The sequence below is a fragment of the Streptomyces rhizoryzae genome (genome assembly GCF_023155275.1).
In the GTDB taxonomy this organism is placed as follows: domain Bacteria; phylum Actinomycetota; class Actinomycetes; order Streptomycetales; family Streptomycetaceae; genus Streptomyces; species Streptomyces rhizoryzae.
Genome location: NZ_JALMUV010000038.1, coordinates 1 through 86007 on the forward strand (window position 1 = coordinate 1; position 86007 = coordinate 86007).

The 86007-nt window shown below is 72.6% G+C and carries 80 protein-coding genes, 1 tRNA gene and 5 pseudogenes; 50 read left to right on the forward strand and 36 right to left on the reverse strand.

Annotated elements, in window-relative coordinates:
* Positions 1 to 241: 241 nt before the first annotated feature.
* A pseudogene (locus tag MUU72_RS25785) lies at positions 242 to 780 on the reverse strand (SDR family NAD(P)-dependent oxidoreductase).
* 596 nt (positions 781 to 1376) lie between these two features.
* Here MUU72_RS25785 and MUU72_RS25795 point away from each other — a divergent pair.
* The 4 genes from MUU72_RS25795 (at position 1377) to MUU72_RS25810 (ending at position 4729) form a co-directional block, all read left to right on the forward strand.
* Complete coding sequence (locus MUU72_RS25795) at positions 1377 to 2003, forward strand: LysR family transcriptional regulator (protein ID WP_248015792.1); 627 nt, start codon at positions 1377 to 1379, stop codon at positions 2001 to 2003.
* 878 nt (positions 2004 to 2881) lie between these two features.
* Positions 2882 to 3373 (forward strand): winged helix-turn-helix transcriptional regulator, encoded by a 492-nt coding sequence (locus tag MUU72_RS25800; RefSeq protein WP_248015793.1) that lies wholly within the window; start codon positions 2882 to 2884, stop codon positions 3371 to 3373.
* A 70-nt stretch (positions 3374 to 3443) separates the two neighbouring features.
* Complete coding sequence (locus MUU72_RS25805) at positions 3444 to 4298, forward strand: alpha/beta fold hydrolase (RefSeq protein WP_248015794.1); 855 nt, start codon at positions 3444 to 3446, stop codon at positions 4296 to 4298.
* A 38-nt stretch (positions 4299 to 4336) separates the two neighbouring features.
* Positions 4337 to 4729: a nuclear transport factor 2 family protein gene (locus MUU72_RS25810; RefSeq protein ID WP_248015795.1), complete on the forward strand. Its 393-nt coding sequence runs from the start codon at positions 4337 to 4339 to the stop codon at positions 4727 to 4729.
* 206 nt (positions 4730 to 4935) lie between these two features.
* On the opposite strand, the gene MUU72_RS25815 is transcribed toward MUU72_RS25810, so the two are convergent.
* Together MUU72_RS25815 and MUU72_RS25820 are read right to left on the reverse strand one after the other, a co-directional pair.
* A complete protein-coding gene (locus MUU72_RS25815; RefSeq protein ID WP_248015796.1) occupies positions 4936 to 5559 on the reverse strand; it encodes a peptidase inhibitor family I36 protein in 624 nt (207 codons plus the stop codon).
* A 33-nt stretch (positions 5560 to 5592) separates the two neighbouring features.
* Positions 5593 to 8661: a BTAD domain-containing putative transcriptional regulator gene (locus tag MUU72_RS25820; RefSeq protein ID WP_248015797.1), complete on the reverse strand. Its 3069-nt coding sequence runs from the start codon at positions 8659 to 8661 to the stop codon at positions 5593 to 5595.
* Positions 8662 to 9168: 507 nt separating this feature from the next.
* On the opposite strand from MUU72_RS25820, the gene MUU72_RS25825 reads away from it, so the two are divergent.
* Complete coding sequence (locus MUU72_RS25825) at positions 9169 to 10137, forward strand: phosphotransferase family protein (protein WP_248015798.1); 969 nt, start codon at positions 9169 to 9171, stop codon at positions 10135 to 10137.
* Positions 10138 to 10751: 614 nt separating this feature from the next.
* Here MUU72_RS25825 and MUU72_RS25830 read toward each other — a convergent pair.
* Together MUU72_RS25830 and MUU72_RS25835 are read right to left on the reverse strand one after the other, a co-directional pair.
* Positions 10752 to 11408 carry a response regulator transcription factor gene (locus MUU72_RS25830; protein WP_248015799.1) on the reverse strand — a complete coding sequence of 219 codons (657 nt, stop codon included), beginning with the start codon at positions 11406 to 11408 and terminating at the stop codon, positions 10752 to 10754.
* Positions 11405 to 12589 (reverse strand): sensor histidine kinase, encoded by a 1185-nt coding sequence (locus tag MUU72_RS25835; RefSeq protein ID WP_248015800.1) that lies wholly within the window; start codon positions 12587 to 12589, stop codon positions 11405 to 11407. The genes MUU72_RS25830 and MUU72_RS25835 overlap by 4 nt, the downstream gene beginning before the upstream one ends.
* Before the next feature lie 134 nt (positions 12590 to 12723).
* On the opposite strand from MUU72_RS25835, the gene MUU72_RS25840 reads away from it, so the two are divergent.
* On the forward strand, positions 12724 to 13644 hold the full coding sequence (locus MUU72_RS25840; protein ID WP_248015801.1) for an ATP-binding cassette domain-containing protein: 921 nt from the start codon (positions 12724 to 12726) through the stop codon (positions 13642 to 13644).
* Positions 13641 to 14501 (forward strand): ABC-2 transporter permease, encoded by an 861-nt coding sequence (locus MUU72_RS25845; protein WP_248015802.1) that lies wholly within the window; start codon positions 13641 to 13643, stop codon positions 14499 to 14501. The genes MUU72_RS25840 and MUU72_RS25845 overlap by 4 nt, the downstream gene beginning before the upstream one ends.
* Positions 14502 to 14915: 414 nt before the next feature.
* On the opposite strand, the gene MUU72_RS25850 is transcribed toward MUU72_RS25845, so the two are convergent.
* Complete coding sequence (locus MUU72_RS25850; RefSeq protein ID WP_248015803.1) at positions 14916 to 15338, reverse strand: hypothetical protein; 423 nt, start codon at positions 15336 to 15338, stop codon at positions 14916 to 14918.
* Positions 15339 to 16197: 859 nt separating this feature from the next.
* On the opposite strand from MUU72_RS25850, the gene MUU72_RS25855 reads away from it, so the two are divergent.
* From MUU72_RS25855 to MUU72_RS25900, 10 genes are read left to right on the forward strand one after another with little or no spacing between them, the layout of a single operon-like run.
* On the forward strand, positions 16198 to 17106 hold the full coding sequence (locus tag MUU72_RS25855; protein WP_248015804.1) for a diiron oxygenase: 909 nt from the start codon (positions 16198 to 16200) through the stop codon (positions 17104 to 17106).
* Positions 17107 to 17127: 21 nt separating this feature from the next.
* Positions 17128 to 17991 carry a class-II aminoacyl-tRNA synthetase family protein gene (locus MUU72_RS25860; protein WP_248015805.1) on the forward strand — a complete coding sequence of 288 codons (864 nt, stop codon included), beginning with the start codon at positions 17128 to 17130 and terminating at the stop codon, positions 17989 to 17991.
* Entirely contained in the window at positions 17981 to 18223 is a 243-nt protein-coding gene (locus tag MUU72_RS25865; protein ID WP_248015806.1) for an acyl carrier protein, read from the forward strand. Before MUU72_RS25860 ends, MUU72_RS25865 begins: the two co-directional genes overlap by 11 nt.
* Positions 18220 to 18867: a maleylpyruvate isomerase family mycothiol-dependent enzyme gene (locus MUU72_RS25870; RefSeq protein WP_248015807.1), complete on the forward strand. Its 648-nt coding sequence runs from the start codon at positions 18220 to 18222 to the stop codon at positions 18865 to 18867. Before MUU72_RS25865 ends, MUU72_RS25870 begins: the two co-directional genes overlap by 4 nt.
* Positions 18868 to 18903: 36 nt before the next feature.
* Positions 18904 to 19323, forward strand: a complete 420-nt coding sequence (locus tag MUU72_RS25875) for a MaoC/PaaZ C-terminal domain-containing protein (RefSeq protein ID WP_248015808.1) — start codon at positions 18904 to 18906, stop codon at positions 19321 to 19323.
* A 42-nt stretch (positions 19324 to 19365) separates the two neighbouring features.
* The gene (locus MUU72_RS25880) at positions 19366 to 20223 is read left to right on the forward strand and encodes a class I SAM-dependent methyltransferase (RefSeq protein ID WP_248015809.1); all 858 of its coding nucleotides are present in this window, start codon (positions 19366 to 19368) and stop codon (positions 20221 to 20223) included.
* Positions 20220 to 20987, forward strand: coding sequence for a PIG-L deacetylase family protein (locus MUU72_RS25885; protein ID WP_248015810.1), 768 nt, complete (start codon positions 20220 to 20222; stop codon positions 20985 to 20987). Before MUU72_RS25880 ends, MUU72_RS25885 begins: the two co-directional genes overlap by 4 nt.
* A 10-nt stretch (positions 20988 to 20997) precedes the next feature.
* Complete coding sequence (locus tag MUU72_RS25890; protein WP_248015811.1) at positions 20998 to 21948, forward strand: EamA family transporter; 951 nt, start codon at positions 20998 to 21000, stop codon at positions 21946 to 21948.
* A gap of 3 nt (positions 21949 to 21951) precedes the next feature.
* On the forward strand, positions 21952 to 22395 hold the full coding sequence (locus MUU72_RS25895) for a PPC domain-containing DNA-binding protein (RefSeq protein WP_248015812.1): 444 nt from the start codon (positions 21952 to 21954) through the stop codon (positions 22393 to 22395).
* Positions 22396 to 22404: 9 nt separating this feature from the next.
* Positions 22405 to 23898, forward strand: coding sequence for an FAD/NAD(P)-binding protein (locus tag MUU72_RS25900; RefSeq protein WP_248015813.1), 1494 nt, complete (start codon positions 22405 to 22407; stop codon positions 23896 to 23898).
* Positions 23899 to 23970: 72 nt separating this feature from the next.
* On the opposite strand, the gene MUU72_RS25905 is transcribed toward MUU72_RS25900, so the two are convergent.
* From MUU72_RS25905 to MUU72_RS25920, 4 genes are all read right to left on the reverse strand, one after another.
* Entirely contained in the window at positions 23971 to 24762 is a 792-nt protein-coding gene (locus tag MUU72_RS25905) for a phytanoyl-CoA dioxygenase family protein (protein WP_248015814.1), read from the reverse strand.
* A 170-nt stretch (positions 24763 to 24932) separates the two neighbouring features.
* Positions 24933 to 27242, reverse strand: coding sequence for a bifunctional serine/threonine protein kinase/MFS transporter (locus MUU72_RS35690; protein WP_248015815.1), 2310 nt, complete (start codon positions 27240 to 27242; stop codon positions 24933 to 24935).
* Positions 27243 to 27547: 305 nt separating this feature from the next.
* A tRNA-Met gene (locus MUU72_RS25915) sits at positions 27548 to 27621 on the reverse strand.
* Positions 27622 to 27724: 103 nt separating this feature from the next.
* Complete coding sequence (locus tag MUU72_RS25920) at positions 27725 to 28681, reverse strand: LysR family transcriptional regulator (RefSeq protein ID WP_248015816.1); 957 nt, start codon at positions 28679 to 28681, stop codon at positions 27725 to 27727.
* Positions 28682 to 28776: 95 nt separating this feature from the next.
* Between MUU72_RS25920 and MUU72_RS25925 the strand changes: the two genes are divergently transcribed.
* A complete protein-coding gene (locus tag MUU72_RS25925) occupies positions 28777 to 29871 on the forward strand; it encodes a YeiH family protein (RefSeq protein WP_248015817.1) in 1095 nt (364 codons plus the stop codon).
* A gap of 38 nt (positions 29872 to 29909) precedes the next feature.
* Here MUU72_RS25925 and MUU72_RS25930 read toward each other — a convergent pair whose 3' ends face one another.
* The 3 genes from MUU72_RS25930 to MUU72_RS25940 form a co-directional block, all read right to left on the reverse strand.
* The gene (locus tag MUU72_RS25930) at positions 29910 to 30425 is read right to left on the reverse strand and encodes a 2,4'-dihydroxyacetophenone dioxygenase family protein (protein ID WP_248015818.1); all 516 of its coding nucleotides are present in this window, start codon (positions 30423 to 30425) and stop codon (positions 29910 to 29912) included.
* A 156-nt stretch (positions 30426 to 30581) separates the two neighbouring features.
* Complete coding sequence (locus MUU72_RS25935; RefSeq protein WP_248015819.1) at positions 30582 to 31199, reverse strand: LysE family translocator; 618 nt, start codon at positions 31197 to 31199, stop codon at positions 30582 to 30584.
* A gap of 212 nt (positions 31200 to 31411) precedes the next feature.
* Positions 31412 to 32521, reverse strand: coding sequence for a diaminopropionate ammonia-lyase (locus tag MUU72_RS25940; protein ID WP_248015820.1), 1110 nt, complete (start codon positions 32519 to 32521; stop codon positions 31412 to 31414).
* A 151-nt stretch (positions 32522 to 32672) separates the two neighbouring features.
* On the opposite strand from MUU72_RS25940, the gene MUU72_RS25945 reads away from it, so the two are divergent.
* A complete protein-coding gene (locus MUU72_RS25945; protein ID WP_248015821.1) occupies positions 32673 to 33593 on the forward strand; it encodes a LysR family transcriptional regulator in 921 nt (306 codons plus the stop codon).
* A 206-nt stretch (positions 33594 to 33799) separates the two neighbouring features.
* Here the strand turns inward: MUU72_RS25945 and MUU72_RS25950 are convergent, their stop codons facing one another.
* Entirely contained in the window at positions 33800 to 34693 is an 894-nt protein-coding gene (locus MUU72_RS25950) for an NADP-dependent oxidoreductase (protein WP_248015822.1), read from the reverse strand.
* Between the two features lie 70 nt (positions 34694 to 34763).
* On the opposite strand from MUU72_RS25950, the gene MUU72_RS25955 reads away from it, so the two are divergent.
* Positions 34764 to 35378: a TetR/AcrR family transcriptional regulator gene (locus MUU72_RS25955; RefSeq protein WP_248015823.1), complete on the forward strand. Its 615-nt coding sequence runs from the start codon at positions 34764 to 34766 to the stop codon at positions 35376 to 35378.
* A gap of 71 nt (positions 35379 to 35449) precedes the next feature.
* On the opposite strand, the gene MUU72_RS25960 is transcribed toward MUU72_RS25955, so the two are convergent.
* Positions 35450 to 35938, reverse strand: coding sequence for a MarR family winged helix-turn-helix transcriptional regulator (locus MUU72_RS25960; RefSeq protein ID WP_248015824.1), 489 nt, complete (start codon positions 35936 to 35938; stop codon positions 35450 to 35452).
* A 257-nt stretch (positions 35939 to 36195) separates the two neighbouring features.
* On the opposite strand from MUU72_RS25960, the gene MUU72_RS25965 reads away from it, so the two are divergent.
* Positions 36196 to 37362: a cytochrome P450 family protein gene (locus MUU72_RS25965; RefSeq protein WP_248015825.1), complete on the forward strand. Its 1167-nt coding sequence runs from the start codon at positions 36196 to 36198 to the stop codon at positions 37360 to 37362.
* Between the two features lie 102 nt (positions 37363 to 37464).
* Here MUU72_RS25965 and MUU72_RS25970 read toward each other — a convergent pair whose 3' ends face one another.
* From MUU72_RS25970 to MUU72_RS25985, 4 genes are all read right to left on the reverse strand, one after another.
* On the reverse strand, positions 37465 to 38052 hold the full coding sequence (locus MUU72_RS25970; RefSeq protein WP_248015826.1) for a transcriptional regulator: 588 nt from the start codon (positions 38050 to 38052) through the stop codon (positions 37465 to 37467).
* Complete coding sequence (locus MUU72_RS25975) at positions 38052 to 39752, reverse strand: helix-turn-helix domain-containing protein (RefSeq protein ID WP_248015827.1); 1701 nt, start codon at positions 39750 to 39752, stop codon at positions 38052 to 38054. The genes MUU72_RS25970 and MUU72_RS25975 overlap by 1 nt, the downstream gene beginning before the upstream one ends.
* Positions 39753 to 40006: 254 nt before the next feature.
* A complete protein-coding gene (locus MUU72_RS25980) occupies positions 40007 to 40816 on the reverse strand; it encodes an SDR family NAD(P)-dependent oxidoreductase (RefSeq protein WP_248015828.1) in 810 nt (269 codons plus the stop codon).
* 25 nt (positions 40817 to 40841) lie between these two features.
* Positions 40842 to 41447, reverse strand: coding sequence for a flavodoxin family protein (locus tag MUU72_RS25985; RefSeq protein WP_248015829.1), 606 nt, complete (start codon positions 41445 to 41447; stop codon positions 40842 to 40844).
* A gap of 614 nt (positions 41448 to 42061) precedes the next feature.
* On the opposite strand from MUU72_RS25985, the gene MUU72_RS25990 reads away from it, so the two are divergent.
* The 3 genes from MUU72_RS25990 (at position 42062) to MUU72_RS26000 (ending at position 44305) form a co-directional block, all read left to right on the forward strand.
* A complete protein-coding gene (locus MUU72_RS25990) occupies positions 42062 to 42679 on the forward strand; it encodes a DUF6230 family protein (protein ID WP_248015830.1) in 618 nt (205 codons plus the stop codon).
* A 1-nt stretch (position 42680) separates the two neighbouring features.
* The gene (locus MUU72_RS25995) at positions 42681 to 43199 is read left to right on the forward strand and encodes a DUF6114 domain-containing protein (protein WP_248015831.1); all 519 of its coding nucleotides are present in this window, start codon (positions 42681 to 42683) and stop codon (positions 43197 to 43199) included.
* 428 nt (positions 43200 to 43627) lie between these two features.
* Positions 43628 to 44305, forward strand: coding sequence for a hypothetical protein (locus MUU72_RS26000; RefSeq protein ID WP_248015832.1), 678 nt, complete (start codon positions 43628 to 43630; stop codon positions 44303 to 44305).
* A gap of 333 nt (positions 44306 to 44638) precedes the next feature.
* On the opposite strand, the gene MUU72_RS26005 is transcribed toward MUU72_RS26000, so the two are convergent.
* The 5 genes and pseudogenes from MUU72_RS26005 to bla form a co-directional block, all read right to left on the reverse strand.
* Positions 44639 to 45121, reverse strand: a complete 483-nt coding sequence (locus tag MUU72_RS26005) for a GNAT family N-acetyltransferase (RefSeq protein WP_248015833.1) — start codon at positions 45119 to 45121, stop codon at positions 44639 to 44641.
* 36 nt (positions 45122 to 45157) lie between these two features.
* Positions 45158 to 46019 (reverse strand): annotated as a pseudogene (locus tag MUU72_RS36025) (IS630 family transposase).
* Between the two features lie 66 nt (positions 46020 to 46085).
* A complete protein-coding gene (locus MUU72_RS26020) occupies positions 46086 to 46610 on the reverse strand; it encodes a GNAT family N-acetyltransferase (protein ID WP_248015835.1) in 525 nt (174 codons plus the stop codon).
* A 333-nt stretch (positions 46611 to 46943) separates the two neighbouring features.
* Positions 46944 to 47126 (reverse strand): annotated as a pseudogene (locus MUU72_RS36060) (serine hydrolase); the annotation flags it as partial.
* Positions 47127 to 47588: 462 nt separating this feature from the next.
* Positions 47589 to 48491 (reverse strand): class A beta-lactamase, encoded by a 903-nt coding sequence (gene bla, locus MUU72_RS26030; protein ID WP_372503262.1) that lies wholly within the window; start codon positions 48489 to 48491, stop codon positions 47589 to 47591.
* A 167-nt stretch (positions 48492 to 48658) separates the two neighbouring features.
* On the opposite strand from bla, the gene MUU72_RS26035 reads away from it, so the two are divergent.
* The 4 genes from MUU72_RS26035 (at position 48659) to MUU72_RS26050 (ending at position 52498) form a co-directional block, all read left to right on the forward strand.
* A complete protein-coding gene (locus MUU72_RS26035) occupies positions 48659 to 49669 on the forward strand; it encodes a LysR family transcriptional regulator (RefSeq protein WP_248015837.1) in 1011 nt (336 codons plus the stop codon).
* Entirely contained in the window at positions 49666 to 50601 is a 936-nt protein-coding gene (locus MUU72_RS26040; protein WP_248015838.1) for a serine hydrolase, read from the forward strand. The genes MUU72_RS26035 and MUU72_RS26040 overlap by 4 nt, the downstream gene beginning before the upstream one ends.
* 234 nt (positions 50602 to 50835) lie before the next feature.
* The gene (locus MUU72_RS26045) at positions 50836 to 51177 is read left to right on the forward strand and encodes a DUF6479 family protein (RefSeq protein ID WP_248015839.1); all 342 of its coding nucleotides are present in this window, start codon (positions 50836 to 50838) and stop codon (positions 51175 to 51177) included.
* A gap of 337 nt (positions 51178 to 51514) precedes the next feature.
* Positions 51515 to 52498, forward strand: coding sequence for an alpha/beta fold hydrolase (locus MUU72_RS26050; RefSeq protein WP_248015840.1), 984 nt, complete (start codon positions 51515 to 51517; stop codon positions 52496 to 52498).
* Between the two features lie 92 nt (positions 52499 to 52590).
* On the opposite strand, the gene MUU72_RS26055 is transcribed toward MUU72_RS26050, so the two are convergent.
* From MUU72_RS26055 to MUU72_RS26070, 4 genes and pseudogenes are all read right to left on the reverse strand, one after another.
* Positions 52591 to 52986, reverse strand: coding sequence for a GNAT family N-acetyltransferase (locus tag MUU72_RS26055; RefSeq protein ID WP_248015841.1), 396 nt, complete (start codon positions 52984 to 52986; stop codon positions 52591 to 52593).
* Positions 52987 to 53110: 124 nt separating this feature from the next.
* A pseudogene (locus MUU72_RS26060) lies at positions 53111 to 53299 on the reverse strand (carboxylesterase family protein); the annotation flags it as partial.
* A gap of 109 nt (positions 53300 to 53408) precedes the next feature.
* Complete coding sequence (locus MUU72_RS26065) at positions 53409 to 54074, reverse strand: maleylpyruvate isomerase N-terminal domain-containing protein (protein WP_248015842.1); 666 nt, start codon at positions 54072 to 54074, stop codon at positions 53409 to 53411.
* Positions 54075 to 54358: 284 nt separating this feature from the next.
* Positions 54359 to 55177 (reverse strand): SDR family NAD(P)-dependent oxidoreductase, encoded by an 819-nt coding sequence (locus MUU72_RS26070; protein ID WP_248015843.1) that lies wholly within the window; start codon positions 55175 to 55177, stop codon positions 54359 to 54361.
* A gap of 528 nt (positions 55178 to 55705) precedes the next feature.
* Between MUU72_RS26070 and MUU72_RS26075 the strand changes: the two genes are divergently transcribed.
* Positions 55706 to 56884, forward strand: a complete 1179-nt coding sequence (locus MUU72_RS26075; protein WP_248015844.1) for an FAD-dependent oxidoreductase — start codon at positions 55706 to 55708, stop codon at positions 56882 to 56884.
* A gap of 227 nt (positions 56885 to 57111) precedes the next feature.
* Complete coding sequence (locus MUU72_RS26080; protein ID WP_248015869.1) at positions 57112 to 57945, forward strand: oxidoreductase; 834 nt, start codon at positions 57112 to 57114, stop codon at positions 57943 to 57945.
* Positions 57946 to 58151: 206 nt separating this feature from the next.
* Here the strand turns inward: MUU72_RS26080 and MUU72_RS26085 are convergent, their stop codons facing one another.
* Positions 58152 to 58907, reverse strand: a complete 756-nt coding sequence (locus MUU72_RS26085) for a class I SAM-dependent methyltransferase (RefSeq protein WP_248015845.1) — start codon at positions 58905 to 58907, stop codon at positions 58152 to 58154.
* Between the two features lie 316 nt (positions 58908 to 59223).
* Entirely contained in the window at positions 59224 to 60153 is a 930-nt protein-coding gene (locus MUU72_RS26090) for a LysR family transcriptional regulator (RefSeq protein ID WP_248015846.1), read from the reverse strand.
* 201 nt (positions 60154 to 60354) lie between these two features.
* Here MUU72_RS26090 and MUU72_RS26095 point away from each other — a divergent pair, with 201 nt between their 5' ends.
* The gene (locus tag MUU72_RS26095; RefSeq protein ID WP_248015870.1) at positions 60355 to 60765 is read left to right on the forward strand and encodes a VOC family protein; all 411 of its coding nucleotides are present in this window, start codon (positions 60355 to 60357) and stop codon (positions 60763 to 60765) included.
* 56 nt (positions 60766 to 60821) lie between these two features.
* On the opposite strand, the gene MUU72_RS26100 is transcribed toward MUU72_RS26095, so the two are convergent.
* The gene (locus MUU72_RS26100) at positions 60822 to 61400 is read right to left on the reverse strand and encodes a DoxX family protein (protein WP_282504643.1); all 579 of its coding nucleotides are present in this window, start codon (positions 61398 to 61400) and stop codon (positions 60822 to 60824) included.
* Positions 61401 to 61608: 208 nt separating this feature from the next.
* Entirely contained in the window at positions 61609 to 62331 is a 723-nt protein-coding gene (locus tag MUU72_RS26105) for a helix-turn-helix transcriptional regulator (protein WP_372503260.1), read from the reverse strand.
* A gap of 163 nt (positions 62332 to 62494) precedes the next feature.
* Between MUU72_RS26105 and MUU72_RS26110 the strand changes: the two are divergent.
* The 9 genes and pseudogenes from MUU72_RS26110 to MUU72_RS26150 form a co-directional block, all read left to right on the forward strand.
* A pseudogene (locus MUU72_RS26110) lies at positions 62495 to 62674 on the forward strand (DUF2231 domain-containing protein); the annotation flags it as partial.
* Complete coding sequence (locus MUU72_RS26115) at positions 62671 to 62805, forward strand: hypothetical protein (protein WP_372503261.1); 135 nt, start codon at positions 62671 to 62673, stop codon at positions 62803 to 62805. The pseudogene MUU72_RS26110 and the gene MUU72_RS26115, both read left to right, overlap by 4 nt.
* Positions 62806 to 62869: 64 nt before the next feature.
* On the forward strand, positions 62870 to 63226 hold the full coding sequence (locus MUU72_RS26120) for an ArsC/Spx/MgsR family protein (RefSeq protein ID WP_248015848.1): 357 nt from the start codon (positions 62870 to 62872) through the stop codon (positions 63224 to 63226).
* 403 nt (positions 63227 to 63629) lie between these two features.
* The gene (locus tag MUU72_RS26125; protein WP_248015849.1) at positions 63630 to 65003 is read left to right on the forward strand and encodes an AMP-binding protein; all 1374 of its coding nucleotides are present in this window, start codon (positions 63630 to 63632) and stop codon (positions 65001 to 65003) included.
* A 128-nt stretch (positions 65004 to 65131) separates the two neighbouring features.
* The gene (locus MUU72_RS26130; RefSeq protein WP_248015850.1) at positions 65132 to 65746 is read left to right on the forward strand and encodes a hypothetical protein; all 615 of its coding nucleotides are present in this window, start codon (positions 65132 to 65134) and stop codon (positions 65744 to 65746) included.
* 59 nt (positions 65747 to 65805) lie between these two features.
* Positions 65806 to 66498, forward strand: coding sequence for a DUF6333 family protein (locus tag MUU72_RS26135; RefSeq protein WP_248015851.1), 693 nt, complete (start codon positions 65806 to 65808; stop codon positions 66496 to 66498).
* An 85-nt stretch (positions 66499 to 66583) separates the two neighbouring features.
* Positions 66584 to 67354 (forward strand): maleylpyruvate isomerase N-terminal domain-containing protein, encoded by a 771-nt coding sequence (locus MUU72_RS26140; protein ID WP_248015852.1) that lies wholly within the window; start codon positions 66584 to 66586, stop codon positions 67352 to 67354.
* Between the two features lie 232 nt (positions 67355 to 67586).
* Positions 67587 to 69221: an ABC-F family ATP-binding cassette domain-containing protein gene (locus MUU72_RS26145; protein WP_248015853.1), complete on the forward strand. Its 1635-nt coding sequence runs from the start codon at positions 67587 to 67589 to the stop codon at positions 69219 to 69221.
* Positions 69222 to 69375: 154 nt separating this feature from the next.
* Positions 69376 to 69810: a DUF3224 domain-containing protein gene (locus MUU72_RS26150; RefSeq protein ID WP_248015854.1), complete on the forward strand. Its 435-nt coding sequence runs from the start codon at positions 69376 to 69378 to the stop codon at positions 69808 to 69810.
* Positions 69811 to 69843: 33 nt separating this feature from the next.
* Here the strand turns inward: MUU72_RS26150 and MUU72_RS26155 are convergent, their stop codons facing one another.
* Positions 69844 to 70167, reverse strand: a complete 324-nt coding sequence (locus MUU72_RS26155; RefSeq protein WP_248015855.1) for an ArsR/SmtB family transcription factor — start codon at positions 70165 to 70167, stop codon at positions 69844 to 69846.
* A 146-nt stretch (positions 70168 to 70313) separates the two neighbouring features.
* Between MUU72_RS26155 and MUU72_RS26160 the strand changes: the two genes are divergently transcribed.
* Entirely contained in the window at positions 70314 to 70637 is a 324-nt protein-coding gene (locus MUU72_RS26160) for a putative quinol monooxygenase (RefSeq protein WP_248015856.1), read from the forward strand.
* A gap of 42 nt (positions 70638 to 70679) precedes the next feature.
* On the opposite strand, the gene MUU72_RS26165 is transcribed toward MUU72_RS26160, so the two are convergent.
* Positions 70680 to 71324 carry a dihydrofolate reductase family protein gene (locus MUU72_RS26165; protein WP_248015857.1) on the reverse strand — a complete coding sequence of 215 codons (645 nt, stop codon included), beginning with the start codon at positions 71322 to 71324 and terminating at the stop codon, positions 70680 to 70682.
* A gap of 68 nt (positions 71325 to 71392) precedes the next feature.
* On the opposite strand from MUU72_RS26165, the gene MUU72_RS26170 reads away from it, so the two are divergent.
* The 8 genes from MUU72_RS26170 to MUU72_RS26205 all read left to right on the forward strand — a co-directional run bounded on the left by MUU72_RS26170 (position 71393) and on the right by MUU72_RS26205 (position 83246).
* Positions 71393 to 71920, forward strand: a complete 528-nt coding sequence (locus MUU72_RS26170; RefSeq protein ID WP_248015858.1) for a winged helix-turn-helix transcriptional regulator — start codon at positions 71393 to 71395, stop codon at positions 71918 to 71920.
* 313 nt (positions 71921 to 72233) lie between these two features.
* Entirely contained in the window at positions 72234 to 74387 is a 2154-nt protein-coding gene (helR, locus tag MUU72_RS26175; RefSeq protein WP_248015859.1) for an RNA polymerase recycling motor ATPase HelR, read from the forward strand.
* A gap of 127 nt (positions 74388 to 74514) precedes the next feature.
* Positions 74515 to 75951, forward strand: a complete 1437-nt coding sequence (gene rox, locus MUU72_RS26180) for a rifampin monooxygenase (RefSeq protein WP_248015873.1) — start codon at positions 74515 to 74517, stop codon at positions 75949 to 75951.
* A gap of 208 nt (positions 75952 to 76159) precedes the next feature.
* Entirely contained in the window at positions 76160 to 76990 is an 831-nt protein-coding gene (locus tag MUU72_RS26185) for a protein kinase family protein (RefSeq protein WP_248015860.1), read from the forward strand.
* A gap of 3 nt (positions 76991 to 76993) precedes the next feature.
* Positions 76994 to 79177, forward strand: a complete 2184-nt coding sequence (locus MUU72_RS26190) for a serine/threonine-protein kinase (RefSeq protein WP_248015861.1) — start codon at positions 76994 to 76996, stop codon at positions 79175 to 79177.
* A 69-nt stretch (positions 79178 to 79246) separates the two neighbouring features.
* Positions 79247 to 81337 carry a serine/threonine-protein kinase gene (locus MUU72_RS26195; protein ID WP_248015862.1) on the forward strand — a complete coding sequence of 697 codons (2091 nt, stop codon included), beginning with the start codon at positions 79247 to 79249 and terminating at the stop codon, positions 81335 to 81337.
* Positions 81338 to 81641: 304 nt separating this feature from the next.
* Positions 81642 to 81845: a hypothetical protein gene (locus MUU72_RS26200; RefSeq protein WP_248015863.1), complete on the forward strand. Its 204-nt coding sequence runs from the start codon at positions 81642 to 81644 to the stop codon at positions 81843 to 81845.
* A gap of 216 nt (positions 81846 to 82061) precedes the next feature.
* Positions 82062 to 83246, forward strand: coding sequence for a winged helix DNA-binding domain-containing protein (locus tag MUU72_RS26205; protein WP_248015864.1), 1185 nt, complete (start codon positions 82062 to 82064; stop codon positions 83244 to 83246).
* Positions 83247 to 83443: 197 nt separating this feature from the next.
* On the opposite strand, the gene MUU72_RS26210 is transcribed toward MUU72_RS26205, so the two are convergent.
* The gene (locus tag MUU72_RS26210; RefSeq protein ID WP_248015865.1) at positions 83444 to 84160 is read right to left on the reverse strand and encodes a hypothetical protein; all 717 of its coding nucleotides are present in this window, start codon (positions 84158 to 84160) and stop codon (positions 83444 to 83446) included.
* Positions 84161 to 84332: 172 nt separating this feature from the next.
* The gene (locus MUU72_RS26215; RefSeq protein WP_248015866.1) at positions 84333 to 85058 is read right to left on the reverse strand and encodes a TSUP family transporter; all 726 of its coding nucleotides are present in this window, start codon (positions 85056 to 85058) and stop codon (positions 84333 to 84335) included.
* Between the two features lie 67 nt (positions 85059 to 85125).
* On the opposite strand from MUU72_RS26215, the gene MUU72_RS26220 reads away from it, so the two are divergent.
* Positions 85126 to 85956, forward strand: a complete 831-nt coding sequence (locus tag MUU72_RS26220; protein WP_248015867.1) for a methyltransferase domain-containing protein — start codon at positions 85126 to 85128, stop codon at positions 85954 to 85956.
* Positions 85957 to 86007: the final 51 nt, after the last annotated feature.

The following is an 86007-nucleotide window of genomic DNA, read 5'->3' on the forward strand; positions in this document are numbered from 1 at the left end:
CACAGCTCGTCCGGCACCAACCGCTTCACCAGATCCGTCATGCACGGCTCAACGAACGATCACGCCATCAGAAACGACGTCTTAATGAGGCGTATGAGCCCGAACTCGGTCCGATCCCAGGACGAGGTTGAGGCGGTGGGCGAGGGACGGTGGGCAGGGCGCCTGGGCGGCACGGCGTGCCCGGCGGCGATGGTCCGCTGCGTGCCCGGCCCTCCTCCCACCGCCGTTGCTGTCGTTGCGGTCAGGTGCGGCGTTTGCCGTCGACCGGCAGCGTGGTACCGGTGATGTAGGAGGACTCCTGTGAGCACAGCCAGATGGCGGCATCGGCGATCTCGTCCGGAGTGGCAAGACGACCGAGCGGAGTCAGTGCTTCGTGCTGGGCGATCATGGCCGTGCCCTGGCGATCTGGTGCAGTGTCGCGGTGTGGGTCATGCCGGGGGCGAGAGCGTTGACGCGGATACCGTCACCGGCGTGGTCGAGGGCGGCGGCCTTCGTCAGCCCGACAATGCCGTGTTTGCCGGCCACGTACCCGGGAGACAGCGGGATGGCATGCAGGCCGCCGCCGGAAGCGATGTTGGTGATCGCCCCGCCGCCTGCCCGACGCAGCTCGGGATCTCGTGCCCGAGGCAGAAGAACGTCCCGGTCAGGTTCACCTGGAGGGCGCGCTCCCATGCCTGGGCTGTTCATCTCGGTCAGCTTTCGGCCGCTGGAGGGAACCCCGGCGTTGTTGATCGCCGCGTCCAGCCGTCCCCACGCCGTGACGGTCCTGCGGACCGCCACGTGGACGGCGTTCTCGTCAGCGATGCCGGTCGGGACGGCAAGCGCCCTGCCGCCGTGATGCCCTCGGCCGTCTCGTGTGCCGCGGCCCGGTGCAGGTCGAGGACCGCCACCGCCGCGCCCGGCGGGCCAAACCGGCGGCAATGGCGCGCCCGATCCCGCTGCCGGGCCCGGTGACCAGAGCGACCTTGCCGGTGAAGCCGCTCATACCAGCGCCCGGTGGTTGGCCCACGCCGCCTGTACGGGTAGCGCCTACGCCAGGTGTCAAACACCTGGTCGACCTCCGGTGAGGCAAACAGCGCCCCCAGAGCTTCCAGGTCCGCGACGCCGACTTGGATGACAGCGGACGCGACGAACGCCGCAATCCGCTCCTCACCAGGGACGCAGATATGACGCTGCGCAGCGAACGTCACAAGCATCCCGGTGCCCTTCATTACCCTCTCGACATCAGCGAAGTACTGATCCAGGTCAGCGTCGGGATCGGTCCGGTGAACTGAACGAACAAGGTGTGATGGATCATGCCTCAATCCGACCACCACATCACCGATTGCGTCCAAGACCCATCCCACCCCCTTCGATAACCTGAGAGAATAGATCTGTTGGAGATCAGGGAACTGCGGTACTTCGTCGCCGTCGCCGAAGAACGACACTTCGGTCGCGCTACCGCAAGACCGGCCATCGCACAGCCCGCGCTGTCGAAAACCATCCAGCGCATCGAGTCACGGCTGCGGGTACGGCTACTGGACCGCACCAGCCGCAGCGTCGCCTCGACGCACGCCGGAGCCGCGTTGCTGGAACACCGCCGACATGCACTGAACGACATAACGCTCGCCGTACAGCACGCACAACGCGCCGCCGACGACGCACCCCTGAGACTGGTGACCAAACCCGGAAAGAGATGCAAACCTGCTCCCGGGAATCCTCGCCACCTACACCCGGCACCCCCAGGCCCGGCCGGTCGACATCCTCTTCAGCGGCACCGCCGACCGCACCGACCACCTGCACAACGGACACACCAACGCAGCCCTGCCCTACATCCCCTTCAACAACCTCACCGGACTCACCGCCCAAACCCTCCACGACAAGGACCGCGTCGCCGCCCCCCGGAAAACCATCGACTCGCCACACACGACACCCTCTGCCTCAACGACCTCAAAGGCGAGACCTCCCCCGATGACCAGGCATTCCCAGCAACGGAGACGCCCCCAAACCGCTCATGCCGCTGATGCCGCTGCACTCAGCGCATCGGTCAAATCGGCCGCATGATCGCCGTCACCACCACCGCCACATCACCACACCACCACCGCCAGACGGCGGGCCACGACCGGATTCGGTCGGTAAGCCCGGCCGCGAGCAGGCCTGCCCGCCGCCAGGCGCGACCGGACCACACAAGTGACAGGCCCCGGCTGCAACCAGGACAGAGCCGCGCGGCAGCACAGCGGCAGAGCAGGCCCCGCGCAGATCCCCGCAGCAGCTCGGGCGGACGCCAACAGCCCCCAGTCAGCCGAACACCTGCTGTCGGCAACAGCCGAACCTGGAATCGGCTACAGGCCACCCAGCGGGCGCAGGCACCCCCAGCCTTCCTGCAACCCGGCAGCCGGTCGTCGCTGCCCGCCACCCGAGCTGGTCGAAGCCGCGTGCATCGCGACGCCGCATCCACGGCGAGCCGCTGCTGAGGTGTTGCCGAGTTGGGCCGGGCGATCTTTTCGCCCATTGCCGCTGCGCGTGCGGCTGGTTGACGGGTTTTTTCACCTGATGGCGGCGGCTTCGAGGTAACCCCGGTGCCGACCGCCATCGGGTCAGTGCTGCCGTTCGGGGTGGTCCTGTTGCGGGTTTGGCTCGCCAGGGATGCGCCGACTGCGGGGTGGCCCGCTACCAGGGCGGCCGACGGTGACGGCGGCGATGATAGCCAATCTCCGTGCGGTGCGGCATCAGTTCGCCTCCGCATCCGCGGTGCGGGGCCCGCCCCGTCGGCGGGCTGCCGGCGCTGCGTACGCCACAGCGACCGCACTACAGCCGCCATCAGGCGAGCATCGCCGAGCCCAGGAAGAGCACACCCATAGCATGTCACTACTAGTTTTGGATTCATACTGGAGGAGTCCCTGTGGCGAACACACCTCGACCGGCCGTCTTCCAACACGGGCAGGCGTTCCTGGCGGCGGTCTCGGAGCGTTGGAACTACCAGATCCTGCGCGAGGTCTTCTTCGGCGTGCACCGGTTCGGCGAACTCAAGCGCGGACTGGGCATCTCGGCGACGATGCTCACCGCGCGCCTGAACCACCTCACCGAACTGGGCCTGCTGGAGAAGCACGCGTACCGGGAGGACAAGCCCTGGTACGAGTACCGACTGACCGAGGGCGCACGGGAGTTGGTCGTGCCGGCCATCGTTGCGGTCACCCGGTGGGCGGAGAGCCTCGCCGACGGCGAGGCGGTGCCCGCGCGGCCCTTGCTGCACACCTCCTGCGGAAACGAGACGGAGCCCTATCTCGCCTGCAGTCACTGCCACCGCCCCATCGAAGCAGCCGATTTGCAGCCACTCCCGGCGAGGACGGGAGTCGGCGAAGAGCAGCCGGTTCAGGAAGCCGAACCCAAGTAGTCTACATTTGCTACTAGTCGTAGTACGCTACCGGTGACGGATCCATTCGAACCTCGGGTGAGGAATGACCATGTCACCAACGGACTGGCTCAACGACGTCACCGAGAAGCTGATACCGACATCCCTCGGCCTGTTGAACGTGCGCCTGGGCGGTCGAACCGACCGCCCAGCCATGGTCTTCTGGCCGAGCCTGATGATGGACGGCACCATGTGGCGCTACCAATACGAGCACTTCGCCCCCACCCACCGCGTGGTGCTCATCGACAGCCCCGGACACGGCACATCCGACGCGTTACGCCGGATCATCGACCTCAAGGAGTGCGCCGACGCCTTGGTCGAAGTCCTGGACGCGCTCGACATCGACACGTGCGTGCTGGTGGGCAACAGTTGGGGCGGCATGCTGGCCGGAGTGTTCCCGGCATACCACCCCGAGCGCACCACCGCCGCCATCGGAATCAACTGCACCGCCTCGCTGCCCACCACGTTCGAAAGCATCTGGGCGACCGGGCTGGCCACCTACCTCGCGCTGCACGCACGCATGCCGCAACTGGCCGCCAAAGCCGCACGCTCGGCGTTCACCGGACCGACCGCCGAGGCCGAGAACCCCGAGTTCCTCACCTACCTCGACGTCGTACTGGACAACGATCCAAAATCCGTGGCGTGGGCACTTCGCAGCATCCTCATCGGCCGCAGGGACGAACACCGGCTGCTGGCGACCATCCCCGGTGACATCCCGGTCCTGATCGTCGCCGGCGAGGAAGACAGCCAGTTCCCCGTGCACGCAGTGCGCAAGATGGCCGACGCCATCAAAGGCAGCACCTTCCACGTGCTGCTGCACACCGGCCACCTGGCCGCCCGGGAAAACCCCCACGAGGTCAACGCCGCCATCGACACCTTCCTCACGGCCCACTCCCCCACCGGCTGACCTGACGACGACGCCAGAGGACCAGAGGAGGAAGAACAATGACGCAGCGCGCCACTCCCACGCCTGCCCCCACGTGGGTCAGGCAACTCATGCAGGAGATCGACACCCTCGACTTCGGCGAGGGCTTCGCCCGGACCACCGACGACACCGAAATGTTCTTCGGCACCGCGCACGTGACAGGCACCGAGGCCATCAAAGCGTTCTTCATCGCCATCGATGAGCCGCTGCACATCGAGCACACCATCCTGGAATGCTGGGACACCCCCGACGGCACCCTCTTCCTGCGCGGCGAAGCCACCATGGCCAAAAAAACCGACCCGGACACCACCGTCCAGGCTCCCTTCATGCACCTGTACCGCCTGGATGACAACGAAAAGATCCACACCATCCACATCACCGCAGGCCCACTCCAGACCGACACCATCATGTGACACACGCAGACGATCGAGCCGGCAGCCCATCCCCACCACCCCGCACACGACACACCGACCCGGCCCGCCGAGGCGGCCAGGTTGGCGCTCTGGGTGGGCGCGCGGATCTGTGGTTCGGCCCGGGCCGGGGGACGCATGGTCGCCTGCCTTGCCAAGGGCGAAGGGCCCGGCCCGGGCGTGGTGGGAGCGGCTTCATGAGCCGGGGGTCAGCAGGGCTTGACGTACCAGACGGGGCCCCAGTTGCCCGTCGGGTCGTAGGAGCTGGCGGGCGGGGTCTGGTAGACGAAGTTGTAGGTCTTGCCGTACATGCGGGCCACGGTGCCGGGTGTCTGATTGTTCCACCAGGAGCCCCCGCTGTTCCAGCCCCGGGGGATCTCCGCGTAGACGTTGCACTTCCCCTTCTGCCAGATGTCGCCGGTGTAGTGCGCGCCCTTCCAGCCGCAGAAGTTCTTGTACGCGCAGTCGCTCGCGTCCGCCGGCAGCACTGTGCCCGACGGAGTGCGGACGGCGGACTTGGCAGCACTCTTCTTCGTGGCGCCCAGGTCGCGTGCGTAGGTCTCGCCGGGTACGGCGACGGTGATCTGGCCGTCCGGGATGAGGATCCGGTTGGCGGAGACCTGCTTGCCGCCGTACTGCGCCAGGTAGCGATCGACCCGGTGCTGGAGTTGGGCGGCTTGGGAGGCGGTCAGGCCCGCACGCCGGATCTGGGAGGCGAAGGGGGTGGGGTTCTCGGTGGTCGTCGCCTGGGCCGGGGCGGCGGTGCTTGCCAGGCCGAGCAGGGTGACGGCGGTTGCCAGGGCCCCGGCCCTGGCGGCGGTGGTCAGTCGCATGGATGGTCTTCCTTCCTGGTGGTCGAGGTGCCGTCATCCTGGCTGCCCGGTCTTGGGGGAACCTTGTGCGTTTCTGGAATCCGCTGACCGGAGCCGTTCGCGCACCTCCTTCACCTCCGGGTGGTCCAGCTCCTCCAGGATCGCCAGGGCCTGGCCGTACGCCGTCCGCGCCGCGGGCAGATCGCCGGTGGCGTGGTGGATGTCCCCGAGCCCGGCCAGCGACGCGGCGCTGTGGTAGCGGTCTCCCGGCATCCGGAAGAGGCGCAGCGCCTGGTCGTAGCAGGCGATCGCATCCTGGTACCGGCCAAGGCCGCGGTGGGCGTAGGCGAGGCTGTCCCAGCTGTGTGCCTGGCCGGTGGTGTTGCCGACCTGCTCGAACAGGCGCAGGGCGCGGCCGCAGGCGGAGAGTGCCTGGCGGTGCCGGCCCAGCAGGGCCTGATACCAGCCGATCGCGTTGAGCGCGCTGGCCTGGCCGGGGAGGAATCCGGCCCGCGTGTAGCAGTGCAGGGTGCGGACTGCGTGGTGGCGGGCGTCGGCGGGCCGGTTCTGCTGCTGGGCGAGCCAGGCCAGGGTGCGGTGGGTGTGGGCCTGGCCGCGCAGGTCGCCGAGGTCGGTGTAGGCGGTGAGGGCGGCGGCGAGGTGGGTGTGGGCTTCGGCGTGCTGCCCGGTCCAGGCGCAGGCCAGGCCGAGGCCGTGTGCGGCGTGGGCCTGGCCGGTGGCGTCGCCGGTACGGGTCGCGGCAGCCAGGGCGGTGCGCTGTACCCTCGCCCACTGCGTCCAGGCACCCGTGCGCTGGAGGTGAGGGGCGAGGGCCCAGGCGAGCCGCCAGGTGTGTCCGGCCGGGCCGCCGCGATCGGCGTCGTCCACGGCCGCGACCAGGACGGCCTGTTCGGCGAGGAGCCAGGTTTGGGCCTGTTCGGGGCCGGTGAACTCGCACGGACCGGCGCCGCGGGCGGGGGCGTCCACGGGGACGGGGTCGCGGTGCTCGTCCAGCAGGCGGTCGGCGGTCAGCGCCGAGTGGAGGTAGTGGTCGAACAGACGGCGCCGGGCCGCGCGGCGGTCCGGTTCCGGTTCGTCGGCGGCCAGCCGGCCGGTGGCGTAGGCGCGGACCAGGTCGTGCATCTGGTAGCGGCCTGCCGGGCGGCGCTGCACCAGGTGCGCGTCGACGAGTTCGGCCAGCAGCTTGCAGAGGTGGTCGGGGGGCAACCCGGCCGAGGCGGTGGCGGCCGCCGCGGTGGTGTCCGGGCCCGGGTGCTCGGCCAGCAGCCGGAAGAGCCGGGCGGCGGCGGGCGACAGCGCGCGGTAGGACCAGGAGAACACCGAGGCCAGGTCGGTGTCCCGGCCGTCGCCCGTGGACAGCGCGGCCAGCCGGTGCCGCGTGTCGCGCAGCTCCGCCACCAGCGTGCTCAGCGGAAGATCAGGGCTGGTGGTGGCGCGGGCGGCGACGATGCCGAGGGCGAGCGGCAGGCGGCCGCAGTGCTCGACCAGTTCGGCGAGGGCCTCCGGTTCGGCACGGGCGCGGTCCGGGCCGAGGCGGCCGGTCAGCAACTCCCCGGCCGCTTGCGTGCTGAGGACGTCCAGGGCGAGAGGCCGCGCCTCGTGGTGGACGGCGAGGCCGGTGAGGTGCCGGCGGCTGGTGACCAGCACCAGGCAGTGCGCGCTGCCCGGGAGCAGGGGGCGCACCTGGTCGGTGTCGTAGGCGTTGTCCAGGACCAGGAGCAGGCGCCTGCCGTCGACGAGAGTGCGGAACCGGGCGGAGCGGGCCGTGGGGTCTGTCGGAATGGTGCCTGGGCGGGTGCCGAGGGCTTCCAGGAAGCGGTGGGTGGCCTCGGCGGGCGGCAGCGGGGCGCCGGGGGAGAAACCGCGCAGGTCGATGTAGAGCTGGCCGTCGGGGAAGTGGTGCTTGGCCCGGTGGGACCAGTGGAGGGCGAGGGTGGTCTTGCCGACACCGGCCGGGCCGCTGAGGGTGACGAGCGGGGTGGAGCCGGGCGCTCGGGCGGCGGCGAGCCGGCCGTCCAGGAAGGCGAGTTCGGCGGCGCGGCCGGTCAGGTGGGGGGTGGTCGGCGGGAGTTGGTGCGGGATTCGGTGCGGTGGATGGTGGGGTGAGGTGTCGTCCGTCCCGGGGCGGGGGGCGTTCCGGGATGAGGGGGGCGTGGGGCGTGAGGGGGGTGTGGTGCTGTCCGGGATTGTGTGGGGGTTGCGGCTGCCCGCGGTGGTGGAGGGGCTGCTGCTGTCTGCGGCCGCGTGGGACTTGCTGCTGATCGCGGTCACGTGGGGGCTGCTGTTGTCCACGGTGGTGGGTGCGCTCTTGCCGGTTGGTCTGCCTCGGTCCGCCGTTGTGCGTGCGGTGTTGACGGTCGCGGCGGCCGGGGCGGATGCCAGCAGTCGCTGGTGCAGGCTGTGCAGGTGTTCGCCGGGGGCAATGCCCAGTTCCTTGGCCAGGGCGCGGTGAATGCGGCGGTACTGGGCCAGCGCCTCGGCGGGGCGGCCGCAGCGGTGGAGGGCGAGCATCAGCTGGGCAGCGAGGCGTTCGTTCAGCGGGTGTTCCTCGACCCGGGCGGTCAATTCGGTTGCCAAGGCGGTGTGCCGGCCGCAGCGCAGGGCGCGGTCGTTGCGGTCCAGCTCGGCCGCCAGGCGCTCTTGGCGCAAGGCATCGCGCAGCTGCTGGAACCACAGGCCGTCCACGCTGCCGAACGGCTCACCGTGCCACAGGCCCAGGGCCTGTTCGTACCGGCTCATGGCCTGCTCGTCGTCGGTGACGGCCCGGGCGCGCGCCAGCAGCCCGCGGAAGTGGTGGAGGTCGATCGTCTCGCGCCGGGTGTGGAGCAGGTAGCCGTCGCTTCGCCGCTCGATCTCTGTCCCCGGCACGTGGGTCAGTGCACGGCGGAGCCGGGAGAGGTAGCTGTAGAGGGCGTCGCGGACGCGTTGGGGCGGGCGGTCGGCCCAGACACGATCGATCAGCCGGTCCACGGACACGGGTCGTCCGACATCGACCAGCAGGACGGCCAGGACGCAGCGCTGCCGCAGATGGCCCACGTCGACCGCCCGGCCCTCCGTCAGCACCTCGATGCCGCCCAGCAATCGGAAACGGACCGACACCATGTTTCCCCCTTTTTTGTGGTCAGCACGACCTCAGCACCCCTACGGCATGGACGGCAACGGGCCCGGGCGGGCATGACCGGAAAGGAACCGGCCGAAGTGACTGCGGGACAGCTGCGGAGTGACTGCGCCGCGGCCACCGAGGTGTGCCCAGCAGGTGCTCGGCAGCACGCTCGATCCGTTCAACCGTCAGCGATCGCGGGAACCGATCACGCGCTACGACCACCGAGTCGATCAGCGCATGGCCGGCGAACGCAGCTTGCGCCTCACCTCTGTTGATCGACGGTCGGCGGCCGGGACCATGGGCACGCGACGCAATAGGATGCGGGAGCGGATACCGCCGGGCTCTGCGACAGCTCATGCCGACTGCACGGGCGAAAACGGCTGCCGGATATCGACGGTCCCGAACGTTGCCGGGCACGCGCCTGTCCCCTTGATCAACAGTGAGGCGTTCCGGGTCCTCGTCAGGGACCGGTGGCGCCCGTACCGCCGTCCGGATGATGAGGTGACATGGTGACTGACCACGACGCAGCGGCGATTGTCCGGCCGTTGACCCTGGCGTGGGTGAGCCGACACCTGGAGGTCGGCGAACGGATCGTCGGGGGTGAGGCGCTGCACGGCGGCATCACGGCCGAAGTGCGGAGGCTGACCCTCAGCACACGGGACGGAGGCACCCGTGACCTGGTGTTGCGGAGTTTCGTCGATCCGTTCTCCGTGGAGCGCGCCGAGGACTGGCTGAACAGGGAGGCCGGCGCGCTGGCCCTGCTCAGGGGGACCGGCGTGCCGGCTCCTGGACTGGTCGCGGTGGATCCGACCGCCGCACAGTGCGAATATCCCTCGCTGCTCATGACACATCTGCCCGGCCGGACAGTCCTCGACGACGAGGGACTGCACCTGCGTGTTCCTCTGCTGGCACGGCAGCTCGTGGCGATCCACGCGGTGCGTCCCACCGTGCGGCCCCGGACGTTCGAGACGTTGACGACCGCCGATACGGTGGTGGTTCCGAACGGCGCCAACGCGGCGGTATGGGCCGCGGCGATCCGTATGATCCGCCAGTCTCCGCCGCCCTATGAAGGGCGCTTCCTGCACCGCGACTTCCAACCCGGCAACGTGCTGTTCGCTGTGCCGTCCCCGCACCGGGCAGAGGTCCGGATCACCGGGGTCGTGGACTGGGCAGCGGCCTCCTGGGGTCCGACGGACCTCGATGTGGCGCACTGCTCGACCATCCTCGCCCTGCTGCACGGCCCGGCATGGGGGCTGCGGTTCGCCGAGGCGTACGAGGAAGCCGGCGGGGTGCTGGCCGCCACCGCGAGCGAACGGCTGTACTGGCAGGTGCGGGACGGGCTGGCATGCTCAGAAGAAGTGCAGGTGATCGCCCAGTCGTGGCAGGCGACGGGGAGGGCAGAGCTGACAACGCAAGCCGTGGAGAAGCGACTGGACGCCTATGTCACCGCCCTGATGGACACCCCGCCGGGCTGAACAAAGCCGTCCCAGCTGCTCCGGCTCAGGCACCGCGGCATCGGAGGCAGTGGTGTCGGTGAGTACCCGAACGCCGTACCACTCGCGCACCGGCATGCCGAGCTCGGTGAGCACAGCCGTCAAGTCGTCCAGGCGGTCGGCGCGGGCCCTGACGCCGATGCGGTTGAGATAGCCAGTCCCCTCGAAAGCCTCCTCCACGCCGTCCCCGTCGCCGCGGAGACCCGGCCGCATGGCCAAGGCGTCGCCGTTGCGCACCAGGAGCGACACCACCCCGGTGGGGGCGGTCACCTGGGCGCTGCGAACCCGGTGCCCACGTCGCCCCTCTCCGCACACCCGACAGACCACCCAGGAGCCTACGTCAACGTGGTCTCCCCTCGAAGTGCCACACGGAAAAGGGGCGTTGACACGTCACCGGGCTCGGCCACTGAGCAGGTGCCTGCCCCGCCCGGTGCACGGTCTGCCCCGCCCCGGCGGTGCGGGGACCCGGACTCGGGCCTGCCGAGGGAGCCCGGGCCCCCACTGCGCAGGCTGCGGCGCCGTGGGGAACACCTTCTCTCGGCGTCACCGCGTCCGACAGGTGGCGCGTCACGGCGGCCGAGGAGCTTGGTGTGCGTTCACCGGGATGGGGTTACCAGGCCGAACTCGTAGGCGGTGATGACGAGTTGGATGCGGTCGCGGGCTTCGAGTTTGGTGAGGAGGCGGGCTATGTGGGCCTTTGCGGTGGCCACGCTGATGTGGAGGCGGGTGGCGATCTCGCTGTTGGACATGCCGCGGCCGACGAGGGTCAGGACCTCGCGTTCCCGCTCGGTGATGTTTCCGACCGGCCGCGGGCGGGGTGCGGGTTCGGGGCGGGCGGCGAACTCTGCGATCAGGCGGCGCGTGACGCTCGGTGCGATCAGGGCGTCTCCGGCGGCGACCACGCGGATCGCCGTGAGGATGTCGTCCAGCGCCATGTCCTTGACGAGGAATCCGCTCGCCCCGGCGCGGAGCGCGCCGTAGATGTAGTCGTCGTCATCGAAGGTGGTGAGGATGAGGACGCGGGTGGCACCGGTGGACGCGGTGATCAGTCCGGTGGCCTCGATGCCGTCCATGTCCGGCATGCGGATGTCCATCACGGCCACGTCGGGCTCGGTGTCGCGGACGAGTTGGACCGCTTCGGCGCCGGTTCCGGCCTCTCCCACGACGTCGATGTCGGGGGCGTCTGCCATCAGGACGCGCAGGCCGTTGCGGACCAGCGGCTGGTCGTCGGCGAGCACGACGCGCACCGTCATGACCGGTGTACTCCTTCGGGGAGGGGGAGCCGGGCCGTCACGCGGAAGCCGCCTTCGGGCCGGGGGCCGGCGGTGAATTGGCCGCGGAGCAGGGTGACGCGTTCGCGCATGCCGGTGAGGCCGTATCCGGTGCCGGGGGTGCGGCCGCCGCGGTCGCCGCGGCCGTCGTCGGTGACCTCGATGGTCAGTTCGCCGCCCTGGCAGCCGAGGGTGACGCGGCAGTCGGGGGTGTCCGCGTGGCGTACGACGTTGGTGAGGGATTCCTGGACGATGCGGAAGGCGGCCAGGTCGATGTCGGGGGGCAGGGGCCGTCGTTCTCCGCGCCATTGCACGTGGACGTCGACGCCCGCGTTTCCGGTGGCGGCGGCAAGCCGGTCGAGGTCGGCCAGTCCCGGGGCCGGTTCGCGCGGTGCGGCCGGTGCGGTGCGGCCCGGTTCGGTGTGGCGCAGGGCGCCCAGGGTGCGCCGGAGTCCGGCGAGGGTTTCCCGACTGGTGTCCTCGATGGTGGCCAGCGCGTTGCGGGCCTGGTCGGGCTGGGTGTCGATGACCCGGCGGCCCACGCCTGCCTGGATGGCGATGACGCCGATGCTGTGGGCGATCATGTCGTGCAGCTCGCGGGCGATGCGGAGCCGTTCGGCGGCGACTGCCTGGGCGGCGGTCTGCGAGCGGAGGGCCGCGGCGTGCTCGCGGCGTTCGCGCACCGAGTGGCCGGTCAGCCAGGCGGCGGTGAGGGCGAGGACGAGGGTCACGGTCGTGCGGGTGAAGCCGTCCGGTCCGGTGCCCAGGCGTGCGGTGACGGCGAGCTGTGTGGCGAGTGTCAGGGCGGCGGCGGTGACTGCGGTGCGGCGGGTCCGGGTGGCCACGAGGTAGGCGGTGGCGAGATCGTGCGCCAGGACCAGCAGGTACACGACTTGCGGGAAGGGGCTCGTGGTTGCGGTCGCGTAGGTGCCGAGGAGTATCAGTGCCAGGGCCGGCAGGGGGTGGCGGCGCAGCAATGCCAGGGGCAGGACCGTGACCGCGGCCGCCGAGACGAGGGGCAGGCCGGGAGAGTCGAAAGGGGTGCCGCGGGTGGTGAGGAACAGGGCGAAGGGGTAGGCGAGGGCCCCGCACCAGGCCAGGGCCGCCCGCGCGGCCGGCCGCGGGTGCCAGGGCAGCGCAGGACGCGGCGGCGTGGCGGACATGAGGTGATCGTAATCCTCTGACCAGGGGCGGAACAGTGGTCCGTGGGCGTACGCCCACGGGCTACCCGGCCGTTTTGCGGGTGTGGCCCGCGGGCCGATGCGGTGCGGATGCTCTTCCCGGCACCGTTGGCCGGGTGATCGAAGTCAATGAACTGACCAAGCGGTACGGCAAGACCACTGCTGTCAACGGTCTGTCCTTCATCGTGCGGCCCGGACACGTCACCGGGTTCCTGGGTCCCAACGGGGCCGGCAAGAGCACGACGCTGCGGATGCTGCTGGGGCTGACCGAACCGACCAGTGGCACCGCCACCATCGGCGGTCGCCCGTTCCGGGACCATCCGCGCGGCCTGCGCCAGGCCGGTGCGCTGCTCGACGCCCATGACGTCCATGGCGGTCGCAGCGCGGCGGCCTACCTGTCCGCCCTGGCCCGCGGCAACGGCATCGGGCGGCGGCGGGTGACGGAGGTCCTTGAGGAGGTGGGGTTGGCCGCGGCGGCCCGGCGCCGGATCGGCGGGTTCTCCCTGGGCATGAAGCAGCGGCTCGGCATCGCCGCGGCGCTGCTCGGTGATCCGCCGGTGCTGCTGTTCGACGAGCCGGTCAACGGCCTGGACCCGGAGGGCGTGCGGTGGGCGCGCGGGCTGTTCCGGCGGCTGGCGGCCGAGGGGCGCACCGTGTTCGTCTCCAGCCATCTGATGAGCGAGATGCAGAACACCGCCGAGCACCTGATCGTGGTCGGCCGCGGCGAGCTGATCGCCGACGAGAGCGTGACGGAGTTCGCGGCGCGCGGCACCCGCCGGAGCGTGGCCGTGCGGACGCCCGGCGCCCTCGCGCTGGCAGCTGTGCTGGAAGCCGAGGGGGCGCGGGTGGAGCGGGACGGCGCACGTGCGGAGGAGGTGCTCACCGTGTCCGGCCTGAGCGCGGCCCGTATCGGAGAGCTGGCCTTCCAGCACCGCATCGTGCTCCACGAACTGGCCGGTCGTACCTCCTCGTTGGAGGAGGCGTTCATGGAACTGACCGCCGACAGCGTCGAGTACCGCGCAGGAGGATCCCGATGACCTCAACCACCGGGCAGCCCGCGGCCGCCTCCGCCGCCGTACGCGCCGCCGAGCCCCGCTCCCGTTTCCGGGACCTGCTCGCCGCGGAGTGGATCAAGCTGTGGTCGTTGCGCTCCTCCTCCTGGGCATTCGCGGCCGGCGCGCTGGTCATCCTCGCGATCAACCTCAGCGCGGCCGTCGCGGACTACAACAACTGGCCGACCTACAGCCAAGGGATCCGGGCCCTGTTCGTGCCGATCTGGGCCATGCGGGACGCCTTCACCACGGGCGCCGGCATGGTTCTGATACTGGCCACCGGCAGCATCGGCGCCCTGACGGTCGTCGGCGAATACAGCACCGGACAGATCCGCACGACGTTCGCGGCCGTCCCCGCCCGCCGCTCGGTCGTGGCGGCCAAGATGTCGGTCGTGACGGCAGTCATGCTGGTCTACGGCGCGGTCGTCGCGGGCGTTTCCTTCGGCCTGACCCAGGCCGTCCTGTCCGGCCGGGACATCGGCCTCTCCCCCGGCTACCCCGGTGCGCTCCGCGCCGTCGCGGCGTCCGCGCTGCTCGCTCCGGTGTGCGCGCTCATCGGCATGGGACTCGGCGCCGTCATCCGGCACACCGCGACCACGATCGTGGCCTTCACCGGCGTTCTGCTGCTGCTGCCGTTCCTGCTCAGCGACCGGCACCGCTGGTCGTCCGCCGTCCTTCACGCCCTGCCGCGCAGTGCCTGGGAACGCCTGGTGCAGATGGGCGATCCCTTCGCTTCGTCCCCCTGTCCGGCGACCGTCAGCGGCTCGTGGATCGTCTACGCGGCCTGGCCGCTCGCCGCGGCAGTCGTCGCTGTGGTCGCCGTCCGCCGGCGCGACCTGTGAGTGGCACGGCTCCGGGGGGTTGGTTGCCGGCGTTGCCGGCCTGGCCCGGTAGCGGTGGGGAGCGGCGGCGCCCGGGGCACGCCGGTGCCTGGGGCCGCCGGTGCCTGGGGCCGCCGGTGCCTGGGGCACGCGGTGCCTGGCTCACGCCGGCGACCGGGGCCGGCTCGGGGCCGTATGGCGTCCGACGACCGTCCGCGGGCGCGGGAACCGCACCGAGGGCCTTCCACCCCGCACCGCGTGCGCGGCTGCGACAGGGCGTTTGCCCGGCCGTGCGACGGCCGGGCGGCAGTCCGGCGGGGCCGCACGGCCAGCCGGAAGAGGGTGAGGTTCGCCGGAGGGACCGTCCCCGGTCTCTCCGGCGAACCGCGCGGCCGTGGACCGTGGTGGTGCACCGTCCACGGCCGCGCTGCTGACTCAGCGGACGTGCACCGTCGCCACGTCAGAGGCGTGCAGGCGCACCGGGTGCTGGTCGTGCGCACTGGTCAGGCCGTAGAGCACGGCGCGGAACTGCAGGTCGCCGCGGCGCGCGGCCGTGCCCTGGGCGGTGACCCGCACCTCCCCCTTGCCCACGGCGCTACAGGTTTCCTGGTGCCACCCCTCGCCGAAGCCGTTCTCCTCCACACACAGCTGGTGCAGGAAGCCGGCGCTGTCGTCGCCACCGTGCGCGGTGACCGCGATGGTCTTGCCGACCTGCGCCGTGGGCGGCGCCGTGATGTCGACGGTGCCCTTGGCGAACGCCGGTCCGGCGGCCAGCGTCACTGCGGCCAGGCCCAGTGCACCGACCACGGCCAACCGGCCCCCGCGCGTCGTCATCCCGGTCTTCTTCGTCCTGGTCATGGACTTCCCCTCCTGTGGGTCTCACCGAGACCCATCCGTTCGCGGAAGCGCCCGGTGCGCTTCGCTGATCAACCAGACGGACCGTCCGACCGGCTCGTTGCGCCGCACCTCCACCCGTTACAAATCCACGACAATTCGTCGCCCGTGCCTGGATACGGCAGCGGTCGGCACCCCAGCCTCTCGGGCCGGCCAGGCACCCCGCCGGCCCGCACGAGCCGAGCGGACGGCGGTCGGGGCGAAGCGGCACCGCCGCGGACCGGGCGGCCAGGCAGGGGACGAGGCACCCCCAGCCCCCACCCAACGGAAAGGTATTCCCGGATTGCGGAATTGACTCTGGACATCGCCCTCTCCGTCGGCGACAGTGAGGAAAGGTCTTTCGGGAATGGGGAACTACCCAAGGACGGGAACGTGCCAAAGTGGGGCGGCGGCGATGCGTCCCTGACGAGGAGTCGGGGGCCGGCGCTATCGGCGCATCCCCTATGACCTCGGGTTCGAGGTACTTCGGGGGCGGCTGAAAAACGTCCAGCGGGGGCAAACTCACGTTTGAGGGCACCTTGATCACTTAATCTGGCTGCAATATTGCTGCAACAAACGGAGAATGAGCTGCTCAGGCCCCTGCCGGGGACGGCGCGTGAGGAAATTGGAGAAGTGAATTCCGCTTAGTGGCGGGCGGATCGACGCTGGCCAGTGGCTGTGGCGATCGCCTAGCATCTCAATGTCCGCCGCCCGGCCAGTAACCACGCCGGGATAAGTGGATTCGTAACTTCATACAGCGGGCGCTGTTTCTCGGACTTCCCGGCGACAAGTAACGCCCACCCCCCACTCATTCACCTCCAGTCATTCCCCGACAGGGAGAAGCATGTCCACAGCAGCCACAAAGGCGTCGCACGTCCCTGAGCAGTCGGCCCGATTCGCCGAGATCCTCAAGCGGCTCGTCGACAAATCGGTGGACGGTTACTACAACCCGTACCGCGAGTTCGACTGGCCTGATGCGCTCCCCGAGCAGATGCCGTGGATGAGCGAGGACCTGATGTCGACCTACGGCACCCAGGTCGCGGAGGAGTTGACGATCGAGGAGTCGCAGCGGCTGTCGCGCTGGGAGAGCATCAACTTCTACAGCCTCAACGTCGAGGGAATCCGCGAGCTGCTGATCGAGGTCATCAAACGCATCCACACGGCGGGCTTTGAACTGCCCTCGGACTTCTTCCACCACTTCATCGGCGAAGAGAACGAGCACATGTGGTTCTTCGCCGAGTTCTGCCTGCGGTACGGCAACAAGATCTACTCCGGGCCGAAACTCCACTCCATTCCGCATGACAACGCCCAGGTGGAGAACTTCCTGGTGTTCTCCAGGATCCTGCTGTTCGAGGAGATAGTCGACTTCTACAACATGCGGATGGCCGCCGACGACTCCCTGCACGAGACCATCCGCAAGGTCAACCGGGTGCACCACGAGGACGAGTCCCGGCACATCGCGTTCGGCCGCGAACTGGTCTCGATGCTCTACGCGGAGCTGGCGCGGACCATGACCGACCAGCAGCGCCAGGAGATCGAGCAGTACCTGAAGCGGTACATCGTCTTCAGCCTCCGCTCCTTCTACAACCCGCAGGTCTACCGGGACGCCCGGATCGACAAGCCGCTGGAGTTCCGCGAGCGGCTGGTCTCCGACCCGGCCCGCCGCGACCTGGAGCGCAAGGTGGTGCGCAAGCCGATGTCCTTCATGGTCAAGTCGGGGATCTTCGCCGACGACGTGCTGCCGGCCATCTGAACCGGGCGAAGGAGGACCTGAATGGAAACGAACGGTCTCGCCTACCTGCGTCCCGGTGAAGCCCGGCTCCTGCGGCACCTGGACGACATGTTCGAGCGGTGGGGCACCGAGGACGGCGCCGCCCCGGTCATCGGGGCACCGCTGCTGCCGGTCGCCAAGCTGGCGAAGCTCGACTACTACCAGAACTTCCCGCACCAGGCACTGGTGGTCAACGCGCTGGACCTGGAGCGCCGCCCGCAGGGCCAGGACGCCTCCGTCATCGAGGCGTTCCCTCCGGAGCAGTTGCAGAGCGCGGAGATCGCCCTGCCCTCGGCCACCTGCTACGCGGTCTACCTGGGGCTGGAGGGCACCAGCATCCCCGGGAACACCCTGATGACCCTGGTCGGCCGGTGCTTCCGCCGGGAGGAGCGGTACTCCGGGCTGCGCAGGCTGCTCGGCTTCCACATGCGGGAGATCGTGGCGCTGGGCGAGCAGGAGTTCGTCGAGGACCACATCGACCGCTTCTCCTCGCGCATCCTGCGGTTCGCCGAGGCGCTGGACCTGCCGTTGCGCAAGGAGGCGGCGACCGACCCGTTCTTCGACGGCGAGGGCCCGCGCGCGCTGTTGCAGCGCATCGCGCCGGTCAAGTTCGAGTTCCTGGCCGGGGAACTGGCCATCGCGTCGGTGAACAAGCACCGCAACTTCTTCGGCGAGCGCTGCGCCATCCAACTGGCCGACAGCGGGCGGCCGGTGTTCACCAGCTGCGTCGCGTTCGGCCTGGAGCGGTGGCTCGCCGTGCTGCACGACCGCTACGGCGACTGGGAAGCGGCCGACGAGGCCGTCACGAAGGCAGACCAGGCACTGGCATCAGCCGCACACACCGAAGGGACTTCCCGTGCACTCTGAACGCGATCAGCTCAAGCAGTGGATCCTGGCCCGCCACCCGGAGACGCCCGACATAGACCCGGATCTCGACATCCTGGAGAACCGGCTCATCGACTCCCTGGCCTTCGTCGAGTTCATGCTGCTGGTCTCCCGGCTCAGCGGCGAGGAGATCGACATGGAGACCCTGGACATCGACGACTTCCGCACCCTGCGGCGGATCGAGGAGCGGTACTTCCGGGCAGGCGTGGCGTGACCGCTCCGGCCGTGGAGACCGGTCCCGAGCGGTTGCTGCGGGCCGAGCGCGAGACCCTGCTGCCCGCGCTGCGCGATCTGCCGCCGGAGATGGCCGGGCGGCGCACCGTGTGCCCGGCGTGGACGGTGCGCGACGTGGTGGCGCACTGCGCGGCGGCGCTGGTGGGACTGACCGCCGGCGCGGCGTACCGGGCGAGCCACGATCAGAACCAGCGGGACGTCGAGGAGCGCCGGGACTGGCCGTTCGCCGACGTGCTGGACGAGTTCGAGCGCGGTCTGACGGTGGCCGGCCCCGCGATCCGCGCGGCCGGCGGCACCAAGGACCTGGCGGCGCTGGGGACGTGGATCCACGGCGGCGACGTCCGGGAGGCGCTGGGGATGTCCGACGCGTACCACAGCGCGGGGACGGCGGAGGCGCTGGCGGCGCTCGCCGGATGCGCCCGGGTGACCGCCGCCCCGCAGGTGCACGTCACGCTCGACGACCGGGAACTGGTCCTCGGCTCACCGGTCGAGGGCCGGGACCCGGCGCGGCTCCGCACCGATGTCCCCACCCTCTTCCGGCTCTACACCGGGCGGCCGGCCGCCCCGGAACGGTACCGGCTGGTCGGGGCACGGCCGGAGGAACTCATCAGCGCGGAATGGTAGGTCGGTTCAGCAATGCTCTACCTAGAAGATTTCCCCGTGGGGGCCGTGTTCGAGCTGGGCAAGGTCGAGGTCACCGAGGAGGAGATCCTCCGCTTCGGCCGCGCCTACGACCCGCAGGTCTTCCACACCGATCCGGAGCAGGCCCGGGACTCCGCCTTCGGCGGCCTGGTGGCCAGCGGCTGGCTGACGGCCTCGCTGTTCATGCGGCGGTACGTCGAGGAGATCCTGAACCGGTCCGCCGGGGAGGGCTCCCCCGGGGTGGACGAGGTGCGGTTCCACCATCCGGTGCGGCCCGGGGACGTACTACAGGCGCGGCTGACGGTGCTGGGGGTCGGCCCGGTGCTCGGCCGTCGCGGTTCCGGCATCGTCCGTCCCCGGTGCGAACTGCTCGATCCGCAGGGCTCCGCGGTCTTCAGCATGGTCCTGCACAGCATCTTCCGGCGCCGGGATGCCTGAGCGCGCCCCGGCACAACCTCGACAGACAGGGAGCAGTGACGCATGGAATCGGTGAAGCAGGTCATGGAGCCCGTGTCCAAGACCGCGCAGTGGACCGCCGCGGCGCGCGCGCTGGAGTCCGAACGGCCGGACCGCATCTTCCACGACCCCTACGCGCGCCTGGTCGCCGGTGAGACCGGCTTCGCGCTGCTGGAACGCTATGCCGGTTCCGCCGTCGTCCCGTTCGTGCTGGTGCGCAGCCGGTACATGGACGACGCCATCCTCCGCACCGTCCGGGAGCGCGGGATCCGCCAGGTGGTGCTGGTGGCCGCCGGGATGGACATGCGGGCCGTCCGGCTCACCTGGCCCGAGGGGGTCACGCTCTACGAACTGGACCGGCCGGCGCTGCTGGAGACCAAGGCGGCGCTGCTGGCCGAGAACCCGCCGCAGCGTGCGGAGGGAGCCGTCAGCCGGTGCCAGGCGGTACCGGTCGACCTGGCCGCCGCCTGGCAGGACGACCTGCGCGCGGCCGGCTTCGACGCCGGGCAGCCGACCCTGTGGGTGGCCGAGGGGCTGTTCTTCTTCCTGCCCGAGGACGTGGTGCGCGGCCTGCTGGGGTCGCTGCGCGAGCTGTCCGCGCCGGGGTCCGTGCTGATCGGCGACATGACCAGCCAGGCCACCCTCAAGAACCCGCTCGCCAAGGGCTTCATGCGGGTCCTGATGGAGGACGGCAACCCGTGGCTGTTCGGCACCGACGCGCCGGAGGAGTTCCTGGACTCGTGCGGCTGGGCGACCGAGGAACTGCTCCAGCCCGGTGAGGAGGGCGCCGCCTTCGACCGCTGGCCGTTCCCGGTGCCGCCGCGTTCGGTGCCCAACGTCCCGCGGTCCTTCCTGTTCACCGCCGGGGTGAAGCCCGCGTGACGTACGCCGGACCCGCGCAGTCCCCGTTCGGCCCGGTGGAGCGGGTGCTCGCGATCGCGGCGCACCCGGACGACACCGACTTCAAGGCGGGCGGCACCGTCGCGCAGTGGACCGCGGCGGGCACCGAGGTGACCTACCTGGTGCTCACCGACGGCGCGGCCGGGGGCGAGGACCCGGCCGTGCCGCGCGCCGCGTTGGCCGGCGTCCGGGAGGCGGAGCAGCGGGCCGCCGCCGACGCCCTGGGGGTCAAGGAGGTCGTCTTCCTCGGCCTGCCCGACGGGGAGTTGACGGTCGACCTGGCGCTGCGGCGGGAGATCACCCGGGTGGTCCGGCGGGTCCGCCCGCAGCGGGCGCTGATCCAGAGCCCGGAGCTCAACTGGGACTTCCTGCCGGACATCCATCCCGACCACCGCGCCGCGGGAGAGGCCGCGCTGGCGGCGCTCTACCCGGACGCCCGCAACCCGCGCGCCTATCCGGAGCTGCTGTCCGAGGGGCTGCGGCCGTGCGTCGTCCCGGAGATCTGGGTGATGACCTCGCCGCGCCCCGACACCTGGGTCGACGTCACCGACGTGTTCGACCGCAAGCTGGCCGCACTGCGTGCCCACACGTCGCAGACCGCGCACCGTGCGAACCTGGCGGATGACATACGTTCCCGGTTGCGCGGGCAGGCCGCGGCGGGCGGTCTGCCGGAGGGCAGGCTGGCCGAGGCGTTCCAGGTGATACGTACCGAACAGGCTGCCCCGCCTGCTGACAGCACCCGTTGAGGAGGGCTCCTTGCCGATTTCGAAACTTCTGGGCGGCATCCTGGTGATGGTGATCTGGGGGGTCAATTTCGCCATCATCGATATCGGACTGCGGTCCTTCGACCCCTATCTGCTGGCCTCCCTGCGGTTCCTGCTGGCGGCCGTGCCCGCGGTGTTCTTCTTCAAGCGCCCGCAGGTCCCGTGGCGTTACATCGCGTTATACGGGGTCTTCTTCGGCATCGGGCAGTTCGGGCTGCTCTTCGCCGGTATGCACTTCGGCTTCTCCGCCGGGCTCGCCTCGGTGGTGATGCAGCTCCAGGCGTTCTGGACGATCGGTCTGGCGGCGGCGATGCTGCGCGAGCGGGTCGTTCCGCGGCAGCTGACCGGCGTGGTGGTGGCGGCCATCGGCATCGCGTTGATCATCGGGATCACCGACGGGTCGGTCACCGCCGTCGGCGCGGTGCTGGTGATCGGCGCGTCGCTGTCGTGGGCGATGGCCAACATCGTCATCAAGAAGGCGCACCCGAGCGACGCGCTGGCCTTCACGGTGTGGGCGAGCCTGATCCCGCCGATCCCGATGTTCCTGCTGTCGCTGGGCGTCAACGGCTGGGGGTCGATCACCCACTCCTTCGACCACATGGGCTGGGCGGGCATCGGGTCGCTGGCCTACATGGTGTACCCGACGATCCTCTTCGGCTTCACCCTGTGGGGTCATCTGCTGCGCAACTACAAGACCTCCCACGTGGCCCCGTTGTCGCTGCTGGTGCCGGTCTTCGGGATGGCCTCCTCGATACTGATCCTCGGCGAGCCGCTGGGCACGCTGAAGGCCACGGCCATCGTGCTGGTCATCCTGGGACTGGTCATCAACCAGTTCGACCTGGTCGGCCGGTTGAAGGCACGGTGGCGGGCCGCGCCGGCCGCGCCCGCGGAAGGCGAAGTCATCGGCGGCGACCCGGCCGCCAGCACCACGAGAGCGAGTTGACCCATGCGCAGCCGTTTGCTGACCGACGACGCACCCCGGATGTTCGCCGTCGTCTTCGACCAGGACGAGGACGTGCTCACCGTGCTGGAGGAGTTCGCCACCGCCCACTCGGTGGCCGGAGCGTCGTTCACCGGGATCGGCGCCTTCCGGAACGCCGCGCTCTCGCTCTTCGATCCGGAGAGCCGGACGCACGTCCCGATCCCGGTCACCGAGCACACCGAGGTGCTCAGCCTGTCCGGCAACATCGCGCTCAAGGACGGGCGGCCCTCCGTCCACATGCACGCGGTGCTGGGCCGCCGGGACGGCTCGACCGTCGGCGGCCACGTGCAGCGCGCCACGGTGCGGCCGACGCTGGAGGTCGTGGTCACCGAGTTCCCGAACCCGTTGACCAGGCGCCTGGACGAGGCGCGCGGACTGCCCGTCATCGACCTGGACGCGGACCGCTAGACCATGGGGGTGGGGGAGGCATACGCGATGCGGTTGGCGGTGATCGGTGGTGGAGCGGCGGCGGTCAGCCTGCTGGACAGCGCGCTGCGCCGGTTCGAGGGCGAGGAGCGGCGCTGCGACATCACCGTGTACGAGGGCTCGGCCAACTTGGCCACCGGCCGCGCCTACCGCCCGGACCTGGACTGCGCCCTGGTCAACCGGGAGGCCGGCTACATGTCGGTCCGGAGCGCGGACCGGGGCCACTTCCTGCGGTGGCTGCACCGCGCACCGCGGTACCGGGACACCTCGTACGCCTCGCTGCCGGTGGATTCCTACGTACCGCGCAGGGTCTACGGCGAGTACCTGACGGCCCATCTGGAGTCCTGCCGCGCCGAGGCCGAGCGGCGCGGCTGGACGGTGCGGGTCGTTCCGGAGTTCGCCGTCGAGGCGAAGGCGACCGCCGGGGACGTGATGGTCCGCAGCGCCCGCGGCGTCGGCCACTTCGACCGCGTGGTGCTGTGCCTGGGGACGGGCGCGCCCGCCGACCCCTACCGGCTGGCCGGCGCCCCCGGCTTCCATCCGGACCCCTATCCGTTGCGCGCGGTCCTGCCCGAGATAGCCGCCGACGCGCATGTCCTGGTGCTGGGCAGCGGCCTGTCCGGGGTGGACGTCGCCCTCGGACTGCTGCGTTCCGGACACCGCGGCCCGATCACCATGACCTCCCGGCACGGCCTGCTGCCAGGCGTACGCGCCACGCAACCCCCGTACTCCTTACGGCACTTGACTCCGGAGGCGGTGCGGCAGCGGGTGGCCCGCGACGGTGCGCTGCGGGCGCGGGACACCTGGCGGCTGCTGCGCGCCGAGCTGACGGCGGCCGGTGTGGACCTCCGCGCGCTCGCCGCGGACCGGCCCGCTGCGGAGCGGCTGCGGGAGGACCTCTCCCGGCTTGGCGGCAATGCCTGCCAGGCGGCAGTGTCGGCGATGATGCACCAGGTGCGGGAACCCGTCTGGTGCGCCATGTCGGACACCGACCGGCGGCTCTTCCTCAGCCGCTTCCACGCGTTCAGCAAACCGCTCTACAACCCGATGCCGCCGCCCACCGCCCGGACGCTGCTGGACGCCATGGACAGCGGCCAGCTGGCGGTGCGGTCCCGGACGACCTCCGTCACCGCCCGCGCGGGCGGCGGCTTCACCCTGGAGGACGGCGGCGGTCGGCTGACCAGGGTGGACACGGTGGTCGACGCCACCCGCTCCGGGCTGGCCGGCACCGGCAGCCGGGCGGAGCCCTTCATCGACTCCCTCACCGGTTCCGGTCTGGCCGTGCGCAATCCGGTCGGCGGCGTACGCATCGACGTCACCAGCAACGCCCTGCGTGCCGCCGCGCCCGAGGAGGACCCGCGTTTCTTCGCGCTGGGCGACATAGCCTCCGGCGACCTCTTCTACGCCGGCAGCATGTACATGCTCAACACCCGTGCCGAGGTCATCACCCACACCCTCGCCCGTGCTGCGCACGCCGGGGGGTGAGGGAGGGGCGCCCGCCGCGCCCCCGGCCGCGGAGCGGGCGCAGTGACCTCTCACGGTGACGGTTGCGCCTGCTCAGCGCAGGCCGGTGGCCGGGGTGTCGTGTCCCAGGCCCTGCCGGATCGCGATCTCCACGGGTGAGTACGCGCCGTCGGCCCGCTCCAGTTCGTACGGGGCGGCCGGCATCAGCGGCGGCTGGGCCATGAAGCGCGGTCGTGCCCCGTGGTGCGGTTGTGCCGCGTGCACCAGGAACGGGTGGCACAGGAAGACGTCGCCCGGGGACCCGGTGGCGAGGGCGAGCGGCCGATGGGCGGAGGCCGCCACCAGCTCCGGAGCGAGGGCCAGCCCGCTCGCCCCGTCCTCCCCGTACTTCTCCAGCACCTTCGGGACGTCGAGGTGTGAGCCGACCCGGATCCGGGTGGGGGCGTCCTCCGCACCGACCTCGCTGAAGAGGAAGAGCATCAGCAGCGCCCGGCCCCGGGAGCGGAGATTGGTGAAGTACCAGTCCTCCCCCTCCGGCAGATAGCTCCCTTCGATGTGCCAGCCCGCGTCGTCCGGCTCCTCCTCGTGCGGGAAGCGCAGCGGGAAGGTGCCCAGTGAGTAGCGCGGTTCCCAGCGTCCCGCGCCGACGAGCAGGTCGTACGCGCGGTGCAGGGCCGGGGAGTTGGGGGCGGCGGCGAACGGTCCCTGCGCCATGCCGGCCACCCAGTGCACGGGCTGTGTCCAGGTCGCCGGCTCGTCCGGGTCGCAGCCCGTCTCCCGCCACAGCAGCCGCGCGCAGTCCGCGGCCACCCGCGGTGCGACAGCGCCCTCCACCTTCACGAAGCCGTCGCGGAGGAAGCGGGATACCAAGGTCGTGTCATCCATGCCCCCATCGTGTGGCACCACCGGCTCCGGTCACCCGACATTGTCTGCACCGCCTTTGTCGGGTGCCCGGCGGGTCCCTTCGCTCCCGTTCCGGGCCGGCGGCGTCGGTGGCGGGAGCACTCCTCCGTGCCCGCCTGCCCGCGTGCCCGCTGCCGTTCCGTGGCCCGGCCTCAGGGAGCGGAGAGCGCGTGGGTCGTCACCGTCCGGCCGGCGATCAGGCTTGCCAGGAGCAGGCAGAGGACCGCCCACCACGGAGGGCCGTTGAGGGTGTCGTACACCGCCGTGCCGAGCCCTTGCCCCAGGAGCTGCGATGCGATGAGGGCGCCCGACGCCGCGCCGGAGTGCTGCGGTGCGACGGCGGCGGACGCGGTGGCGAAGAGCGGCGTGAAGAGCAGGCCCATGCCCAGGCCCGCGAGGATGGTGCCGGGCAGCAGGATCCCGTACGTGCCCCCGACCGCGATGGCGACGATGCTCAGGGCCAGCCCGAGGGGGGTGACCAGCAGGCCCGCCACCAGGAGCCGGCGGGGCGGCACGGCACGCCGCAACAGGCGGGGGCAGATCTGGCCGGCACCGATGGCGATCGCGGCGACCATGGGGAGCATCTGGAGAGCCGCCTGTCCTGGGGAGTGGCGGAAGCCGTGACCCGCCAGGCGGACCAGGGGCGGTATCAGGCACAGGATGCCGACGCCGGCCAGACCCATGGTCAGGAAGCCGCCCAGGCGGCTGCGGTCCTTCAGGACGTACGACGCGAGGAGTGGGCTCGACGTTGTGCCCTGCCACAGCAGAAAGGTCAGGAGCAGGACGAGGCCCCCGCAGAGCGAGGCGATCACCTGGGGGTTCTCCCAGCCGGCCGACGGGGCCCGGGTGAGTCCGTAGGAGAGGGCGGCGAACCCGAGGGAGCTGAGCAGGACACCGGGCAGGTCGAAGCGGACACCGGTGCGGTCCGGGCGGTCGTGCGGCAGGAGGCGGACGCTGGCCAGGGCGATCAGGGCGAGGACCGTGCCGATGCCCAGGGCCGGGCCCGGAGCCAGGAACCCTGCCGTGAGCTGCCCGAGCAGCGGACCACCGGCGCTGACGGCCGCGTAGCTCCCGAACGCCCTGATCCGTTCCTTCGGTTCCGTGAAGACCGTGGTCACCAGGGCCAGCGCCGCCGCCGTCACCAAGCCGCCGAAGCCGCCCTGTAGGACGCGCACCAGGATCAGCAGCGGCACGGAGAAGGCGCCGGCCACGCCGCCGAGCAGACCGGACGCCGCGAACCCCGCCAGGCCGATGGCCAGCGTCCGTCTGCGCCCCGCGAGGTCCGCGAGATGACCGCCGGACAACAGCAGGGCACCGAAGGCGACCGTGAAGGCATAGATCGCCGGGTTCCGGCCGTCGGAACCGGACCGGCTTCCGAGCGTCGCTCCGAGCAGCACCGTCAGCTGCGCCAGTGCTATCACGGCCAGCCTCCGCCGGCGGCGGGGCGAGGGGGCGGGGGCCTGGGCCGCGGCCGGGACCGTCGGGGTGTAGGCGGGTGGGGCGGAGGGCGCCGCCGGGGCGGTCTGCGTCACGGGCGGGGCGGCGGGCGCTTCGGCCCGCGCCACGGGCACGTAGTCCAGCAACTGCCCGGCGTGGCGCCCCAGTTGGGCCAGCACCTCGCCGGGCAGCCATACGCCGCCGTCGTCCCCGCCGGTGCGGGCGGAGATCTCCGCCGGGGTGGGCCGCCGGGCCGGATCCTTGGCCAGGCAGGCGCGTACGAGCCCGAGGAGAGGCTCCGGCACGCCGGTCAGGTCGGGTTCGTCCTCGGCGATCCGGAAGAGGTGGGCGTTGAGGCCGGTGTCGGTGGCCCCGAACAGGAGGCGTCCGGTGGCGGCATACACCAGGACGGCGCCGAGGCAGAAGACGTCGCTGGCGGGGGTGAGTTCCAGGCCCCGGACCTGCTCGGGGGACATGAAACCGGGCGAGCCGATCAGCATGCCGGTGCGGGTGTGCAGGCTGTCGCCGGTCAGGCTGTCCATCGCGCGGGCGATGCCGAAGTCGATGACCCGCGGCCCGTCCACCGTCACCAGGACGTTGGACGGCTTGAGGTCGCGGTGGATCAGGCCCGCCTCGTGCACGGCCCGCAGCGCGAGGGCCAGGCGGTTGGCGAGGACGCGGACCGAGTGCTCGGGCAGTGGGCCGAAGTCCTCGGCGACGACTGCCGCCAGGTCCGGTCCGGGCACGTACTGGGTGGCGACCCAAGGCACCGCGGCCTCGGTGTCGGCGTCGAGGACGTCCGCCGTCCAGGTCCCGCCCACGCGCCGGGCCGCCGCCACCTCGCGGGCGAAGCGCCTGCGGAACTCCGCCTGTGCGGCGTACTCGGCCTGGACCACTTTGACCGCGACCGTGCGGCCGACCTCGGAGCGGCCGAGGTAGACCAGGCCCATGCCGCCGGCGCCCAGGCGGGCGATGAGGCGGTAGGGGCCTATGCGCGTGGGGTCTTCGGCGGTGAGCTGGTCCACGCCGGAAATCTAGCCGAGGCCGTCGGCGCTGGTGGGGGAAACGGCAGAGATCGCCGATGCGGTACGGCCGGCCACGTGGCGGGAGCGGCACAGTCCGGCGCCGTCATCGAGGAGGAGTGTCGTCGAGGGGGAGCGCAGCGCCACCGCTTCCGTCCCCGTCCCCCACCGGCCGAGCGCGGCCGCACCGCCGTCCGGGGCGGCGAAGCCGCCCGACGCCGCCCGCCTTCCGGCAGGCGCTGCCGGGGCCCGCTGCACTCCGAACAGCGGTGAGGGCCCGGTGGATTCACCGGGCCCTCACCTGTGAGTAGCGGGGACAGGATTTGAACCTGCGACCTCTGGGTTATGAGCCCAGCGAGCTACCGAGCTGCTCCACCCCGCGTCGACACGGTGAACTCTACGGCACCGGGGCGGAACAAGCGAATCGCTGCCGGCGCCACGGATCGTGCGGACCCGCGACCCGCACGCCCGCCGGCAGGGATCCGCTACCCCGCTCCCTCCCGCCGAGCCACCGTCACCAGTTCGGCCGCCGGCCCCACCAGGCGCCGCCCCGTCGGCCAGACCGCGCGCAGATCGCGTGTGAGGTCGACGCCCGCCACCTCGACACCGGTCAGCCGCCCCTCGGCGATGTCCCCGCGCACGGCCAGTTCGCTCAGGACGGACGGCCCGGTGCCGGCGATCACCGCACCGCGCACGGCGGCCGTCGAACCCAGTTCGACCAGGGGCCGGACCCGTTCGCAGCCGGCCAGGTACAAGGCGCGGTCCAGGGTCTGCCGCGTACCGGAACCGCTCTCCCGCAGCACCAGTGGCGTACGGGACAGCTCCCGCGCGGACAGCGGCTCGCGGCGCCGCGCCCACGGATGACCGGGGTCGACCACGACGACGAGCCGGTCCTCGGCCACCTGGCGCGTCGCCATCACGCGCGAGAGGCGCGGCCCTTCGATGAACCCGATGTCGGCCTCGCCCGATTCGACCAGTTCGGGGACGTGCTCGCTGTTGGTCACCTGCAACCCGATGTAGAGATCCGGCCGGCGCCCGCGCAGCTCGCTGATCCAGGCCGGCAGCAGGTACTCCGCGATGGTCAGGCTCGCCGCGACCCGGAGTTCGGCCTCCCGCCGGTCGCGCAGTTTGCCGGCGCCGACCAGCAAGTCGTCCAGTTCGTCCAGAACGCGTCGGGCGTGCCCCGTGACGACCTGCCCGGCCAGCGTCAGCCGGGAACCGCGTCGGGTCCGGTCGACCAGCACCAGTCCCAGCCCGCGTTCCAGCGTCGACAGCCGGCGGCTGGCCGAGGGTTGGGAGATCCGCAGCCGCTCGGCGGCACGGCCCAGACTCCCCAGATCGGCCACGAGGACGAGCAGGCGCAACGACTCCAGGTCAGGCGTGCGCAGGGGCAGGGGCAGGGCGAGGGACTGGGGGACGGCTTGCCGGGGTGCGTCGGTCACAGCGTGAGCGTATGAGACAGTCATACGCCTGCGCTATGAGCTCCTGCTCGTTCAGGGGCTACAGGGCGGGCGCGGGGCCGCCCAGAGTGGTGATCATGAAGAACGCCGGACTCCCGCGGTCAACGACCGACCGACCGCCCCGCCCTGCCGCTCCCCCGAAGCCCCGCGCCGCGCTCGCCGCCCGCCTGCCCGGGCTTGCCCTCGCCGTCGCGGTGGCCCTCGTCGCGACCCTGCTGGGCCGGCTGGTCCCCGTCGTCGGCGGGCCGGTCAGCGGCATCGTGCTCGGGGTGCTGGTGGCGGTCCTGGTACGGCCCGGCGACCGGATGCGGCCCGGCATCTCCTTCGCCGGGCGCGGAGTGCTCCAGGCCGCGGTGGTGGTCCTGGGCGCCCAACTGTCGCTGGGGCAGGTGCTGCGGGTCGGTGTCGGTTCGCTGCCGGTGATGCTCGTCACGCTCGCGGTGTGCCTGGCGGCGGCCTACGGTCTCGGGCGCCGTCTGGGGGTGGTCCGCGACTTGCGCACCCTGATCGGGGTGGGCACCGGTATCTGCGGGGCCTCCGCGATCGCCGCGGTCACGCCGGTCATCGGCGCGGCCGAGGCGGAGGTGGCCTACGCCGTCTCCACCATCTTCGTCTTCAACATCGCCGCGGTGCTGACCTTCCCGGCCCTCGGCCATCTGCTGGGCCTGAGCCAGCACGCCTTCGGCCTGTTCGCCGGCACCGCGGTCAACGACATGTCGTCGGTCGTCGCGGCAGCCACCACCTACGGCGGCCCGGCGGCCGACTACGCGGTGGTGGTCAAGCTCGCCCGAACGCTGCTGATCATCCCCATCTGCCTGGGCCTGGCTGCCCTCGCCCGCCGCCGGGCCCGGCGCGCTGACGCCGGCCCGGCAGGTGCGGAACGGGGGCTTCCCGGCCCGGTGCGCGTCGGTCGGCTGGTGCCGTGGTTCCTCGCCGGCTTCCTCGTCCTGGCGGCCGCGAACACCGCGGGTCTCATCCCCTCCGCCGCCCACGGCCCGCTCAGCACGCTCGCGGTCTTCCTGATCACCGTGGCCCTGTCCGCGATCGGCCTGTCCACCCAGCCCGCCACACTGCGGCAAGCCGGCTCCGCGCCCCTGCTGCTCGGGGGCTGCCTGTGGCTGGTGGTGACCGCCACCAGCTTGGCCGTCCAGTTCCTGGCCGGGCACCTGTAGACCACGGGTGGCGAACCGGCGGACGGCACCGACCGTGTTCAGAGGTAGCGGGCCCGGTTGATCGGGATGTCCTGCTCCTGGCAACCTCGCTCGTAGTGGTCGATGAGCCGGAAGACGTCGACCACCGCGGTCACCCTGCTCTGTGCGTCGAGGAACTCCACCGGCCCGTTGAGCCAGAACACGGTCTTCATGCCCTCGTCGGAGTACAGGGTGTGGGTGCGGCCGGGGCTTTCCCGGATGAAGTCGCCTGGGCGGCCGACCCAGTCGTACTCCCGATAGCGCCAGCTGCCCTCCAGCACATAGCCCGACACCGGGCCGCGGTGCCGGTGTCGGCCCAGCGATCCGCCGGATTGCACCCACAGGACGTTCGCGGCGGAGTTGCTGCGGATGTCGAACGTCAGATGCTTGATCATCACCTGCGGGGCGAACGGAAGCCATGGTGAGGCCGCGTCAGCGATATGCCCTTCGGGCAGCGCGTACCGGTCCCGACGCCGGTCGATCCTCGCTTCGGTCGCGGCCAGGTCGTCCGCGCCCGGGGTCGAGTCCACGCTCATGTCCGGTGTCCCTCCTGCTGGTGCTGGGGCTGTTGCTGCTCCGGCCTGTTGCCGCTGGGGCCCGTCGGTGCCGGGGCGGGCGCGCACCCGGACCATGTTCGGCGCCTGCGGTCCGGCGCGACAGGGGCTTCCCGGACGATTGGTCACCGACACCCCTCAGCCGGCCGCGCTCGCCACCGCGAGGCCGAAGCCGATCAGCACCACGCCCGTGGTCCGCCCGAGCGCGCGGCGGGTTCGCGGCCTTTCGAGGACGCCGCGGGCCTTGGACAGCAGGAACACGTAGCTGCCGAGCCAGGCAAAGGTGAGGGCGGTGTGGAGGAGGATCAAGGAGGCCATCGCCCGGCCGGGCGCCAGCCCCGGCGGAGCCAGCATGGGGAGCAGGCCCGTGTAGAAGACGGCGATCTTCGGGTTGAGGAGGTTGCTGACCAGACCCGTCCGCCACGGGCTCCCCGCGGCGGGGCCGGTTGGTGCCGGGACGGCGGGGGCGGCGCGGCGGTGGTGCCACAGTGCCTGCGCGCCGAGGAACACCAGGTAGCCGGCGCCGAGGAACCTGACGGTCAGGTAGGCCGCGGGCCAGGCGGCGAGCATGGCCGTCAGGCCCGCGACGGTCAGCGCGCCCCAGAGCAGCAGCCCCGTCGCGATCCCGCCCACGGTGCGCAGCGCGTCCCGGGGGCCGGCCACGAGCGCCCGCCGGGTCACCACTGCCATGTCCGGGCCGGGCACGATGGTCAGCAGCGCAAGGACACCGGTCGCGGCCAGGAAGTGGGTCAGCACGCCGACGGCCCCCTTCCGATCGCGTGGTTCAGGCCGGTCGGGGGTGGGGTCATGGAAAGTCGGTGGTTCAACGAACGGTCCTCGGTGGGGCGGTGGCACGGCGACGCAGCGCGTGAGGGGTGGTCGGGCACGGGGGCGGAAGGGGGCTCAGTGCGGGAGCGATCGGTCACGGAGCAGGAGAAGTTCTCCGTCACGAGTGGCCGAGTGGCCGGTCAGGGACTGGGATTGGCGGCGGTGCCCTCCGTGCTCAGGAGGACGACCACCGAGGACGGTCCGAGGCCCAGTGTCGTGCGGCGTTCCCCGGCGCCCGGTGCGGTGAGTACCGCCCGCAGTCCGGCGAGCGCCGCCGCTCCGCAGGGGCCCGAGGAGACACCGGCTGCGGCGAGGTCCGCGGCGGCGCGGGCGCTGTCGGCGTCCGCGATGGCGACGGCGGCGTCGAGTCCGGCGCGCAGGGCGGGCCAGGCGATGCTGGACGGAGTGCCGCAGTTCATTCCGGCCATGGCGGTGGTGCCCGTCGCCACGGTGACGGGTTCGCCGAGGATGAGGCTGTGCAGGACGCAGGCCGCGGCCTCCGGCTCCACGGCCAGCAGCGCCGGGGCGCGTCCGGCGGGCCGGCTGCGGTAGTGGGTGACCACCGCCTGGGCCAACGACCCCACCCCGACCGGCATGGCGACGAGGTCGGGACCCTCGGCGGCCCCCACGGCCGCCAACTGCTCGTCGATCTCCGCGCAGAGGGTGGAGTACCCCTCCACGATCCACCCCGGCACCCGCTCGTAACCTGCCCACGCGACGTCCTGGACCAGGACCGCGTCCGGGCGGGCGGCCGCCTCGGCCGCCCGGCGCACCGCCTCGTCGTAGGAGCCCGGGACCTCGGTGACCCTGGCCTGTTCGGCGGCGATGGCCGCCACGGCCTGGGGATGCACGCCCTGGGCGACGAAGATGTGGGCGCGCTGCCCGAGGCGCCGTGCCGTGCGGGCGACCGCGCGGCCGTGGTTGCCGTCGGTGGCGGTGACCAGGGTGAGCGGGCCGGGATCCGCGCCGTTCGCGGCCCGCTCGGCGAGGAGGCGGTGGACCGCCCAGGACGCGCCCAGCGCCTTGAACGCGGGCAGCCCCAGGCGGCACGACTCGTCCTTGACGAAGACCCGCCCGACCCCCAACTGCGAGGCCAGCGAGGGAAGTCCGGTCAGCGGCGTGGGCGCGTAGTCGGGCAGCGAGGCATGGAACGCGCGCGCCGCGGGGGGCGCGGGCTCACACCGCCAGGCCCGGGCACCGGGGCGCACGTACCACGGCAGCCTGCGGGAGGAGGAAAGCTCGTCGGACATACGTCCAGCCTCCGACGGGACCCGGTCTTCGGTCCAGCGAATGTTTCCGACCTATACTCGTCGGAGAAACCGATGGTTTGGCGGGGACCGGTGAGGCGGGGAAACCGATGAGGCAGTCGGCGATCCCGGAGGGCGAGGAGCGCGGGCTGCCATGTTCGATCTGCACCGTCTGCGCCTGCTCCGCGAACTCAAACACCGCGGCACCCTCGCGGCCGTCGCCGCCGCCCTCTCCTACGCCCCCTCCTCCGTTTCCCAGCAGCTCTCCCAGTTGGAAGCCGAGGTGGGCGTCCCGCTGCTGGAGCCGGTCGGGCGGCGGGTGCGGCTGACCGAGCAGGCCGAGATCCTCGTCAGCCACACCGAAGCGGTCCTCGAACGCCTGGAGCGTGCGGAGGCGGACATCGCAGCCTCCCTTACCGACCTGACCGGCACGCTGCGCATCGCCTCGTTCCAGACAGCCGCCCTGGCCCTCGTCCCGACCGCGCTCGGCCTGCTGCGCGACCGGCATCCGCACCTGCGCGTCCACGTCACGCACCGGGAACCGGAATTGGCGCTGCTCGCCCTCCAGGCCCGCGACTTCGACCTGGTGCTCGCGGAGGAGTACCCCGGCAACCCCAATCCGCGGCCCGCCGAACTCGAACAGGAAGACCTGCTCGACGACCCCCTGCACCTCGCCCTGCCGGCGTCGGCCGGCACCTCGGACGCGGACGGGCCGACCGCGGCGCTGCGTTCCCTGGCGGACCATGCCTGGGTGATGGAGCCCGAGGGCACGGCCGCGCGCCACTGGGCCATGACCCTGTGCCGCAACGCCGGTTTCGAACCCGACGTGCGGTTCGAGAGCACCGACGTCCTGCTGCACCAGCGCCTCGTCGAGCAGGACCACGCCGCGGCCTTCCTCCCCGACCTCGTCTGGAGCGGACACCCGCCGACCGTCACGCTGCGGCAACTGCCCCGCGGCCGGCGCACGCGCCGCATCTTCACCGTCGTTCGCCAAGGCCGCAGCCGGCACCCCGCCGTGCTCGCCTGCCGCACCGCCCTCCGCCAGGCAGCCACCGGCCGCGCCGACCCCGCATAGCCGAACGCCGTCCGGCGACCGGGGTCCGGCAAGACAGGGTGGGCGAGGCGCAGGAAGCGGGCCGCTCCGGGCGCGGGGGGGAGAACAGCGGGGCGGCCTCCTGGTGCGGGCACGGGCCGACTGGCCGGCAGTCAGCCAGCCAGTCAGCGCGCCCCGAATCGCCAGGAATTCCGCTCGCCGGCCGCGCGACCGGCGCAGGAATCGGCTCAGACGATCAGGACCCGGCGTCCGCGGGTGTGGCCTGCCTGGCTGTCGGCGTGCGCCGCCGCGGCCTCGGCGAGCGGGTACGACTTCTCGATCGGGATGTGGAGCTTCCCCAGCGAGAGGAGGCGGACGGCCTCGGCGAGCGCATCCGGGACGCTGCCGGCCACGCCGGAGTACCGGGCACCGAGTCGCGGCGCGCCGAGATCGGCGATGGAGACCACCTTCCGCGGGTCGCCGGTCAGCTCGATCAGTTCGCGGATGACGCCTGAGCCGGCCAGATCCAGCGCCGCGTCGACACGGCCGAGCTGCCGCACCCGTTCGACCCAGCCCTCGCCGTACGTCGTGGCGACGGCGCCCAGGCTCCGCAGATAGTCCTGGTTCGCGGCCCCGGCCGTGCCGATCACCCTGATGCCGCGGTCGCGGGCGATCTGTAGCACCGCCGATCCCACTCCCCCGGACGCGCCGCTGACCAGCAGCGTTTCCCCGGACCGCACGCCGGCCTCGCGGATGATGCGCAGCGCGGTCTCCACCACGGAGGGATACCCGGCCGCCTCCGCGAACGTCAGCCCCGCGGGCATCCGGGCCCAGGCCGACAACACGGCGAACTCGGCGTAGGTACTCGACCCTTCACCGAACACGGGGTCCCCGATCTCGACCCCTTCGACGCCCTCGCCGACCTCGTCCACCACCCCGGCGGCGTCCTGCCCGACTCCGGCGGGCAACTCGATCGGATGGGCTGTCAGTTTCTGGCCTTCACGGATCCGCCAGTCGACGGGGTTCACGCCCGCCGCTCGCACGGCGATGCGTATCCGGCCGGGGCCCGCGTGGGGCTCCTCGGCGTCGGTGAGGTGCAGGACGTCGGGGCCGCCGAACTCGGCGAAGCTCACTCTCTTCATGCCGCCGACCATAGCACTAACGGTTAGGGTTTAAAAACCGTTTCGGTATTGCACCTGATAGTGTTCGACCATGACCGTTCCGCCCGGACGCCGCGAGCGCAAGAAGGCCGCGACCCGCCAGAAGATCGCCGACACCGCCCTGCGGCTCTTCCTGGAACGCGGCTATGACGCGGTGGGCATCCGGGACGTCGCCGCGGAGGCCGACGTGGCCGTGACCACGGTCTTCTCCCACTTCGCCTCGAAAGAGGCGCTGGTCTTCGAGCAGGACCAGGACTTCGAACAACGCCTGACGCGGGCGGTCACCGACCGGGCACCGCAGGAGCCGCTCGTCCCCGCCCTGCGCCGCGAGATCCTCGCGCTGGTGCGACACTGCACGGCGGACAGCGCCGCCCCGATCTGGCACATGATCGACGCCTCACCCGCCCTGCGGGAGTACGAGGAGTCGATGCGGCTGCGCCACGCGGAGTCGCTGGCGGCGGCCATCGTCGCCGAGCCCGAGCTGTCCCGGAGTCCAACGGCCTGCCGCACGCTGGCGAGGTTCGCCGTCGACGCCTACTCACTGGCCCGCGACGCGGCCGACCCGGAAGCCGCCGTGGACGAGATCTTCCACATGATCGAGGCGGCCTGGGCCGCCACCTCCCCCGCCCCGAACCACCCGAACTCCCCGGGCCCGTCCGGCTCGTAGGGGGAACTCACCCCGCCCGGCGGCCGACAGCCGTCGCCGGCGTTCCGGTCATCGGGGCGGCGTACGGCCCGTCAGGCGTCCCCGTCCTGGTGGGCCGGCTCAGCCTCCATGGTGGAGCGCAGTTGGGTCAGGACGGTCTCCAGTTGCCGGAGCAGCTCGGCCGGGTACTGGGCCAAGACGGCGTCCTGGCGCGCGTTCACGGGACCGAAGAACGCGTCGGCGCGTTCCTTGGCCTGGGAGGTGCTGCGCAGGGTGACGATCCGCCGGTCGGTGTGTTCGCGGGTGCGGATGACGTACCCGGCGCGTTCGAGGCGGTTGAGCAGTGCGGTCATCGCCCCCGAGGAGAGCGGGATGCGGCTGCTGAGCAGGGCCGGCGACAGGGGGGCGCCCTTGGCTTCGGCCGAGGCGATCTCCAGCAGTGCGAACGCGTCGGTGGAGTGCACGCCGATCCGAGCGGCGAAGCGTCGGCCCAGTTCGGTGAAGCTCGCACCGTAAGCCCTGAGGGCTTCCGCCAACTGCTCGCGCTGCGCCGCGACCCCACCGGGCACCGACTCGTCCACCGGACCCCTCCCTCTCCCCTGCCGCCGGTTCGCTCCGCCGGCGCGACGCGTTGACAACCCCTCACCGAACAGCATAGCTTCCTCGCGAAGTAACTTCATGGTGAAGTGATTTTGCGGTGAAGTTAGTTGAAGGTGACGTCAGGTGGGCGGGGGGTGCGCCGGGTGCGGCACGGACCGGATCGCCCTCGCTCGCCCCGTGTCGCCCCGCGCTCCCCCTTCCCTGCCTTCTCCCCTCCCCCTGCTCATGGAGACCCAGGATGTTGAACGCGCCGTACCTCAAGGGCATCGACCCGTTCGCCGCCACCGTCCGCCGCCTCGGCGAACCGGACCCCGTTCACGCCGCCCTGCGCGCCGCCGGCCCCCTCGTCCAAGTGGACGCGCCGGCCGGTGGACGGGCATGGATCGTGACCGACCACGCCCTGGCACGTGAGGTGCTCCTCGACGCCCGGATCCGGAAGGATCCCGCGTTCGCACCTCCCGGCTGGGATCGCCACACCGCCGGACTGGAGCAGACCGCCGCCGAGCAGCCGTCCCTCACCACCCTCGACGGCCCCGCACACGCCGCACTGCGGCGCGCCCACGCTCCGCTCCTCAACGCCCAGCGGATCCGTGCGCAGTCCGGCCGGGTGCACGCCATCGCCCGGACGTTACTGACCGAGCTGGCCGCCGACCGCGCGGAGGTCGATCTCATGGCCGACTTCACCACGCGCTATCCGCTCACCGTCCTGTTCGACCTGCTGGGTATCCCGCTCGCGCATGTCGACCGAGCCGCCGACGCCTGTAGGCAGATGCTCAGCAACGAACCCGGCGCCCAGGGCAGCGCGATCTCCGCGCTTGCCGAAGTCGCCGCCTTCGGGCTCGGCGACGACAGCAAGGGGCTCGCCGCCGAGCTGCGTGACCGTATGCCCGCTCACACCGCTCAGGAGGAGCTGCGGTACCACCTGTTCGCGTTGATCTTCGCCGGGCAGCTCACCACCGACGCCGCCCTCGGCACCCTGATGGCGCACGCTCTCGCGGACCACCGGCACCTACCCGCGGCCGACGAAGGGACTATCGACGCACTGGTCCGTGCGACGCTCCGGCAGCACCCGCCCGCTCCGTTCACCCTCTGGCGGTTCACCACCACCGAGTTCGAACTCGCCGGCACGCGGCTTCCCGCCCGCGCGCCCGTACTCATCGACATCCAAGGCATCAACACCGACCCCGCCCGCTCCCCCGGGCCGGACCTGGCGTTCGGCGCCGGCCCGCACGTCTGCGTCGGCGCCCATCTCGCACTCCTCGAACTCCGCGCGGCGGCCACGGTGTTGCGGACCGACTTCCCCCGAGCCCGCCTCGCCATGCCCTTCGCCAGGCTCCGGCAGGCCACCATCGGCGGCCTCCAGGGAAGCCGACTGACGGCTCTCCCCGTCGCCCTGCACGGCTGACCGCACGGTGCCGCGCGCCCGGCCACGACGCCAGTGCCGGCGGCCCGTCACCTGGCACTGGCGCACCACCCCGTGGCCGGCCCTCAACCCGGCCGTTGCGGGTCAGGCGGCCCAGCCGACGGAGGAGACGAAGGTGTAGGCGTCCCAGTCGGTGCCGAGGCCGCCTTGGATGATCTCGTCCCAGATCGCTTCGAGTTCGCGGGCGTCGTGGGAGAGCCAGGCATCGACGGCGCGGTCCCAGACCAGGCCGCGGACATTGAGGGAGCGCATCTCCACGTCGCGGCGGTGGCGGGTGGCGACCTGGGACTGGTCGGCGGGGTCGATCTCGATGCGGGTGCCGCGGCCGTGGTTGGTCAGACGGCGTTTGAGGTCGGTGACGACGTTGCGGCGCCGCAGGTCCCAGTACGCGGCGTCCAGGCGGGTCAGGTTGGCTCTGCTGGGACTGCGCTCCTCGGCGAGCCAGGCGATCAGGGTGCGGGGGCGGACGTGGATGCCGGCGCGGTCCATGGCTTCGTAGCCGGCGTCGGAGGCGGTGAGGTAGCGCAGGCGGGCGGCCAGACCCCGTTCGGTGGTCACCGGTGATTCGATGCCGGTGACCATCTTGTCCACCCCTTCGGCCAGGACGACCCAGCCGGGCAGGGCGCGGGCACCGTAGTGGCCGATGCGGCGCCAGCGGGAATCCTGCGCCATCAGCCCGTCACCTTGCCGACGGTGTACTCACCCGATGCCTTGGCGGTGTCGCTGTACTTGATCTTCATCTGGGCCAGGCCGCGGCCTTCGGGGAAGACCCGGCGCCAGTCGCCACTCACGTGGAGTTCGTCGGTGCCCATCATGGCGATGACCTCCAGGCCGGCCTGGTGGGCCTTGTATGCCTTGCCCCAGAGGTTGGCGTATGCCTGGCTGTGGATGATGTGCATCCAGTCCGGCCGCTGGATCTCGCGGTTGTGGACCGACTCCCCCATCGTGGAGATGAACTTCGAGTACATCGCCTTGACGTACCCCTCGGTGAGGGAGTCGTCCTGGGCCAGGGCGGTCTCGCGGGCGGCGGCCAGGACCTTGCGCAGGGCGTCGAGGAAGTTCTCCGTCGCGCCGGAGGTCCAGGATTCGTGGACGGTGGGCGGGTCGGTCAGGCCGTACTTGGGGCCGGACAGGCGCAGCAGGAGGCGCAAGGTGGCATCCGTGATCCACAGGGCGCCGGGCTCTTCGCGGTCGCCGAGGGGGTCGGGCAGGTGCGGGTGGGTCCAGGGGGCGGGAGTGATGAGGTGGACGCCGGAGCGCTTGGGGTCCACGCCGTCGCTGCCGCTGTGGTGCTCCAGTTTGCCGATCGGCAGCCAGCACTTCAGCGCGGAGAGGTAGGCGGCGTTGGCATCCAGGGCGGTGACGCGGATGTCGCCGGGGGCTTTGAGGGAGTAGTGGGGGTGGTGGAAGTTGGGGCGGGCCTCCCAGATCTGGTCCGGCTCCCGCTTCGAGGGCTTGTGCAGGATGTCCGGCAAGGACGGATAGGCGGTGTACTGATAGCGAGCCGTCGCCCGGGTCTCCTCGAACAACCGCATCACATCCGGGATCGCCCGCTTGACCAACGCCTGGAGAGCCGCGTCCGCGTCACCCTCGGCACGCTGCAACTCCTCGTGCACGGCCCGGGCGATCAGGTCGCCGGTCTCGGACTGGGCGCGGGCGGCCGACTGCGCCCGCCGCTGCGGACGGGACGGAAGCGGAGCGGGCGTCGGGGACGCGGAGGGGGCCTGCGCCTGCCTCTCTCCCGAGGGCGGGGCCGGGGACGGGGACGGCGGCCGGGTGGGGGCCGGGACCACCGGGGCCGGCGCGGGGGCGTTCGCAGGGGTGGTTGCGGGCGTGGTGGCGTGCTGCGGTGCGGCGGCGGCCAGCGGTGCGGCCGTCCCGGGCCGGCACATGGCGCCGGCGTGCAGGGGCCGGCCATCGGTGGACCGGAACGGCGTGACGACCCCGCAGCGGACGCACGGGCCGGGCTCGCCCTGGGCAGCCAGGCCATCGGAACGCCATGCGGTCTGAGCGGTGAAGTCCCACGAGGCCGCTGTCGGGACGGAAGACGCCGCTGCCGAGGCGGAAGGTGACCGGCCGCCGGGCTGGGGCTCCCGGGGAAGCGACGCCGCTTCTTCCGGGGCGGGGTGGATCTGCGCGAGTCCTTCCAGCAGCCGCAGGTACTTCACGCGGCCGGGCCGCTGCGGATCCGTCACCCCCGACTCCCAGTTGGCGATCGTCTGCCGGCCCACGCCCACCGCGGCCGCCACCTGGGCACGCGAAAGACCGGCCGCCTCCCGCAGACGCAGACGCTCGGCGGGATCCGGCATCCGCGCCGCGAGGCGGGCCTCTTCCAGCAGAGCCTCGACACTGTCCAGCTGGTCACCACTCATGCAGCAACCCTACACAAGACTAGGCATGCCAAAGCAGCATATTGGGCAGCTCTTGGGCGCTCGTCGGCGGGCGCCCGGTCGCCCCGGTCCGCGGCCGACCACCCCGGGGCGCTCTGACAGGCAGTGCCGGAAGAGCTCTTGGAGGGCGGCTACGGCGGACCGGCCGGCTGCCCTCACCTGACCAGGACCCCGGCTGGCGGCGTCGGTCCTTCGGGACTTCCCGGCAACGGCAGCGGGCCACGGCCGGTTGGCGCTCAGTCGGTGGGGTCGACCTCCGTTGACCGGGGTTCGGCCATCTTCCGGTGTGCCTGGGCCTTGGTCCTGTCCGGCAGGACCTTGCCGGCCAGTTCCTGGGCTTTGGTCTTGGCGGAGCCGGCGACGATCTTGCGCTTGCCGGCGAGAAGCGCGTCGAGTCCTTGTCCGGCGACCTGGGCGGGGTCGTCCTTGTCCTGTTGGCCGATGGGGGTGTCGTCCATGTCGGCGCGGTGGAAGAAGTCGGTCTCGGTGGGGCCCGGCATGAGGGAGGTCAGAGTGACGTTTGTGTCCTTGAGCTCGTTCTGGAGTGCCTGGACGAACGACTGGAGGAACGACTTGGACGCGTTGTAGACGGCCTGGAACGAGCCGGGCATGGTGGAGGCGATGGAGGAGGTGACCAGGACGCGGCCCTCGTTGCGGGCGGCCATGTCGCGTACGACGCGTTTGGCCAGGTGCACGGTCGACCTGACGTTGAGGTCGATGACCTCCAGTTCGTCCGCCAGGTCGGTGTCGACGAACGCGCCGCCGCGGCCCACCCCGGCGTTCAGCACCGCGATGTCCAGCGGCCGCCCGAGGGCCCGGACGGCCGCGACGAGGTGTTCGGTCTGGTCGTAGTCGCGCAGGTCTGCCCGGATGACGTCCACCTGCGCGCCGGCGGTTCGGATCTGCTGGGCGGCTTGGTGGAGGCGGGCCTCGTCCTCGGCGTTGATGACCAGGTCGTAGCCCCGCTCGGCCAGTTGCCTGGCCAGTTCGAGGCCGATGCCGCTGGAAGCGCCGGTGACGAGGGCGAGGGGCTTGGTGCCGCTCATGCGCGGTTCCCTTTCGTGTCGGGAGTCAGGAGGGCGGGGCCGGCAGGGGGTTGTCCATCAGGGCGCGGGCGACGTGGACGAGGTTGGCGGCCATGGCGCGGCCGGTCGAGGCCGACCAGTCATGGCCCCGGTCGTCGTCGAGGTAGTCGGGGCCGGGCCCGGGACCGAGGTGCCAGTACGTCCATGCCTGGCCGGGGATGGTGAAGCCGATGTCGCCGAGCGCACCACTGATCTCGCTGATGACGTGGTGGGCGCCGTCCTCGTTGCCGGTGACGACCACGCCGGCCACGCGGTTGTAGGCGACGGGGCGCTGCTGGTCGTCGGTCTCGCTGAGCATGGCGTCCATCCGCTCCAGCACGCGCTGCGCGACCGACGAGGGGCGACCCAGCCAGGTCGGTGAGGCGATCACCAGGATCTGGGCGGACAACAGCTTTTCGTGGACCCGGGGCCAGTCGTCGCCGTCGCCCATATCGGTCCGGACCCCGGGCTTGAGGTTCAGGTCGACCGCCCGTACGACGTCCACCGCCACGCCGTGGCCTTCCAGTGCCGTGACGACCGTGCCGGCCAGCGCCTCGGTGTTCGACGGCTGCGGCGAGGGCTTGAGAGTGCAGTTGATCACCAGAGCGCGCATGGCATTCACTCTTCCCGCGGTCTCGGACCGGTCGGGCGGGGCGCGTGACGATTCACTCGGGCGCACCAACCGGTCGCATCGACCCCCCGCATCGACCCGCGTATCTGGCATCGACCCGCCGCATCGACCCCGCCAGATCTGGCATCGACCCGCCGCATCAAACGATCGCGTCGCCGGGGGGCGGTGATGGGGTGCGCGCGGTGGGATCGATCGGCGTCGGGGGCGGGGCCGTCGCGTCGGCGCGGTGGTTCCCTTCGCGCCACCCTCGTGCGCACAGTCGGCCGAAAACCATCGCGCGCGTGTCCTTGTCAGCGGAAAGCGCCGGAATTACATTCAACTCGCCGGTAACACCCGTGGTAACACCGGCAGTTGAGCACAAACGGCCGCGGCGCCACCGGCGCCGTGGGCCCGCACCCCGCCGCGTACGACGCACCTCACGCTCCGCCGACGCGCCCGGCGGCCCGCCGCCGCGTCACCCGCACCGCCGCACGGCCCGGCCCTGCCCCGGACACCGCGCCGTGCACCCCGCACGCGGCGACCGCTCCACCCCCACCCGTGCAACAGCGCGACCACCAGACTCTTGCACCACCGGACTCTTGCAAAGGGGACCCGTCGTGAAGGACGCACACGGCAGACATGTCACGGGACGGATCAGCTGGCGGAGGTTCGCCGTGCTCGCCGTCCCGGCCGTCGCCGGCACCGCAGCTCTGGGCATCGCCCTGGCCAACGGGGCGCTCGCGGCCTCGTTCGCGGTCTCCGGACAGCAGTTCAAGGTGTCCGCGGACAGCCTCACAGGGGACGGCTTCGCCCAGTACGGCAGCGTGGACGCCAACGCCAGGGGCGATCTGCTGCCGGTCGCCGTCACCGCGATCAAGTCCGCCGAACTGCACCGCCTGTGCCAGTCAGTCGTGACCCACCTGCCGGTTCTCGGTGACATCTCCCTCAAACTGACCGCTGGCAACGGCGACCCGGTCAAGGCCACCAACCTCTTCGTCGACGCCACCCAGCTCGCCGGCAACGCCTCGTTCCACCACATCGAGATCGGCCGGGACGCCTCAACGCTCACCAAGGGGCCGGACGACGCGCAGGGCCTACAGGACCTCTTCGCGCAGCAGGCCGACGACGTCTCCATCACCCAGCTGCGGCAGACCGCCTGGGCCACCAACGCCGGCACGTTCCGGCTCACCGGCCTGAGCATGAAGGTGTCCAAGGGCTCGAAGGAATGCTTCTGACATGGGCGCCGCCCGAGCCCGGGACCGCTGGCGGCGCTGGCGCCGGGGGCGTCCCTTCTGGGGCGGGCTGGCGGCGGTGCTGGCCGGGGCGGAGATCTGCGCCCTGCCCCTGGCACCGCTGAAAATCATGCTCCAGCAGGGCATCGCCGGGATCCCCTCGGTGCTGATGGGACTGGTGATGGTGCTGATGGGCCTGTCGGCGTGGTTCGCCCCGCACTACCGGGGCCTGGCCGGCATCCTCACCGTTATGGGTGCCATGGCCGCCCTGGTGATGTCCAACCTCGGCGGCTTCCTGATCGGAACGGTCCTCGGCATCCTCGGCGGGGCTCTGATCTTCGCCTGGCAGCCGGTGGAGGCCGGGGGGCCGGGTGAGCGTGCGGCCAGCGCCTCGGACGGGGCCAGCGCCTCGGACGGGGCCGGCGCACCGGACGGGGCCGGGAGTTCTGGTGGGGGCGATGCGGCGGTCGGGGGTGGCTCGACCGGCGACGTGGACGCGTCGGGGGCGGCCGTGAACGCGTAGTGCAGAGGGATCGGCGACGTTCCGGGCGAGCGTCCGCTGCCGGGCGACTTCTCGACCTCTCGACTACTCGGCCTCCCGCCCTTGCCCCATCGCGACTTCTCGGCTTCCCGACTTCTCGACTTCTCGACTGTTCGCCTCTTCGCCTCTTCGCCTCTTCGCCTCTCGTCAGGTTCCGGGACATGCCGGGGGCGTCATGTGGACGTCGGCGTCCCACACGCAGGCGAGTCCTGCACGGCATACGCGCGCCCCTACCTCCGCGGTACCGACCCTCTCCCCCACGCGCACCCATACGCATGCGGTCACCGGCTCCCGGCCGAGGGTGCGCCATCGCGCGTGCCCAAACCGCCACCGCCCAGCCGCCAACGCCCACCGCACTCCCCCTCATCCGGCCCGGCTCCCCGGGCGCACACCGCACGAAGGAGACAGTGATGACACAGCCCCTCCCCCGCACCGTGCTCACCGCGTCGGCCGGTATCGCGGCGGCCCTCGGACTCACCCTGGCCGTGACCGGCCCGGCGACCGCCCACGCCGCCGGCGGCCCGCGGACCGCCGCGGCCTCCACCACGGTGACGCCCGCCGGGCACGCGTTCAACGCAACGCTCACCGGCACCGCGACGTTCTCCGCCGGGTCGGTGACGGTGACCTGTTCCGTCTCCAGCTCCAGTGGCACGGTCCCGGCCGCGCCCGGCAACAGCAACGCCTCCGGGCCGGTGAGCAGCGCCATCTCGGCGCCCACGTACAGCTCCTGCACCACGAGCATGCCGGGTGTCAGCGCCACCGTCACCACGACCGGCGACTGGTCCGTCTCCATGCAGAACGGCGCACCGGTCACGGCCGCGCTGACCATGCCCACGACCGGTTTCGTCCTGAAGACCAGCGGCCTGGCCAGCTGCACGGTCACGGCCGCGCCGACGTCGGCGGCGACCGTCAGCGGCACGTGGACCAACGGTGCGCCGTCCAGCCTGAAGTTCACCGATGCCGCGGTGCCGGTGAAGGTGGTGGGCGGGTTCGGCTGCCCGACGACCGCGACCAGCTCGAAGTTCAACGCCACCTACAAGGTCACTGACACCAGCGCCCCGGGCTCCCAGATCACCGTCACCGGCTGACCCGGCGCACCATCCGGCCACGCACCGGCCCGGCCCGGCGTTGCCGCCGGCGGCACCCAGCCACCGGCGGCACCCCGTCGCGCACACAGGCGCCGAACAGCAGGAATGAGGTCCTGCGGGGGGCGGGGGCCGTGTGGCTACTGAACTTGATCGGGTGATGTCGGCCCTGTTCGTCTGACGGTGGTCGGGGCTTGGCGCGGGCAGGGCCAAGCAGTGGGTGCTGCTCAAGGGCTTGTTAGGCCGCTAGAAGCTCGCGTTGTCCCATGAGAAACCCTTCAGGCACCTTCCTTGCGTGGGAAGGAAGGCGCCTGAAGGGTGCTTGAAGTTCGTAACTCAGAACTGCCGATACATGAGATGCAGGCCGACGGCTCCGAGTTTCGGATGCATAAAGGCGCCGGGAACGGTTCCGAGAACATGGAACTCAAGGCGCTTGTAGAGTTCGACGGCGACGTGATTCGACTCGACCACGGCGTTGAACTGCATCCCTGCGTAGCCGCGTTCCTTTGCCCAGTTCACCGCGAATCGGCACAGGGCCGTGCCCACGCCCCTTCCTCGGGCGTCAGCGGCCACCATGAAGCTCGCGGTGGACACGTGAGAGCCAGGGCCGGGACGGTTCGTCCCCATCTTGGCCGTGCCCAGGACGCGTTCACCGTCGACCGCGACAGCGGTCAGTCCGGGCGGCTTCTCGATCCACATGCGGGCTTCTTCTTCGGTCATATCGGGGTCGTAGGGAAACGTCTCCTGCTCCCGTACGACGTCCCTGATGATTCCCCACACTTGGGGCCAGTCGGACTCCTGGAATTCGCGGATCTGCATGGTGATGAGGCTACTGACTTTGAGTTCGTGATGCCGTCAGGTGTCCATAAGCAGGCCAGTGTTGGCAAGACAGCCGTCGACCACGTCCGGCCGGTACTGAATCTGCTTGAGTCTGCGCTTGACGGCCCGGGTGATGTCGCCCAGGTCGGCGGCTGCGAGGTTGCCGATGTCGCGTTTGACCAGCGACCAGATGCCCTCCTGCGGGTTGAGATCCGGTGAGTATGAGGGATCAGCCGGGGCCGCTGGCCGGACTTGTGGCAGGTCATCCCGGCCATCGAGACTCTGCCGGAGCCACGTCCTCGGACCCGCACCACTGGGGTGCGGCCGATGCGGCCCCAACTCCTGGCGCGCGGCGACGTCATCGACTGCCCTGCCTCGTCCTCAAAGACGATCCAGCCGTTGCACGCCGCCGCGGTGCTTTTACCCGCGGCCACACCTTCTTCTTCCACCGTTCGACCGCTTCCTCGTCGCGCTCGATCGCCCGCCGCACGGGCTGCTGCCACGACCAGCCGTTGCGCTTCAGCAGCCCCCACGTGCCCTCCACCGTGTAGGAGATGTGGAATAGCCGGCCGATCAGCGTCTTCACTCGCGCCAGCGTCCACCGCTGATCCGCCCAGCCATGGACGGGTGGGCCGCGTTGCAACTCCTGATCCAGCCGAGCGAACTGGCTATCGCTAAGCTTCGACCGCCCGGGCGAGCCTTTGGACAGGACCCCTGCCTCGCCCTGCTCGCGCCAGGCTCGGCGCCACCGTTCCACCGACCCCTCGCTCACGCGTAGCGTGACTGCGATCACCCGGTTCTTCTCCCCGTGCTCGAAGCGTTCCACAGCTTGCAGCCGGATTCGCTCCCGCACGGCCCTCCCGGCGTCGGTCAGCCCGCCGCCCTGCGCGTATCTCACGCCCCGCAGCTACCGGAGGCAACCGGCAGCGGTCAGACGAACAGCCCCGACATCACCCAATCAAGTTCAGTAGTGTCTGAGGTTCCGGCGCCAGCGGATCTCGCCGTCGTGCCGTTCCTCGGTGGGGGTGAGTCCGGCGGCGTTGGCGACGGCGGCGGATGCCTGGTGTTCGGGGTGGATGTGGGCGATGACGGTCTGTACCGGCTGCCGGCTCAGCCAGTCGACCAGGCCGCGGGCCGCTTCGCTCGCGATGCCCTGCCGCTGCCACGGAGTTCCCACCACCCAGGCGATCTCGGCAACGGTGCCGTGGCCGGTCGTCGTCGCGATCGTGGCCTGGACCGTACCCGCCAGGCAGGACTCCGCGCGGAAGCGGATCACCCAGTTCAGCCAGGAGACGGCTGGATCGGGTGAACCGGCGGCCAGGCGCCGGTAGCGCGAGCGCAGGGATTGCGGGGTGTCCGGGGCGCCGCCGATGAAGGTGTGCAGCGCCGGATCGGAGAGCACCACGGCCATCTCTTCGGCGTGCCGGATCTCCAGCGGAAGCAGCTCCAGCCGCTCGGTGCTGAGGGGCTCGGCCACGAAGGTGCTCATACCGCCACCGCCGAGCGCGGCCGGGCGGGGTGGGCTGGTGCCGACGGGGCGCCGGCGTGGGCGAGGCGGTGGCGTTGGTTCGCGGTCCGCCGCCCTTGCCGGGTGGAACGCACCGGGCGTCGGCCGGACACGGGGTCAAGGCTCTGCATGGGCCGATCGTCGCACGGGTCCGTCGGCGGCAAGTCCGCAGGGCGAGGCTGCCGTCCGCCCCGATTGCCGTTCCGCAGAGTCTTCTTGAGCCGGTCGGCGCGCAGGCCGAGGGTGGTGTTCACCCGTGATCGGTGGCGGGTGAGCGCCTGTTGACGGCCAGGGCCGGTCGGCGGCTGCTGCGCGTCAGGAGGTGAGGGCGGCGACGAGGTGGGTCGTGGCCTCGGCGAGCAGGTGGTCTTGCGGTGGCGTGGTGTAGCCGGGGCGGTCGGACATCAGGGCGATCACGAGCGGGGCGGTGTGCGGCGGCCAGACGAGGGCGACGTCGTTGGCGCGGCCGTAGTCGCCGGTTCCGGTTTTGTCGGCCACGTAGGTGAGGTGCCGGTCGAGGTGGCTGAGGGGGTGGCGGTGCAGCACCGCCGCGGCGGCCAGCGCCTTGAAGGGGGAGCAGAAGGCGAAGCGTTCGTCCGCGCGGTACGAGACGCCGGTGCCGGTCGCCACGGCGTGGACGCCGAGCCGGGCGCCGTAGGTGCGTTCCCGTGCGGCGAACGGGGCGACGGACCGTGCGGCGCCCGGGGATCGGCCGGGGGCGGTGGCGCGGCGGCTCGGCTCCGGGGTGGGTGGGGCGGAAGGCCGTCGGCCCTGGGCGCAGCCGGTCAGGGGGAGGAGGGCGGCGACGGTCAGGAGCGCGCGGCGGGACGGCCGGACCGCCCAGCCGGCATACGGGTCACCTGCTTTCGTCGGGGAGAAGGCGGTGGGGGCGGCGGGCGTGAGAGGTGCGGTGAGAGGGCGGGCAGGCGGCCGGGCGAAGAGGAAGAGGGGAAAGGAGCGTCACTCGCCCGGGGCGATGCGTTGGGCGATGATGCGGGCGGCCTCCCTGATCAGCGCGTTCTCCACCGGGGCGTCCTTGGTGGCCTTGGACGACAGCACGGCGAGCGCGATCGGGGTGTTCCTGGTGGTCCAGGCGACGCCGACGTCGTTGGCGGAGGCGTAGTCCCCGGTGCCTGTCTTGTCGCCGACGGTCCAGTTCTGCGGCAGGCCGGCACGGAAGCGCTGGTCGCTGGTGGTGTTGCCCTTGAGCCAGGTGACGAGCTGTGCGCGATCGGCACTGGACAGGGCCCGGCCCAGGGCGAGCTGCTCGTAGGTGGCGCCGATCGCCTCGGGGGTGGTGGTGTCGCGCAGGTCGCCGGGGAGGGCGGTGTTGAGGTCGGGTTCCCAGCGGTCGAGTCGGGTGACCCGGTCACCGAGCGACCGGAAGAACGCCGTGAGTCCGCCCGGGCCGCCGATCTGCCGGAGCAGCAGGTTGCCCGCCGCGTTGTCGCTGTACTGGATGGCCGCGGCGCACAGGTCGTGCACGGTCATACCGGTGTCGACGTGCTCCTCGGTCCTGGGCGAGTTCGGCATGATGTCGGTGGACGGGTAGTGGATCACCTTGTCCAGCGGTGCGCAGTGTGCCTGGTCGCGCAGGACCGCGGCGGCCGCGACCGTCTTGAACGTGGAACACAGCGCGAAGCGTTCCTGCGCACGGTGGGCGATGACCTGACCGGTGCGGACGTTGCGGGCGTAGACGCCCAGCCGAGCGTCGTACCGGCGCTCCAGGTCGCTCAACTCTGCTGCGGCGCCGCGGAGTTGGCGGGACGTGCCGCGCGCCCAGGCGGTCGTGGCCGTCCCCGTGGTGGCGAGGACGGCGGTGGAGGCGGCGAGGCCGGCCTTGAGCAGGCCGCGGCGGGGCAGAGAGGTGGCACGGGTCATGTGCGGAGGTCTCCCGGTTCGTTCGTGCGCCGTTGGGGTCTCGATGCCCGCCCACGCGTGGCATCGACGGGTACAGCGAAGCAGCCGTACTCCATCCATGTCCAAGAGTGAACATTGAAGGTGCCATAACTTCTTGATATGACTCCAGGATGGACCTGCTCGCGCACCTCGATGCCTACGTCGCCGCCGTCGACGAGGCGAGCTTCTCGCGCGCGGCCGAGCGGCTCGGGATCGCCCAGCCGCTGCTGAGCCGCCGCATCAAGACGTTGGAAGCGCACTTCGAGGGCCAGTTGTTCGACCGTTCGCGGCGCCAGGTGGCGGCCACCGAGCTGGGCCTTCTGCTGCTGCCGTACGCCCGGGAGGTGCTGGACCGGGCCCAGCGGCTGCGCCATGTCGCCCGGTCGGCCAGGCAGTCGGCGGTGCGCGCGGTCGGCGTGCCGGCGGACTGCGGGCCGGCCGCACTGGCCCGGATCATCCGCGCGGGCGCCGACCACGGCACCACGTTCGCCGTACGGGAGCTGCCCCCGGAAGAGCGTCTGGCGGGCCTGGCCGACGCGTCGCTGGCGTACGCGCTGGTGCGGGTTCCGCCGGAGAACGCCGTGCTGCGCGTGCCGCTGGGACTGGCGTCCGCCTCCGCGGACGGGCCGGGCGCTGCGCGCCCCGCGGCGTCCGGGGAGCGGCCGCGGACGCGTCGGCGCACGGTCCACCTGGAGGATCTGCGGCCGCGGCGCGGGAGTGGGGGGCGGTCCGGGCGGTCGGCCGCGGTGCCGGTTCTGACGGTGGCGGAAGAGCACGTTCCGTACGCGCGGGACCGGTTGGGCCGGGCCGTGGCGCGGGCCGGGCTGCCGGAGTCCGCGGTGCGCGCAGCCGGTCCCACGGCGGCCGCGTTGGCCGAGACGCTCGCCGGGCAGGCGATGCTGCTGTGCGCGGAGCCGTTCGCCCGGCGGCACGGGGCGCGGTGGGCGCCGCTGGCCGATATCTCCCTGCACCGGGGGTACGACGTGCGGGCGGCGCACCGCGACCGGGGGCCGGTGCAGGTGCCGCCCTGGCTGGTCGCGTTGCTGGCCGCGGCGGTCGGTGCCGCAGCCGCCGGGACGGCCACGGCGGCAGCCGCGACCGCGGGCGAGGACGTGCCGTCCAGGCTGGCGGCGCGCGGATGACCGCCCGGCAGGCACCCGGTCCGGTCTGCGTCGCGGACGACGCGGAACTCTTCGAGGTCGCCGAGACCATCGCCGCGGAGTGGGCGGCCGTCGGGATCCGCGGCGCGTTCCTCGCCAGGCATCTCGACACCGGCGAGCAACTCGGCTTCGGCATCGATGAGTTGGTGCCACTCGCCTCGGTGGCCAAGGTCCCGCTCGCGCTCGTCGTCCTGGAACGGATCGCGACCGGCGCCCTCGACGCGGCGCGTCCCGTCGTCATCAACCCCAACGCCAGCAGCGTCGGGCCCACCGGACTGGCAGCTTTCCGGTATCCGGCCACCGTGGCCGTCGGGGACCTGCTCCACATGATGCTGTCGGTCAGCGACAACGCCGCCGCCGACGCACTGTTCGACCTCGTGCCGCCCCGGGAGGTGGACGCGCAGCTGCGGGCGTGGGGCTGCGCCGGTATCCGCCTGCGCCACCGGATGAACCGCATGTACGAGTGCGCCGCCGGCGCGGCCGGCAACGACTTCTCGCTCGCCCTGGAACTGGCCGTGCGCGACGACCACGCCGGGCGCCACCCCATCGAGACGCTGGATCCGGACCACGCCAACGCCGGTACCGCCCGCGGCCTGGTCGACCTGCTGGCGCGGGTCTGGCGGGACGAGCTCGGCCATCCCGACGCCCGTGCGGAACTCCGCCGCCTGATGGGACGGCAGGTCTTCACCCAGCGCCTGGCCGGTGAACTGCGTGCGGACACGCTCCGGGTGAGCGGCAAGACCGGCACGTTCCTGCATCTGCGGCACGAGATCGGGGTGGTGGAGTCCGAGGCCGGTGACCGGGTCGCGATGGCCGCCCTCACCCGCTCCGACCGCCGCGCCAACCTCGCACCCGATATCGACCTGGCCATCGGCACCAGCGCCCGGCTGGCCTTCGAGGCGTTGCGGGGGTGAGGGGAGGGGGTGCGCGGCGGGGCACCACACCGGGGCACGGGGAGAGCTTGCGGAGGGCTCATGCCGGTCAGGTTTCCGGTGGGGGCGCCCTCGCGGGCGGGTGACCGCGACCGAGGGTGCGACTGCCGCCGGTGACGGCGGGGCCGGCGCGATCCGGCGCGATCCGGCCCGGTCCGGGGCCGTCCGGCGTCCTTACCGGTGCTTGTGCGCTCGGGTACCGGGTATCCGGCCGGAATGGACCCTCTTACTACCGAAACGACGTATCTGTCCACGCAGCTCGCGGCGCCGAACGGGACGAGCGGCGCCCTGCTGACACTCGTCGGTGTCCTCGTCGTCGCGCTGCTGATCGCGGCGTTCGTCTGGGGCCGGTACCTCAGGAAGCGCGAGCCGGGACCGCCGCACCCCGAGTCCCATCCGCGGCTGCCGCACGGCGAGCCGGTGGGCGACGTCATGGAGCGCCGCGAGCCCGATGAGCTGCCCCGGTCGGAGCACCGGCGCACCCCGCACGAGCTCAAGGGCAACGGCATCGAGTCGCGGCCCCGCCGGGAGTCCGGGCCGGATGATCGTGCCACGTGACCGGCGCGGCGCGGCGAGCCCGGCCCGGAGCACGAGCGGGCGGCCCCGGCACGGGGCCGGGGCCCGCCCCGCGCGGCTGCCCGTACCGAGGATCCGCACCGCCGGCGGGATCAGGCGGGAGCGGTAGCGCACGCGCCGCCCCCGCTTTGCCGGCGCCGGCCCCCTTGTCGAAGCGCCGGCCCGCCCCTCCCCTCCTCCCTGTTGCCGAAACAGCAACAAGCCTGGCTCTGCCGTACCGTTCGCCCCATGATCGGCTCTGCCTCGGCGGGGCGGCGGCCCGGATCGGCACCGCTCCCCGGGCGCACGGCCCAGCAACGCTTCCGAAGGATTGATGTTGATGTCGCATCTGGTGACGCCCCCCACCCATCGGCTGGTCCCCTCTCCCGCCGGCCGGATCCACCTGGTGGAGCAGGGCACCGGGCCGCTCGTCCTGCTCGTGCACGGGTTCCCGGAGTCCTGGTACTCGTGGCGCCACCAACTCCCGGTGCTGGCCGCGGCCGGTTACCGGGCGGTCGCGATCGATGTCCGTGGCTACGGGCGCTCCTCCCGACCCGCGGACCCGGCGGCGTACCGGATGCTCCGCCTGGTGGAGGACAGCGTCGCGGTGGTCCAGGCCCTGGGCGAGCGGTCCGCGGTGATCGTCGGCCATGACTGGGGCTCGGCCATCGCGGCCAACTCGGCCTTGCTCAGGCCCGATGTCTTCCAGGCGGTAGGACTGCTCAGCGTCCCCTACACTCCGCCTGGCGGCCCGCGCCCCAGCGACGTCTTCACCCGGATGGGCGGCGACGAGGAGCTCTACGTCTCCTACTTCCAGGAGCCGGGCCGCGCCGAGGCCGAGATCGAACCCGACGTACGCGGCTGGCTCGCGGGCTTCTACGCTGCCGTGTCCGGCGAGACCATGCCGCCGCCCGGCGCGCCCGACCCGCACTTCGTCGCCGAGGGCAAGACCCTCCGCGACCGCTTCCCCGTCGGCCGTCTGCCCTCGTGGCTGGGCGAGGACGACCTCGATTTCTACGCCGGAGAGTTCGAACGGACCGGTATGAGCGGGGCCCTGGCGCGCTACCGCTGCATGGACCGGGACTGGGAAGACCTCGCCCACCTCAACGGCGCCCCGATCCGCCAGCCTTCCCTGTTCATCGGCGGCGGCCTGGACGCCTCCACCACCTGGCTCGCCGACGCCATCGCGGCCTACCCCACCACCCTGCCCGGCCTGCGCTCGTCCACCGTCCTCGACGGCGCGGGCCACTGGATCCAGCAGGAACGCCCCACCGAGACCAACCAGCTCCTGGTCGACTGGCTGGGTTCCCTCTCCTTCTCCTGAGCCCGTCCTCGGCCGAGCCGGGAACCCCGGAAGAGTGGAGGCGGGAGCGGTCCCGCAAGCCGGCTCGGCGCGGCGGAGACCGGTCCGCTGCGTCAGAGCGCGATCAGTCCCGCCGCGGTGTCCCCGAAGCCACAGGCATCGACGTAGAACGCGCGCAGGCGCTCCTCGAAGTCCACGTGGAGCCACTCGCAGTGCGCGGCGCGGGCCCCTTCGACCGCGGTCGCCACGAGCGCGGTCCCGACCCCGCCCGCCCGGTACGGCCTGGCGACCACCGTGTCCAGGAGAAAGGCATGCACCCCACCGTCCCAGGCCACGTTGACGAACCCGATCAGGGAATCGCCCGCCCGGGCACAGACCCACCCCAGGCTGTGCCGCTCAAGCCGTGCCCGCCAGTCGGTCTGCGGGACCGGATGGCCGAATCCTTCGGCATGCAGCGCGTTGAGGGAAGCGTTGTCGACGTGGCCTCGCCATGCGTACGTGATCCTCACCCGCCGATCGTACAGACAGGGCGGCGGGGGCGGTTCGCGTGCGGTCGGCGTCACGTGCCCGCCGGGAGGGCCCGGTCGGCAGGGTGGTCAGGAAGGGAGGGACGCGGCGGAGGACGGGCCGCCGGGGTTGGGGCGCGGACGGGCCGGGCGCGAACGCGTCGCGTACGCCCTCCCACGGTTGCGGTGGCTCGGGCGGCCGCAGACGTCGCGGGCCGAACGGCGGTGCGGCGTAGGGGATGCCCAGGAACGCCGGCACCTCGCCTTCGCGGCGTCCGCGGACTCGGCCGGCCGTGGTGAGGACTGTGACGTGCAGGGGGGCGCCTCGTGATGTTGTTGATCTTCCTCTCTCTCACCTTCATCGCTCCGGAAAGGCGGGGCAATTCCTTTCCGGCGGTGTGCGCGGCAGGCGGGGGCGGTCGCAGTCACGCCTGCCTGCGCGGCGCGCCGTACCAGCGCCAGTCCCTGCGACGCGGGCGGTCGGGCATGTCGATGCGTCCGGTGGCCCACAGCAGGGTGGACGCGGCGCTGCCGGAACGGGATACGTCCGGGAAGAGCCTGGTCAGGGCCAGGTCGCTCAAGTCCTCCGGCGGGTTCCCGGCGCGCCGCAGTCCCTGGGCGATGTCGTAGGTGTGGACGAGGGTTTCGACGACTCCCATGGCCGCGAAGCCTTCCGGGTCGGAGGCACCGAACACGTGCGGGGCCAGCGCCGTGGGCGGGGCGCTGTCCACGACGGCCGCGAGCAAGCCACCGCATGCCTGGACGACCGTCAGCAGGCCCTCGGGTCCCGCCGCTGCGTCGCCGAAGATGACGTTGGCCGGTCCACCGGGGCGCTCGGTGGTGATACGCAGGGGCACCCGCGGGACGTCCATCGGCTGCGCGAGCCCGAAGCGCAGGGCGTAGGTGAGCAGGTCGTCCGCGAGGTGCTCCAGCGTCTCCCAGCACGTCCACTCCAGTTCGCCGGCCGGGGCGTGCCATGGGGCGGACGCTGCACCGGCGAGGGTGGCGGCGCAGTGCGCGACTGCCTGGCGTACGTGGGCCCCGCCGACCGGCGGTGCGGTTGCGGTTGCGGTTGGGACGGAATGGCTCATCCGGGAAGGCTACTGGGGAGCGCTGCGCCGCGGGGAACGGGTCAGGAGTCCCGGCCGCTCACCAGGAGCAGCAGGCCGAGGACGACCAGCAGCACGAGCACCACGAGGGTGACCACCGCGCCGGTACAGATCGCGGCCATCGCGGCCCACCCGAAACGTGCCACTCGCCGCGATCGCCGCAGCTCGGCCTCGTGGGCAGTGTCAGACCACCATTCAGGATCAGTCACTCCCACCCCGCCGGCTCGTCGCCAAGGCAGCATGCCTGCGGCCGCCCCGTCTTCGCGCTACTGCCCCGGTGCCCGAGGCTCCAGCTGGAAGTCGAACGCCGCGACGCCGGGGTCCAGTGCGGTCACTCCCCCGTCCACGGTCAGCACCGCGCCGTTGACGTAGGAGGCGGCGGGTGAGAGCAGCCAGCTGATCGCCTCGGCGACCTCTTCGGGGTCGCCCGGGCGGCCGGCGGGGGTCAGCCGCGTCGCTTCGGCGTACGCGCCATCGATGCCGCCAGGCAGTGCGGCCTCCTCCGCGAACCGGGCCATCCGCCGGTCGGCCATCTCCGTACGCACCCAGCTCGGGCAGACGGTGTTGGCCCGCAGGCCCTGGCCGCCGTAGTCGACGGCGAGGGAGCGGCAGAGTTGGAGCAGCGCGGCCTTGGACGTCGCGTAGGCCGCGTTGCCCTTGCCGTTGCGGAGTGCCGAGACCGAGGCGACCGCGACGACCGCGCCACGGGTCGCCAGCAGATGCGGCAGCGCGGCCCGCAGGAGGAGGAAGGGGCCGGTGAGGTTGGTCCGCATCAGGGCTTCCCAGTCCTCGACGGCCATGTCGCCGACCGCGCCGCCGCGTCCGACACCGGCGTTGAGCACCACGCCGTCCAGCCGGCCGTAGGCGCGCACCGCCGTCTCGACGAGTTCCCGGACGGCCGCGGGGTCGGCCGTGTCGGAGGGATGGGCCAGGGCGCCCGTCTCCTCGGCGATGCGGTGCAGCGGCTCGGGGCGCCGCCCGGAGACCACCACTTGGTGCCCGCCGGTCCGCAGCAGCCGTGCGGTGGCGGCGCCGATACCCGTGCCACCACCCGTGACGATGACGACGCGTTGCGCTTCCGTCATGCTGACGCCTCTCTCGGATCTCGGAGCTGTGCACCGGGGAGCAAGTACCAGCCTAGGGCGGGGCGTTGGCCGGGACACGGCCGGGGTCGGCGCCGCGCCCCGAGGCTCTGCGGCGCCCCGCCCCGTCTCCTTGCTCAGCCGGCCCCTGCCCAGTTGGTGCCGCCGGCCTTGCGGTTGCGGCGTACGGCGACCACCGCGCCCGTTCCGAGCAGTACGGCGGCGCCGCCTTACGAGGGCGAGTTGCGGCAGGGCGGACGGCGTTCCGGTCGTGGCGAGGCTGCCCTTGCCGCGTCGGCGGCGGCCGACCGGGGCGAGGCCCCGCCCTGCGCCGACGGGTGCGACGTGGCGGCACTGCCGGTGGCGGTCCGGGCCCGGCGCAGGACGGCTGTCCGGACGGAAATGGTGCCGCGGTGCGCCGGCGGCCAGGGGTCTTGGCGACCGGGTGGAATACGCTCTGAGCGACCGGCCGGCCGGGGCCCCTCATGGAGCGGACGCCTGAGGCGACGCGCGCGGAGAGCGGAGTGGTACGTGACACGCATACTGGTGATCGGTGGCGGGATCGCAGGCACGGCGACCGCGATGGCCCTGCACAAGGCGGGGTTCGATGTCACCGCCTACGAGGCGCATCCCGACACCGCCGAGGACATCGGGGCGTTTCTGACCCTGGCGAGCAACGGTATGCGTGCCCTGGCGCAGCTCGGCGCCTCGGACGCGGTCACCTCGATCGGCTTCCCGCTGCCCTCGATGCGCGTACTCGACGGCCAGGGCACCGAGGTGGCCCGCGTACCGCTGGGCGAGGCCGGCAACGCACAGCTGCGGTACCGGTGCCTGCGCCGAGGGGAGTTGAACGCCGCCTTGCAGGGCGAGGCGGTCCGCCGGGGCATCCGGGTCGCGCACGGCGCGCGCCTGGTGTCCGTCGAGGCCGGTCCGGACCAGGTGACCGCGCGTTTCGCCGACGGCAGGGTCGCGACCGGTGATCTGCTCATCGGCGCGGACGGGCTGCATTCGACCGTCCGGCGCGCGTTCGCTCCCGACACTGTGCCTGTCTACGCAGGTCAGAGCGTGTTCTACGGCTACACGCGCACCGCGGCGGTGACCGCGGACACCGGCCACCTCACCATGGTGCGGGGCAGCACAGGCACCTTCGGCTACGCGGTCTCGCCGGCCGGCGAAACGTACTGGTTCGCCCGGGTCTCCGGTCCGGCCCTGCCCGCCGGCCAACTCGCCCACCCCACGCCCCACCACTGGCGCGAGCACCTGGTGGAGTTGCTGCGCCAGGACGCCACTCCCGCTGCGGACATCGTCGCGTCCTCCAGCGACGGCATCATGGCCACCAACGCCACCGAGATCCCGCCAGGCACCCCCTGGCGTTCCGGCCGCACGCTGATCATCGGTGACGCCGCACACGCGGCCTCGCCCGCCACGGGCCAAGGCGCCTCGATGGCGTTGGAGGACGCCGTCATCCTCGCCAAGGCGCTGCGGGACGCACCCGACCCGGAGAACGCGTTCTCCCTCTACGAGACGTGCCGCCGCCCGCGCGTGGAGCACAACACCACCGTCAGCGGACAGATCTCGCGCGGCACCCGCACCCCGCCCCGCGACGCCGGCCGGACGCCGCCGCCCCAGCGCCCGGGGGACGACACTCTGGCCGCCCAACTGGACTGGCACGACGTTCTGCGCCCTGCTGTCGCGGGTGACGGGGCCTGACGGCGTCGCCCCCGCTGAGGCCAAGGCTCCGTCCTCCATGCCTGGCGTGCATGTCTGGCGTGCATGTCTGGCGTGAGCGGGCACGCTGGGCCGTATCCGCGGTCGGTCCGGCGCCGCGTTGGCGTGTCTCCATAACCGTCGGCTATCACGGTTGTTCTTGGACGGAGGGCGAGGTTCCCCGGCAGGCTTGGGGCCAACACCGCACAGCGAACGAGGGGTTGGCGATGATGAGCAGGGTATGGCTGGTGACCGGGGCGAGCAGCGGGTTCGGCCGGGCGATCGTTGCGGCGGCGGTCGCGGCCGGTGACACCGTGGTGGCGGCGGCCCGCCGTACCGCCGCGTTGGACGACCTCGTGGCGGCGCACCCCGGGCAGGTGGAGGCGTATCCGCTGGACGTGACCGATACCGCCGCGATCGATACCGCGGTGCGGGACATCGTCGAGCGCCACGGCCGGATCGACGTGCTGGTCAACAACGCCGGCCGGGGGCAGGTCGGTGCGGTCGAGGAGACCACCGACGAGGAGTTGCGCGCGCTGATGGATCTGCACCTGTTCGGCCCGGCCGCGCTGACGCGGGCCGTCCTCCCGCACATGCGCCGGCAGCGCTCCGGGGCCGTCGTGCAGATGACGAGCATGGGCGGGCGGTTCGCGTTCGCCGGCGTATCGGCGTACTGCGCGACGAAGTTCGCCCTGGAGGGCCTGTCCGAGGCGCTCGCGGCGGAGGTGGCGCCGCTGGGGATCAAGGTGATGATTGTCGAGCCGGGCGCGTTCCGCACCGGGTTCGCCGGTGCGGGTGCGCTCCGGATGTCCGCGGCGCTCCCGGCGTACGAGGAGACGGTCGGCCCGGTGCGGGAGTCGCTGTCGGCCGGTGACGGCAAGCAGCCTGGCGATCCGGCGAAGGCTGCCGCTGCCGTCCTCACCGCCCTCGATGCCGAGGACACCCCGCTGCGGCTGCCGCTGGGCAGTGACGCCGCCGATGCGATCGCGGCCCATCTGGACCAGTCCCGCGCGGAGTTCACTGCCTGGGAGAAGCTCAGCCGCTCCACGGATTTCGACGCGTAGCCGTTCCTCTCCACCCCGGCGCACAGCGCCGCGCGGGGGCACTCACCGGTTCGGCCGTGAGTGCCCCCGGTGCCTGGCCGGCCCCGGGCGCGGCCGCCCGGCCCACGACGCCCGGGCATCCCTGACGCGTAATCAGCATCCGCTGCCCGTCGGCAGGTTGCTCGCTGACGTAGCCGCGGTCACGGGCGAGGAGCCGGGCTGACGGGTCAGCCTCCGGCCACCAGCGCGTCCACCAGGTAGGTCTCCTCGATCCGCTCTTCGGGAAACTCGTCGCGCAGGCGTCGTCGCTCGTCCGCCAGGAAGGCGCGGTTGCGGGCCTGGTCCAGGACGAGGAACGCGGAACGGGTGCTGATGTTGTCGAGGTGGGCGTCGAGGCCGATCACGCGGCTCCATCGGATCTGACGGCGCACCACCCGCAGTCCGGTCAGACCGGCCAGGCGGATGGCGGTGTCGTCGTCGGGGCGGGTCGCGGACCGCGGCTCCGTACCGCAGTGGTGGGCGATGCGTGCGTGCTGGGCGCGGATCCACGGCACGTCGAAGGCCGTGGTGTTCCACCAGATCGCCAGCGCGCCGTCCGGCCGCAGCACGCGGAGTGCTTCCGGTACGGAGCGGGTGGGGTCGGTCCACTGCCAGGACTGCGCGTAGGTGAGGAGGTCGTGGGAAGCGGTTGCCAGCGGGAGGGCGTTGCCGTCGCCCCGTAGGACCGGTACGTCCGGCAGTGACCGGCGGAATTCGGCGGCCATGGCACCGCCTGGTTCGACCGCGATCACCTCGGCACCGCGTTCGCGCAGCAGCGCGGTGCCGATCCCGGTGCCGGCACCGACGTCGGCGACCCGGGCACCGGCCAGGCGGCGGCCCAGGTGCTCTTCGATGAAGTCGAGCAGGGCGGGCGGGTAGGACGGCCGGCTGGCCGCGTACCGGGCGGCAGCCGCGTTGAATGACTGGGCGCGTGAGCTGGGCATTTTCCTCTCCCCCGGTCGGAGCGAACGGGTCCATCAGATCACGTCGGGGGCTTGCTGGGCGGCCGTTTCGCGACCTGCCAGTGGCCGTCCCCGGTGGGGCCCGCAGTACGGCGCCTGCGCCCGCGCCGGCCCCCACCTCCCCCGAGGGAGCCGGACACCGCCCCGGGTGGGCGGGCGGCCGATTGCCTTGACGGCGGCGGACCACCACACAGCCGTGCGCCGGCCCCGCCCGCCAGGCACCTCGCGCGCCACCAGGCCGGGCAGCGGCCCTCGGTTGACGCCCCGGGCGGCCGCCACCGAGTCCCAGGCGGCTTCCTCACGAAGTGCCGTGCCCGGAAGGCCGGAGCCCGGCAGTCGCCGGCAGTGGTTCGACGGCGTCGCTCGCGGCCCTGACGAAGGCGCGGACCCGCTCCGTGGTGTTCCCCGCCGACCAGATCAGTCCCCGTTCGATCGGCGGGGCGTCGTGGAGGGGCACGTAGGCGAGGTCGGGGCGGGGGTAGTACTGGCGGGCGTGCTCGCCGACGGGGAGGACGCCTCTGCCCATGGCGACCAGGGTGAGCAGCTCGGAGAACGAGCCGCCGACGGGCCCCTTGGGGACGGGCCGGCCCGAGGGGGTGTGGTCCGGGGTGCGGTCCCGCTTGAAGCCGACGGAGGTGACGTCCGGGTACTGCACCACGGGGTGGTCGGCGAGGACTTCGAGCGATACCGAGCGCGCCCCGGCCAGCGGGTGGCCGGCCGCCACCGCGAGCACCCTGTTCTCCCTCAGGAGCACCGGCCCGCGGGCCATACCGTCGAAGGGGAAGGAGGCCAGCAGGATGTCGATCGAGCCGTCCCGCAGGCTCGCCCGGGAGTTGGCCAACTGCACCTCCCGCACCTCGACGCGGCAGTCGGGGTGGCGTTCGGTGAACAGGCCGACCGCTCTGAGCAGTACGGGTGCCGTCCACTCCCCGAGGAAGGCCACCCGCAGCTCTCCCGTGACGCCGCGGTGGGCGTCGGCCGCCCTGCGCAGCGCCTCGTCCATCGCGGCGGCCAGCGGCGCCAGGTCCTCCGCCAGCTGCCGTCCGACCTCGGTGAGCCGGACCGTACGGCTGGTGCGCTCGAACAGCGCCCCGCCGACCCGGCGCTCCACCTTCTTGATCAGCTGGCTGACCCGCCCGGTGGTGATCCCCAACCGCTCGGCGGTCCGGCCGAAGTGCAGTTCGGCGGCGAGGGTCAGGAACGTCTCGGTCTCCAACCGCTCCAGCATGCCGGCCCTGCCCCACTCCCTCAGCGTTGAATGTGACTCAACGATCGTATCGCGAAGGTGTCTTGATGGCGCCCGCCCGGTGGCCGAGGCTGGGAGGTGTCGCAGTCGGCGCCGGGCCCTCCGAACGGGGCGAGGCCCGGCTCCGCCGCACCACACCTACCGGCCCGCCCTCACCCTCGCTCTGGAGAAGAAGTGACCACTGTGCGCGTCAAGGCATTCGACCACCTGGTTCTCAACGTCGCGGACGTGGAACGGTCGCTGGAGTTCTACACCGGGCTGCTCGGCCTGGAGCCGGTACGCGTCACCGAGTGGCGGGCCGGCGAGGTCCCGTTCCCGTCGGTGCGGGTCACGCCGGAGACCATCATCGACCTGTTCAGCCGGCCCCGCAGCGAATCCAACGTCGATCACATATGCCTCACCGTGGAACCGCTGGACTGGGACGAGGTCATCCGGTCGGGAGTGTTCGCCGTCCTGGAGGGCCCGGTGCAGCGCTTCGGCGCCCGGGGCACCGCCACGTCGGTGTACGTCCAGGACCCGGACGGCAACACGGTGGAACTGCGGTGGTACCCGGAGGACGCGCACACCGGTCCGGGCGCCGACCCGGCCGAGTGAACCAGCCGGGCCCGGACCCCGGCGTCCCGCCCCCGAAAGGGCGGGTGCCGCCCCGGTCACAGGCTCAACGCGATCGCCGCGGTCACCCCGCCCAAACCGGCGGCGAAGGCAGCTCCGGGCCAGCCGCCCGTGCGCCAGGGGAAGAACCGGTCCAGGGACAGCCGGCCGGGGCCGATGGCGGCGACGGCCAGGGCGACGACGGCGATGCAGACGCTGTACTCCACACCGCCTTCGGTGTCCCACAGGCCGTGCGCCGCGGTGACGGTCACCATGGCGTTGATCATGACACCGATGAGGGCGGCGGCCGCGAGCGGTGTGAGGAGGCCGAGGGCCAGGCCCAGGCCGCCGAGGAGTTCGGAGAGGCCGCCGATCAGGGCGAAGAGTTTGCCCGGATGGTAGCCGAGGGCGGTGAAGCCCTTCGCGGTCTGGGTCAGGCCCCTGCCACCGAGGATCCCGAAGAGTTTCTGGGAGCCGTGCCCGGCCATCAGCAGCCCGAAGGTCAGCCGGATCAGCAACAGGCCCCAGTCGGAGGCGGACGAGGTTGCCGTGGTGGTGGGGCCCCGGGTCGTCGCGGGTGCCCTCGCCGAGGGGGGTGCGGTATGTGCCAAGGGGTGGGTGAGGCGTCTGGTGACCATGGGAGTGCTCCGGTCGTACCCGCCGGACCGGCCCACGGTCGTCGCCCGTCCGCTTCGGCGCCGCGGCACTGGTCGGGTCCTGCTGGCCGTACTCAGTGGGAGCGCCGGGTGGCGTCGGTGACGTCCGCGGTCGGCAGCTCGGCGTTGTCGCTGTGGGGGTTGCGGGGGACGTAGTGGACGTGGTGGACGGGGTGGAGAGGGCCGCGCCTCACTGCGCGGGTGGGCCCAGCTGCACGCAGCATTCCCCGGGGCGCGGCGCCAGGACGGCCTCCACGCCGCTGACCTCCAGGCCGTCGAGGTAGCCGGCGAGGAAGGCGTGATTCATGCCGCAGACCAGCTCGGGAGCCTTGGCGGCCAGGGGGTGGAACGGGCAGTTGCGCAGCCGGAGTCGGGTGGGGGTTTCGCGGACCGGCTCGAAGCCGTGCTGGTCGAGCATCCGCTCGCAGACGCTCAGTCCGCGTTCGGCGCCGAGCCGGCCGGGGCGGGTCTGCTCCCGTTCCCGCTCGCCCAGTTCGCGGCCGCGCCGGCCGGCGGTGCGCACGGCGGCGTGGGCCGCGGATTCGCCGTCGTCCTCGGTCAGGACGGCTTCCAGCAGGAGGTCGGCCAGGAGCTCGTGGCGGCGGTCGGGGATGCTGACGTGGATGTGGCTGTCGGTGGTTTCGTAGACCTTGGGCTGACGGCCGACCTTGCGGATCCCGCCGGGTGGTTCGTACCGGGAGCGCAGCAGGCCGGCGTCCACCAGCTTGTCGAGGTGGAAGGCGGCGAGCTTGCGCGAGATGCCCACGCTGGCGGCGGCCTCGTCCCGGGTCACGGGGCGACCCTGCCGCCGGATGAACGCGAACATCCGCCGCCGGGAGTCCTCCCCGAGGACACTGACGGACTCGATCGCCGCGTCGCCCGCGGGAGGCTGCGGCGTGGCGTCAGAGGTCACCTCTCCACGATAACGCGTACGCCGTTGGGTGCAAGGGGCGAATGCTCCATGCCTGTCCGGCCGCGAGCTGGATGCCTTGACGCCCTTCTCGAATAAGGCCAAGATTTTTTGGTGAAAACCGAGGAGTTTCGACGTCGCCTCGTAGCTCGTCCGGGACCGGGATTTCCTGGTCCGCGGGGCGAGGTGGCTGATCGCGCTCGGGGTGGTCGGCGCGCCGGCCGCGGCCCTGGTCGGCTTCCTGGACCTCTTCGCCATCCCGCCGGGCCCCCGGGCGTTCCGCACCGCGCTCGTCCACAGGGCGCTGAACGCACTGGTGACCGGCGCGTACGCGGGCGAAGCATGACCCTGCGCGGCGTCCAGGCCACCGGTTCCGGCGCGCTCACCTCCACGCTGCTGGGTACGCTGCGCAACGACGCCCGCTCCCGCGGCGCATTCCCGGCCCTGGCCGGCCTCGCCCGATATCACCCTGCCTGACAGCCACCCCGACAGCCACCCGCGAGGCGCCGCCTCGCCCGGACGGAACGAAAGACACCGCCCCATGGAAATCTGGATCAACCCCGCCTGCTCCAAGTGCCAGTCCGCCCTCTCGCTCCTGGACGCCGAACAGGCCGCGTACACGGTGCGGTACTACCTGGAGGAGCCGCCGACCGTGGACGAACTGGACGCCGTCCTGCGGCGCCTGGCCCTGGAGCCGTGGGACATCACCCGCCTCGGCGAGCCGGCCGCCGGCGAACTGGGCCTGGCGGAGTGGCCCCGCGAGGCCGCCGCCCGCACCCGCTGGCTGGAAGCGCTCGCCGCCCACCCCGCCCTGATCCAGCGCCCGATCATCACCGCGGACGACGGGACGGCCGTGGTGGGCCGGTCGCCGGAGGCGGTGCGGTCGATCCTCCCGTAGCGTCCCGCGCGGGCCGTTACGCGCCCTCCTCCTGCGCTGAGCACCACCACCGGGGCCCGGCGCCGGGCCCCGGTGGCACCGCAGGCGCCCCACGGCTCGGTCCGCCGGGCCCCGGACGAGCCGGGCGAGCGCGCCCGCATCCCTCCCCGCCCAGCCGTTTCCCCTGGTCAGCGACGCCCCTTGGACTTTCTGCCGAGGGAGTGGGGGGTCCCTGGTCGGGACAGCGCATTGCGCGCCAGGGGGTGCGGACGGTTTGGATGACCCAGGCCGGGACGGCGGATCGCTCCCCGGCGTCGAGAAGGGGGACCTGCCGACAGCGCCGCCGTTCCCCGCCCTTCGCGACCCGGCACGATCCGCACGGCTTCCGGTTCGGACACTGGTACGCGAGGAAGCGAAGGACACCATGCTCGACGGCTGCACGCCCTGGCCCGAGGAGTTCGCCCACCGGTACGGGGCGGCCGGGCACTGGCGCGGCAACACGCTGGACAACCTGCTGCGCGGCTGGGCCGTGGAGTACGGGCCGCGGACCGCGCTCGTCCACGGCGGCACCCGCCTCACCTACGCGAACCTCAACCGGCGCGTGGAGCGCATGGCCGCCGGGTTCCGGCTGCGTGGCCTCCGGCCCGGGCAGCGGGTCGTCGTCCAGCTGCCGCCGGTCCCCGAGTTCGTCATCACCGTGTTCGCGCTGATGCGCGTCGGCGCGTTCCCCGTGGTGTGCCCGGTCTCGTACCGCGCGCCCGAGATGTCCCACCTGGTACGGATCACCGAGGCTACCGGCTACGCCGGCCCCTCGACGTACGAGGGCTTCGACCACACCGCGATGGCCGCGCACCTCGCGACCCAAGGGCCTTTCCTGCGACGGGTGTTCACCTTCGAGCCGCCGGGCACCTCGTCCCCGTTCGGCGGCATGAGCACCGACCCGTCCGGCTGCCACTACTTCCCGCTGGGGTCGATCGACGCCCCGCCCGGGCCGGCGGTGGCGCAGCGCGCCGACCAGGTGGCGTTCTTCCTGACCGCCGATGCCCCTGCCGGGGCGCCCCTCCTCGTTCCGCGCACCCACAACGACTACGCCTACCAGACACGCGCCGCCGCCGACCTGGTGTCGCTCACCCGGGACGACGTGTATCTGGCCCTGCCGCCCGCCGACTCCCCCGTCGCCCTCGGCTGCCCGGGCATCGTCGGCACCCTCTCCGTCGGCGGCACCGTCGTCCTGGCCGACACTCCGGACCCCGCCGACTGGCTCCCGCTGATCGCACGCGAGCGGGTCACCCTCACCACGCTGCCCCCCGCCGCCGCCGAACGCGTCCTTGACGAACTGCCCATCGGGCAGCTCGACTTGAGCAGCCTGCGCCTGGTGCAGATTGACGGCGCCCCCTTGCCCCGGGCCCTCGCCGAACGGCTGGGCCCCGCGCTGGGCTGCCGCCTGCAACGGGTCCTCTGCCTGGCGGAGGGGCTGGTCGCACTCACTCGGCCCGCCGGTCCGGACGAGACCGCGCTCGGCACGCAGGGCCGCCCGCTCTCGCCGGACGACGAGATCCGCATCGTCGACGCCGACGGCAAGGACGTGCCCGGCGGGGAGCCCGGCGAACTCCTCGCCCGCGGCCCGTCCACCCCGCGCGGCTACTACCGCGCCCCCGAGCACAACGTCCGCGCCTTCACCCCCGACGGCTACCTCCGCACCGGCCACCTCGCGCGGCGCACGCCGAACGGCGACCTGGCGCTGACCGGCCGCCTGCCGGACGCCCGGCGCCGCACCGACCGCCAAGAGCCGGCCTGACCTGGGGCGTCAGGGCCCGCTCCGCCACACGGCGGAGCCGGGCGCCCAGGGGATCAGCCGTGCGGACGACCCGCATCCAGGGCCGCCGGCCGACGGCATCCGGTGGGCGGGCCGACAGTATCGGGAGGGTGACCAGCAACCAGTCGAAGCACACCGGCACCGCCCACCGCGCACCCACCCCACCGCCGCCGCGGTGGGCCGTGCGGGCCGCCCACCTCATCCCGCTCACGGTCCTGCCCTCCGGGCTGTGGCGCCTGGCCCTGGCCTGCGGCTACCCGGGCGGCTACACCCGGCAGGGTTTCGACCAACTGCACGTGCACGGGCGGGGGTTGGTGTACGTGGTCGCGCTCAGCGTGCTCAGCGAGGGGCTCGCCCTGCTCGCGCTGGGGCTGGTACGCCCGTGGGGCGAGGTGCCGCCGCGCTGGGTCCCGTTCATGGGCGGCCGGCCCCTTCGGCCGCGAGCGGTGGTGGGCACGGCCGCTGCCGGCGCCGTCCTCCTCACGCTCTTCTGGGCCCCACTCCTGTGGTGGTGGGCCATTCCGCACCCGGACATGACCCCGGCCGGCCGGACCGTGGTCGGCTTCCTGTACCTGCCCCTCGTCGCCTGGGGCCCCCTGCTCGCCGCGGTCACCGCCTCCTACCACCGCCGCCACCGCCGCACCCCCGCGCCCGCCGGCAGTGCTTCTGCCTCAACACCCCTGCCTGTAGCATCACTTGACGCCCACCACCCCAGCCGCCCCTGACCGCGCCCTGCCCCGGGCTCGCGCCATGCCTTCCCCCTCCTACGGCCCGGACCCGGCGCGTGACGTCGCCTGCCGGGGGTGCCGTCACCCGGATCACGCGCATCCACCCGCCCGTCCCGGCACGTTACGCCCGCCGCGCCCTCGCCCGCGTCCCGGACCATGACCCCGTTCGTGCCCGGCAGGTCGTGCACGGGCTGAGCACCGTTGCCGGGGTGGCGGAGGAGTGCGCTCCGCTGCGCCGCCGGGACGTCGGCGGCCCGCGGAGGACGGGAGACCTGGACTGTGTGACCGTTGGCTGCTGGGGGTCCGTGGTGCAGATCACCGACCCCGCGTTCGGTGAGGACGGCGTCACGACCCGGAACATGGACGGCGCGTTCGAGGCGCAGGTCGAGAGCCATCCCGAGGCCCGCGTCATCGGTGTCTGCGAGATGGATTTCTCCCTGAGCTACCTGAAGTACCTGGTCCGCGTCCCCGGCGTTGCGCCGGTCCGGGCGGAAGGCTGGGACGACATCGACCTCGCCGGTGACCCCGTGCGGACCCTCCGCGCCCTCGGGATCACCCCCGGCGCGCCCGGCACCGCGGAGGTCTCGCCGGACGACCTCGAACACGTCGTGCGGAGCGACTACTTGGACGTCCTCAGCTGCGGCCTCCACCACACCTACGCCGACGAGCGCCTGACCGTCTCGGTGTTCAAGGTCGCCCGCCCCGACCACGTCCGGGATGCCCTGGAAGCGGTCTGGTGCCGGGACTGACCGGCCCACCGCGCGCCCGGTCCGGCGTTCCGCCAGACAGGTAGTTCCGTGTTTTCGGTCCCGGGTGCCTGGATATCCGCCCTACATGATCGGCGCCCGAGTCCGTGACACCCTCCCCGAGCTGGAAGCCTTCGCCCATGCCGTACAGACCCGCCGGCCCGGCGACGGCACCTGGTGCGAGGCGTGGACCGTCCGCGACATCCTGATCCACCAGACCGGCAACGCCGAGGAGCTGGCCCGGGTGCTCCGGGCGCAGCTGGCGGGCGAGCCGGTCGAGACCCGCGGTTTCGACCGCGAGGCGCCGTTCCGGGCGCTGTCCGACGCCGACCTGTGGGCGGCGTTCCTGGCCCGCTGCGCACAGCTCGCCGAGGTCACCGCGGCGGCCGAGCAGGACCTGCCGCCGGACACCGGCGTGCGGTGGACCGGGCGCCATGTCACGCCGGCCTTCTTCGCGGAGCACATGCGCGAGGAGCTGATCCTGCACCGTTGGGACGTGACCGGGGACGACCGCACGTCCGGGCAGGCCCTGGTCGAACCGTGGATGACGGAGCACAGTGTGGTCTCCGTCGGCCGCCCGTTGCTGGCCCGGGGTTCGGCGGGGTTGGCGCTCGGCCCGGACGGGCGGGTCGAAGGCCGCCTGCGCACCCCGGGCACCGAGGACGTCGTGGTCACGGCGGACGCGCACGGCACCGCCGTCGCGTTCGCCGCCCCCGAGGGCCCGGCCACCGTCGAGAGCGACGCGGACGTGCGGGTGCTGCTGCTCTGGGGGCGCCGCCCGGCCGACCCCGGGCGCTGGCACAGCGACGCGGGTCCGGAAGTCCTGCGCGCGCTGCGCACCCTGCTGAGCGGCTACTGAGCCCTCCGCACACCTGATCGGCTGCTACGCTGGAGCGGACGTTACCCCTTCGTTGAGGAGCCCAGACATGGTGGTGGACGACGACATCTCCGGGTGATACCCGGACCCGACAGGCCACCGGCCGGTGCCCAGGAGCGCCGCCGTGCGTGGCCTCGCTGTCGTTGTCTTCTCCCCCCTTGTCTGCCGGGGCAGAGGTGTCTCTTCCCTGCCCCCTCTCCCGCGAGGTCTCTTCATGTCCGACGCTGCCATCGTCTGCTCGAACCTCTCCTTCGCCTGGGCCGACGGCACCCCCGTCTTCCAGGACCTGTCCTTCACCGTCGGCGCCGGCCGCACGGGTCTCGTCGCGCCCAACGGCTCCGGCAAGAGCACCCTGCTGAAGCTGATCGCCGGCGAACTGCGGCCCGGTGGCGGCTCGGTCTCCGCGGCCGGCACCCTCGGCTACCTCCCGCAGAGCCTGCCCCTGACCGGCGATCTCACCGTGGCCGAGGTGCTGGGCGTCGCCGCCGTCATCCGCGCCCTGGACGCCGTCGAGAAGGGCGATGTGAGCGAGGAGCACTTCACCACCATCGGCGACGACTGGGACATCGAGGACCGCACCCGTGCCCAACTCGACCGCCTGGGCCTGGCCGACGTCACCCTGGACCGGAGCCTGGGCACCCTCAGCGGGGGCCAGGTCATCACCCTCGGCCTCGCCGCGCAGCTGCTCAAGCGGCCCGATGTGCTGCTGCTCGACGAGCCCACCAACAACCTCGACCTGGACGCCAGGCACACGCTCTACGCGGCGCTGGAGGACTTCGGCGGTTGCCTGCTCCTGGTCAGCCACGACCGCGCGCTGCTCGACCGGATGGAGCGGATCGCCGAACTCGAACGGGGTGAACTGCGCTTCCACGGCGGCAACTTCACCGCGTACGAGGAGGCGGTGCGGGCCGAGCAGGAGGCCGCCGAGAAGAACGTCCGCAACGCGGAGCAGCAGCTGAAGCGCGAGAAGCGGGAGATGCAGCAGGCCCGCGAGCGCGCCGAGCGGCGCGCGAGCAACGCCGCCCGCAACCTCAAGAACGCCGGGCTGCCCCGGATCGTCGCCGGCAACCTGAAGCGGAGCGCGCAGGAGTCCGCGGGGCGGGCGGGCCAGACGCACGCCGGCCGGGTCGGCGAGGCCAAGGCGCGGCTGGACGAGGCCGGGCGGTCGTTGCGCGACGAGCAGCGCCTCACGCTGGACCTGCCGGACACCCAGGTGCCGGCCGGGCGCAACCTCGTCCTCGGCGAGGGTCTGCGGGTCCGGCTCGGCGACCGGGACGTGTTCCCCGGCCAGGGCATCGACCTGACCGTCCGGGGCCCGGAGCGCATCGCGCTGACCGGCCCCAACGGTGGTGGGAAGAGCACCCTGCTGCGGCTGCTCAACGGCGATCTGACCCCGGAGAGCGGCACGATCAGGCGGGCCGACGGGCGCATCGCCTACCTGTCGCAGCGGCTGGACCTGCTGGATCCGGACCGTACGGTGGCCGAGAACTTCGCGGCGTACGCCCCGGAGCGGCCGGAGGCCGAGCGGATGAACGTGCTCGCCCGCTTCCTCTTCCGCGGGGCCCGCGCCCACCTGCCGGTGCGGGCGCTCTCCGGGGGTGAGCGGCTGCGCGCCACGCTGGCCTGCGTGCTGTGTGCGGAGCCGGCGCCGCACCTGCTGCTGCTCGACGAGCCGACGAACAACCTCGACCTGGTCAGCGCGGCCCAGTTGGAGGGTGCCCTCAACTCGTACCAGGGCGCGTTCGTGGTGGTCAGCCACGACGAGCGGTTCCTGCGCGAGATCGGGGTGGGCCGGTGGCTGCGGCTGGCCGGCGGGGAGCTGAAGGAGACGGGCGGCCCGGAGGCGTGAGCTGACCAACTGGCTTGCCGCCAGGCTTCCTTGGTGACCGGGCCCGGCTCTCGCGCGGGAGTCGGGCCCGGGGCCCGTCCGGGGCGCCCGCGCACTCGGGGCGGGGCGGGCGGTACGCAGCGCCGTTGTCAGTGGTGCGGCCTACGATCCGGGCATGAGAGCTACAGGGACGTTCCACGTTGCCGACTTCACTCCGGCGCCGGTGCCGGCCCCGGCAGTCGAGACCGCACTGCCCGTCGGCGTCGCCACGATGCGGAAGCAGTACGAGGGTGAGATCACCGGGCACTCGGCCACCTTGTTCACGGCCGCGTTCGATCAGCCCAGCGGGACGGGCACCTATGTCGCCATGGAGTCGTTCGAGGGCGCACTCCACGGGCGCTCGGGGGCCTTCAACTTCGCGCACTCGGCGACGACCACGGGGGCGGACCGGCGGGACGCGTTCTTCGTGATCGTCCCGGCCAGCGGCACGGGCGCGCTGGCCGGGATATCCGGGACCGGCGGCATCGCCGTCGACGCGGACGGCACGCACCGGATCTGGTTCGCGTACGAACTCCCCGAGCACGACGGGCCGTTGGCGGCGGAAGGGTAGCCGGAGCGACCGGTGAGGGTGCCCGGCGCGCGGTCACGCGTCCTGGGCGCCCTCGGCGGCAAGGAGTGCCAGCAGGCCGGGGAAGCGCCGCTCGATGTCCTCCCGCCGGAGGGTGGCCATGCGGCTGTTCCCCCGGTCCACCTGGCGGATCAGCCCGGCCTCGCGCAGCGTGCGGAAGTGGTGGGTGACGGTCGCCTTGCTCACCGGCAGCGCGAAGGAGCTACAGGTACGCGCCGCGCCGTGCGGCCCGGTCGCCAGTTCGCGGACGACGCGCCGCCGCAGCGGGTCGGCAAGCGCGGACAGCACCGCGCCGAGTTCCATCTCGGCCACGTCGGGGTGCCCCTCGTCATCGGGCATCTCGGCCACCTCCCAGCCATGCAGGTACGGCTTGCATCGTACCTTGCGGGGCGCTAGCGTCTCGCAAGGTACGAAAATGATCGTACCTAGGCGCGTCGCCACGCGGTGCGGCGTGCCCGTGTGGACCCTGCGGATGGGAGACCCCCGTGCACCAGCCCTTCACCCTCGTCGGTACCGCCCGGCCCAAGCCCGAGCGGGCGGAGGAGCTGCGGCAGCTCCTGCTGTCGTTCGTCGAGCCGACCCGGCAGGAACCGGGCTGCCTGGAGTACCACTTCCACGAGGACCGGGACGCCCCGGGCGTCTTCGTCTTCTACGAGGCGTGGCGGAGCGAGCAGGACCTCGACGCCCACCTCGCCCTCCCCCACCTCCGGGACTTCTGGGAGCGGCGCATGGACTACCTGGAGCAGGACCTGGAGATCCGGTATCTCACGATGCACAGTCCGTACCGGGAGCGGAGCGGCCGGGCATGAGGCGCTGCGGTGCCTGGCCGGCCTGCCAGGCACCGCAGCCGGTCATCGCCTCCAGAAGAAGTGGTGGGTGACTCCGCCGGAGCTCGGCACCTTCTCCAGGTGGAAGCGGTCGAGCAGTTCCTCGGGGCTTTCCCACAGCCGTTCGCCCCGGCCGAGGTCGACCGGCGCGACGGCGATGTGCATCGTGTCGACCAGGTCGGCTTCGAGGAACTCGCGGACCGTGGCGACGCCGCCGCCGAGCCGCACGTCCCGGCCGCCGGCGGCCTCCTTGGCGCGGGCCAGCGCCTCGGCCGGTGGCGCGTCGAGGAAGTGGAAGGTGGTGTCCCCCAGGGTGAAGGAGGGGCGCTCGTGGTGGGTGAGCACGAAGACCGGCGTGTGGAACGGCGGGTTGTCCCCCCACCATCCCTTCCAGTCGTGGTTCTCCCACGGGCCGCGCTGCGGGCCGAACTTGTTGCGGCCCATGATCTCGGCACCCATGCCGCGGGCGTGGTCGCGGGTCAGGTAGTCGTCCAGGCCGCGCGTACCGCCCGGGTCGGTGCGGTTCACCCAGCTGGCGGTGGCACCCGCCCAGGAGAACAGGGCGGCGGGGTCCGCGTGGCCGAAGGGCCGTTCCAGGCTCTGCCCCTCACCGGAGCCGAACCCGTCCCGCGACACGTTGAAGCACTGCACCCTCAACAGCTGTGACATGCACCCTCCTCGGGAGCCGACCGGCCACTTCTGATTGCAAGTAACAACCGGTGGTACCTTACTGCCTCATGGACGCTCCGCGAGCAGAACGGACCGATCTCCTGCCCGTGCCGGACGGGAAGTCGGGCTGCCCGATCAACCTGACCGTCGAGTTGCTGGGCGACCGGTGGAGTCTGGTCGTGCTGCGGGACGTGATGTTCGGCGACCACCGGCACTTCCGCGAACTGCTCACCCACTCGCTCGAAGGCATCGCGTCGAACATCCTCGCCGCCCGCCTGGCCAAGCTCGTGGACGCCGGCCTGCTCACCCGGCACGACGACCCCAGCCACCGGCAGAAGATCGAGTACCGGCTCACCGAGGCGGCGATCCAACTCGTGCCGGTCCTCGTGCAGTTGGGCACCTGGGGAGCCCGCTGGCTGCCGACCTCGCCGGAGCTGGCGATCCGCGCCCAGCTCCTCGGCCAGGGCGGCCCGGAGATGGCCGAACGATTCATGGACGAACTCCGCGCCATGCACCTGGCGGGCCGTCCGGCCCGCCCCGACGGCGTCCTCGCCGAACTCACCCGGGCCTACCAGCGCGCCGCCGGGATCGCCTGAGACCCAGGGGGCGGGGGCTGTCCTCCCGCCGGTCCGCCCGGCGGCCCCGGCGCAGGAGGCACCAGGGCCGACAAGGCCAGGAAGGGCAAGAAGAGGCGCCCGGAGCGGGGCAAGAAAAAGGGCAAGGGAGCCATGCTCTCCTTGCCATGTTCAAGATATAGCGCACTGGGGGGCTTGCGGCAAGGCCCCCGTGGTGCCGCACAATCGCCGACCGTAGCCAGGAAGTGCCTGGCGCGATCCGTCCCGTCACCCGGTCTCGAACCCCAGGACACCCTTGCCGCGCGCGGGCCGCCGGCGGCCCTCATCGGAGCTGATGTACGTGAACCCCCTGACCACCCATGCCTTCGACCTCCCCGGCCACCTCTCCCCCAAGGCCGACCCGGACCTGATCGCCGGTGACGAGCAGCACTTCGCGGCCCTCGCGGACTGCCTGGAGCAGACCATCGCCGAGGTGTCCGACCGCCTGGACGAGGTGCGCAGGTCACCCGGCGGTCTGGGCCGCCAGGCGATGGACCGGGACGCGGAGGTCCACCGACTGACCGCCCGCCTGCGCGCCCTGCGCCGGTTCGGCCTGGACCTGTGCCTGGGGCGCATGGTCGGCGCCGACGACCCGGAGCCGGTGTACGTCGGGCGCCTCGGCCTGACCGACAGCGCGGGGCGCCGGCTGCTGATCGACTGGCGCTCCCCCGCGGCGGAGCCGTTCTTCGGCGCCACCCACGCCAACCCGATGGGCCTGGTCAGCCGCCGCCGGTACCGCTGGACCGGCGGCCGGATCAGCGACTACTGGGACGAGGTGTTCACCGCGGACGGGTTCGCCGGGCATGCCGCGCTGGACGACCAGTCGGCCTTCATCGCCAGCCTGGGCAGCAGCCGGTCGCCGCGGATGCGGGACGTCCTCGGCACCCTCCAGGCCGACCAGGACGCCATCATCCGGGCGGGGTCGCGCGGCGCGCTCGTCGTCGACGGCGGCCCGGGTACCGGCAAGACCGTCGTCGCCCTGCACCGGTCCGCTTACCTGCTCCACTCCGACCCCCGCTTCGGCAACCGCCGCGGCGGCGTGCTCTTCGTCGGCCCGCACCAGCCCTACCTGTCCTACGTCGTCGACGTCCTGCCCAGCCTGGGCGAGGAGGGCGTGCAGACCTGCACGCTGCGGGACCTCGTCGCGGAGGGGGCCGGGGCGGCGCCGGAGACCGACCCGGAGGTGGCCCGCCTGAAGTCGTCCGCGGCGATGGTGCACGCCATCGAGGCGGCCGTCCGGTTCTACGAGGAGCCGCCCGCCGAGGGGATGACGGTCACCACCGACTGGGCCGACCTCTGGCTCGGCGCCGATGACTGGGCCGAGGCGTTCGACGCACCGGAACCAGGCACTCCGCACAATGAGGCGCGGGAGCAGATCTGGGCGGAACTGGTCACGATCCTGCTGGACAAGCTCGACGGCGAGGTCTCGCCCGACGTGTTCGGCAGGGCACTGCGGCAGGACGAGGAGCTGGTCACCACGCTCAACCGGGCCTGGCCGATGCTGGACGCGGCCGACCTCGTCGGCGACCTGTGGACCGTCCCCGCGTACCTGCGGCTGTGTGCTCCCTGGCTCGGCCCGGAGGAGGTCCGCGCGCTCCGGCGCGCGGACGCCCAGGCATGGACGGTCGCCGACCTGCCGCTGCTGGACGCGGCACGGCAGCGGCTCGGCGACCCGGAGACGGCCCGGCGGAACCGCCGCCACCGGGCGGCCGTCGCCGCCGAACGCGCGCGGATGGCCGACGTCATCGACCACATCGTCGCGGCCGACGCGGACGGTGAGGGCGCGGTCACGATGCTGCGCGGCCAGGACCTCCAGGAGCGGCTGATCGACGAGACGGCGCTGCCCGGCACCGAGCCGGACCGGCTCGCCGGACCGTTCGCGCACATCGTGGTGGACGAGGCGCAGGAGCTGACCGACGCGGAGTGGCAGATGCTGCTGCTGCGCTGCCCGTCCCGGAGCTTCACCATCGTCGGGGACCGCGCCCAGGCCAGGCACGGCTTCACGGAGTCGTGGCGGGAGCGCCTGGAGCGGGTCGGCCTGGGCCGGATCGAGGTGGCCGCCCTGAGCATCAACTACCGCACGCCGGAAGAGGTGATGGCGGAGGCGGAGCCGGTCATCCGCGCGGCGCTCCCCGACGCCAACGTGCCGGTCTCCATCCGCCGCAGCGGCCTCCCCGTCCGGCGCGGAACCGTGGCCGAGCGCGACGCGATCCTGGACGAGTGGCTGGCCGGGCACGCCGACGGCATCGCCTGCGTGATCGGCGATCCCGCGTTCCGGGAGACCTCCCGCGTCCGGTGCCTGTCCCCCGCCCTGTCGAAGGGCCTGGAATTCGACCTGGTCGTCCTCGTCGACCCGGACGCCTTCGGTGACGGCATCGAAGGGGCGGTCGACCGCTATGTCGCGATGACCCGCGCGACGCAGCAGCTCGTCCTCCTCACGAGCGCCTGACGCCGGCGCGCGCGGTACGGCGGTGCGCCTCCGCCTTCCCCCTCCCCCCTTCTCCCCTTCTCTTCACCCCTCTCCTGGAACGGACTTGGTGATGACTGACATGACTGACGTGGTTGACGTGGCTGACGTGATTGACGTGATCGTGGTCGGCGGCGGGCCGACCGGTTTGATGCTGGCCTGCGAGCTGCGGCTGCACGAGGTGCGGGTGGTCGTGCTGGAGAGGCTGGCCGCACCGACCGAGCAGTCGCGCGGCCAGGGGCTGCACGCCCGCAGCGTCGAGCTGATGGACCAGCGCGGGCTGCTCGACCGGTTCCTCGCGGTCAGCGAGAAGTACCGGGTCGGCGGCCTCTTCGGGGGCATCATGAAGCCGTGGCCGGACGGGTTGGACACCGCCCACCCGTTCGGCGTGGCCGCCCCGCAGCCGCTCACCGAGCGGCTGCTCAACGAGCGAGCCCTCGAACTCGGTACCGACATCCGGCGCGGCTGCGAGGTGGCCGGGGTGAGCCAGGACGAGGACGGGGTGACCGTCGAGCTGACGGACGGATCGCGGCTGCGGGCGCGCTACCTCGTCGGCTGCGACGGCGGCCGCAGCACGGTGCGCAGGCAGCTGGGGGTCGGTTTCCCCGGCGAACCCGCGCAGGTCGAGACGCTGCTGGGCGACATGGCGGCGACCGAGGACCCGGCGACGATCGCCGCCGTCGTCGAGGAGGTCCGCAAGACGCAGCTCCGGTTCGGCGCCATGCCGCTCGGCGAGGGGAGGTACCGCCTCGTCGTCCCCGCCGACGGCGTGGCCGAGGACCGCGCGACAGCGCCGACCCTCGACGAGTTCCGGCAGCAGCTACGGGCCGTCGCGGGCACCGACTTCGGGGTGCACGCGCCGCGCTGGCTGTCCCGGTTCGGGGACGCCACCCGGCAGGCCGAGCGGTATCGCGTCGGCCGGGTGCTGCTGGCCGGCGACGCGGCGCACATCCACCCGCCCACCGGCGGACAGGGCCTCAACCTCGGTCTCCAGGACGCCTTCAACCTCGGTTGGAAGCTGGCCGCCGAGGTGCACGGCTGGGCACCCGCGGGCCTGCTGGACAGCTACCACACCGAACGCCATCCGGTGGCCGCCGCCGTGCTGGAGAACACCCGCGCGCAGATCACGCTGCTGGGGACCGATCCCGGTGCGACCGCGCTGCGCGGGCTGTTGTCGAAACTGATGGACTTCGAGGAGGTGAACCGGTACATCACCGGGATGATCACCGCCGTCGACGTCCGCTACGACGTCGGCGAGGGCCACGAACTCCTCGGCCGGCGACTGCGGGACGTGCGGCTGGCGCAGGGCCGGCTGTACGCGCTGATGCACGGCGGCCGAGGGCTGCTGCTCGACCGGACCGGGCGGCTCTCGATCGCCGGCTGGGCGGACCGGGTCGACCACATCGTCGACGAGGTCGAGGCCGGTGAAGCGCTGGACGTCCCGGCGGTCCTGCTGCGCCCGGACGGGCACGTGGTGTGGGCCGGTGAGGAGCAGGAGGAACTGCTCGGCTGCATGGCGCGGTGGTTCGGCGCGCCCCGTGACTGACCGGGCGGCGGGCCGTCGCGCGGGGTGCGGCGAGCGGGCCCCGGCGGCCGCGTCGGGGCAGCGGGGGCCGTCGCCGACCGGAGGGGGAGGCCCCGCCTCCGGGTCGCCCGCGGACCGTATATAGGCTCACGCCCGTAACGAGCCTGACGGGGGAGAAGACCGAGTGGAACGGCTGCGGCAGGACGATCCTGCGCGGATCGGGGATTTGGTGACGTTGGCGCGTCTGGACGCCGACGGCAGCCGGGGCGTACCGGAACGCCGCTATCTGGCCCGCAGCGCTGACGGTGCGCACACCGTGCTGGCCTGCCTGCCGCCGCCCGGCGGTGACCCGGCGCGGTGGGCGGCCGAGGCGCAGCAGGCGGCGCGGCTGACCCAGCCCGGGTTCTGGCCGGTCGGCGGGCTCGGCGGGACCCCGGCGTTCCCGTGGTGGGCCGCTCCCTACCGGCCCGTGCTGCCGCTGCCGGCCGTGCTGGCCGCGCACGGCGGGCCGCTGCCGGAGCCGGTGGTCCGGATGCTCGGCGGCACCCTCGCCGAAGCCCTGGCCTCCGCCCACGTCCTGGGCATCGTGCACGGCGGGGTCTGTCCGGCGGGCGTGCTGCTGACCGTCCGCGGGCCGCTGCTGAGCTGCTTCGGGGCGACCCGCGCGAACCCGGTGGTGGGAGCCTCCGCCACGGGCGAATCGGTGCTGGAGACCGGGTGCCTGGCGCCCGAACTGGCGGCGGGCGGAGCAGCCGTGGACCGGGCCGGCGACGTCTACGCCCTGGGCGCGGTCCTGGCGTACGCGGCGACCGGGCACACGGTGCCCGAGCGGCAGGAGATCCCCGCCGGCCTGCGGGACGTCATCACGGCCTGCCGCTCGCGCGATCCGCAGGGGCGGCCCGAACCGGCAAGGGTGCTGGCGGAGTTGGTGCCGGGCGCGGCGTACGGCGCGCTGACCGGTGCCGCCGAGCCGGTGTCGCTGCCCGGCCGGGTCGTCGAGGCGTTGTCCCGTCAGTCGGCGGAGGTCCTCGCCGCCGCACTCCCCACCCAAGGGAGCTGAGCCATGATCTCCCCGCTGCTGCACGACGACCCGCACACCGTCGGGCCGTTCCGGATCCTCGCCCGCCTCGGTGGCGGCGGGATGGGCACCGTGTACCTGGGCCGTTCGGCGGCCGGGCGCACAGTCGCGGTGAAGACGCTGCACACCCGGCTCGCCGGCGACACCACGCTGCGGACCCGCTTCCGTTTGGAGACGGACGCGGCGCGGGTGATGGGCGCCGTTCACGGGGCGGCCGTGGTCGACGCCGATCCGCAGGCGCCGACCCCGTGGCTGGCGACCGAGTACGTGCTCGGGCCGCCGCTGGACACCGCCGTCGAGGCGGGCGGGCCGCTGCCGGAGCCGGCCGTGCGGGCGCTCGGCGCGGCGCTCGCCGCCGGGCTGGAACAGCTGCACCGCTCGGAGGTGGTGCACCGCGATCTGAAACCGTCCAACATCCTGGTGACGGCGCAGGGCCCGCGGATCATCGACTTCGGGATCGCCCGTGCCTTCGGCGACGAGCACCTGACCAACGTCGGGAGCGCCGTCGGCACCCCGGCGTTCATGTCGCCGGAGCAGGCGGCGGGGCTGGAACACGCGGCGGCCGGCGATGTGTTCGCGCTGGCCGGGGTGCTGATCTTCGCCGCCACCGGCACCGGCCCGTTCGGCGGCGGGGCGCCCACGGACCTGCTGTACCGCGTCCGGTTCGGTGAGCCGGACCTCGGCCGGGTCCCCGAGTCGCTGCGTGAGCTGCTCGCCCGCTGCCTGGCGAAGGATCCCGCGCACCGCCCGTCCACCGGGGAGCTGCACGGTGCGCTCGGCGGTGCCGCGGCCGCCCCGGGCGACCGCGGTGGTTTCGCGGTACTGCTGCCCGACGCGGTGCTGCGGGAGATCGCGCGGCGCAGCGACGAGGTGTGGCGGGAGCCGCCGCCGCGGTTGGCGCCGCCGGTGCCCACCGAGGCGCCGCGGGCCGACGCCGCCCCGGCGGCGGGGGTGTCCCGGCGGCGGCTGCTGGCGGTGGCCGGCGGTGCGCTGCTGGGCGGCGGCGTCCTCGGCGGCGCGGGCTGGGCGCTGTTCTCCGGTCCCTCGGACAACGGGGGCGGCGGCACGAAGAAGGACGCCGTCGACCGGCCGAAGCCGCCGTCGGCGCTGTGGAGCGCCGGCCTGTGGTGCCCGGAGTCCGGCGGCGAGGTGATGCCGGTGGGCCGCAACCTGGCCATGCGCGCCGGGATCGTGCTGTGCGGGATCAACGCCGAGTCGGGCCAGTCCACGTGGCAGGCGAACATCGCCGATGTCTGGCGTTCGGCCACCGACGGGACCAGGCTGTACGCCCTGCGGGACTACCAGGAGGACGCGGCGGCGCTGGCGGTGTGCGAGGTGTCGCAGACCGACGGCCAGCTGGGCAAGCCGCTGGCGGAGCTCGCCGCGTTCACCGGCAAGGAGCAGTACAACCAGCTGCTGTGCGTGGCCGGCGGCACCGCGTACCTGGTGGCCCGGGCCGCGTCGGGGGGCCGCTGGTACCTGGTCGCGGCCGACCTGGGCACGGGCAAGGAGCGCTGGCGCAGCCCGGTGGACGCACCGCAGTCCAAGGGCTTCCCGGCGGCGCTGTACGGCGGTGTGGTGGGGTCCCGGGTGGTGCTGTGCGCGTACCCGGCGTCCGATACGAAGTTCCTCCGCCTCTCGGCGTACGACAAGGGCAGCGGCAAGCAGGCGTGGGCGGTGTCCGAGACGTTCGCGGGCGCCCCGCCGACCCGTCTGGTCGCCGACGAGCACAACCTCTACCTGGCTGCGGACACCCTCACCGCGCGCCGGCTCTCCGACGGCGGCCTGGAGTGGCTGTTCGGGAACGGGCGCGACGGCGAGGGCAGCGGCGGTGACCAGCGGCGGTACGGTGCGCCGACCCTCCAGGACGGTGTCGTGTACTCCGTCCGGGAGGACCAGGGGCTGCTCGCCGTCGACGCCCTCTCCGGGACGCTGAACTGGCAGGAGCAGGGGCTCTCGGGCAGGAAGAGCAAGCGGGACGTGGCGCCGGCGGTCGGCAAGCGGTACGCGTACTGCGTCGACGACAAGGGCGTGCGCGCCGTCGACCTCAAGTCCCGCAAGGCCGTCTGGACGTACGCCAGCGAGCCCGTGGTGCTGACCGCCGACGCCCAGGGCGGCCGGCTGTACGTCCGCCAGGAGAAGCGGACCCTCGCCCTCCCGCTCGCCTGACGCCGTCCCCGGCACCCCTCCCCCACCCCACCCGCTCCATCCGTTCCGATCCAGGAGACGAGACCGCCCGTGAAACCCCTCGGCCAGGGAGATCCGCTGCGCCTGGGCCCCTACCGCCTGCACGGCGTCCTCGGCGAGGGCGGTATGGGCAAGGTGTACTTCGGCGCGGACGCCGCCGGGTGCCCCGCCGCGGTGAAGGTGCTGCTGCCGGAACTCGCCCACGACGCGCACCTGGCCGACCGCTTCCTCCGCGAGGCGCGCACCGCGCGGGCGGTGACCAGCGAGGGCGTGGCGCGCGTCCTGGCCGCCGAGTTGGAGGGCGGCAGGCCGTGGATCGCCACGGAGTTCCTGGCCGGTCCGACGCTGGACGACGCCGTGGCGCGCTTCGGGCCGCTCGATGACGCCGCGGTGCGGGAGTTGGCGCGGTCGCTGGCCCGCACGCTCCAGGACGTCCATGCCACGGGCCTGGTCCACCGGGACGTGAAGCCGCCCAACGTGGTCCTCACCTCGCGGGGCCCTCGGCTGATCGACTTCGGCATCGCCCGCCCCGAGCACGGCCTGACCCTGACCCGTACCGGGCAGATCCCGGTCACCCCGGGCTACGGCGCGCCGGAGCAGGTCCTGGGGCAGCGGGTCGGCCCGGCGGCCGACGTCTTCTCGCTCGGCGCCGTCCTGGCCTTCGCCGCGGCCGGCCGCCCGCCCTACACCGGTGCCGAGATCACCGCGGTCCTGTACGAGGTCGTGCACGGCGAGCCGGATCTCGCGGCCGTCCCCGAGGCCCTGCGGTACCTCGTCACGCCCTGCTTCGCCAAGGATCCGGCGGCCCGCCCGCTGCCCGCTCAGGTCGCCGAGGCCGCGGCGGCGCCCCGGCAGCCGGAACGGCTGTGGAGGTCCGGCGCGCTGGGTGACGAGATCCGCCAACGCGAGGTGGCGGCCCGCCGCCTGACGGAGCGTTCGGTGGCCGCCTCCCCCACCCTCGGGGCCGGGCCGGCCGGCGGCGGCCCCCGCTTCACCCGGCGGCGGCTGCTGGCCGCGGCCGGCGGTGGGGCGCTGCTGGCCGCGGCGGGCGGCGGTACCGCCTGGTGGCTGTCCCGGGGTGAGGCGCCGGCCGACCCGTTCGACCTCCCGCCGCCGGCCGCGGTGCGGGCCGCCCCGCTCGGCTCCGCGGTCGGCTCCCCGAGCCCGCTGTGGGGGCCGCTCCAGGACGTGGCCGACGCCGGGTCGCCGGCGCCGCTGCCGGTCCGCGACGTGGTGGTGTTCGCGGCGGCCGGGGGCGGCATCGCGGCGCGCCAGGTCACCGACGGCCGGGAACGCTGGCGGGCCCGCGAGGCGAAGGCCGCCGCCGGCTACCTCTCGATCGGCGACCGGCTGGTGGCCGCCGCCGACGCCAAGGGCACGCTGCGCACCTGGGTGGCGGCCACCGGCTCGCCGCGCTGGACCGCGGACGCCCAGGCGGCCGCCCTGCTGGCCGCCGACGCGAGCGCCGTCTACCTGGTGACCACCGACGGGCGGCTGCGCTGCGTCGGCACCGACGGCACGGTGCGCTGGACCCGGCAGCCACCGCTGGCGCTGTCCGGCGGCCGCCCCGCCGCGGCCCTCGGCGCGGGCCACCTGGTGCTGTGCACGGCGCAGGGCGACGTGGCCGCGGTCCGCGCCCGGGACGGGGCGCGCGCCTGGGTCCGCAAGGGCCAGGCCGACGGGGCGTTGCGCCCCGCCATCGACCGCGAAACCGTCTACCTCGGCGGCCGCACCCTCGCCGCGGTGCGGATCACCGACGGCCACCAGCTCTGGTCCCGCAACCCCGCGCGCCCGCCCAGGCGGGGCGGCACGGACGGGTGGGGTCCGCCCGCGGTGGCCGACGAGGTGGTCTACGCGCTGGACTGCGCGGCCCTGCAATCGCTGCACTCCGACGGCAGCCAGGCCGCCTACCCGGTGATGATCGCCGGTGTCGTCCCGCCCTGGCAGCCCCCGGCCGTCCAGGGACACGGCGTCTGGATCGTGGAGAGCGAGGAGACCGGCGTGAGCGGCCTGCCCCGTTCCGGTCAGGGCGACCCCCAGACCTACGCCCTCACCACCGCCCCGTCCCGCACCCTCGCCGCCGCCGCCAACCGCCTCTTCGTCCTCAACGGGACGACGCTGGTGGCCTTGCCGGTGTATTAGCCATGCCGCCTGTGGCGCCCGGTACAGCCCGGTACAGCCCTGTGAAGGACACCGGCTGCCCGTGAAGGACGCAGGCTGCCGGTGAAGGACACAGCCTGTCCTAGTGGGCTCCTACCGTGGGGACCGTCCGTCAGAACGCAACGGAAGGTGCCCCGTGAAGATCGCCGTGCTCGGTACCGGTGGCGGTGCCCGCGCGCACGCCGCCGGGCCGATGCCCCGGCCGGCAGGACCCTCGCCGACCACGCCGTCCCCTTCGTCCCCGAACCCGCCGGTCGAACACCCGTGGCCGACGCCGTGGGGCGTCATGCCGGAGCTCGACCCGTGCCACACCGACGCCAAGCAGCGGGTCACCGACCCGCTGAGGTCCTACGGCTGGACCCTCGTCCGCAACCTCGGCCCCCTGGTCTGCGCCCGCGGTAGGGAGAGGTACGCGCACCTGCACTCCGCCATCGGCTTCGGCCTCGGCCGGCACTTCGGCGGCCACTTCGGCATCGAAGTCGAGCGCTAGGCACCGGCACCCACACCGGCACCGGCACCGGCACCGGCACCGGCACCACAGTCCAACACCCACCCCGGCCCCGGACACCGACGGCCCTCCTGTTTCCCGCCCTGCCCCGCCCAGGCGCGCCCGTGAGCGCGCCCGTGAGCACGTCCGTCCCGTTCTCCCCACCCGCCACCCCGACCCCGACCCCGACCCCGCCCCCGACCCCGACCCCGGAGCGTCATGTCCGTTCTCCCCCGCCTCACCGCCGCCCAGCGCCGCGCCCGTCTCGTGCGCCGCCATCTGCTCGCGCCCTCGCTGCGCAAGACGCGGGTCGAGGAGGTGGCCCACGCCCTCGTCGGCCTGCACGCCACCGATCCGGCCACCGTGTTCCTCGCGGCGGCCGCCCGTATGCGCACCGCCACCCGGGACGCCATCGACCGCGCCCTGTACGACACCGCCGGCGGCGCTCCCGGACTGGAACGCATCCGCTGCATGCGCCGCACCATGTTCGTCGTCCCCCGCCCCCTGGCTCCGGCCGTCCTCGCCGCGACCGTCCGGGACACCCACCGCCACCGGGCCGACGCCCTGACCCTCCTGCGCGAGAACCTGGACTGGGACGAGCGGCGCTACACGGCCGCCGAGGCGGCCGTCCTGGCGGCCCTCGCCACCCGCGGTGAGGCCACCGCCGCCCAACTCGCCGACGACATAGCCGACTTGCGCCAGCAGATCATCCTCTCCCCCGGCAAACCGTACGAGTCCCGGCAGCGTGTCAGCGCAACGGTCCTGGCCGTGCTCGCCGCCGAAGGCCGCATCCGGCGCGCCCGGCCCGCGGGCTCCTGGACGTCCGGGCAGTTCCGCTGGGCCCTGGCCCGCCCCCTGCCCCAGGTCCCCGCCGCCGAGGCGAAAGCCGCGCTGGCCCGCCACTACCTCGCCGCGTTCGGGCCGGCCACCGTCGACGACCTGAAGTGGTGGACCGGCTGGAACCTCACCGACACCCGCCAGGCCGTCGCCGCCACCGGCGCCCAGCCGGTCGCACTCGACGAAGGCACCGGCTACCTCCTGCCCGACGACCTCGACCAGGCGCCGGACCGGTCCGAGCCCGAGCCCGCGGCGGCCCTGCTGCCCGGTCTCGACCCGACCGCCATGGGCTGGCGGCACCGCGACTGGTACCTCGATCCGGAGCACACCGCGTCCCTCTTCGACGGCAACGGCAACATCGGCCCCACGGTGTGGTGGAACGGCCGCATCGTCGGTGCCTGGGCGCACCACCGCGACGGCCGGATCAACCACCACCTCCTCACCGACCCCGGCCAGGAGGCCCGCACCGCCATCAGCGCGGAGATCGCCCGCCTGTCCGCCTTCCTCGACGGCACCCGCGTCACCCCCTGCTACCGCACCCCGCTCGAACGCCGACTCGCGACCTGACCGGGGCGTAGCCGACTGACCGCCCGTCGGCTCGGCCGACCGACCGGCGGGGTGGCCGGCTGACCGGCCGCCTGCCCGGCCGGCTGCCCGGCCGGTTGCCCGGCTGACCGGCTGACCGGCCCAGCGGTTGCCTGGCCGGCCGCCGGGCCGCCGTTCCACCGACTGCCGCTCGGGGCGAGGGCCGAGGCGTCGTCGTTTCACCGGCCCGCGCCGCCGGGGGGAGCCGGTGCGGGGGTCCGGCCGCCGCGGCGCCACAGCAGCAGGCTGACCGCGATGAACCAGATGAAGCCCAGGTAGCGGCCGACCGGGATGAACACCGTGGCCGGTTCCAGCAGCAGTGACAGCAGCGACAGGCCGCTCGCCGCGGCCAGGAACAGTCCGGCCCAGCCGACCCAGACCGGCAGCGCCCGGCTGGCCAGCACCGTCCGCGACACCGGCCACATGGCGAGGCCCAGGGTGCCGATCGCGGGCGCGGCCCCGGTGATGAAGGAGAGGTCCATCACGGCGCGCGCGGTGGAAAGACCGGCCGTGGGGATCAGCACGGACAGGATCCACCCGGCGCTCGCGGAGAGCACCAGCAGCGTCCCGGACGCGGTACCCATCGCGCGGACCACGCCCGCCTGTGCGGTGGTGCCGTAGCGGCGCACGAAGTCCGTGAGCCAGGGGACGAAGGCCAGCAGCGCCAGCGCCGACAGCATCTGGAAGAGCGCCGATATCTGAAGCGAGCGGTGCAACGCGGACGGGTCGGCGAGGAGGTACTGCCGGGCGACGGTGTCGCTGGAGTAGGGCGTGGCGAGCGGGCCGGACGGTGCGGTGGCGCCGCTCGCGACGATGCTGGTCACGAACAACAGCGCGTACAGGACGCCGCCGAGCGCTCCCGGGGCCGGGCGGCGGGTCCGAGCGGAGGACGACAAGACAGGCAGCCTTCCGGTGGTGGGCACGGTGCCGGCTGGAGGCCCCAGACCCGGCACCGTCAGTCCACCGGACCGCCCTGCCCGGCGCGTCCGCCCGGCGAGGGCTCCTGACGTACTCCCGCGGGCGTAGCAGCAGATCCGTCGCCGCCCGAACGGCTGGGTACGAGCGGGTTCAGCCCCACAGGCCCTTGGCGACCGCCACCAGCCCACCGGCCAGGGCCAGCCACAGTACGAGCAGCCGGGACCACTTCTCCGGCACGCGCCGCGCGAGCGCGCCGCCGGCGACGGCCCCGGTCACCAGGCCGGTCAGGGCCGCCCCCCACGTCGGTGCGGCCAGCCGCGGCAGGCCGTTGGCGGCGACCGAGAACGCGTTCACCACCACCCCGTAGAACTGGGCGTTCGGCACGAACTCCGGCACGGACCAGTCCGCGTTCACCGCGTACAGCGAGACCGGTGGCCCGCCCACCCCCGCCGACGCGTTCATGAAGCCGCCCAAGGCACCCGCCGCCATCGCTCCCCGGGTCCCCCGCAGGGCCGGGACGCGGGCGCCGCGCATCACGAGCAGGACGGCCGCGGTCACCAGCGCGCCCAGGCCGACCAGCAGCACCGGTTCGGGAAGGCGGGCGGCCACCCACGTCCCCAGCGGGACGGTGCACGCCGAGGCGGCGACCAGCGGAACCATCGCCCCCGGCCGTATTCTGCGCCAGCCGCCGGCGAGCCCCACCAGACTGATCGCACCGGCCGCGCAGTTGGCCAGCACCACACCCGTACCGGGTCCCAGAAGGAGCACCAGCGCGGGCACCGCGACCAGCGCGAAGCCCATCCCTGTGAGCCACTGCACCGCCGCGCCCACCAGCACGATCGCGGCCAGCAGCAGCTCCCCTCCCCCACCGCTCACCCTGGTTGCTCCTCACCGGGTGCCCTCGACACCGCGCGCCAGGCACCGGCCCTGTTATTTTCGGGCGGTGACGGACTATACCGCCGCCGACGACAGCGGCAAGGGATACCTGCTCGACAATCGGCAGGCCGAGGCCGGGGAGCGGTTCGCGGCGTTGTCGCAGCTGTTCGACCCGGTGACGTTCCGGCGCCTGGGGGCGCTGGGGGTCGCGGCCGGCTGGCACTGCTGGGAGGTGGGGGCCGGCGGTCCGGGCGTGCCCGGGTGGCTGGCCGAGCGGGTCGGCGAGGAGGGCCGGGTGCTGGCCACGGATCTCGATACGTCGTGGATGCCGCGGACCGGGGCGCCGTACGAGGTGGTGCGGCACGACGTGGGCGCCGAGGAGCCGCCGGAGGGGCGGTTCGACCTGGTGCACGCACGGCTCGTGCTGGTCCATGTGCCGCAGCGCGAGGCCGCGTTGCGGAGCATGGTGCGGGCGTTGCGGCCCGGTGGATGGCTGCTGGTGGAGGATGCCGATCCGGCGCTCCAGCCGCTGGCCTGCCCCGATGAGTACGGCCCCGAGCAGGTACTGGCCAACCGGATCCGGCGCGGCTTCCGAGCACTGCTCGCGGAACGGGGCGCGCAACTCGACTTCGGGCGGACGCTGCCCCGGCTGCTGCGGACGGCGGGCCTGGCCGAGGTCGGGGCGGAGGCGTACTTCCCGATCACCTCTCCGGTGGGGAGCGCGCTGGAGGCCGCGACCGTACGGCAGATCCGGGACCGGTTGGTGGCGGCCGGGCTGGCGACCGCCGAGGAGATCGAGGAGCACCTGGCGAACATCGCCTCCGGCCGGCTCGACACCGCGACGGCGCCGCTGATCTCCGCCTGGGGACGCAAGCCGCCCGGTCCGGACCGCGACTGAGAGGACGTTCATGCTGTTGACGTGCGGGTTTGACCGTTTTATTGCCCGCCT

Coding starts and splice junctions, on each gene's coding strand:
- MUU72_RS26090 (WP_248015846.1), bottom strand. CDS start 60,153: ATGCTGGAGCGGTTGGAGACCGAGACGTTCCTGACCCTCGCCGCCGAA.
- MUU72_RS25860 (WP_248015805.1), top strand. CDS start 17,128: ATGGAAACGAACGGTCTCGCCTACCTGCGTCCCGGTGAAGCCCGGCTC.
- MUU72_RS25940 (WP_248015820.1), bottom strand. CDS start 32,521: ATGTCCGACGAGCTTTCCTCCTCCCGCAGGCTGCCGTGGTACGTGCGC.
- MUU72_RS25950 (WP_248015822.1), bottom strand. CDS start 34,693: ATGAAGAGAGTGAGCTTCGCCGAGTTCGGCGGCCCCGACGTCCTGCAC.
- MUU72_RS25895 (WP_248015812.1), top strand. CDS start 21,952: ATGCGCAGCCGTTTGCTGACCGACGACGCACCCCGGATGTTCGCCGTC.
- MUU72_RS26000 (WP_248015832.1), top strand. CDS start 43,628: ATGACACAGCCCCTCCCCCGCACCGTGCTCACCGCGTCGGCCGGTATC.
- helR (WP_248015859.1), top strand. CDS start 72,234: ATGTACGTGAACCCCCTGACCACCCATGCCTTCGACCTCCCCGGCCAC.
- MUU72_RS25905 (WP_248015814.1), bottom strand. CDS start 24,762: ATGGATGACACGACCTTGGTATCCCGCTTCCTCCGCGACGGCTTCGTG.
- MUU72_RS25985 (WP_248015829.1), bottom strand. CDS start 41,447: ATGCGCGCTCTGGTGATCAACTGCACTCTCAAGCCCTCGCCGCAGCCG.
- MUU72_RS26140 (WP_248015852.1), top strand. CDS start 66,584: ATGATCGGCGCCCGAGTCCGTGACACCCTCCCCGAGCTGGAAGCCTTC.
- MUU72_RS26085 (WP_248015845.1), bottom strand. CDS start 58,907: ATGCCCAGCTCACGCGCCCAGTCATTCAACGCGGCTGCCGCCCGGTAC.
- MUU72_RS25825 (WP_248015798.1), top strand. CDS start 9,169: ATGGTGACTGACCACGACGCAGCGGCGATTGTCCGGCCGTTGACCCTG.
- MUU72_RS26120 (WP_248015848.1), top strand. CDS start 62,870: ATGGAAATCTGGATCAACCCCGCCTGCTCCAAGTGCCAGTCCGCCCTC.
- MUU72_RS26070 (WP_248015843.1), bottom strand. CDS start 55,177: ATGACGGAAGCGCAACGCGTCGTCATCGTCACGGGTGGTGGCACGGGT.
- MUU72_RS26155 (WP_248015855.1), bottom strand. CDS start 70,167: ATGCCCGATGACGAGGGGCACCCCGACGTGGCCGAGATGGAACTCGGC.
- MUU72_RS26125 (WP_248015849.1), top strand. CDS start 63,630: ATGCTCGACGGCTGCACGCCCTGGCCCGAGGAGTTCGCCCACCGGTAC.
- MUU72_RS26050 (WP_248015840.1), top strand. CDS start 51,515: ATGTCGCATCTGGTGACGCCCCCCACCCATCGGCTGGTCCCCTCTCCC.
- MUU72_RS25970 (WP_248015826.1), bottom strand. CDS start 38,052: ATGGCGCAGGATTCCCGCTGGCGCCGCATCGGCCACTACGGTGCCCGC.
- MUU72_RS26005 (WP_248015833.1), bottom strand. CDS start 45,121: ATGCAGATCCGCGAATTCCAGGAGTCCGACTGGCCCCAAGTGTGGGGA.
- MUU72_RS26190 (WP_248015861.1), top strand. CDS start 76,994: ATGATCTCCCCGCTGCTGCACGACGACCCGCACACCGTCGGGCCGTTC.
- MUU72_RS26040 (WP_248015838.1), top strand. CDS start 49,666: ATGACCGCCCGGCAGGCACCCGGTCCGGTCTGCGTCGCGGACGACGCG.
- MUU72_RS25980 (WP_248015828.1), bottom strand. CDS start 40,816: ATGAGCGGCACCAAGCCCCTCGCCCTCGTCACCGGCGCTTCCAGCGGC.
- MUU72_RS25945 (WP_248015821.1), top strand. CDS start 32,673: ATGTTCGATCTGCACCGTCTGCGCCTGCTCCGCGAACTCAAACACCGC.
- MUU72_RS25925 (WP_248015817.1), top strand. CDS start 28,777: ATGAAGAACGCCGGACTCCCGCGGTCAACGACCGACCGACCGCCCCGC.
- MUU72_RS26200 (WP_248015863.1), top strand. CDS start 81,642: ATGCCGGAGCTCGACCCGTGCCACACCGACGCCAAGCAGCGGGTCACC.
- MUU72_RS25830 (WP_248015799.1), bottom strand. CDS start 11,408: ATGACGGTGCGCGTCGTGCTCGCCGACGACCAGCCGCTGGTCCGCAAC.
- MUU72_RS25975 (WP_248015827.1), bottom strand. CDS start 39,752: ATGAGTGGTGACCAGCTGGACAGTGTCGAGGCTCTGCTGGAAGAGGCC.
- MUU72_RS26080 (WP_248015869.1), top strand. CDS start 57,112: ATGAGCAGGGTATGGCTGGTGACCGGGGCGAGCAGCGGGTTCGGCCGG.
- MUU72_RS26035 (WP_248015837.1), top strand. CDS start 48,659: ATGGACCTGCTCGCGCACCTCGATGCCTACGTCGCCGCCGTCGACGAG.
- MUU72_RS25820 (WP_248015797.1), bottom strand. CDS start 8,661: ATGGTGTCGGTCCGTTTCCGATTGCTGGGCGGCATCGAGGTGCTGACG.
- MUU72_RS25810 (WP_248015795.1), top strand. CDS start 4,337: ATGACGCAGCGCGCCACTCCCACGCCTGCCCCCACGTGGGTCAGGCAA.
- MUU72_RS25880 (WP_248015809.1), top strand. CDS start 19,366: ATGGAATCGGTGAAGCAGGTCATGGAGCCCGTGTCCAAGACCGCGCAG.
- MUU72_RS26020 (WP_248015835.1), bottom strand. CDS start 46,610: ATGAGCACCTTCGTGGCCGAGCCCCTCAGCACCGAGCGGCTGGAGCTG.
- MUU72_RS25815 (WP_248015796.1), bottom strand. CDS start 5,559: ATGCGACTGACCACCGCCGCCAGGGCCGGGGCCCTGGCAACCGCCGTC.
- MUU72_RS26100 (WP_282504643.1), bottom strand. CDS start 61,400: ATGGTCACCAGACGCCTCACCCACCCCTTGGCACATACCGCACCCCCC.
- MUU72_RS26115 (WP_372503261.1), top strand. CDS start 62,671: ATGACCCTGCGCGGCGTCCAGGCCACCGGTTCCGGCGCGCTCACCTCC.
- MUU72_RS25845 (WP_248015802.1), top strand. CDS start 13,641: ATGACCTCAACCACCGGGCAGCCCGCGGCCGCCTCCGCCGCCGTACGC.
- MUU72_RS26045 (WP_248015839.1), top strand. CDS start 50,836: ATGGACCCTCTTACTACCGAAACGACGTATCTGTCCACGCAGCTCGCG.
- MUU72_RS26165 (WP_248015857.1), bottom strand. CDS start 71,324: ATGTCACAGCTGTTGAGGGTGCAGTGCTTCAACGTGTCGCGGGACGGG.
- MUU72_RS25850 (WP_248015803.1), bottom strand. CDS start 15,338: ATGACCAGGACGAAGAAGACCGGGATGACGACGCGCGGGGGCCGGTTG.
- MUU72_RS25855 (WP_248015804.1), top strand. CDS start 16,198: ATGTCCACAGCAGCCACAAAGGCGTCGCACGTCCCTGAGCAGTCGGCC.
- MUU72_RS26065 (WP_248015842.1), bottom strand. CDS start 54,074: ATGAGCCATTCCGTCCCAACCGCAACCGCAACCGCACCGCCGGTCGGC.
- MUU72_RS25835 (WP_248015800.1), bottom strand. CDS start 12,589: ATGTCCGCCACGCCGCCGCGTCCTGCGCTGCCCTGGCACCCGCGGCCG.
- MUU72_RS25805 (WP_248015794.1), top strand. CDS start 3,444: ATGTCACCAACGGACTGGCTCAACGACGTCACCGAGAAGCTGATACCG.
- MUU72_RS26170 (WP_248015858.1), top strand. CDS start 71,393: ATGGACGCTCCGCGAGCAGAACGGACCGATCTCCTGCCCGTGCCGGAC.
- MUU72_RS25955 (WP_248015823.1), top strand. CDS start 34,764: ATGACCGTTCCGCCCGGACGCCGCGAGCGCAAGAAGGCCGCGACCCGC.
- MUU72_RS26145 (WP_248015853.1), top strand. CDS start 67,587: ATGTCCGACGCTGCCATCGTCTGCTCGAACCTCTCCTTCGCCTGGGCC.
- MUU72_RS25995 (WP_248015831.1), top strand. CDS start 42,681: ATGGGCGCCGCCCGAGCCCGGGACCGCTGGCGGCGCTGGCGCCGGGGG.
- MUU72_RS26150 (WP_248015854.1), top strand. CDS start 69,376: ATGAGAGCTACAGGGACGTTCCACGTTGCCGACTTCACTCCGGCGCCG.
- MUU72_RS25965 (WP_248015825.1), top strand. CDS start 36,196: ATGTTGAACGCGCCGTACCTCAAGGGCATCGACCCGTTCGCCGCCACC.
- MUU72_RS25930 (WP_248015818.1), bottom strand. CDS start 30,425: ATGAGCGTGGACTCGACCCCGGGCGCGGACGACCTGGCCGCGACCGAA.
- MUU72_RS26205 (WP_248015864.1), top strand. CDS start 82,062: ATGTCCGTTCTCCCCCGCCTCACCGCCGCCCAGCGCCGCGCCCGTCTC.